At 38.9% G+C, this 115,343-nt stretch carries 103 protein-coding genes and 3 pseudogenes (2 of these 106 only partly in view); 85 read left to right on the forward strand and 21 right to left on the reverse strand.

Going from position 1 to position 115,343, the window contains the following annotated elements; translation table 11 throughout:
* The 3 genes from IGJ00_RS02435 to IGJ00_RS02445 form a co-directional block, all read right to left on the reverse strand.
* Positions 1 to 324, reverse strand: partial view of an S-ribosylhomocysteine lyase gene (locus IGJ00_RS02435; protein WP_010736339.1) — the 5' portion only. 135 nt of this gene lie to the left of the window's left edge; the window shows 324 of its 459 coding nt (coding positions 1–324); the start codon lies at positions 322 to 324; its stop codon lies beyond the left edge, outside the window.
* Positions 325 to 476: 152 nt separating this feature from the next.
* Positions 477 to 1,625: a cystathionine gamma-synthase gene (locus IGJ00_RS02440; protein ID WP_086334276.1), complete on the reverse strand. Its 1,149-nt coding sequence runs from the start codon at positions 1,623 to 1,625 to the stop codon at positions 477 to 479.
* A 48-nt stretch (positions 1,626 to 1,673) separates the two neighbouring features.
* Positions 1,674 to 2,591 (reverse strand): PLP-dependent cysteine synthase family protein, encoded by a 918-nt coding sequence (locus IGJ00_RS02445; protein ID WP_161642613.1) that lies wholly within the window; start codon positions 2,589 to 2,591, stop codon positions 1,674 to 1,676.
* A 376-nt stretch (positions 2,592 to 2,967) separates the two neighbouring features.
* Between IGJ00_RS02445 and efp the strand changes: the two genes are divergently transcribed.
* Positions 2,968 to 3,528 carry an elongation factor P gene (gene efp, locus IGJ00_RS02450; RefSeq protein WP_074802096.1) on the forward strand — a complete coding sequence of 187 codons (561 nt, stop codon included), beginning with the start codon at positions 2,968 to 2,970 and terminating at the stop codon, positions 3,526 to 3,528.
* Positions 3,529 to 3,591: 63 nt separating this feature from the next.
* On the opposite strand, the gene IGJ00_RS02455 is transcribed toward efp, so the two are convergent.
* On the reverse strand, positions 3,592 to 5,088 hold the full coding sequence (locus IGJ00_RS02455) for a helix-turn-helix domain-containing protein (protein WP_074801753.1): 1,497 nt from the start codon (positions 5,086 to 5,088) through the stop codon (positions 3,592 to 3,594).
* A 353-nt stretch (positions 5,089 to 5,441) separates the two neighbouring features.
* Here IGJ00_RS02455 and IGJ00_RS02460 point away from each other — a divergent pair, with 353 nt between their 5' ends.
* From IGJ00_RS02460 to trhA, 5 genes are all read left to right on the forward strand, one after another.
* On the forward strand, positions 5,442 to 8,888 hold the full coding sequence (locus tag IGJ00_RS02460) for a SpaA isopeptide-forming pilin-related protein (RefSeq protein WP_438844065.1): 3,447 nt from the start codon (positions 5,442 to 5,444) through the stop codon (positions 8,886 to 8,888).
* A complete protein-coding gene (locus IGJ00_RS02465; RefSeq protein ID WP_086334280.1) occupies positions 8,885 to 10,237 on the forward strand; it encodes an isopeptide-forming domain-containing fimbrial protein in 1,353 nt (450 codons plus the stop codon). The genes IGJ00_RS02460 and IGJ00_RS02465 overlap by 4 nt, the downstream gene beginning before the upstream one ends.
* Positions 10,234 to 12,102, forward strand: a complete 1,869-nt coding sequence (locus IGJ00_RS02470) for a SpaH/EbpB family LPXTG-anchored major pilin (RefSeq protein ID WP_438844066.1) — start codon at positions 10,234 to 10,236, stop codon at positions 12,100 to 12,102. Before IGJ00_RS02465 ends, IGJ00_RS02470 begins: the two co-directional genes overlap by 4 nt.
* A 39-nt stretch (positions 12,103 to 12,141) precedes the next feature.
* Entirely contained in the window at positions 12,142 to 12,987 is an 846-nt protein-coding gene (locus IGJ00_RS02475; RefSeq protein ID WP_438844067.1) for a class C sortase, read from the forward strand.
* 91 nt (positions 12,988 to 13,078) lie between these two features.
* Positions 13,079 to 13,720 carry a PAQR family membrane homeostasis protein TrhA gene (gene trhA / locus IGJ00_RS02480; RefSeq protein WP_010736330.1) on the forward strand — a complete coding sequence of 214 codons (642 nt, stop codon included), beginning with the start codon at positions 13,079 to 13,081 and terminating at the stop codon, positions 13,718 to 13,720.
* Positions 13,721 to 13,732: 12 nt separating this feature from the next.
* Here trhA and IGJ00_RS02485 read toward each other — a convergent pair.
* Positions 13,733 to 15,221: pseudogene (locus IGJ00_RS02485) on the reverse strand (IS1182 family transposase).
* Between the two features lie 74 nt (positions 15,222 to 15,295).
* Positions 15,296 to 16,687, reverse strand: coding sequence for an IS1182 family transposase (locus IGJ00_RS02490; protein WP_438844068.1), 1,392 nt, complete (start codon positions 16,685 to 16,687; stop codon positions 15,296 to 15,298).
* Between the two features lie 336 nt (positions 16,688 to 17,023).
* On the opposite strand from IGJ00_RS02490, the gene lysA reads away from it, so the two are divergent.
* The 12 genes from lysA (at position 17,024) to IGJ00_RS02550 (ending at position 28,566) form a co-directional block, all read left to right on the forward strand.
* Positions 17,024 to 18,280: a diaminopimelate decarboxylase gene (gene lysA, locus IGJ00_RS02495; RefSeq protein WP_066026495.1), complete on the forward strand. Its 1,257-nt coding sequence runs from the start codon at positions 17,024 to 17,026 to the stop codon at positions 18,278 to 18,280.
* Positions 18,267 to 19,073, forward strand: a complete 807-nt coding sequence (dapF, locus tag IGJ00_RS02500) for a diaminopimelate epimerase (protein ID WP_195273891.1) — start codon at positions 18,267 to 18,269, stop codon at positions 19,071 to 19,073. The genes lysA and dapF overlap by 14 nt, the downstream gene beginning before the upstream one ends.
* Positions 19,070 to 19,951: a 4-hydroxy-tetrahydrodipicolinate synthase gene (gene dapA / locus IGJ00_RS02505; RefSeq protein WP_074801737.1), complete on the forward strand. Its 882-nt coding sequence runs from the start codon at positions 19,070 to 19,072 to the stop codon at positions 19,949 to 19,951. The genes dapF and dapA overlap by 4 nt, the downstream gene beginning before the upstream one ends.
* On the forward strand, positions 19,948 to 20,667 hold the full coding sequence (gene dapB, locus IGJ00_RS02510; protein ID WP_195273888.1) for a 4-hydroxy-tetrahydrodipicolinate reductase: 720 nt from the start codon (positions 19,948 to 19,950) through the stop codon (positions 20,665 to 20,667). The genes dapA and dapB overlap by 4 nt, the downstream gene beginning before the upstream one ends.
* A gap of 1 nt (position 20,668) precedes the next feature.
* Positions 20,669 to 21,364 carry a 2,3,4,5-tetrahydropyridine-2,6-dicarboxylate N-acetyltransferase gene (dapD, locus tag IGJ00_RS02515; protein WP_108173637.1) on the forward strand — a complete coding sequence of 232 codons (696 nt, stop codon included), beginning with the start codon at positions 20,669 to 20,671 and terminating at the stop codon, positions 21,362 to 21,364.
* A 20-nt stretch (positions 21,365 to 21,384) separates the two neighbouring features.
* A complete protein-coding gene (locus IGJ00_RS02520) occupies positions 21,385 to 22,380 on the forward strand; it encodes an aspartate-semialdehyde dehydrogenase (RefSeq protein WP_108173636.1) in 996 nt (331 codons plus the stop codon).
* Positions 22,377 to 23,726 (forward strand): aspartate kinase, encoded by a 1,350-nt coding sequence (locus tag IGJ00_RS02525; RefSeq protein ID WP_438844069.1) that lies wholly within the window; start codon positions 22,377 to 22,379, stop codon positions 23,724 to 23,726. Before IGJ00_RS02520 ends, IGJ00_RS02525 begins: the two co-directional genes overlap by 4 nt.
* Positions 23,686 to 24,780: an amidohydrolase gene (locus IGJ00_RS02530; protein ID WP_195339083.1), complete on the forward strand. Its 1,095-nt coding sequence runs from the start codon at positions 23,686 to 23,688 to the stop codon at positions 24,778 to 24,780. Before IGJ00_RS02525 ends, IGJ00_RS02530 begins: the two co-directional genes overlap by 41 nt.
* A 35-nt stretch (positions 24,781 to 24,815) precedes the next feature.
* The gene (locus tag IGJ00_RS02535) at positions 24,816 to 25,988 is read left to right on the forward strand and encodes a pyridoxal phosphate-dependent aminotransferase (protein ID WP_438844070.1); all 1,173 of its coding nucleotides are present in this window, start codon (positions 24,816 to 24,818) and stop codon (positions 25,986 to 25,988) included.
* Positions 25,989 to 26,108: 120 nt separating this feature from the next.
* Positions 26,109 to 27,488, forward strand: coding sequence for an FAD-dependent oxidoreductase (locus IGJ00_RS02540; RefSeq protein WP_438844071.1), 1,380 nt, complete (start codon positions 26,109 to 26,111; stop codon positions 27,486 to 27,488).
* A gap of 289 nt (positions 27,489 to 27,777) precedes the next feature.
* Positions 27,778 to 28,059, forward strand: a complete 282-nt coding sequence (locus tag IGJ00_RS02545; protein ID WP_438844072.1) for a hypothetical protein — start codon at positions 27,778 to 27,780, stop codon at positions 28,057 to 28,059.
* A 240-nt stretch (positions 28,060 to 28,299) separates the two neighbouring features.
* Positions 28,300 to 28,566, forward strand: a complete 267-nt coding sequence (locus tag IGJ00_RS02550) for a hypothetical protein (protein WP_438844073.1) — start codon at positions 28,300 to 28,302, stop codon at positions 28,564 to 28,566.
* A gap of 130 nt (positions 28,567 to 28,696) precedes the next feature.
* On the opposite strand, the gene IGJ00_RS02555 is transcribed toward IGJ00_RS02550, so the two are convergent.
* Positions 28,697 to 29,449: a MurR/RpiR family transcriptional regulator gene (locus tag IGJ00_RS02555; RefSeq protein WP_108145938.1), complete on the reverse strand. Its 753-nt coding sequence runs from the start codon at positions 29,447 to 29,449 to the stop codon at positions 28,697 to 28,699.
* A gap of 155 nt (positions 29,450 to 29,604) precedes the next feature.
* On the opposite strand from IGJ00_RS02555, the gene pfkB reads away from it, so the two are divergent.
* The 17 genes from pfkB to IGJ00_RS02640 all read left to right on the forward strand — a co-directional run bounded on the left by pfkB (position 29,605) and on the right by IGJ00_RS02640 (position 44,759).
* Complete coding sequence (gene pfkB / locus IGJ00_RS02560; RefSeq protein ID WP_115357271.1) at positions 29,605 to 30,537, forward strand: 1-phosphofructokinase; 933 nt, start codon at positions 29,605 to 29,607, stop codon at positions 30,535 to 30,537.
* The gene (locus IGJ00_RS02565; protein WP_115357272.1) at positions 30,537 to 31,928 is read left to right on the forward strand and encodes a PTS fructose transporter subunit IIC; all 1,392 of its coding nucleotides are present in this window, start codon (positions 30,537 to 30,539) and stop codon (positions 31,926 to 31,928) included. Before pfkB ends, IGJ00_RS02565 begins: the two co-directional genes overlap by 1 nt.
* A 19-nt stretch (positions 31,929 to 31,947) precedes the next feature.
* Positions 31,948 to 32,403: a fructose PTS transporter subunit IIA gene (locus tag IGJ00_RS02570; protein WP_438844074.1), complete on the forward strand. Its 456-nt coding sequence runs from the start codon at positions 31,948 to 31,950 to the stop codon at positions 32,401 to 32,403.
* Complete coding sequence (lacD, locus tag IGJ00_RS02575) at positions 32,400 to 33,383, forward strand: tagatose-bisphosphate aldolase (protein WP_438844075.1); 984 nt, start codon at positions 32,400 to 32,402, stop codon at positions 33,381 to 33,383. Before IGJ00_RS02570 ends, lacD (IGJ00_RS02575) begins: the two co-directional genes overlap by 4 nt.
* Positions 33,384 to 33,758: 375 nt before the next feature.
* On the forward strand, positions 33,759 to 34,502 hold the full coding sequence (locus tag IGJ00_RS02580) for a GntR family transcriptional regulator (protein ID WP_074801691.1): 744 nt from the start codon (positions 33,759 to 33,761) through the stop codon (positions 34,500 to 34,502).
* Position 34,503: 1 nt separating this feature from the next.
* A complete protein-coding gene (locus IGJ00_RS02585; RefSeq protein WP_066025205.1) occupies positions 34,504 to 35,682 on the forward strand; it encodes an SIS domain-containing protein in 1,179 nt (392 codons plus the stop codon).
* 20 nt (positions 35,683 to 35,702) lie between these two features.
* Positions 35,703 to 36,680 carry a tagatose-bisphosphate aldolase gene (gene lacD / locus IGJ00_RS02590; protein WP_438844574.1) on the forward strand — a complete coding sequence of 326 codons (978 nt, stop codon included), beginning with the start codon at positions 35,703 to 35,705 and terminating at the stop codon, positions 36,678 to 36,680.
* Between the two features lie 57 nt (positions 36,681 to 36,737).
* Positions 36,738 to 37,217 (forward strand): PTS system mannose/fructose/N-acetylgalactosamine-transporter subunit IIB, encoded by a 480-nt coding sequence (locus tag IGJ00_RS02595; protein ID WP_010736309.1) that lies wholly within the window; start codon positions 36,738 to 36,740, stop codon positions 37,215 to 37,217.
* Positions 37,218 to 37,230: 13 nt separating this feature from the next.
* Entirely contained in the window at positions 37,231 to 38,121 is an 891-nt protein-coding gene (locus tag IGJ00_RS02600; RefSeq protein ID WP_062805684.1) for a PTS mannose/fructose/sorbose/N-acetylgalactosamine transporter subunit IIC, read from the forward strand.
* Entirely contained in the window at positions 38,108 to 38,917 is an 810-nt protein-coding gene (locus IGJ00_RS02605) for a PTS system mannose/fructose/sorbose family transporter subunit IID (protein ID WP_074801680.1), read from the forward strand. The genes IGJ00_RS02600 and IGJ00_RS02605 overlap by 14 nt, the downstream gene beginning before the upstream one ends.
* A 13-nt stretch (positions 38,918 to 38,930) precedes the next feature.
* On the forward strand, positions 38,931 to 39,332 hold the full coding sequence (locus IGJ00_RS02610; protein WP_438844076.1) for a PTS sugar transporter subunit IIA: 402 nt from the start codon (positions 38,931 to 38,933) through the stop codon (positions 39,330 to 39,332).
* Between the two features lie 175 nt (positions 39,333 to 39,507).
* Positions 39,508 to 40,938, forward strand: coding sequence for a glycoside hydrolase family 1 protein (locus tag IGJ00_RS02615; RefSeq protein ID WP_195339079.1), 1,431 nt, complete (start codon positions 39,508 to 39,510; stop codon positions 40,936 to 40,938).
* Between the two features lie 281 nt (positions 40,939 to 41,219).
* Positions 41,220 to 41,504 (forward strand): hypothetical protein, encoded by a 285-nt coding sequence (locus IGJ00_RS02620; RefSeq protein WP_430608230.1) that lies wholly within the window; start codon positions 41,220 to 41,222, stop codon positions 41,502 to 41,504.
* 32 nt (positions 41,505 to 41,536) lie between these two features.
* Positions 41,537 to 42,505, forward strand: coding sequence for a dimethylarginine dimethylaminohydrolase family protein (locus IGJ00_RS02625; RefSeq protein ID WP_086334300.1), 969 nt, complete (start codon positions 41,537 to 41,539; stop codon positions 42,503 to 42,505).
* Positions 42,475 to 43,311: a tyrosine-protein phosphatase gene (locus IGJ00_RS02630; RefSeq protein ID WP_438844077.1), complete on the forward strand. Its 837-nt coding sequence runs from the start codon at positions 42,475 to 42,477 to the stop codon at positions 43,309 to 43,311. Before IGJ00_RS02625 ends, IGJ00_RS02630 begins: the two co-directional genes overlap by 31 nt.
* A gap of 665 nt (positions 43,312 to 43,976) precedes the next feature.
* Positions 43,977 to 44,579 (forward strand): hypothetical protein, encoded by a 603-nt coding sequence (locus tag IGJ00_RS02635; protein ID WP_074801665.1) that lies wholly within the window; start codon positions 43,977 to 43,979, stop codon positions 44,577 to 44,579.
* Positions 44,580 to 44,636: 57 nt separating this feature from the next.
* Positions 44,637 to 44,759: a hypothetical protein gene (locus IGJ00_RS02640; RefSeq protein ID WP_438844078.1), complete on the forward strand. Its 123-nt coding sequence runs from the start codon at positions 44,637 to 44,639 to the stop codon at positions 44,757 to 44,759.
* Between the two features lie 145 nt (positions 44,760 to 44,904).
* Here IGJ00_RS02640 and IGJ00_RS02645 read toward each other — a convergent pair whose 3' ends face one another.
* The 3 genes from IGJ00_RS02645 to IGJ00_RS02655 all read right to left on the reverse strand — a co-directional run bounded on the left by IGJ00_RS02645 (position 44,905) and on the right by IGJ00_RS02655 (position 47,863).
* Positions 44,905 to 46,107, reverse strand: a complete 1,203-nt coding sequence (locus IGJ00_RS02645) for an NADH:flavin oxidoreductase/NADH oxidase family protein (RefSeq protein WP_142433659.1) — start codon at positions 46,105 to 46,107, stop codon at positions 44,905 to 44,907.
* Between the two features lie 12 nt (positions 46,108 to 46,119).
* Positions 46,120 to 47,490 (reverse strand): aldehyde dehydrogenase, encoded by a 1,371-nt coding sequence (locus IGJ00_RS02650; protein ID WP_438844079.1) that lies wholly within the window; start codon positions 47,488 to 47,490, stop codon positions 46,120 to 46,122.
* A gap of 76 nt (positions 47,491 to 47,566) precedes the next feature.
* A complete protein-coding gene (locus IGJ00_RS02655; protein ID WP_010736298.1) occupies positions 47,567 to 47,863 on the reverse strand; it encodes an ArsR/SmtB family transcription factor in 297 nt (98 codons plus the stop codon).
* A gap of 199 nt (positions 47,864 to 48,062) precedes the next feature.
* Here IGJ00_RS02655 and IGJ00_RS02660 point away from each other — a divergent pair, with 199 nt between their 5' ends.
* The 11 genes from IGJ00_RS02660 to IGJ00_RS02710 all read left to right on the forward strand — a co-directional run bounded on the left by IGJ00_RS02660 (position 48,063) and on the right by IGJ00_RS02710 (position 64,598).
* Positions 48,063 to 49,541, forward strand: a complete 1,479-nt coding sequence (locus IGJ00_RS02660; protein WP_260697323.1) for a helix-turn-helix domain-containing protein — start codon at positions 48,063 to 48,065, stop codon at positions 49,539 to 49,541.
* A 249-nt stretch (positions 49,542 to 49,790) separates the two neighbouring features.
* On the forward strand, positions 49,791 to 50,144 hold the full coding sequence (locus IGJ00_RS02665; protein ID WP_074801651.1) for an LPXTG cell wall anchor domain-containing protein: 354 nt from the start codon (positions 49,791 to 49,793) through the stop codon (positions 50,142 to 50,144).
* Positions 50,145 to 50,162: 18 nt separating this feature from the next.
* Complete coding sequence (locus IGJ00_RS02670) at positions 50,163 to 50,975, forward strand: WxL domain-containing protein (RefSeq protein WP_161642570.1); 813 nt, start codon at positions 50,163 to 50,165, stop codon at positions 50,973 to 50,975.
* Positions 50,976 to 51,104: 129 nt separating this feature from the next.
* The gene (locus IGJ00_RS02675; RefSeq protein ID WP_438844080.1) at positions 51,105 to 52,172 is read left to right on the forward strand and encodes a DUF916 and DUF3324 domain-containing protein; all 1,068 of its coding nucleotides are present in this window, start codon (positions 51,105 to 51,107) and stop codon (positions 52,170 to 52,172) included.
* A gap of 5 nt (positions 52,173 to 52,177) precedes the next feature.
* Positions 52,178 to 57,265, forward strand: coding sequence for a WxL domain-containing protein (locus IGJ00_RS02680; protein WP_438844081.1), 5,088 nt, complete (start codon positions 52,178 to 52,180; stop codon positions 57,263 to 57,265).
* Between the two features lie 357 nt (positions 57,266 to 57,622).
* The gene (gene cls, locus IGJ00_RS02685) at positions 57,623 to 59,152 is read left to right on the forward strand and encodes a cardiolipin synthase (RefSeq protein ID WP_086334310.1); all 1,530 of its coding nucleotides are present in this window, start codon (positions 57,623 to 57,625) and stop codon (positions 59,150 to 59,152) included.
* Positions 59,153 to 59,412: 260 nt separating this feature from the next.
* Positions 59,413 to 60,909: a phytoene desaturase family protein gene (locus IGJ00_RS02690; RefSeq protein WP_430604389.1), complete on the forward strand. Its 1,497-nt coding sequence runs from the start codon at positions 59,413 to 59,415 to the stop codon at positions 60,907 to 60,909.
* A 15-nt stretch (positions 60,910 to 60,924) separates the two neighbouring features.
* Entirely contained in the window at positions 60,925 to 62,004 is a 1,080-nt protein-coding gene (locus IGJ00_RS02695; protein WP_108173528.1) for a glycosyltransferase, read from the forward strand.
* 9 nt (positions 62,005 to 62,013) lie between these two features.
* Positions 62,014 to 62,499: a glycosyl-4,4'-diaponeurosporenoate acyltransferase gene (locus tag IGJ00_RS02700; RefSeq protein ID WP_108173527.1), complete on the forward strand. Its 486-nt coding sequence runs from the start codon at positions 62,014 to 62,016 to the stop codon at positions 62,497 to 62,499.
* A 692-nt stretch (positions 62,500 to 63,191) separates the two neighbouring features.
* Positions 63,192 to 63,713 (forward strand): RNA polymerase sigma factor, encoded by a 522-nt coding sequence (locus tag IGJ00_RS02705; protein ID WP_438844082.1) that lies wholly within the window; start codon positions 63,192 to 63,194, stop codon positions 63,711 to 63,713.
* 18 nt (positions 63,714 to 63,731) lie between these two features.
* A complete protein-coding gene (locus tag IGJ00_RS02710) occupies positions 63,732 to 64,598 on the forward strand; it encodes an RsiV family protein (RefSeq protein ID WP_438844083.1) in 867 nt (288 codons plus the stop codon).
* 149 nt (positions 64,599 to 64,747) lie between these two features.
* Here the strand turns inward: IGJ00_RS02710 and IGJ00_RS02715 are convergent, their stop codons facing one another.
* Genes IGJ00_RS02715 through IGJ00_RS02725 form a run of 3 tightly spaced genes read right to left on the reverse strand, consistent with a single transcriptional unit; the run spans position 64,748 to position 66,867 of the window.
* Complete coding sequence (locus IGJ00_RS02715; RefSeq protein WP_086334316.1) at positions 64,748 to 64,987, reverse strand: hypothetical protein; 240 nt, start codon at positions 64,985 to 64,987, stop codon at positions 64,748 to 64,750.
* A 16-nt stretch (positions 64,988 to 65,003) separates the two neighbouring features.
* On the reverse strand, positions 65,004 to 65,513 hold the full coding sequence (locus IGJ00_RS02720; protein WP_438844084.1) for a hypothetical protein: 510 nt from the start codon (positions 65,511 to 65,513) through the stop codon (positions 65,004 to 65,006).
* The gene (locus tag IGJ00_RS02725; RefSeq protein WP_438844085.1) at positions 65,476 to 66,867 is read right to left on the reverse strand and encodes a Y-family DNA polymerase; all 1,392 of its coding nucleotides are present in this window, start codon (positions 66,865 to 66,867) and stop codon (positions 65,476 to 65,478) included. The genes IGJ00_RS02720 and IGJ00_RS02725 overlap by 38 nt, the downstream gene beginning before the upstream one ends.
* Before the next feature lie 552 nt (positions 66,868 to 67,419).
* Between IGJ00_RS02725 and aroF the strand changes: the two genes are divergently transcribed.
* From aroF to IGJ00_RS02775, 10 genes and pseudogenes are all read left to right on the forward strand, one after another.
* Positions 67,420 to 68,439 (forward strand): 3-deoxy-7-phosphoheptulonate synthase, encoded by a 1,020-nt coding sequence (gene aroF, locus IGJ00_RS02730; RefSeq protein WP_066025183.1) that lies wholly within the window; start codon positions 67,420 to 67,422, stop codon positions 68,437 to 68,439.
* Positions 68,440 to 68,453: 14 nt separating this feature from the next.
* Positions 68,454 to 69,518: a 3-dehydroquinate synthase gene (aroB, locus tag IGJ00_RS02735; RefSeq protein ID WP_438844086.1), complete on the forward strand. Its 1,065-nt coding sequence runs from the start codon at positions 68,454 to 68,456 to the stop codon at positions 69,516 to 69,518.
* A complete protein-coding gene (gene aroC, locus IGJ00_RS02740; protein WP_010736270.1) occupies positions 69,519 to 70,685 on the forward strand; it encodes a chorismate synthase in 1,167 nt (388 codons plus the stop codon).
* 13 nt (positions 70,686 to 70,698) lie between these two features.
* The gene (locus tag IGJ00_RS02745) at positions 70,699 to 71,778 is read left to right on the forward strand and encodes a prephenate dehydrogenase (protein ID WP_074801597.1); all 1,080 of its coding nucleotides are present in this window, start codon (positions 70,699 to 70,701) and stop codon (positions 71,776 to 71,778) included.
* 4 nt (positions 71,779 to 71,782) lie between these two features.
* Positions 71,783 to 73,066 (forward strand): 3-phosphoshikimate 1-carboxyvinyltransferase, encoded by a 1,284-nt coding sequence (aroA, locus tag IGJ00_RS02750; protein ID WP_438844087.1) that lies wholly within the window; start codon positions 71,783 to 71,785, stop codon positions 73,064 to 73,066.
* On the forward strand, positions 73,066 to 73,572 hold the full coding sequence (locus IGJ00_RS02755) for a shikimate kinase (RefSeq protein WP_115357291.1): 507 nt from the start codon (positions 73,066 to 73,068) through the stop codon (positions 73,570 to 73,572). The genes aroA and IGJ00_RS02755 overlap by 1 nt, the downstream gene beginning before the upstream one ends.
* Positions 73,569 to 74,435, forward strand: coding sequence for a prephenate dehydratase (pheA, locus tag IGJ00_RS02760; RefSeq protein ID WP_438844088.1), 867 nt, complete (start codon positions 73,569 to 73,571; stop codon positions 74,433 to 74,435). Before IGJ00_RS02755 ends, pheA begins: the two co-directional genes overlap by 4 nt.
* Before the next feature lie 176 nt (positions 74,436 to 74,611).
* Positions 74,612 to 74,788, forward strand: a pseudogene (locus IGJ00_RS02765) (type II toxin-antitoxin system HicA family toxin); the annotation flags it as partial.
* 40 nt (positions 74,789 to 74,828) lie between these two features.
* Positions 74,829 to 75,284 carry a hypothetical protein gene (locus IGJ00_RS02770; RefSeq protein WP_086334323.1) on the forward strand — a complete coding sequence of 152 codons (456 nt, stop codon included), beginning with the start codon at positions 74,829 to 74,831 and terminating at the stop codon, positions 75,282 to 75,284.
* Positions 75,285 to 75,408: 124 nt separating this feature from the next.
* On the forward strand, positions 75,409 to 75,918 hold the full coding sequence (locus tag IGJ00_RS02775; RefSeq protein WP_086334324.1) for a type 1 glutamine amidotransferase domain-containing protein: 510 nt from the start codon (positions 75,409 to 75,411) through the stop codon (positions 75,916 to 75,918).
* A gap of 270 nt (positions 75,919 to 76,188) precedes the next feature.
* Here the strand turns inward: IGJ00_RS02775 and IGJ00_RS02780 are convergent, their stop codons facing one another.
* Positions 76,189 to 77,355 (reverse strand): galactokinase, encoded by a 1,167-nt coding sequence (locus tag IGJ00_RS02780; RefSeq protein ID WP_430604391.1) that lies wholly within the window; start codon positions 77,353 to 77,355, stop codon positions 76,189 to 76,191.
* Positions 77,352 to 78,392 (reverse strand): aldose epimerase family protein, encoded by a 1,041-nt coding sequence (locus tag IGJ00_RS02785; protein ID WP_142433671.1) that lies wholly within the window; start codon positions 78,390 to 78,392, stop codon positions 77,352 to 77,354. The genes IGJ00_RS02780 and IGJ00_RS02785 overlap by 4 nt, the downstream gene beginning before the upstream one ends.
* Before the next feature lie 227 nt (positions 78,393 to 78,619).
* On the opposite strand from IGJ00_RS02785, the gene IGJ00_RS02790 reads away from it, so the two are divergent.
* From IGJ00_RS02790 to IGJ00_RS02820, 7 genes and pseudogenes are all read left to right on the forward strand, one after another.
* Positions 78,620 to 79,525, forward strand: coding sequence for an AraC family ligand binding domain-containing protein (locus IGJ00_RS02790; protein WP_438844089.1), 906 nt, complete (start codon positions 78,620 to 78,622; stop codon positions 79,523 to 79,525).
* Between the two features lie 68 nt (positions 79,526 to 79,593).
* Positions 79,594 to 80,271, forward strand: coding sequence for an NAD(P)H-dependent oxidoreductase (locus tag IGJ00_RS02795; RefSeq protein WP_195514025.1), 678 nt, complete (start codon positions 79,594 to 79,596; stop codon positions 80,269 to 80,271).
* Positions 80,271 to 80,438: a hypothetical protein gene (locus IGJ00_RS02800; RefSeq protein WP_176285257.1), complete on the forward strand. Its 168-nt coding sequence runs from the start codon at positions 80,271 to 80,273 to the stop codon at positions 80,436 to 80,438. Before IGJ00_RS02795 ends, IGJ00_RS02800 begins: the two co-directional genes overlap by 1 nt.
* A 118-nt stretch (positions 80,439 to 80,556) precedes the next feature.
* Positions 80,557 to 81,447 carry a LysM peptidoglycan-binding domain-containing protein gene (locus tag IGJ00_RS02805; protein ID WP_438844090.1) on the forward strand — a complete coding sequence of 297 codons (891 nt, stop codon included), beginning with the start codon at positions 80,557 to 80,559 and terminating at the stop codon, positions 81,445 to 81,447.
* A gap of 188 nt (positions 81,448 to 81,635) precedes the next feature.
* On the forward strand, positions 81,636 to 82,343 hold the full coding sequence (locus tag IGJ00_RS02810) for a GntR family transcriptional regulator (protein WP_115357299.1): 708 nt from the start codon (positions 81,636 to 81,638) through the stop codon (positions 82,341 to 82,343).
* A gap of 693 nt (positions 82,344 to 83,036) precedes the next feature.
* Positions 83,037 to 83,264, forward strand: a complete 228-nt coding sequence (gene mazE / locus IGJ00_RS02815; RefSeq protein ID WP_229078064.1) for a type II toxin-antitoxin system PemI/MazE family antitoxin — start codon at positions 83,037 to 83,039, stop codon at positions 83,262 to 83,264.
* A gap of 46 nt (positions 83,265 to 83,310) precedes the next feature.
* A pseudogene (locus tag IGJ00_RS02820) lies at positions 83,311 to 83,550 on the forward strand (type II toxin-antitoxin system PemK/MazF family toxin); the annotation flags it as partial.
* A gap of 126 nt (positions 83,551 to 83,676) precedes the next feature.
* Here the strand turns inward: IGJ00_RS02820 and IGJ00_RS02825 are convergent.
* Positions 83,677 to 84,876 carry an enolase C-terminal domain-like protein gene (locus IGJ00_RS02825; RefSeq protein WP_074801564.1) on the reverse strand — a complete coding sequence of 400 codons (1,200 nt, stop codon included), beginning with the start codon at positions 84,874 to 84,876 and terminating at the stop codon, positions 83,677 to 83,679.
* Between the two features lie 273 nt (positions 84,877 to 85,149).
* Between IGJ00_RS02825 and IGJ00_RS02830 the strand changes: the two genes are divergently transcribed.
* From IGJ00_RS02830 to IGJ00_RS02845, 4 genes are all read left to right on the forward strand, one after another.
* A complete protein-coding gene (locus tag IGJ00_RS02830) occupies positions 85,150 to 86,979 on the forward strand; it encodes a glucose PTS transporter subunit IIA (protein WP_074801562.1) in 1,830 nt (609 codons plus the stop codon).
* Between the two features lie 243 nt (positions 86,980 to 87,222).
* Positions 87,223 to 87,633 carry a hypothetical protein gene (locus tag IGJ00_RS02835; protein ID WP_161642541.1) on the forward strand — a complete coding sequence of 137 codons (411 nt, stop codon included), beginning with the start codon at positions 87,223 to 87,225 and terminating at the stop codon, positions 87,631 to 87,633.
* A 241-nt stretch (positions 87,634 to 87,874) separates the two neighbouring features.
* Positions 87,875 to 88,156, forward strand: a complete 282-nt coding sequence (locus IGJ00_RS02840) for a hypothetical protein (protein ID WP_438844091.1) — start codon at positions 87,875 to 87,877, stop codon at positions 88,154 to 88,156.
* A gap of 64 nt (positions 88,157 to 88,220) precedes the next feature.
* Entirely contained in the window at positions 88,221 to 88,898 is a 678-nt protein-coding gene (locus IGJ00_RS02845) for a hypothetical protein (protein WP_074801555.1), read from the forward strand.
* A gap of 275 nt (positions 88,899 to 89,173) precedes the next feature.
* On the opposite strand, the gene IGJ00_RS02850 is transcribed toward IGJ00_RS02845, so the two are convergent.
* Positions 89,174 to 89,530, reverse strand: a complete 357-nt coding sequence (locus IGJ00_RS02850) for a winged helix-turn-helix transcriptional regulator (protein WP_074801552.1) — start codon at positions 89,528 to 89,530, stop codon at positions 89,174 to 89,176.
* A 204-nt stretch (positions 89,531 to 89,734) separates the two neighbouring features.
* On the opposite strand from IGJ00_RS02850, the gene IGJ00_RS02855 reads away from it, so the two are divergent.
* The 3 genes from IGJ00_RS02855 to IGJ00_RS02865 all read left to right on the forward strand — a co-directional run bounded on the left by IGJ00_RS02855 (position 89,735) and on the right by IGJ00_RS02865 (position 92,677).
* On the forward strand, positions 89,735 to 90,874 hold the full coding sequence (locus tag IGJ00_RS02855) for an S-(hydroxymethyl)glutathione dehydrogenase/class III alcohol dehydrogenase (protein ID WP_115357305.1): 1,140 nt from the start codon (positions 89,735 to 89,737) through the stop codon (positions 90,872 to 90,874).
* Positions 90,855 to 91,697, forward strand: a complete 843-nt coding sequence (gene fghA / locus IGJ00_RS02860; RefSeq protein WP_115357306.1) for an S-formylglutathione hydrolase — start codon at positions 90,855 to 90,857, stop codon at positions 91,695 to 91,697. The genes IGJ00_RS02855 and fghA overlap by 20 nt, the downstream gene beginning before the upstream one ends.
* A gap of 383 nt (positions 91,698 to 92,080) precedes the next feature.
* Positions 92,081 to 92,677 carry a YitT family protein gene (locus tag IGJ00_RS02865; RefSeq protein WP_438844092.1) on the forward strand — a complete coding sequence of 199 codons (597 nt, stop codon included), beginning with the start codon at positions 92,081 to 92,083 and terminating at the stop codon, positions 92,675 to 92,677.
* 28 nt (positions 92,678 to 92,705) lie between these two features.
* Here the strand turns inward: IGJ00_RS02865 and IGJ00_RS02870 are convergent, their stop codons facing one another.
* Positions 92,706 to 92,906 carry a hypothetical protein gene (locus IGJ00_RS02870; RefSeq protein ID WP_074801543.1) on the reverse strand — a complete coding sequence of 67 codons (201 nt, stop codon included), beginning with the start codon at positions 92,904 to 92,906 and terminating at the stop codon, positions 92,706 to 92,708.
* Between the two features lie 631 nt (positions 92,907 to 93,537).
* On the opposite strand from IGJ00_RS02870, the gene IGJ00_RS02875 reads away from it, so the two are divergent.
* The 3 genes from IGJ00_RS02875 (at position 93,538) to IGJ00_RS02885 (ending at position 98,179) form a co-directional block, all read left to right on the forward strand.
* Positions 93,538 to 95,280, forward strand: a complete 1,743-nt coding sequence (locus tag IGJ00_RS02875; protein WP_074801540.1) for an ABC transporter ATP-binding protein — start codon at positions 93,538 to 93,540, stop codon at positions 95,278 to 95,280.
* Positions 95,261 to 97,093 carry an ABC transporter ATP-binding protein gene (locus IGJ00_RS02880; RefSeq protein ID WP_438844093.1) on the forward strand — a complete coding sequence of 611 codons (1,833 nt, stop codon included), beginning with the start codon at positions 95,261 to 95,263 and terminating at the stop codon, positions 97,091 to 97,093. Before IGJ00_RS02875 ends, IGJ00_RS02880 begins: the two co-directional genes overlap by 20 nt.
* 192 nt (positions 97,094 to 97,285) lie before the next feature.
* Positions 97,286 to 98,179, forward strand: coding sequence for a transcriptional activator, Rgg/GadR/MutR family domain protein (locus IGJ00_RS02885; protein WP_438844094.1), 894 nt, complete (start codon positions 97,286 to 97,288; stop codon positions 98,177 to 98,179).
* A 136-nt stretch (positions 98,180 to 98,315) separates the two neighbouring features.
* Here the strand turns inward: IGJ00_RS02885 and tnpB are convergent, their stop codons facing one another.
* Positions 98,316 to 99,464, reverse strand: a complete 1,149-nt coding sequence (tnpB, locus tag IGJ00_RS02890) for an IS200/IS605 family element RNA-guided endonuclease TnpB (RefSeq protein WP_077152109.1) — start codon at positions 99,462 to 99,464, stop codon at positions 98,316 to 98,318.
* 16 nt (positions 99,465 to 99,480) lie between these two features.
* On the reverse strand, positions 99,481 to 99,885 hold the full coding sequence (tnpA, locus tag IGJ00_RS02895; RefSeq protein WP_019724606.1) for an IS200/IS605 family transposase: 405 nt from the start codon (positions 99,883 to 99,885) through the stop codon (positions 99,481 to 99,483).
* Between the two features lie 807 nt (positions 99,886 to 100,692).
* On the opposite strand from tnpA, the gene IGJ00_RS02900 reads away from it, so the two are divergent.
* The 12 genes from IGJ00_RS02900 (at position 100,693) to IGJ00_RS02955 (ending at position 114,965) form a co-directional block, all read left to right on the forward strand.
* Entirely contained in the window at positions 100,693 to 102,771 is a 2,079-nt protein-coding gene (locus tag IGJ00_RS02900; RefSeq protein ID WP_438844095.1) for a BspA family leucine-rich repeat surface protein, read from the forward strand.
* A gap of 101 nt (positions 102,772 to 102,872) precedes the next feature.
* Positions 102,873 to 103,325 carry a hypothetical protein gene (locus tag IGJ00_RS02905; RefSeq protein ID WP_438844096.1) on the forward strand — a complete coding sequence of 151 codons (453 nt, stop codon included), beginning with the start codon at positions 102,873 to 102,875 and terminating at the stop codon, positions 103,323 to 103,325.
* Between the two features lie 38 nt (positions 103,326 to 103,363).
* Complete coding sequence (locus IGJ00_RS02910) at positions 103,364 to 103,741, forward strand: LPXTG cell wall anchor domain-containing protein (RefSeq protein WP_438844097.1); 378 nt, start codon at positions 103,364 to 103,366, stop codon at positions 103,739 to 103,741.
* 381 nt (positions 103,742 to 104,122) lie between these two features.
* The gene (locus tag IGJ00_RS02915) at positions 104,123 to 104,713 is read left to right on the forward strand and encodes a hypothetical protein (RefSeq protein WP_074802045.1); all 591 of its coding nucleotides are present in this window, start codon (positions 104,123 to 104,125) and stop codon (positions 104,711 to 104,713) included.
* A 170-nt stretch (positions 104,714 to 104,883) separates the two neighbouring features.
* Positions 104,884 to 105,912 carry a hypothetical protein gene (locus IGJ00_RS02920; RefSeq protein ID WP_438844098.1) on the forward strand — a complete coding sequence of 343 codons (1,029 nt, stop codon included), beginning with the start codon at positions 104,884 to 104,886 and terminating at the stop codon, positions 105,910 to 105,912.
* Between the two features lie 635 nt (positions 105,913 to 106,547).
* Complete coding sequence (locus tag IGJ00_RS02925; protein ID WP_438844099.1) at positions 106,548 to 108,023, forward strand: helix-turn-helix domain-containing protein; 1,476 nt, start codon at positions 106,548 to 106,550, stop codon at positions 108,021 to 108,023.
* Positions 108,024 to 108,290: 267 nt separating this feature from the next.
* Positions 108,291 to 110,762 carry a BspA family leucine-rich repeat surface protein gene (locus tag IGJ00_RS02930; protein ID WP_074802048.1) on the forward strand — a complete coding sequence of 824 codons (2,472 nt, stop codon included), beginning with the start codon at positions 108,291 to 108,293 and terminating at the stop codon, positions 110,760 to 110,762.
* A 32-nt stretch (positions 110,763 to 110,794) separates the two neighbouring features.
* Positions 110,795 to 111,313: a hypothetical protein gene (locus IGJ00_RS02935; protein WP_019722371.1), complete on the forward strand. Its 519-nt coding sequence runs from the start codon at positions 110,795 to 110,797 to the stop codon at positions 111,311 to 111,313.
* A 24-nt stretch (positions 111,314 to 111,337) separates the two neighbouring features.
* Positions 111,338 to 111,895, forward strand: a complete 558-nt coding sequence (locus IGJ00_RS02940) for a hypothetical protein (protein ID WP_438844100.1) — start codon at positions 111,338 to 111,340, stop codon at positions 111,893 to 111,895.
* Positions 111,896 to 111,935: 40 nt separating this feature from the next.
* The gene (locus tag IGJ00_RS02945; protein WP_438844101.1) at positions 111,936 to 112,301 is read left to right on the forward strand and encodes a hypothetical protein; all 366 of its coding nucleotides are present in this window, start codon (positions 111,936 to 111,938) and stop codon (positions 112,299 to 112,301) included.
* A gap of 210 nt (positions 112,302 to 112,511) precedes the next feature.
* Positions 112,512 to 113,657 (forward strand): pectate lyase-like adhesive domain-containing protein, encoded by a 1,146-nt coding sequence (locus IGJ00_RS02950; protein ID WP_438844102.1) that lies wholly within the window; start codon positions 112,512 to 112,514, stop codon positions 113,655 to 113,657.
* A 144-nt stretch (positions 113,658 to 113,801) separates the two neighbouring features.
* On the forward strand, positions 113,802 to 114,965 hold the full coding sequence (locus tag IGJ00_RS02955) for a hypothetical protein (RefSeq protein ID WP_438844103.1): 1,164 nt from the start codon (positions 113,802 to 113,804) through the stop codon (positions 114,963 to 114,965).
* Positions 114,966 to 115,181: 216 nt separating this feature from the next.
* Here IGJ00_RS02955 and IGJ00_RS02960 read toward each other — a convergent pair whose 3' ends face one another.
* Positions 115,182 to 115,343, reverse strand: the final stretch of a protein-coding gene (locus tag IGJ00_RS02960; RefSeq protein ID WP_438844104.1) for a helix-turn-helix domain-containing protein. It continues 1,356 nt past the right edge of the window; only the last 162 of its 1,518 coding nucleotides appear in the window; its start codon lies beyond the right edge, outside the window; it ends in the stop codon at positions 115,182 to 115,184.

Here is a 115,343-nt window from a genome sequence, read left to right on the forward strand (position 1 = left end):
CACATCTTCCATCGTTTTTTCTAAAACATCTAAAATATCATCATAATTCTCATGGTTGATGACAGTAAGATAGAAGCCTGTTTGGCATCCCATTGGTGACCAGTCTACAATATAATCTGCATGATTGCGGATGTTTTCGGCAGTTAAATGTTCTAAAGAATGCAAACCTGCCATATCCATGTGTTCTTTGTTTGGCTGTTTGAAACGGACATCATATTTGATGATCAAATCGCCATGTTCTCCTTTTTTACGATCAGCTACACGAACATAAGGGGCTTTTACTTTACGGTGGTCTAAATTAAAACTTTCGACATTCATTTTCATATTGAATTACTCCTAACTATCTGATGATTCTTTTTAGGAGGAATGAAAATCCTCTAAAAAGATTGGGTCGATTTATCTAAATTCTAACACTTATTGCAGGTCAGGTGTAGAAAACTGACTGATTTTTTTCAATTCTTTATAGATAAAATGGATCAGTGATTTTCCAATTGAGTAAAGGCTTGATTCAAATCATCTAAAAGATCTTGGGCGTACTCGATTCCTACTGATAAACGAATCAATCCGTCTTTGATTCCAGCTTTTTCGCGTTTTTCTTTAGGTACAGAGGCATGAGTCATCACAGAAGGAATTTCCACTAAACTTTCGACACCACCCAAGCTTTCAGCGAGGATAAATAGTTGCAAAGCTTCTACAAAAGGAATTGCATCTGCGTCGTTTTTCAAGGTAAAGGAAACCATTCCGCTATAGCCGGACATCTGTTGTTTCGCAATTTCATGATTATTATGAGTTGTTAGACCAGGATAATAGACTGCTTCAACTTCAGGATGGTTCACTAATAATTCAGCTACAGCATAGGCATTTTTTTGATGTTCTTCCATGCGCACACTAAGAGTCTTGATCCCACGTTGCATCAACCAACTATCTTGTGGACCTAATACGCTACCGATGGCATTTTGATAGTAACCGATTTGATCCGCCAACTCTTGGTTGTTTGTCGTAACTAATCCAGCAACGACATCACTATGACCGCCTAGATATTTTGTACCACTGTGTAAAACAATATCAGCGCCTAATTCTAAAGGCTTTTGAAAGTATGGTGTAGCAAATGTGTTATCCACGATTGTTAACAAGTTATGATTTTTTGCAATGGCTGCCCCTGCTTTCAAATCGGTGATTTTAAGTAGAGGGTTACTTGGTGTTTCTAGATACAAAGCTTTTGTATTGTCTTGAATTGCTTCTTCAATCTGTGCAAGATTACTTGTGTCGACGATCGTATACTCTAAGCCATTTTTTGTAAGAACATTATCAAATAAACGGAAAGTCCCTCCATAGACATCATCGCCTAAGAGAATGTGATCCCCAGATTGGAATAAGGAAAAGACGGCATGGATTCCTGCGAGACCTGAGGCAAAGGCAAAGCCACGAACGCCACCTTCTAAGTCTGCAATCAATTCTTCTAAAGCAAAACGTGTTGGATTACCTGAACGTGAATATTCGTATTCTTTCGGTTGTCCAACTGCATTTTGGCGGTAAGTCGATGTTTGATAGATCGGTACGCTAACTGCACCTGTTGTCGGATCTTCACTAATACCACCATGGATCAATTTTGTTTGAATATGCATAATTATTTCCTCCAATTTCTTCATTGAGTTTATCGTTTCGTCTGTTGCTTACAGATAAATATTTTTTGATAAGTAACGATCGGACGTATCTGGAAATATGGTCAGGATAGACTGTCCGTTCGGTAAACGTTGCGCTTCTTTTAAAGCTGCGGCAAAAGCGGCTCCGCTAGAGCTGCCTACTAATAATCCGTGTTCTTTTGCTAGTTGACGTGTATAAGCAAATCCTTCAGCGTCAGAAATCGTTTCAAATTGATCAATTGTCAACTCACTAAGAAAAGGGGGGACAAATTCAACGCCGATGCCTTCAATTTCGTGCCCATGTGAAGGACCACCATTCAAAATCGATCCTTCTGGCTCAACACCAATCAAGCGAAGTTCAGGTAAACGTTCTTTTAGAAATTTTGCGGTTCCAGCAAACGTACCACCACTTCCAATACCGGCAACAAAACTATTGATTGACCCTTCCAATTCTTGAAACAATTCAGGCCCCAATGTTTGGTAATAAGTGGCTGGATTGTCTGGGTTTTCAAACTGCAAGGGAACATAACTATTTGGGATCTCAGAAGCTAATTGTTTACTTTTTTCGATCGCACCAACGATTCCATCTTCTGTAGGAGTGTGTACGATTTTTGCGCCTAGGGCCTGCATGATTTTTTGTTTTTCTATACTAAATTTTTCTGGTACGACAAAAATTGTTTTTAAATTGAATTTCAAAGCTGCCAGACCTAAACCAATCCCTGTGTTACCAGCAGTTGGCTCAATGATCGTTGTTTCTTGATCGATTTTTCCGCTCTCAAGACCGGAAGTCAATAAATATAAACCTAAACGGTCTTTGATACTACCTCCTGGATTCAAGTATTCCAGTTTTGCATAGATCACGGAATCTTTTGGCATAGGAAAATCTTTCGCAGTAAATTTATAGACGGGTGTATGCCCGATTGCTTCAGTAATTGATGAAATGATCACGAATCCAAACCTCCAAAAAAGTAAAATAAAAAGGAGCTGACTATTTAATCAGCTCCTCGTAAGATCATAAATTGAAAAGACTAAGAAAGAAAACACTTTCACTACAGAAAGAGATCTTTCATTCAACTATGAAGGGCAATTAATAGACATGGCAAACAGTATGCTGTTTTTATACACCATACAACAACAACACTTCAATTGTTTTAAGTAATTGATTGCCATGTTTATCCCTCCAATAATGATTTAATTAAAAATAGCATGAAAAAATAAGAAAGTCAAAGACTATCATTTGAAAAGCAATAATTTCCTAGTTTTATAGACGTTTGTCTGATACAATAAGGGTGATTATGATTAAGAAAAAAAGGAGCAAAAAATAATGATCTCAGCAAGCGATTTAAAAGCCGGAATGACATTTGTCCAAGACGGAAAATTGATCAAAGTAATTGATGCAAGCCATCACAAACCTGGTAAAGGAAATACTGTGATGCGTATGAAGCTAAAAGATGTTCGTACTGGTGCTACTTATGATACGACACTAAGACCAGACGAAAAATTTGAAAAAGCACACATCGATACAAAACCAGTTCAATACTTATACACAATGGATGATACAGCATTCTTTATGGATCTAGAAACATACGAACAATATGAGATCCCTGTAGAAACTGTAGCTGAAGAAATGAAATTTATCTTAGAAAACATGGAAGTAAAAATCCAATTCTTCGGTAGCGAAGTGATTGGTGTCCAATTACCAACAACAGTTGTCTTACGTGTCGTTGAAACACAACCATCGATCAAAGGTGCGACAGTGACTGGTTCTGGTAAACCTGCAACTATGGAAACAGGTTTAGTAGTCAATGTTCCTGATTTCATTGAAACGGATGAATTATTAGAAATCAATACGGCAGAAGGTTCATACGTAAAACGTGCAAAATAATCGAGTGTAGTCAAAAAAAGCTTTTAAGCATCTTGCTTAAAAGCTTTTTTTTATATTGTTCAGTCAACTAGCAAACAATGTCTGTAACTTTAAATGGTGGACTTCTAACAGCCGCTGATACAGCTTTGTTTCAAAGTCTCTATAATGACAAAGATCAAGAACTGTATATTTAGAAGAATCAAGACCAGCAGGGATCAATAAGGGGGAACCCAAGATGAAAAAATCATATTCTTCAGTGATGGGAAGTGTGAGTCGCTCGATATCTACAAAGGGGATCTTCTTGCCTAAATTCATGATCTCTGCGGAAATCAGATGCTCAGAGACGTTGACAAACCCAACTTTCAATTTATAGTTTTCATCGATTTCTGAATAATACGGATAAAGTAAACTGGCTTGTAGAAAGGCTAATTCACTTACGCATGATTTCAGCCATGTGTAGTTTTTTCGTTGTGCGGCCTTTTTCCAAAATCCTTCGATTTTGATTGTCAAGATACGTAAAAGTGGATATTTATCTTGAATATAAGAAGAGATAAATAATGTGGTCAAAGGAATTTTTTGTTTGAACATGCTAAAATTTCCAATTGAAAGATAAAGATTCAAAAGCAAAGCGGGCTCTTTTTCAAAATGGAATGTACCAATAAATGTCTGACAATGTGCCTGAAATTCTTCTAAAATAGCTTTGATTTCATTGCTCGGTTGTTGATAGGAATGGTGAACGATCGGCACACGGATATCTTGATTAGAGGTAAGGAACGGCCAATAATAGAACAAATAAAACAACGAGTTTACTTCTAAGATATCTAAACGAAGATCCGCAATTTTGAAGAAGTCATAAAAAAAATCAATGTTTGTTTTACTGGGAATAAAGGAGTCTCTCGATAATCGATAGATATCCGTAAAATGATCATTTTCGATCCTCAGCAAACAAATCAGACAATGGAGACTGGCTTGTTTTTTTCCTAAGTCAAACTTATTTTTGAGCTGTGGACCTTCGTGCTTATAAATCAATGCGCGAACTTCTTGGTTGTAAGGAATACTATCCAGACTTTCTCCTAATGAAACAAACCAAAAGAAATTGAAAAAAATAATACGAATCAGCGTTTCAGAACCAGATAGGGTAAGATTCGATAAATTCAAATTGATATTGTACTCCTTCAAATATTCAGCCAATTTTTTTGTTTGTCGAAAACATGTTGAGCGGCTGATAAAATGGCGGTTGCAAAAAGCTGCAAGATCTTCATCTTGTTCAGTCAGAAGACTGATCAATAGTTTATAAGGAACACTTTCTGTTGATAGGTAATGTTGGTATTGGGTATATTGAACAAGTTGTTCAGGAATGGATAACTTGTTTTTAGTATGTAACAGTTTAATATCAGTAAATTGTTCTAAATCATCTTGTATAGCACATAGGATTTTTTTGAAACGAGTCGCACTGAAATAGAAATCTAAGTTTTCTCGTACATGATCTAAACTATATTCCCCCGGCCATAAGGTCATTACCTTTCCATACACACTTAATTTCATTCTTGCATGGTCATCTAATAAAATTTTTTCAATCAATTCTTCACCTTCTTTTTATATTTTTATTATTAATACCGTATTTATTTTTCCTTGTAAATACTTGTCTCAATTTTCTAAAAAAACTCTACCGGATTTAGAAATATTCTTTTAAAATTTGTCTCAAAATTATCGCTCAATGAGTATATTTTGTGAGAGAAAAGAATAATAAATCAGTTTTAAATAACGAAACGTTCAATGTATTCGTTTTACTATATCAATTTAAAGCTCCTTAAAATAACTATAATTTAATAGTTAGAGACAAAAGAGAAGAGAACTAGAAAGATTAGTGAATTTTTTCTTTTTTTTATATTATCTAATTGAATTTTAAAGTTTTTCTAAGGAGGTATCCATGAATGAAGAAGCGAAAATATGTGATCGTTTTCTGTCTATTTTCTCTATTTTTCGCCACCTATTTCTATTTCCAAAAAGGAAAGACTGTGGCAGCCAATGAAGAAGGAACGATAGAGGTATTAAACAATGAATACGGGAAAGTAAGTATTAGGAAAATAGATCGTCAGCTAACGGTCGTGTATCTATTAAATGAGCAAGCACAAGAAAACCGATTTTTATTCCAGTTACATCCAAAAGATGCACCTGAAACGAATCTGCTTTCCTCTTATGTTTCTCAGGAATATCAAGAATACACAGATGAACAACAACGAAAATGGCTAGCAGGTGATTTTTCTCAAGCCATTGAAGAAAAAGAATTGACCATTGAATTGCCGAGTACGAGCAAAGAATTTCAACTCAATATTCAGATAGAAGAAAAAACGGGTCAGTTACTTTTATCTGAACCAGCTTCCTTTTCATTTTCTATAGATAACGAGAATCAGGAAACTGCACAAACGAGTGAACCAATGTCTGAAACCACGACTTCTTCTGAAAACAGTGAGGTGTCGGATGATTCATCGGTAGCTAAAAACGAATATCGTCCGTTTGAACAACCACAATTATTCAATGAACAGTTGAAACCTAAAGGGTTAGCTACGATTGAACCAGAATATATCACAGATGAGCAAGGAACATACCCTAAGGCAATGTGGCAACCGGATAACAGTCAATATGTGCGTAATCATCAAGGCAATCGCCAAGGACAACAGCAATGGGACGGGCAAAAAGGTTGGGATGGCAATCCAACTAATCGCAACAATTCTTATATTGAATATGGTGGGGAAAAAGAGGACGCTGATTATGCCATCCGAAAATTTGCCAAAGAGACAGCGACTCCTGGATTGTTTGACTTGTATCTGAATGTTCGAGGAAATACCCAGAAAAATATCACTCCTTTAGATGTCGTTCTAGTTGTCGACTGGTCTGGCAGTATGAATGAGGAAAATCGGATTGTTGAGGTGAAAAAGGGGATCGATCGCTTTGTCGATACCTTATCAGAAAGTGGTGTAACGGAAAAAATCAATTTAGGTTATGTTGGTTTTTCTAGTGAAGGCTACGCCAATCGCAGGATTCCGATCGCGGGATTTGATTCTGTAAAGGAAGAAATCCAAGCAGCGACACCTGATTCAACAAGTGGTGGGACGTTCACTCAAAATGGATTACGTCAAGCAGGTGAAATGTTATCGGAACAAAATGATCATAAAAAAGTGATCGTTTTACTAACAGATGGTGTGCCAACAAGTTCCTATCAAGTAGCCAGTGTGGTGACTGAAGAAGATGGTAGTTATTATGGCGCGACTTTTACCAATCGTGTTGATCACCCTGACTATACTTCAAAAATTTCCCCACCTTATCTCGTACCAGTTAAAGATCAAGATTTACAGTGGCGCTGGATCAATTCGACATTTACAGCCACAATCGGTGAAGCAATGGCATTGAAACAACGAGGTATCGAGATCCATGGCTTGGGTATACAGTTGCAAGGAGATGAAACTGAAGGCATCACGAAAGAGGAAGTAGAACGTCGAATGCGTAAGATGGTTTCCACTGGCGAAGACGGTACGGCATATTATGAATCTGCCAATGAGTCTACAGATATTGCTGATTATCTAGCCAAAAAAGCTGTGCAGCTTTCCGGAACAGTCGTTGATGGAAAAATCACTGATCCAATCATTGATCCATTTGTTTATCAACCAGACAGCGCTTCTGTTACAAGTGTCGGGACGACCCCTCTATCGATTGACCCACTTCTCTCTATTGATGGGCAAACGATCAACGTCGATAAAATCTATTTAGAAAAAGGGCAGGAAATCCAACTACATTATCAAGTGAGACTCCAAACAGAAAGCGAAATGTTCGAGACTGATACTTGGTATCAAATGAATGGGCAAACAATCTTCCAACCAACGAGCAACCCAGATGTTCTTGCTAAATTCGGTGTGCCGTCAGCCAAAGCACCAGGTGTATCTCTTGATTTTTTCAAAGAATGGGAAGAATTTGATCAAGATACGACGACTCGACCAGAGAAAGTGATTTACGAAATCAAGCGAACAGGAATCACTGAAACATCTAGTTGGGAAAGTGGCTATGTCCAATTAAGTAAACCAGAAGATGAGAACACCAATGTCTGGGAGCGAACCAATATCACCAAACTTCTAGCGTCCAGTGAAGCGTCTCGTGAAACCCTCAGCTTGCCAAAATACAACAATCAAGGGCAAGAATTTCACTATGAAGCGGTGAATGAGTTGGATGTACCAGGATATCAATCAGAAAAAGTCAACGCAACGACTTGGAAAAATAAAAAACAATTTGTTCCTTTAGATTTAAAAATAACCAAGAAAACTTCGTCAGCTGACCATCTTTTAAAAGGAGCAGTGTTTCAACTAACGATTGAAGGTCAGGAGATTCAGCTGATCGACCATGAGGATGGTACCTATTCATTGCCAGAGGGCACACGCCTTGAAAAAGGAAAATCTTATACATTGACAGAAATCAGTGCACCTGCTGGACATGAAAAATCGGAAAAGCAGGCGTGGGAAATTGCTATTTCTGAAAATGGGGAAGTAACAGTGGACAAACAACAAGCTACAGTTACTGATCAAGTGATCCAATTGACGATTGAGAATCCATTTGCAGACCTTCCGATAGCTATAAGAAAATATACCGAAAAGGACAAACAAAAAATCAATCTGGCAGGAGCAACTTTTGCTTTACAAATAAAAGGAGAAACAGGAACCTATCATATACTGAAAGAGGAAGTTACCGCATCATCAGGATTGGCAGAATTCGTGATACAAAAAGCGGGTGAATATCGCTTAGTAGAAACAGCAGGACCGCTTGGCTACGATACGATTCCAGGAAACTATGAATTTAAAGTTGACCCTTACGGTACGATTCTCTATGACGGAGAAAATGTAGAGGAAGATACCATTTGGACATTGACGCATATGAATCAAATCAAACCTTTTGATTTAACAGTCCTAAAGCAAACGGATACAGGACAGGCGTTAAAAGGGGCAGTCTTCCGACTATCCGGTCCAGATGGACAGGTTGAATTACCAAACGACGATAAAGCAACTGATACATTTGTTTTTGAGAACCTAAAACCGGGTGAGTACACGTTGGAGGAAATCAAAACACCAGAAGGTTATCTGGGATTAGAGCAACCCGTGCAGATTGTTATCCAAACGGATGGAAAAGTAACTGTAGATGGTGAACCAACAGAAGTTCAGTTACAAAATGATCATACGAACAACCAAATCCATTTGGTCATCACCAATCAGGCATTGATCCCACTGCCTGAAACGGGAGGATCTGGCCGACTTGGCTTCCTATTATTAAGTATCCTTGCGATTGTTTCATTTGTCGTTTATTCAAGGGGGATGAAACGAGGAGGCATTTCAAGTTGACCAAGTATTATTGGTTCTTGCTGTTGTTGCCTTTTCTGTTAGTTGGTGGTGCCAAAACGTGTATTGCCCAAACACAAGAGATGGTCCAGCTGATTGTCCATACTACGCAGCCCTCATCAGATAAACAAACGGAATCTCATAAAGCGAGTTTTGCGGTTTACGATGTGACAAAATCATTTTATCAATTACGTAAAAAAGGATTTACTGTCGAAGAAACACAACAAATCATTGCGCGACAAGGTACTTCAGCAGGTTCTTTTCTAATGGAAAAACTGGTGAAGTCGAACAATGATGGAGAAGATGTAGCAATCTTTGATCTACGTGAGTCAACGAATCAAATAGGTAACGTTTATTTAGTGAACGAAACCACTCCCATAGCAGATGCGTTTGTAGGATCACAAAATGTAGTCGTGGTTTTGCCTCTTTATGATTCATATGATCACCCACAAAAGGCAATCCATCTCTATCCTAAAATGAACCAAGAGCCATCTGCGATCGTCTTTGAAAAAAAGCTTGTAGAGGAAAAAAACACTTATTCGATTGGTGAAAAGATCTACTATCAATTGGATATCCAGTTTCCAAATGGGATAGCCAGTGAAGAAACATGCGTAGTCACTGACAGTGCGACGAAAGAATTGGAGTTGCTAACTGAATCGCTCAAAGTCCACAGTGAAGAAAAACGCTTGGAAAATCTGACGTTTCATAGCCATAGTCAAGGATTCAGTATTGCGTTTAACGGTCAAGACTTGCAAGATCTGGCAGGTAAAACAGTGAGGATCAACTATCAGATGCGTTTACGACAAGATGCAATCGCTGATCAATCGATCATCAATCAAGCGACATTAGATATCGGAACAGCATCATTGTCACGAAGTACACGTATTCGAACAGGAGGGAAGTGGTTTCAAAAAGTTACAACAGATAAGGAACAACAGGTGCTAGAAGATGCAATGTTTATGATCAAAAACCAACAGGAAGAATACCTGCATTTGAAAGATGGAAAATATTGCTGGAAAAAACGAGCAAGAGATGCAATAACGCTGACTTCTGATCGAAATGGCTTATTTTCCATCAATGGCTTAGCAGACGGAGAATATTTACTTGAAGAAATCAAAGCACCAAAAGGGTATAAAAGAAATCCTTATGCTGTCTCGTTTGTCGTAAAAAGTATGTCATATGCCATCAATGGACAACCTAGTGAACCTCTGAAAATCACTAATCAGAAACAAGAAACGAGTTTTCTTTTTCCAAAAACAACTGACGAAAAAATAAGTGTTGGTATGATTGGTGGCCTATCGATCATAGGTAGTTTCATTATTTATCAAAAGAACAGGAGTAAAGAAGAATGAAGAATAGAAAAAATTTCAAAAAAGTATTACTATGTCTTATTTCATCACTACTTACACTGGTGGCATTACTTCCTAATCCACAGGTGTTTGCTGAAGGAACGGATGCACAATTGGTGATCCACAAAAAGAAAATGTTAGATTTCCCACAACAAGAGATCCAAAATACAGGGAAAGAAATGACTGAATTCAACAACTATCAAGGGTTGGCAGATGTGACGTTCCATGTGTATGATGTCACCGAATCATTTGCTGAAGCAAGAAAAAATGGCGCGACGATTGAAGAAGCAAAAGCGATCGTCCAATCACAGACTTCTGGCACAGCTCTTCTTTCTGGTACCACAGACGCTCAGGGGGATCTTTCTTTAGCATTGCCAAAAAAACAAGCTGGAAAAGATGCAGTTTATGTGATTGAAGAAGAAGCAAAATCAGGAGTAACAGCTGCTGCAAATATGGTTGTGGCATTTCCAGTATATGAACTGATCAAACAATCCGACGGTTCATATCAATATGGGACAGAAGAACTAGACGTAGTTCATTTATATCCTAAAAATGTCGTGGAAAATGAAGGAACGCTGAAGGTCAAAAAAGTAGGTTCAGCAGAAGGCGAAGCACTAAACGGTGCGGAATTTGTCATTGTGAAAGAAGATGCAGGTGTTGCCAAATATTTGCATAGTGTGGCACAAGGAATGTATACATGGACAACTGATAAATCTAAAGCAAAACACTTTGTGACTGGCAAAAGCTATGAAATCGGTGAAGAGGCCGTTGCTGAAAATGAAGCAGAGAAAGGTCAAATGCTCATTACTGGATTAGAAGTTGGCGAATATGTGTTAGAAGAAGTAAAAGCACCTGAAAATGCAGCGATGATCACTGAGCAAACGAAGACACCATTCACAATTGTTACTGGCAACCAAACGCCAGTTGAACTTACAGTGAAAAATGATACGACGAAAGTAGAAAAAGAAACGCCGCAATTAGATGGGCAAGACGTAGCAATCGGAGAACCGATCAATTATGAGATCAGCGTCAATATTCCTCTTGGGATCGCGGATAAAGAAGGATCAAACAATAAATATACCACCTTCAAATTGATTGATACACATGATCCAGCTTTAACATTCATGAACCAATCAACTGGAGAAACAGGTTATGCACTTTACGATGGTGAAACGATCATTGATTCAACAAATTACCACGTAACTGAACAAACAAACGGCTTCACAGTAACGATTGAACCAACTTATATTCCTTCATTGACTCCAGGTGGTACGTTGCGTTTTGTTTATTACATGCATTTGAATCAGTTAGCAGAACCAACCCAAGGCTATAACAACGAAGCAAATGTTGATACTGGACATACGACAGATCAAACACCACCAACTGTGGAAGTACTGACAGGTGGGAAACGATTCATTAAAGTAGATGGAGCAGTAGCTGATATCAAACCATTAGCAGACGCTTCGTTTGTGGTACGTGATCAAGATGAAGCAACAGCGAAATATTTGATCATCGATCCAGTAACAAAAGCAGTAACGTGGACGACTTCACAGGAAGAAGCAACGATTTTCACGACAACAAGTGATGGATTAGTGGATATCACAGGCTTGTCTTATGGCACGTATTATTTAGAAGAAACAAAAGCACCAAACAATTATGTGAAACTAACTGAACGAATGGCGTTCAAGGTCGATCAGCAATCTTATGCTGTTGCAGGTGAATTGGTTGCACCAGAGAAAGTACCAAACAAACACAAAGGGACATTACCAGCAACTGGTGGCAAAGGCATTTCATTGTACATTTTCTTAGGTGTGGTTTTACTGACAATCGTGGGTGCGTACTGGCTAAAACGACCAAAAGTTAAATAGTATCAAATGAAGAACAAGTGACTCGCTGAGGAGAATAAAATGAAACAAAAAAAATGGCGTCTGTTAGATCTAATCATGTTCTCGGTATTTTTTATCGGTGTCCTCAGCTTGGCGTATCCTTTTGTCAGTGATACGTTGAATGATTATCTCGACCAGCAGATCATCAAAAATTATCAAAAAAAGGCAAAGTCTGAACATGCGACAGAACTTGCTGAATTACAAAAGCGGATGATCAAAAAAAATGAACAACTGGCATCAAACGTAGCGATGCCAGAAGCAGACCCATTTTCCAAGAAAAAAAAGAATGATCAAAAATCTCAGAAATCGTATATCGAATCACATACCGTTGGTGTTTTGACGATCCCCAAAATCAATGTCAGCTTACCGATTTTTGATCAAACAACGACGAAACTATTGGAAAAAGGCGCTTGTCTGCTCGAGGGCACCTCATACCCGATCGGAGGAAAATCGACACATGCGGTACTTTCCAGCCACCGAGGCTTGCCGCAAGCAAAATTGTTTACAGATTTACCTCAATTAAAAATAGAAGATCACTTTTATATTGAAATCAATGGACAGTATCTTGCGTATCAAGTCGATCAGATCAAAACCGTAGCACCGACAGAAACAGAAGCGCTGCAAATCCAAGAAAATCAAGATTTAGTCACACTGGTTACTTGTACTCCGTATATGGTCAATAGTCACCGTTTATTAGTACGCGGGCACAGGGTCGCTGTTGAACCAGAAGAAATAAAAGAAGCGTTAGAAAAAGTGAAACAAGCGAAGCGTACTGCATTTTTACTCGTAAATGGCTTGATCAGTGTGTTTTTGTTGCTATTTCTTATCATGATGATAAAATATTTTACAAAAGTTATTAAAAAATGATATAGTTTTGGAAACTAGATGTTAAAGTTTTTGTAAACAGAACATCCTTCATGTATAATGAAATTGAACAAACGAAATGGAGTGGATCAAGATGGAGATAGAATTTAGCCGAAAGTACCAAATCGTCAATGAAGTATTAAATGCGGTGACCCATGGGATTGCAGCTTTATTAAGTCTGCTTTGCTTCAATTTACTGATGGATCGCGCCCATACGACCTTAGATTATGTCGCTTTTGCGATTTATGGTAGTTCTCTTTTTCTGCTATTCTTTTCTTCTACGTTATTTCATAGTTTGATTTTTACGAAAGCAAAAAAAGTATTTCAGGTATTTGATCATTGTTCGATCTACCTTTTGATTGCTGGAACCTACACGCCATTTTGTCTGCTAGTCGTACAAGGAACGACAGGACTAGTTTTGCTAAGTGTTATTTGGGCGACAGCAGTGATCGGTATCATATATAAATGTCTGACTTTAACAAAGACAAATAAAGTATCAAAAGTTTCAACGATCATTTACAATGTGATGGGGTGGGCAATCATCGTTGTGCTACCTAAGCTCTATCAGAATATCGATTTGACTGGCTTACTACTGCTAGTTGGCGGAGGAATCGCTTATTCTGTGGGATCACTATTTTATAGCATGAAAAGCAGACGATTCACCCATGTGATCTGGCATCTATTTGTCATGTTAGGTGCCGCGTTGATGTTTTTAGCAATCTATGTAAGTAATTGATTTAAGAAAATTTCACTTTAAAAAACTGACCAAGAAATTGGTCAGTTCAGATTGTAGACAAACCTTATGTAAAAATGAGGTTTGTCTTTTTTATATGTATGTTTTCAATAATTAAAGAGAAATAGCTTTGTTTTTCTAAAGAAAAACACTCCTTTCTTGCTCTGCCTTTTTTGATTTTTACTAATTTTTTCATATTTAGGCAGGCAAAAGTAAGCCCAATTTTCATGTGCATTTTTTCAATTCCTATTTGATTCGTATAACGTAATCCGTGAAATTCTTTTGCTGTACCAAAAATTCGTTCAATTGTTTCTTTTCTTTTTCTGTATAGGTCTTTAAAATTTCTTTGGTGACGTATTTCCTCACATCGTTCGATTGCTTTCGCCCAAATATGTCTGGTGATTACTTTTGTATGATTTTTTGAATTTGTACAAGTAGATAGAACAGGACAATTTTTACATTCTTCTGGATTACTTTTGTATTCTAAATATCCTTTTCGATTCGTTGTCGAATAAGTGAGGATCTTATCATTAGGACAGATATAACAATCATAATATTCATCGTAGGCATAGTCGTTCTTCTTGAAATAACCCGCTTTTGTCATGGGTCGCTTATAAGGGAAAACAGGCGTCAGCTTCTCTTCGAGAAGTAATTGAGCGATTGCTGGCGTTTTATACCCAGCATCCATAATCAATTTATCTAGAGTAAAAGCTCCTTTGAGCTTTTTAAATAAAGTAATAAACGTACGACTATCATGTAAGTTTCCTGGGTGGGTCGTATAGCCTAGTATCCAGCCGTTTTTATCACATGCTACTTGTGCGCTATAAGCAAAAACTTCTTTATGCTCACCTTTATGAAACCAACCACTTTCGGGATCAGTCGTACTTGTTTTTTTCATAGCTATTTTAGTTTCTGCGTTTGTTTCTTTTAAGGGCTTTTTTAGGCGTTTTTCTCGATCTTTTTCAATTTCTTTTGTCAATTTTTCCGTATAAAAGAAGGCTTGATCCATCACTTCGACGGATTCTTTCTTGTTTCGATTCGCATGTGCTTTAATATGCGTCCCATCAATAAAAACTTCAGAGGTATCAACGATTCCTTCCATCATACATTGTGCTAAAATCTCATAAAAGATTTGTTCAAATGTAGTGGTTCCTTTGAACCGTCTCGTATAGTTTTTACCAAATGTAGAAAAATGAGGAACTGCATCTTCTAACCCTAACCCCAAAAACCATCGATAAGCGTTGTTCACTTCAATTTCTTTGATGGTTTGTCTCATGCTTTTAATACCAAAAAAATATTGAATCATCGGTAATTTAATTAGAAGAACGGGATCTAAGCTTGGCCGTCCTTGGGTTTCATCATATTTATCTTTTACCAAATCGTAAATAAAAGAAAAATCAATAAACTGATCCATTTGTCGTAATAAATGGTCTTGGGGAACTAAGTCTTCAAGAGCAAAAAAGCCCATCTGTGCACGCTTACTCATATCTTGTTTTGAGAGCATCGGGTTACACCTCCAATTCATAGTTTTATTTTAACGTATAAAAAAAGACAAAGCACTATAAATAAGTACTTTGTCTACAATCTGAAATAGCTTTGTTTTTCTAAAGAAAAACACTCCTTTCTTGCTCTGCCTTTTTTGATTTTTACTAATTTTTTCATATTTAGGCAGGCAAAAGTAAGCCCAATTTTCATGTGCATTTTTTCAATTCCTATTTGATTCGTATAACGTAATCCGTGAAATTCTTTTGCTGTACCAAAAATTCGTTCAATTGTTTCTTTTCTTTTTCTGTATAGGTCTTTAAAATTTCTTTGGTGACGTATTTCCTCACATCGTTCGATTGCTTTCGCCCAAATATGTCTGGTGATTACTTTTGTATGATTTTTTGAATTTGTACAAGTAGATAGAACAGGACAATTTTTACATTCTTCTGGATTACTTTTGTATTCTAAATATCCTTTTCGATTCGTTGTCGAATAAGTGAGGATCTTATCATTAGGACAGATATAACAATCATAATATTCATCGTAGGCATAGTCGTTCTTCTTGAAATAACCCGCTTTTGTCATGGGTCGCTTATAAGGGAAAACAGGCGTCAGCTTCTCTTCGAGAAGTAATTGAGCGATTGCTGGCGTTTTATACCCAGCATCCATAATCAATTTATCTAGAGTAAAAGCTCCTTTGAGCTTTTTAAATAAAGTAATAAACGTACGACTATCATGTAAGTTTCCTGGGTGGGTCGTATAGCCTAGTATCCAGCCGTTTTTATCACATGCTACTTGTGCGCTATAAGCAAAAACTTCTTTATGCTCACCTTTATGAAACCAACCACTTTCGGGATCAGTCGTACTTGTTTTTTTCATAGCTATTTTAGTTTCTGCGTTTGTTTCTTTTAAGGGCTTTTTTAGGCGTTTTTCTCGATCTTTTTCAATTTCTTTTGTCAATTTTTCCGTATAAAAGAAGGCTTGATCCATCACTTCGACGGATTCTTTCTTGTTTCGATTCGCATGTGCTTTAATATGCGTCCCATCAATAAAAACTTCAGAGGTATCAACGATTCCTTCCATCATACATTGTGCTAAAATCTCATAAAAGATTTGTTCAAATGTAGTGGTTCCTTTGAACCGTCTCGTATAGTTTTTACCAAATGTAGAAAAATGAGGAACTGCATCTTCTAACCCTAACCCCAAAAACCATCGATAAGCGTTGTTCACTTCAATTTCTTTGATGGTTTGTCTCATGCTTTTAATACCAAAAAAATATTGAATCATCGGTAATTTAATTAGAAGAACGGGATCTAAGCTTGGCCGTCCTTGGGTTTCATCATATTTATCTTTTACCAAATCGTAAATAAAAGAAAAATCAATAAACTGATCCATTTGTCGTAATAAATGGTCTTGGGGAACTAAGTCTTCAAGAGCAAAAAAGCCCATCTGTGCACGCTTACTCATATCTTGTTTTGAGAGCATCGGGTTACACCTCCAATTCATAGTTTTATTTTAACGTATAAAAAAAGACAAAGCACTATAAATAAGTACTTTGTCTACAATCTGAACTGACCAAGAAATTGGTCAGTTTTTTTGTCTGTTTCTAAGAGGATTATGTGAAAATAAATAGTGGTTTTTTATTTTTTTGTTTTATGTATGCAATAAAATTGAAAAAATAAACATTTTTGCTGAAAATAGCGATTTAAACTAGACAATTCAAACAATTTTGTTTAATATTATTCAAATAAAATTCAAATTATAATCTAAGGATATTTCAATTTGATGAGAAAATAATTTTTTGAAAAGAGGGAAAAGAGAATGACAGAATTAACGATCGGCGAAATTCCAGTGAGTCAATTAGCAAATGAATATCAAACACCCCTATATGTGTATGATGAAAAAAAGATGGAAGAAACGATAAAGTCGTTTAAGCTGAACTTTGATTCTGATTATTTTCAAACAAAGATCTTGTATGCGTCTAAAGCCTTTCAAACAGTAGAATTACTCCGTTTGATCGCTGAACAAGGGTTAGGTTTAGATGTCGTAAGTGGCGGAGAAATTTATACCGCGTTACAAGCTGGATTTCCTGTAGAAGATATTTATTTCCATGGCAACAATAAAACGGTCGATGAATTAAGATACGCGATCGAAAACGATATACGCCATTTCGTTGCAGATAATGGGATGGAAGTCGAAGTCTTGGAAGAATTAAGCCAAGAATATCAGAAAAAGCTACAGATCATGTTGCGATTGAATGTAGGGATCGAAGCGCATACCCATGAATACATCGTCACCGCACATATCGATTCAAAATTCGGTATGCTTTACGATAGCGATGTTTGCCAACAAGCGATTGCACGTATCCAACAAAGTGAGTTTCTTAGATTGGAAGGCTTTCATGCCCACATCGGCTCACAAATCTTTGATATGACGGCTTGGTTGGCTGAGATCGACCAGTTGGTCACCTACCTTGAAGATTTTCAACAACCGCTTTCTTTAAACCTAGGAGGGGGCTTTGGTATCCGTTATACCGAAGCGGACACACCTTTACCGATTGCAGAATCAGTCAAACATCTGGTTACACATACAGAGCAGGCACTAGCTGACAGAAACTTAACGATCGATCGCTTATTGATCGAACCTGGGAGAAGTATCGTGGGGGAAGCCGGAACAACACTTTATACAGTCGGCTATATCAAAGAAACACCTCACAAGAAATATTATTTTGTGGATGGTGGGATGACAGATAATATTCGACCGGCACTTTATCAAGCTGAATACACCTGTGATTTAGCAAATAAACTAGACATTGAAAAAACAGAAAAAGTGACAGTTGCGGGGAAAATGTGTGAATCAGGAGACGTGGTGATCCAAGAAACACAGTTGCCTCCTGCAGAGCCAGGTGATCTTCTGGCAGTGTATGCCACAGGAGCCTACGGATATTCGATGAGTAGCAATTACAATCGCGCACTGCGACCAGCAGTTGTTTTTGTCAAAGATGGCGTGTCGAGAGAAGTCGTGCGTCGGCAAACTTATGCGGATCTATTGAGAGGAGAAGTCTATGCAGATTTATAAATATAATGGTTGTGGCAATGATTTTATTCTCTTAGATTACGATGAAACGATCGACTATAGTCATTTGGCTCAAAGCTTGTGTGCACCCACGGCTTACGATACGGATGGATTAATTGCTGTTAAAACCGAACCTTTAGAAATGATCTACTACAATAAAGACGGTAGCCGTGCGCCGATGTGTGGCAATGGTATCCGTTGTTTTGCCAATTATGTCAGCGATCAACAATTACTTGAAGAGCCACAATTTGCGGTCAAAACGCTTGCTGGGATGATCCATGTGACGATCCATTCACGAGAACCTTTTTATTGCACAGTCGACATGGGTTCGCCGGACTACCGACCAGAGAAAGTAGGCGTAGCGCAATCAACACCGATCATCAAACAAGCGCTGACGATTGATGAGCGAAAGGTAGAGCTGACTAGTTTATTCATGGGGACGATCCATACAGTTGTTTTTGTTGAAGATGCCTTGGCTGAATTAACCAAAAAGACTGGAGAAAAACTCTGCCATCATCCCTTATTCAAAGAGAAAACAAACGTCAATTTTGTCCAATATGTCAATGAAGAAGAATTGATCGTCCGTACGTATGAACGTGGGGTCGGTTGGACATTAGCTTGTGGCACAGGTTGTTGTGCAGCGTATGTCGTCGCAAAAGATCAAGGATATCTCTCCGGCTTACAAGCTACGATCCATTTAGAGCAAGGTGATTTACTGATTTCTGGTGATAAAACGATTACGATGGCAGGACCAGCCAGTTATGAATGGCACAAAAATTTGGAGGTAGAAGGATGATCAAAGGATCGATTGTTGCATTAGTGACTCCGATGACGGAAACAGGTGCAGTGGATTATTTAGGATTGGAGCAGCTGATTGCTTTTCATCTGAAAGAACAAACAGACGGATTACTTGTCCTAGGAACAACTGGGGAATCACCAACACTATCTGAGGAGGAAGAAGAAGAAATCGTACGATTCACCGTTGAAAAAGCCAATGGGCGTATCCCAGTGATAGCTGGCGCAGGATCGAATGCGACGGCAAAAACGATCAAGAAAGTCCAGCGTTTTGCAGAGCTAGGGGCAGACCAATTATTAGTGATCACGCCTTACTATAATAAAACGAGTGACGCAGGATTACTGGCTCATTTTAAAGCGATCGCAGACGCCTCCTCTCTACCAATCATCTTATATAACGTACCGTCACGAACAGGCATGACAATTTCGTTACCTGTATTAACGGAACTAGCGAAGCATCCACGAATCATCGGCATCAAAGAGGCTTCTGGTGATATGTCCTATACAATGGAAGTCGCACAACTGATTGATGAATCATTTGCGCTTTACAGTGGCAATGATGATTTGATTTTACCCATCTTGAGTATTGGTGGCATCGGTGTGATCAGTGTTTGGGCGAATATCCAACCAAAAGTAGTCCATGGATTAGTCCATGATTACTTGGATGGAAATAGCCATTCAGCAAAAGAAAAACAATTGACTCATTTAGCGTTGATCAATGCCTTGTTCAGTGAAACCAATCCAATTCCAGTGAAAGCAGCAATGAATCATTTAGGTTTACCTGCTGGACCATTAAGACTACCACTGATTGAATTAGGCGAGGAGAAAAAGCAACAACTGATCGCACTGTTAGCAGAAAACGGAGGGGCAAGCATATGAATATCGGGATTATCGGAAGTGGAAAAATGGGCAAGCGAATTGCAGAAGTTACCGAAGAATATCAACATCAACCATTGATGTTGACTGAATCCCTGCAATTAACAGATGAATTATCATTTGCTCAGACGCCAACGGTCATCATCGATTTTTCTCATCCAGCTGGTTTGGATAAAATCCTGCGATACAGCCAAGCTCACCAAGTCCCACTGGTGATTGGCACAACTGGCTATACCGAAGAGCAATTTGCTGAAATCGCCCAAGCAGCTCAAACGATCCCTGTACTCTACAGTGCTAATTTTTCATTAGGGATCATGGTGATGAATCGCTTGATCAAACAAGCAGCTCAAGACTTAGCCAGCTGGCAGATCGAATTGATCGAAAAACACCACAGCCAAAAAAAAGACGCACCTTCTGGCACAGCCAAGCGTTTAGTAGAAACACTACAATCCGTTCGAGAGCTGACGCCTGTCTATCAATGGGCGGACAAATCACGAGAAGACCAACAAATCGGTGTCCATAGCCTACGTGCAGGCTCTTTTCCAGGAGAACATGAAGTCCTTTTTGCAACCAAAGATGAAGTTCTTTCAGTGAAGCACGAAGCCTTTTCAAATCGAATTTTTGCAGAAGGGGCAGTTCAAGCAAGTATCTGGTTGGTCGAACAGTCAGCCGGTTTTTATCAATTAGAAGATCTATTTGGACCTAGAGGAGGAGCCTAATTTGAACGCACAAGAAATCATTCGTTTTATTCAAACAGCAGAAAAAAAGACCCCAGTCAAAGTTTACTTAAATGTTTCTGAACCCATTGAGTTTCCAAACGCAAAAGTATTTGGCGAAGCGCACAGTCCAATTGTTTTTGGGGATTATAAAGACATTGCACCGGTACTAGAAAAAGAAGTGGAGAAAATCTTAGCGATCGAACTAGAACAGACAGCTAGAAACAGTGCCGTTCCTTTACTGGATATCAAAGACATCAACGCTCGGATCGAACCAGGCGCTGTCATTCGTGACCAAGTAACCATCGGAGATCAAGCAGTGATCATGATGGGTGCTGTGATCAATATCGGTGCTGAGATCGGGGATCATAGTATGATCGATATGGGCGCAATCCTAGGCGGACGTGCGACTGTCGGTAAGAATTGTCATATCGGTGCTGGAGCTGTGTTAGCTGGAGTTATCGAGCCAGCTTCCGCTCAACCAGTAGTGATCGAAGATGGTGTATTAGTTGGTGCGAATGCAGTGATCGTTGAAGGCGTTCGTGTTGGAAAGAATGCAGTCGTCGCAGCAGGTGCAGTCGTTTTAGAAGACGTTGCCCCTGAGACGGTCGTTGGTGGTACACCGGCACGTGTATTAAAAATAAAAGATGACCAAACCAAAGAAAATACCGCATTGATTGCGGCACTAAGAGAATTGTAGACAAAGAAAGGATGAAAAACATGCGCGAAATAGATACCTGTATTGTCGGAGCGACGGGATTAGTCGGTCAAACTATGTTAAGAGTATTAGAGGAGTACGATTTTCCAGTAGGAAAACTCAAGCTTTTAGCATCCAAACGCTCTGCGGGGAGTCTGTCTGTGTTTAAGGGGAAAGAGTATGTTGTCGAAGAACTGACTGAGACTTCTTTTTCTGGGTATGATTTGGCGCTTTTTTCAGCTGGAGCATCCGTTTCTCAAACATTTGGTCCGATTGCACGTCAAGCCGGCTTAGTAGTCATCGATAATTCTTCGGCGTGGCGAGAAGATCCTACGATCCCGTTGATCGTCCCTGAAGTAAATCTAGAGGATCATACGTTAGATCCATTGATCGCCAATCCAAATTGTTCGACGATTCAATCCGTCTTACCACTGAAAGCACTACAGAATACGTTTGGTGTGACACGTGTCAATTACACGACGTATCAAGCTGTTTCAGGTTCAGGACAGCAAGGAATCGCTGATCTACAGGGGACAAAAAATGGTGAACCAGCAACTTTTTATCCTCATGACATCAGTCAAACGGTCATTCCAGAAATCGATCGCCCAATGGAAAATGGGTATACCAAAGAAGAACAAAAAATGATCAATGAAACAAAAAAAATCTTGCATCAATCAGATTTGCCTGTTTCTGCGACTTGTGTGCGTGTTCCCATCGAAAATGGCCATGGTGTCTCGATTGCTGTCGAATTAGAAAAGGAATTTTCATTGGAACAGATCCGTGCTTGTTTCAGTCAGTTTCCAGGGATTTTAGTCGTCGATAACTTAGCAGAACACCAATATCCCACCAGCACATTAGCAAGAGGCACAGATCAAGTATATGTTGGGCGTATTCGCCGTGACTTATCGGTTGAAAATGGCTTGCTCTTTTATACCGTAGCTGACAATATCCGCAAAGGCGCTGCGGCTAACGCGGTGCAAATTGCTTTGGCGCTTCTTCAAGAGGAGGTCCTTTCATGAAAGTCGCAAAATTTGGTGGAAGCTCGATGTCTCATGAAGAACAGTTCCGGAAAGTCCGTGAGATCGTGCTAGCTGATCCTAGTCGAGAAGTCGTTGTCGTTTCCGCTTTAGGAAAAAGAACCGACGAAGATGACAAAGTGACCGATCTACTCTATTTGATCCATGCGTATCTTCAACACAAGGTTGATTGGACGCCATTGTGGGAACGGATCACGGAACGTTTTATTCAAGTAAGGGATCTTCTGTCACTCGACTTTCCGATTGAAAAAGAATTAACCACGATCGAAACACATCTAAAACAGGAAAAAGTGACGATCGATTATTTAGTCAGTCGTGGGGAGTATCTGACTGCGCAATTGATGGCGGAATATTTAGGGTATACCTTTGCAGATGCAAGTGAGCTGATCTACTTTGATTATGAAGGAGGCATCGACTTTCCGCGTACAGAGCAAGCAGTACGCGAGATGTACCAGAAACACCAAAAGTTGATCGTCCCAGGATTTTATGGTGCCAACCCAGCAGGAAAAGAAAAATTACTTGGTCGTGGGGGCAGTGATATTACCGGCTCCGTTTTAGCAAGTGCCTTACAGGCAGATCTTTATGAAAATTGGACGGATGTTTCAGGCATCATGATGGCAGACCCAAGAATCATTGACTCACCGAAAGTCATTGAAGAGATCTCTTTCCGTGAATTACGAGAAATGGCTTATATGGGTGCCAATGTCTTGCACGAATCCGCGGTTTTTCCTGTACAAGAAGCTGATATCCCGATCCAAATCAAAAATACGAATCGACCGAATGATCATGGAACAAAAATCTCAAATCATGAAGTCGAAAAAGAAAATGGGTTGACGGGGATTGCAGGAAGAAAAGATTTTCTTTCAATCACCTTGTTCAAACGACATATGTCAGACGAGATCGGTTTTATTTGGAAAGCCATGAGTATTTTTGCAAAACATGGCATCTCGATCGAGCATATCCCCTCTGGCATCGATAATATCGGTGTCGTCGTTTCGGCGGAATTGATCATGGATAAATTGTTTTTGATCACGAAAGAATTACGTGAGGAATTAGGCGTAGAGGAAATCGAGATCATCGAAGACTTGGCTTTGATTTCTGTTGTAGGCGGCCCACATAAGGAACCAATTGGACTTTCTGGAAAAGTATTATCGATTTTGAATGAGTTAGAAATCAGGACCTCGATTTTATCGCAAGGTGCGCAAGAGTTGAATTTAATCATCGGTGTACCCAATACACAATATGAAACCGTGGTAAAAGGAATCTATGAAGGGATGGTGAGGCGACATGTTGGCAACACATCGAATGGCGTTACATCAAATTCCTGAACTTGGCTTTCATGAATTTAAAACGAAAGAATACCTTTACGAACAAATCAAAAACTGTGGTGGCGTGATCCATGAAATCGATGAGACAGGCTTATTGGTTTATTTTGATCAGCAACAAGACACAACGATTGCTTTTCGGACAGATATCGACGCATTGCCCATCACTGAAGCCACAGGGTTACCTTTTGCGTCTACACACCCAGGATTCATGCACGCCTGCGGACATGATGGTCATATGGCAATGCTCTTAGGATTGACCGATTATATTGCCACGCACCGTCAAGAGATGCAGCACAATATCGTCTTGATTTTTCAACCCTCAGAAGAAATTGCTGGCGGGGCAGAAAGTGTGATCCGTTCTGGGTGGTTGGAACATTACAAGGTACAGGCAATCTTTGGGTTTCATTTATGGCCAGGCTTGCCAGAAGGAAAAGTATTTTCACGACCAGGTGCGTTGATGGCGCAAAGTAGTGAAACAGATATCATCGTCCAAGGCAGATCTGCGCATATCGCCTCAAGCAGTCAAGGCATCGACAGTCTAGAAGCAGCTGTGCGTTTTATGAAACAAGTCTATGACTTTGATGAATCTCTGCCAGAAAACCTTGAACATCTCTTGAAATTTGGTCAGATCACAGGTGGGACGATCCGTAATGTCTTAGCCAATGAAGTCGTGATCTCAGGCAGCATTCGTTCATACAGTCGTAAGACCCAAACGGACTTAAAGATGCAACTAGCACGACTAGCAGAAGAATTCCAACAAACTTCCCAAGCAAAGATCTCCTTTCGCTATAACGATGGATATCCTGCTGTTCGTAACGATGAACAGTTGTATGCAGCACTTGCCCACTCAGAGTTATTACATGAGTTGGCTGAGCCTGTCTTACAAGCGGAAGATTTCGGCGTCTATACAGAACACTATCCTTGTGTCTTTTTCTTCTTAGGTGTAGGTGATACGCCTGCCCTTCATGATGCAACATTTGATTTTGACATGGCTGTTTTAGAAAAAGGATTGGAATGGTACCAAACAATCCTTTACACCAAGGAACTTTTCTGAAAAAATAAGGATAGTAACCAAAAGGGGAGAAGTCTATGAATCTACACCATCGTTTTAATCCAAGGCTGGCTAAAATTGAAGTCTCGCAGATCCGTATGTTCGATCAGCAAATCTCAAGCATTCCAGGCATCATCAAATTGACACTAGGTGAGCCAGATTTTTCGACACCTGAAGCAGTCAAAGAGGCAGGGATCACAGCCATCAAAGAAAACTATTCTCATTATACCGGGATGAGAGGTTTACCAGAATTATGTGAGGCAGCTTGTTTCTTCCAAAAAGAACGTTACGGTCTTTCTTATGATCCGCAAACGGAAGTACTGACAACGATCGGTGCCACAGAAGCGATTGCGACAGCTTTATTAGCGGTCTTAGAAGAAGGAGATAAGGTATTGATCCCAGCACCTGCATATCCCGGCTATCAACCAATCGTTGATCTAGCAGGCGCCGAATTGATCACGATCGATACATCAGACACTGGCTTTATTTGTCAGCCAGAACAACTAGAAGAGGCGTTTGCCAAATACGGAGACGAAATCAAAGCAGTGATTTTGAATTACCCAAGTAATCCAACGGGAACATTGTTATCTGCGGAGCAAATGAGCAAACTTGCAGAAGTTTTAAGCCAGCACCCAGTCTTTGTCATCAGTGACGAAGTTTACGCGGAGTTGAACTACGTGGGAAATCATGTCTCGATGGCTACGTACTTACCTGAACAAACAATCGTCGTGAATGGACTCTCTAAATCTCATGCCATGACTGGTTGGCGCATTGGGTTTCTCTTTGCTCAAAAACCAGTGATCGATGAATTGATCAAGGTCCACCAATATTTAGTTACTTCTGCCACAACGATTTCTCAAAAAGCTGCGGTCGAAGCCTTGACAAAGAGTATGGACGAAGGGGAAAAAATGAAGGCCCGCTACGTCGAACGCCGAGATTATCTATTGCCTCAGCTTACAGCATTAGGATTTCAAATCTCTCAACCTGATGGTGCGTTTTATTTGTTCTGTCGCTTACCAGAAACCATCCAGATGAATTCGTGGGACTTTTGTTTAGCACTCGCAGAACAAGGTAAGGTTGCCTGTATCCCTGGCTCAGCTTTTGGACCGGAAGGCGAAGGCTTTATCCGAATCTCTTATGCAAGTGGGATGGATGACCTACAAGAAGCGTGTAAACGTATCGGCACATTTTTAGCACAATTAAAACAATAATATTAAAATAACGAATAAAATTTTTAGGCAAACCTTTTCATTTGCATTATCATTCTTAGAATGATATCGTGAAATTGTTTAGAATGATTCTAAACAATTGTTATGAGGAGGGTTTTGTCAATGGAAAAAACGAAAGTAATTATTGTCGGTGCATCACATGGAGGTCATCAATCCATTTTAGAATTACTATCTAGATACGGAGAAAATGTGGATATCACCTTGTTTGAAGCAGGCGACTATGTTTCATTTATGTCATGCGGCATGGAATTATATTTAGAGGATCAAGTCACTAGTGTGAATGATGTCCGTAATTTCAGACCGGAAAACTTTCCACAACCAAATGTGGGGATTTTAAATAACCACGAAGTTAAGACAATCAATGCAGATAAAAAAACAGTAACAGTTACACGTAAAGAAGATGGACATACAGAAGAGTATGCTTACGATAAATTGATCTTGAGTTCAGGTGTGAAACCAAACTCATTACCTATTCCAGGAACAGACTTAGAAAATGTGTATTTGATGCGTGGCTATAATTGGGCAACGAAAATCAAAGAACGCATGGCAGACCCAGCAGTGAAAAAAGTTTCAGTGATCGGTTCAGGTTACATCGGGATCGAAGCAGCAGAAGTTTTCTTGAATGCAGGGAAAGAAGTAACGTTATTAGATATGATCGATCGTCCTTTAGGTACTTACTTAGATAAGGAAATGACAGATATCTTAGAAGCGCACTTAAAAGAAAAAGGTATGGATATCAAAACTGGCGTGAATATCAAAGCCTTCACAGGTGACGGTAAAGTAGCAGCCATCGAAACAGATAGTGGCACGATCGAAACAGACTTGATCATCCAAGCTGCCGGTGTCAAACCGAATACCGAATGGTTGAAAGGCATCGTTGATTTAGATGAACGTGGCTGGATCATCACAGATGAATACCTACAAACAAACTTACCTGATGTTTATGCAGTAGGAGATGCAACACTTGCTTATTCGATCCCAGCAGGCAAAAAAGTGCCGATCGCATTGGCAACAGTTGCACGTCGAGAAGCACGCTATGTGGTTCAACACTTATTCGAACAAACACCAAGCAAACCATTTGGCGGCTTAGTCGGCTCATCTGCGTTACGTGTGTTTGACTATCATTTTGCTGCAAGTGGCTTGAACAGCTTCACAGCTGATCGCGCAGGCGTAGCCATCAAAACATCCTTCTATGAAGATACGATCCGTCCAAAATTCGTACCAGAAGAATTTGGGAACGGAAAAGCAGCTGTACAATTAGCCTATGATCCATTTACGCATCAATTGCTAGGTGGCGCTGTTTTATCAACGAAGGACATCACTGCACAAGGCAATGTCTTAGCGCTAGCGATCCAACAAAAATTAACGATCGAAGACTTAGCAGAAGCAGATTTCTTCTTCCAACCAGGACACGACCGTCAATGGAGCTTACTAAACTTAGCCGCACAACAAGCACTAGGTGAAGAGCCATTTGTGGAGTGAAAACTACATTTAAGTAATAGTAAATACGGAATAACAGGAGGATGGAAACATTCAGCCTGTTGTTCCGTTTTTTTATTTATTCGTAAGAGTTGTTTGGCTGAAGGGTAATATTGACGATTATGCTGTTAAAACAGCTTTTTAGGAATGTAATAAATTTTTATGATATTTTTTGATATGATTAAGGTGGAGGTTATTTTAATTTGTTAAAGTAATATTTTAGTGCTTTACGTATATATATTTGTAGAGAGGTACCGGTTACTTATTTATACATAGAATGGAGAGATGAAAGATGACCTACGTTCGAATATTCAAAATAATCCAACTGGTTTTATTGGCGCTAAGCATCTATTTTGCAGCAATGAAAAATACGATCTATACCATACTGATTATGCTATCACTATTTATTGAATATACCCAATCCGAGCAACCTAAAATTCCTTACAAATCGGAAAAAAAGGCAATCTATCTACCGAATCAAACATCTAGAACGGAAGTGGTGTTTGCGCTGATTCCCACGATTTTAGTTCTTATGATTTGCTCAATTTTGGAATTAGAATTGTATCATTTTTAGTAATAGGAATAATTTGAACCACGTTTATCTATTAGTAATAAAAATGAATACATAAAAGTATCGATCGTATGAGAATTTTAGAGAAGGTGAAAAGAGTGAGCCAAATAATTGTTCTCACCTCCTATCTAGTGATGACGATTCTATTGATTGTCATGTGGAGGTATAAAAATAATAGAAAATAGCAAGATAATCAAGATAGAAAATCTTCAAATAAAAGAAGAATAGAACGGAGAGATTAAAATGACCTACGCTAGAATACTCAAAGGAACTAGTTTGATTTTATTAGCTTCAAGTATCTATTTTGCAGCACAGAAAAATACTATTTACTTCACACTGATTTTATTATCGATACTTATCGCATATGCCCAACCCAACCGACCTAAAATTCCTTATCAATCGAAACGAAAAGCCATCTATCTACCGAATCAAACGTATGGAACGGAAGTGAAGGTTGAATTTGTTTTGACGGTTGTAGTTTCGATTATTTGTTTTGTTTTGGCGTGGTGACAAGACTTGAATGTAGAAGAACGTCATAAACCAAAAGTAAATAAAACTGAATCAACTCTTTCGTAAAGAAGCACCAATAGCCGAAATCTGTTTTATGTTTTCGGTTATTGGTGCTTCTTCCGCATTTTTTTCAATCCCCCTTCTTCACCCGTATCGCATACGAATCCAGCAAGATCCGCGCAATCACAGAAAGTGGCAGGCGAGAGCGGACTTCATATTCAGGGAAAAAAGAGATTTCGGATTTGAAGCCGATCAAGGATAATTCTGCTAAGTGATTCAAGCGACTTTCCCGTGAGGCGGTGATCAGGATCGAACTGATTTCCTCGCGGTAGCAATTCTCCGCTGCTGCTACGAGTTCTTCTGTTTCACCGTTTAAGGAAATAAAAAGAACGACATCTTTTTTGTGCAATTTGCGACTAACGGTTTTGATGATATTTGGATCAGTATGAAGGACACAATACTTATCGAGTAGTTGGAATTTTGTTTGTATTTCTTCCCCAATCATTTCTGAAAATCCTCTGGCAAAGATAATGATTCTTTGTGAACTCCAGATTTTTTGAATCGCATCTTCGATTACTCCTGTATCCAATAGATTGATGGTACGCACGACTTCCTGTTCGTTTTTTAGAATGGAAGTTTTTATTTCTTCATCTACTTTATCGACCGTAGCAAAATTGATGGTGGTATTCTTCTTTTCCTTTAAATGATGCTTAAAAGAAGTATAGCCTTCGTACCCTTTTTTCTTCATGGTACGAACGATGGTCGTGGTAGATACGTTGGCTCGTTCGCTTAGTTTGATAATTGATAGATTTGGGATTTCTTGGATGTGATTCATCATATACTCCCATAAAAAATGTTCTGCCTCGCTCAATTTAGGTTCCATTTACTCCTCCCCCTTTTCTTTTTATTCTACCACTGATGTAAACCCTTACTCAGATGAGTTTTATTTTGTAAACATTTACCTAAAATAGCGCTTATTTAGAAAACATGTACATCCAAAAACAGGTCATACTGTAGATAAAGTGAGGAGGGATACAGGTGGCTAACGTATATACATGTACGATGAATCTGGCGATTGATCTGTTTATTGAAGTGGAACGACTCAAACCGAATGTCGTGAACCGCTCAATCGATGATGACATCCAAGCAAATGGGAAAGGTGTCAATGTTTCATTGATTTTAAAAAAACTCGGGATACCAAATACTGCGTTGGGCTTTAGCGGAGGATTTACTGGGGCTTATATTGAGGAATGTTTGACGAAGGAAGGAATCAACGCTCATTTTGTTTCTATACCTGGAATGACTCGCATCAACGTATTTACACAAGTGAATGAGGAATCAAGTGAATACAAGTTGGTCAATCGTGGACCAGAAATCGACCAGTTAGCGATGGAAGAATTGCTTGAGACAATCAGTCATTTGTCAGCTGGAGATTATCTTTGTGTTTCTGGGAGCCTGCCAAGAGGGGTACCAGAAGAAATCTTAGTAATGATCAGTAAAATCTGTCATGAGAATCAAGTGCGCTTGATCTTAGATACGAGTGCTAAAATCGTTAAACGATGTCTAAAGTATCAACCATTTTTACTGAAACCGAATGAGCAGGAATTGGCAGAATGGTTTGATGAAGAAATAGCAGAAACGGAATATGTGAACTATTGCAAGAAACTATTAGCCGCAGGCGCTCAAAATGTATTGCTGTCATTAGGTGGAGCGGGCGGGATCTATGTGAACGAAAATTATTGTTTGACAGGAAATGCCCCGCAAGGAAAAGTCGTCAATACCGCTTGTGCCGGGGATACACTCCTAGCCACTTTTCTGGCAGGCTTGATCAAAGAAGAAAATAGTGCGGATTGTTTCAAGGACAGTTTAGCTGCGGGTAGCTCGACTGCGTTTCAAAAAGGATTGACTGATTTTACAGATGTCGCAGAGTTGAAAAAAGAAATCACTATTCATAAGGAGGAATTCAGATAATGGCTAAGTATCGATTAATTGCAGCAACTGGTTGTCCCACAGGTATTGCCCACACGTATATGGCACAAGAAGCACTGGAACAGGCAGCGAAGAAAAAAGGCATTTCGATCAAGGTGGAGACCCATGGTCAAGTAGGGGTAGAAAATCGTTTGACAGATCAGGAAATCATTGAAGCGGAAGCAGTGATTATTGCGGCGGATAAAGATGTCCAGCCTGAAAGATTTGCCGGGAAAAGGATCATTGATGTTTCTGTTTCGAAAGGGATCAAAGAAGCCGATCAATTGATTGCTGCGGCTTTAAACGGTGAAGGAGTGATTTCTGAAAAAGTCGAAATGGCGGAAGGAGATAAGGAAAAACAACATGCACAACAGAGTATTGGTCACAGCATCTATAAGAACTTGATGAATGGTGTTTCCCACATGTTGCCTTTTGTTGTCAGTGGAGGAGTCTTGATCGCCATTTCTTTTTTATGGGGGATTTATTCTGCTGATCCTGCCAATGCGCAATACAATGAATTTGCTGCGAATTTGAATCGAATCGGCGGTTTTGCGATGAGTATGATGGTGCCGGTCCTTTCCGCTTTTATTGCTGAAGGAATTGCAAAGCGTCCTGGACTGGTTGTTGGTTTTGTCGGTGGATTGATTGCCTCAGATGGTGGTACAGGTTTTTTAGGTGGGATTATCTCAGGTTTCTTGGCAGGGTATGTGGTATTGGGATTAATAAAAGCGTTAAAACCTTTGCCTAAAACACTAGATGGTTTAAAGGCAATTTTCTTATATCCCGTACTAGGGGTGTTGATTACTGGATTGATCATGACAGTCATTTCAGGACCGATGGCTAGTATCAATGAAGGAATGATGGATTTTCTAGCAGGGTTTGAAAACTCAAGTCCTTTAGTATTAGGGGTGATCGTCGGTTGTATGTGCGCATTCGATATGGGGGGGCCGATCAATAAAGCAGCCTACGTTACTGGAACTGCCCTGTTAGCACAAGGAAATACTAGCTTTATGGCGGGAGTTTCTGCAGCCTGCATTGCTCCACCGTTGATTACTGGCTTTGCGGTCTTGCTTTTTGGGAAATACTTCGAGCCAAACGAAAAGAATGCTGGTCTAGTGAATTTCATTCTAGGTTCAACACATATTACGGAAGGTGCGATTCCTTTTGCGGCAAAAGATCCGCTTCGTGTCTTGCCAATCATGATGCTTGGTTCGTCGATCGCCGCTGTATTGACCTATTTCTTTCGCGTGCAAGTACCAGCACCCCATGGCGGATTTCTCGTTTTACCAGTAGTGACGCATGGCTTATTGTGGGTTCTTGCGATTCTTGCTGGTTCTATTGCAGGGGGAGTATTACTAGGCTTGGTTCAAAAAAGAAAGTCACTGAGTGTGTGAAAGGGAGAGGATTCATTTGATGGAAAATTTATTTGTTTATACCAATGTGGCGGCGAATACTCGTGACGCGGTGTTTGCGTTTCTTTCAACAAAAATCGTTGAGGTAGGAAAAGCGACCAATGAACAGGCGGTCGAAATTGGTTTGAAACAACGCGAAGCAGAAGGTACGACTGGTATGATGGATGGCTTTGCGATCCCTCATGCGAAAAGTGAAAGTATAGAAGAACCAACGATCATTATTTTGAAATTAACGAATGCAGTCGCCTGGGATAGTTTAGACGGTCAACCGATCAAGTATGTGATTGCGTTGTTTATTCCAGCTGCAGAAGCAGGAACCAGTCATTTGGCGCTTCTTTCGCAAATGGCACGAATGTTGATGGATGAAGGCTTTAAACAAGCATTTATCACTGCTTCCACTCAAGAAGAAATTGTTGGGTTGATTGATTTTAAGTTAGAAGGGATGTTGAAAAAATGAGGAAAGTATCAGAGGGGAAATACCAAGCATTGGTAAACATGAGTAATCCAGACGGGATCATCGGGGCTTTAGCGATAGATCAAAGAGGCGCATTGAAAAAAATGATGGCGAAACACAAAGAGGAGGTCAAAGTGGATGATTTGATCCATTTCAAAGAACTTGTGTCCGAAGAATTGACACCTTTTGCTTCTTCGATTCTTTTAGATCCAGAATATGGGTTGCCCGCTGCCGAAAAACGCGCCAAGACAGCTGGACTATTGTTGGCTTATGAGAAAACAGGATATGATACAACGATACCTGGACGTTTGCCAGATACCTTAGCTTTTTGGTCAGCCAAAAGACTAAAGGAAGCTGGAGCAGATGGCTGCAAATTCTTGCTTTACTATGATGTAGACGAAAGCGAAGAAGTCAATGAACGGAAACAGGCATATGTAGAAAGAATTGGTTCAGAATGTCTGGCGGAAGATCTTCCTTTCTTTTTAGAATTGCTATCTTATGATGCAACGATCCCAGATACGACCTCCAAGGAATATGCCAAGATCAAACCGAAAAAAGTCATTGAAATGATGAAGATTTTCTCAGAGCCGAGGTTCAACGTAGATGTCTTGAAGGTAGAAGTACCTGTCAATATGACTTATGTTGAAGGTTTTGGAAAAGAAATCATTTATTCCAAGCAAGAAGCATCCGCTTTGTTCATCGAGCAAAGCCAAGCGACTGACTTACCGTTCATTTTTCTTAGTGCAGGTGTCAGTGCCGAAGGATTCCAAGAAACGTTGTACTTTGCCAAAAACGCTGGGTCTTCGTTCAATGGTGTTTTATGTGGGCGAGCTACATGGGCAGATGGTGTGGCACCTTTTGCGGATCAAGGGAGACAGGCGGCAAAAAAATGGCTTGCTGAACAAGGGAGAAACAACATTGAGGAATTAAATGGAGTCTTGATGAAGACAGCTTCGCCTTGGAAAAATAAGATTAGTCGCTAGTTGGTTAGTCATCTTGAAATAGCAAAAGAGAAACACTTTGAGCACCTAGACGTGGGAAATGAAGTGTTTCTTTTTTTTGTTATTTTTCATTGGAATTTAGCGAAATGCAAGAAAAAGAACCGTTGGATTTCTTCATTATTTTATAAATTTTCTAGGATAAACAAGCTTTTTAAGGACAAGCCTTATGCTGCTTTTTATGAGGTTTATGCTGTTTTTTTATTTTAAGTGGTATTTTCGAGGTATTTAAAATGTTTTTATATATAGTTGATTAAAACGTTGTTATATAGCGGTTTTTAAGCAATTTTTATGTTGACAGGTAGTTATTATTACTTTACGATTGTCTTGTGGTTATAACCAGTTGGAAGGGGTAAAGAAATGGAAAATTCTCGTAAAGGGAAACCGTTATATTATCAACTAGTTGATGTACTAAAGAAACGAATTGAGGCAGAAATGATCCCGCATGATAAATTGCTGTCTGAGAGGGAGTTATGTCTGTACTATGGTGTGAGTCGGACGACGGTTCGATTGGCATTGCGGGAATTAGAAACACTTGGCTATATTTATAAAAAACATGGAAAAGGAACGTTTGTCAGTGACTTATCGCATCAAGCAGCAAGTCTAGCTGGTGCTTACAGCTTCACAGAAGAAATGTTGGCATTGGGGCGTACACCGAAAACGATTATTTTAGCTTTTGAAAAACAAGCAGCGACAAAGCAGTTGGCTGAACGCTTGAATCTCAATCTAGGAGAAGCAATCTTCAAAATCAAGCGGCTACGTTTAGCGGATGATGTTCCTTTGATGGTTGAACGGTCTTATTTACCAGCAAAACTGTTTCTTGGCCTTGATTTGCCGATTTTGGAAAGCAAGCCTTTGTATGATGTTTTTCTGGAAGATTTTGATCAACATGTCCAAGTGGCAGAAGAGGAATTCTATGCCAGTATTGTTTACGCAAATGATGCCGAATTACTGCATATATGCGATGGGGCACCAATTTTACATTTGAAACGGACGACCTTCAATAGCAAAAACGAGATCATCGAATACACAGATAGTGTCGCAAGAGCAGACCAATTCCATTATAAGATCCGTCATGTTCGGAGTAATCTAGGAGGAAAATAATATGTTTGAACTGTCGAAGGATGAATTAGAAAAAATAGGTGCAAGGATCACTACAGAAGAAATCAAACAACAACCAGATCTGTGGGAAGAGGTTGTGGAAATCTTAGAAGAGAAGAAAAATGAATTAGCCCTTTTCTTTGATGCACTTGAAAAACAGGCAAACAAGCAACAAATCCAAGTCATCTTTACCGGTGCAGGCTCTTCTCAATATGTAGGCGATACGCTTGTTCCTTATTTGAATGAGCATGGAGACACCAAACGATTTGCTTTTCATAGTTTTGGTACGACCGATATTGTTGCTGCTCCAAGAGAGTATTTGTTTCCTGATCAACCCACGTTATTGATTTCGTTTGCTAGAAGTGGCAATAGTCCGGAAAGTCTGGCAGCGGTCAAAATCGCCGATCAAGTCGTGGATACGTTGTTCCATTTAGCGATTACGTGTGCAGAAGAAGGACAATTAGCACAAGTCGCACGTGAACAATCGCAACATTTCTTGTTGTTGATGCCAAAAAAAGCAAATGACGCTGGTTTTGCCATGACAGGTAGTTTTACTTGTATGTTATTGAGTGCCCTTTGGCTGTTTGATCAAGCGAGCCAAGAAACAAAACAAAAGTATGTCACTTCCTTGAGTCATATCGGCAAAGATGTTCTGAAAAGAGAGCAAGAACTGATCCAAGTGTTAGCAGTACCATTCAATCGGGTCGCATATCTTGGCTCAGGTAGCTTGGCTGGTGCCACAAGGGAAGCACAGTTGAAAATCTTAGAGTTGACTGCTGGAAAAATCGCGACGATCTTTGATTCTTCGATGGGCTTTCGTCATGGACCAAAATCCTTTGTCAATGAGCAAACTTTAGTGATCGGGTTTGTGACGAACCAAGCGTACACACGCAACTATGATTTAGATATTTTGGAAGAAATCAATGGCAATGCGATTGCTGCAAAGGTGTTAGCCATTGCTCAATCGACGCAAAGAGACTTTTCTGGAGCAAACTTTTTCCTAGAACCAGTCGCGCTAGAATTACCTGATGCCTATCTATCCGTAGTGATGATTTTGACCGCACAAATCATTGCTCTTCAGATGTCGATCAAAGTTGGTAATACGCCTGACACACCTTCACCGACAGGAACGGTGAATCGAGTAGTCAAAGGTGTGACGATCCATGAGTACCAACATGAATAACAAGGAGGTCAATAAAAATGATGACACCAAATAAGAAAAAAGCGATGGAACAATTAGTAACAAAAGACGGCATCATCAGTGCATTAGCAATCGATCAGCGGGGAGCATTGAAGAAAATGCTGTCGGCTTTAGGAGAAACACCCACAGATGAACAATTGATTGAGTTCAAAGCGTTGGTTTCTAGTGAGTTGACGCCCTATGCTTCAGCTATTTTATTAGATCCTGAATATGGTTTACCCGCTGCCAAAGTACGTGATCAATCCGCTGGTTTGCTCTTGGCGTATGAAAAAACGGGATATGACGTATCGACTCCTGGACGGTTACCGGATCTATTAGGAGACTGGTCTTCCTTGAGATTAAAAGAAGAACAAGCAGATGCAGTGAAATTTTTACTTTATTATGACGTTGATGAAGATCCAAAAATCAATCATTTGAAACACGTCTTTATTGAACGTCTAGGAAGTGAATGTGCAGGAGAGGATCGACCGTTTTATTTAGAACTGCTTTCTTATGATGCAGGAATAAATGATAGCGCTTCATCTGAGTATGCAAAGGTCAAACCGCATAAAGTGGTTGAAATGATGAGAGAATTTTCAAAGCCTCGTTACCAAGTAGATGTTTTGAAAGTCGAAGTACCAGTCAATATGAACTTTGTCGAAGGTTTTGGTGACAAGGAAATCGTCTATAGTCGAAAAGAAGCAGCTGACTTTTTCAAGGCGCAAAGCGAGGCGACGCATTTACCATTTATTTTCTTGAGTGCTGGTGTATCTTCTGAACTATTCCAACAAACGTTAGTCTTTGCTCATGAGTCAGGTTCCACTTTCAATGGTGTCTTGTGCGGAAGAGCGACTTGGAAAGATGGCGTCAAAGCTTATGTAGATGCTGGGAAAGAAGGAGCCGTCAAATGGTTACGGACACAAGGTAGACAGAATATTGAGAACTTGAATCAAGTAATCAATCAGACAGCGACACCTTGGTATCAAAAAACAGGCGAATAATGTAAGCGTTACCTTTAGTTTGAGAATGAACAATTTATTTGTAAAGGAGAATGAACAATGGCAATTATTGGTGTAAGAATCGATGGACGTTTGATCCATGGACAAGTCGCGAATCTTTGGGTAACGAAGTTGTCGATTACTCGGATATTAGTTGTAGATGATGAGGTCGCAATGAATACAGTAGAAAAAAGTGGCTTGAAATTAGCCACACCAGCAGGAGTAAAGTTAAGTGTCTTACCGATTGAAAAAGCCGCAGAGAATATTCTCGCTGGGAAATATGACTCCCAACGCTTACTGATCGTCGCAAAAAAACCTGATCGATTGTTGAAACTTGTTGAACGAGGCGTGCCGATCAAGGAAGTCAATGTAGGGAATATGTCTCAGACAAATGAAACCAGATCAATCACCAAATCGATCAATGTGGTGGAAAAGGATATTGAGGATTTCAAACAGTTAAATGCGCGTGGGGTCCATTTGACCGCACAAATGGTACCAAGTGATAAGTCAGAAGATTTTATGAGTCTTTTGAATAAATAAGGGGGTTAAGTAGATGTCCATTCAATGGTGGCAAATCTTATTATTATCTTTATATGCAGGTTATCAGATTTTAGATGAACTACAAATTTATTCCTCAATGAGTGCCCCCGTTTTTGCCGGTTTGTTCACCGGATTAGTCATGGGGGATTTACAAGCTGGTTTAATTATAGGTGGTAGTATGCAATTGACCGTTCTAGGTGTTGGGACATTTGGCGGTGCTTCAAGGATCGATGCAAACTCCGGAACGATACTAGCAACTGCTTTTTCCATCTCATTAGGGATGAATCCAGAACAGGCAATTGCGGCTATTGCAGTTCCTGTCGCTAGTTTAATGATCCAATTGGATATTTTAGCTCGATTTGCGAATACGTACTTCGCTCATCGTATCGACCAACATGTTGAAACAATGAATTATAAAGCAATTGAACGCAATTATTTATTAGGTGCTCTTCCTTGGTCCTTGTCACGTTTGATCCCTGTCTTTTTAGCCTTAGCATTTGGTGGCGGACTAGTCGAAAACGTCGTCGCTGTGCTAAATGGCGATTTAAAATGGTTAGGAGATGGCTTATCTGTCGCAGGAGCGGTATTACCAGCAGTCGGTTTTGCTATTTTACTACGCTATTTACCAGTCAAGAAACATTTTCCTTATCTGATTTTAGGTTTTACGATCACTGCCTTATTAGCAACGTTGTTCTCAAATGTCCAGTTGCTTGGCACGAGTGTCGCAAGTGTCGTCAAAGATTTGCCGGCAACCTTCAATTCATTACCGATGCTGGCAGTAGCAATGATCGGTTTCTCTTTAGCAGCGATCAGCTATAAAAACAATCAACGAACAGAAAACCAGCAAGTAGCAAGTCCCCATACAACCTCTGAGGAAGGAGAAATCGAAGATGACGAAATCTAATTACAAGTTAACGAAAGAAGACTTTACACAAATCAACCGCCGAAGCTTGTTGACCTTCCAATTAGGCTGGAATTATGAGCGGATGCAAGGTTCAGGCTATCTCTATACGATCCTGCCACAATTGCGAAAAATCTACGGAGATGATACGCCGGAATTAAAAGAAATAATGAAGACTCATACACAATTTTTTAATACCTCTAACTTTTTCAACACGATCATTACTGGGATCGATTTAGCGATTGAAGAAAAAGAAGGTATTGCCTCAAAAGAAACTGTCTCTGGGATGAAAGCTGGATTGATGGGACCTTTCGCCGCGATTGGCGATTCCATTTTCGCCGCATTGATTCCGACCATTTTTGGGGCATTAGCCGCCAATATGGCGATCAATGGGAACCCCGCAGGTATTTTTATCTGGATCGTTGCCCAAATCGTAGTCATGGTTTTTCGTTGGAAACAATTGCAATTTGCTTACAAAGAAGGGATTTCTTTAGTGACCACGATGCAATCACGATTAACAGCGCTCACAGATGCCGCAACCTTGTTAGGGGTGTTTATGGTCGGTGCATTAGTTGCTACAATGGTGAATGTGCAAGTTTCCTGGGCGCCGAGCATTGGTGATGTGACGATGAACATGCAAAATAATATTGATATGATCCTACCTAAATTATTACCAGCCGCGATAGTTGGCGGTGTCTATTGGTTATTAGGCAAAAAGAATATGACCTCCACCAGAGCAATTTTTATCGTCTTGATCATCTGTGTCGTTTTATCCGCTTTAGGTGTGATCTCAAAATAGGAGAGTGTTGAAAATGAGCAAACAGTTAGTTCTTGTCAGCCACGGACAACTTTGTGAAGGACTAAAGGCAAGTACCGAAATGATCATGGGACCGCAAGCTCATATTCATACAGTGCCTTTATTGCCGGAAGAAGGAACAGAGGATTTCAAAGAAAAATTTTTTGCGGTGGTTTCTTCGTTGGAAGACTATGTTGTTTTTTGTGACTTGATGGGCGGGACGCCAGCAAATACTATTGTCCAATTGATCATGGAAGGCGAAGCGATCGAATTATATGCTGGCATGAATATGCCAATGGTCATCGAGTTTATCAATAGTCAAATGGTCGGAACATCGCCGGAATATGTTCGTTCTGGTGCAGAGAATATTCTGAATGTGAACCAAGTAATTGCTGCATTGGCTGAAGAGGACGAATAAATCAATGTTTGACAACGTTTACAAAAAATAGTATCTTTTTAGATAGGATAGTGATTATTCAGTTAAGCTAGACCTGATCAACGGCCTTTTTAGGTGGTTGATTGGGTCTTTTTTTATACTCAATAATAAAATAACTGTAAGACTATCATACCAAACTGAAAAGGGGCAATGACTGATGAGTTTTCCAAAGAATTTTTTATGGGGTGGCGCAACAGCGGCAAATCAATGTGAAGGAGCATGGGCTGTCAATGGTAAAGGAGATTCGATCAGCGATCACAATCGTGCAGGCAATCGTGAGATGGGGAAACGACGTACCTTTGATTTGGTGATCGATGAAACCAAGTATTACTATCCGAGCCATACAGCGATTGATTTTTATCATCGCTACAAAGAAGATATCGCATTATTTGCGGAAATGGGCTTTAAAGCCTATCGTTTATCGATTGCGTGGACACGGATTTTTCCTAATGGTGACGAAGAGCAGCCAAATGAAGAAGGGTTGAAATTTTATGATGCAGTGTTTGATGAGCTACATAAATATGGGATCGAACCGATCGTGACGATCTCACATTTTGAGTTACCGTTTCATTTGGGAAAAACGTATGACGGATTTTTAGACAAACGAACGATCGAGTATTACGAACGTTACGCAACGACACTTTTTGAACGCTACAAAAGCAAAGTGAAATACTGGTTGACCTTCAATGAAATCAATTTTGGTGTCTTAGAACATGGCAAACAAATCAATGGATTATTTAATCGAACTTATACGGAAACAGAAAAATATCAAGCCTTACACAATGTCTTCCTTGCTTCTGCTCGAGCGGTGATTGCTGGACATAAAATCAATCCTGATTTTCAGATCGGCTGTATGTTGGCGTATATCACGATGTATCCTAAAACCTGTCATCCATTAGATGTATTGAAGACGCAACAAATGAATGACCGGTTAAATTATTTCTGTGGCGATGTCCAAGTCAAAGGAGCCTATCCTTATTACATGAAACGCTACTTTGAAAAAGAAAAAATCGAAGTGGACATCACAGAAGAGGATTTGGCACTCTTGAAGGAAGGCGTTGTCGATTATTATACGTTCAGTTATTACATGAGTACGTGTATTGCAGATGATTTAAATACTCGGTCAGATAAAAGTGGCGGCAATTTATTTGGCGGGGTGGCGAATGAGTATCTTGAAACAAGCGAATGGGGCTGGCAAGTTGATGCGGTCGGGCTGCGATATACCTTGAATCAAATCTATTCTCGCTATGAAATCCCAGTGATGGTCGTAGAAAATGGACTCGGGGCTGTCGATAAAATTGAACCAGATGGCTCGATCCACGATGATTACCGGATCGATTATCTCGCCCAACATATCCAAGAAATGGGGAAAGCAATCGATGATGGCGTGGACTTGATTGGTTATACTTCTTGGGGCTGTATTGATTTGATCAGTGCAGGAACTGGTGAAATGAGTAAACGATACGGCTTTATCTATGTCGATCGAGATGACGAGGGCAACGGAACGCTGACCCGCTCGCCTAAAAAATCATTTTACTGGTATCAAAAAGTGATTGCGACAAATGGTGAAAGCGTAGAAATGAAATAATTCGGTAGAAAATAGCCCACCTCCAATCGACTGGATGTGGGCTATTTAGTGAGAGATTTTGTAGGTTATGAGTCCAAAACCAACGATTATGATCGGTTTGATCTAGACGAAGTCAACTCATGTTATAGTAAAAAAAGTTGCTTCTGGCAGATAGTGGAGGTTGGGGAGCAGAGGTAACAGAATAGGACGCTCTTTTAACCAAATAATTAAAAAATATCCTAAGAAAAAGAGAAAGGGTGTTATTGTTAGATGATAACCGCTAGGATAGAAGGAGAGAAATAGTGAGAAAAATCAAAAATATCCAAATCATTCGATTGATCAAAATCATCCAGTTCGGTCTTTATTTTATGTCGTTGTTTTTATTTGCAAAATCCAGATATAAAGTGGCACTCTTACCTTTATCAGGCGGGACGATATTAGAAGTGCAACTCCCTAGAAAGTATGGTTGGGGATTTGTGAAAAATAAGGAAAATGTCTTTCTTTCTTCGAAAAAAACATGGGTCGAACCAATGGTTGCTTTGATTGTTTTAGTATTTTTGGTTGGTCTTGCCTGTTATTCCCTATAAAAATTCGAACAAATCGAGGAGGAGCAGAAACGATGGATCATATTTTTGTGAAAAGCGAGTTTGCACCACTAAAGCGGGTTGTTTTAGCACAGTCTGAATTTGGCTTTCCTACGAAAGAATTAACCGGTGTCGATTTCTTGACAGAAGAAAACCATGAGTTATTTAGTGGGCCTGAAGTGATAGGCAAAGACTTTAGTGAAGTTTTCCCAGAACAACAAAAAGCTTGGGAAGTCGAACGGAAGAATTTACAAAAAGTACTAGAAAAATATGGGGTAGAAGTCCTTTTACCAAGAAAGTTGACCTCTTTTGAAAAAGAACTAGGGCTAGAGTATGGCTACAGTAACTTTTTCACCAGAGACCCCTTTTTTACGATTGGGGATCTATTGATTGAAGGTTCATTAAAGCTCCCACACCGCAGAAATGAGATTCTACCGATTCGTGAGATACTCATGAATGAATCGAATGAGAATGACTGCTTGTATTTTTCTATTCCTAAGCCAGATATTTCGCAAGGTATCGATTCAGAACAAGGGCCTTTCTTAGAAGGTGGAGATGTTTTAGTATTAGGAAAAACGATTTTTGCAGGTAACTCAGGGTTAGCATCCAATACTCATGGTATTGAATGGTTAAGAAATCTAGTCAAACGATTTGGCTACAAAGTGATCGAAGTGCCACTTCATCCGACGATCTTGCATTTAGACTGCGCATTAAGCCTTGTCAAAGATGGATTGATGATCGTGTGTGAAGAAGCGTTCCTAAATGGTATCCCAGAACAGTTAAGCCATTGGGATCGGGTAGAGGTGTCTTTAGCACAAGCCTCTCGATTGGCGACGAACGGACTGCCGATCAACGAGACAACGTATATCACAGATCCAGAATTTACTTTTATTGGTGAAGAATTAGAGAAACGAGGGATCACAGTCGAGTATATTGACTATAAATTGACAAGGATCTTTGGTGGTTCTTTCAGATGCAGTACGCAACCGCTTCTGAGGAACTAAGTGGAAACGATCCTAAATATGGGAAAAGGAAGGTCATTGCAGAAATGGTAAAAATCACAAATTTTCGCGATATCGGTGGCATCAAAAATAGAAATGGCAAAGAAGTTTTAACAAATGTTTTCTTGCGTTCAGGTGAACTATCTAGTTTGACAGAAGAAGATGCTAGACATTTAGAAACCACCTATCGTTTAAGTAAAATCGTTGATTTACGCGGTGAAGATGAAATTCAGGCTCGACCAGATAAAACGGTTCCACAGACGAAATATATCCATATCGACATCATGAAAGATGTGGCAGACGAAGGCGCTGGGCTGGAAGATTTTGTGAAGATCGGCTCCCCTGAAAAAGCCACGAACTATATGACAAAAATATATGAAGATATCGCCTTGAATCCGACTTCGCAGAAAGGGTATGCTCGTTTCTTCCAAGAAGTACTTACTATGGATCAAGAGGAAAGCCTTTTATTTCATTGTTTTGCTGGGAAAGATCGAACGGGAATCGCAGCCTTGCTAATATTAGAGTCATTAGACGTTCCTCGCAAGGCAATCTATGTCGATTATCTACGTACGAATGAACTACGTAAAAAAGAAAATGCGATGATTTTGGCGCAAGCAAAAAAAGTCCACTTGAATGAGGGGAATCTAGCTGCTTTAGATGTTGCGTTGAATGTGGACAGCAGTTACTTGGACCGTTTTTATCAAGTGGTAGAACAGGAATACGGGTCGATCCAAACCTATTTGAAACAAGCCCTGGCTATCGACCAATTAAGTTTACAGGCAATGAATAATCAATTTCTTAAAGGTTGAGTTGCTATTTTTCATTACTCCGAAAGTTAAAACATTGATTTTTCAAAAAAATGTAAGAAACCAATCATATTATAATCAACTGTATCGATAGACTTGCTGATCTAAGAAATTAGGTCAGTTTTTTTGTCTTCCAATACTCAAGAGAACAGTTGAAAAGGGATTTAGTTTATGAGTATGTGATGATAAAAATATTTTTTTCGGTTTGTTTTGAGGAATAAATATCTTTTTTTAGGATAATTGAAGTGGATATCAGGTTGTGAATCACATTATTTTAATGATTATAAAGATGTGTTTTTTTTTTGTTTTTTAGTGTAATGGGATTTTTGCTTTTAGTTTATTATAAGTAAGGGTTTGAGATAGTTTTATATTTCCTTTTAAACGTTATTTTATTTTTACTTAATCATTCTTTTATATCAGGGGAATATGCGTGAGTACAGTATTCTTTCTGAATTAGAAAAAAATTATAAATAGATTAAAAATGGGTGAGGTGATATATTGTTGAGGAAGAAAGAGCTTTTTTATTAATAGCTGTGAAGCTAGATACATGAGTAAGATATATTGTTTGATTGAGCACGCTATAAGCTATTAATGACAAATTCTTTCACTTATATAGAGTTAGGGTGGGTGGCTACATGAGAAAGAAAGGTTTGTGAAAAAAACAACTTTTGATTTTCAATGTTGTGATGATGCTTTTGCCAGTTGGGCAAGTAATTGCGATTCACGTAGAATCGAAGGAATCACCAGAAGCACATAGCAATGACGAATTGGTTTTAAAAGACGATGTGTTCCATTTTAATAATATTCCGCAAGAAAACGGGACAGAAGAGTTTTCTCAATTTGAAGAAATTGAAAATGATAGGCTCTATGAGGGAGCGGAGATAAGTACTGAACTTATAGAAGCGCCTGAGTGGACTATTGAACAAAGCGATGTAGAAGCGTTTGTTAATGAGACTGAAGGGTTTGATCCTGCAGCCGTTGAATCTGGTCAACTAGGAACGATTCCATGGACAGTCGATGCTTCTGGGACACTGACTCTAGGTTCTGGCATCTTCGATGAGGAAAATAATGTTGGTGGTCGATATGGAGCGATGGATTATTTTAATCATACGTCCGCGAATCAAGAAATGATCAACAGCATCGTTATCACGGGCAGGATCGAATTACGGGGAAGTTTGATTGGAACAAGAAATAGTGTCTTATCGAATGCTGAGCAGGGGGAACATAACCAAGGATTTTTTGGAAAATTTACGAAATGTCCAAACAATTGAAGGAATGGAGTATTTAGATACGAGTCAAGTAACAAATATGAACGTATGTTTACCCAGATGCGCAATTTAAGAGAAATAGATGTGAGTCATTTTCATACAAGAAATGTAACGAATATGAACAGTCTGTTTTATCGAATCTCATCGGTTTGCTCTTTCATGTTATCTGGTCAAAAAGAATAGCTGAAAAATATCATCTTCTTATTGATCAGATAGTCTGTTTATGAGGTAACTAACAAGTTTTTCTGTGTTGCATCAAAAAAAGATCCGTTCGACTAAGAAACAGAAAGTCGAACGGATTTTCTTTTTGTTAATTGACTAGCAACTATCATCTGCGTCTTGGTTTTAGACTGTTTAGACCATGTCTAAACATTGCATCAAGAAGCGGTGACCAAGCGTTGGCTGTAAATTTAGCTTCTTTACCAGTCGCTAAGCGATTCATTTGTTGTTCATAATAAGAAAGACTAATAATGCTCCCAGCTTTTTTGTCGAGATTTTTCAGATGTGTCGTTAGACGTGGTAACTGAATGTCTTGAGCATGTCCTTCTGCTAGTTGATTTGGCAACTCTGGATTCATTGCTAGTGCTCGTGCTAGTCCAACCATTGCAATTTTTTCTTTAGTGATTACTTCTTCCATTGTTTCTGGTTGTGTCAGTCCACCAGTTAGAATGATTGGGGTTGTCACTTGCTGTTGGATATCTTTAGCAAAATCAAGGAAAAATGCCCCTTTCCCAACCTCCATGAATTTTGTTTTTTCGTAATTGCCACCAGAAATCTCAACAAAATCGATCCCTAGTTCCGCCATTTTTAAAATAACTTGACGCGAGTCTTCTTCACTAAACCCTTGAGCAGTAAAATCTGTGGAATTAAGTTTTAAACCAACAATAAATTCCGGTGTAGTGGCTTCTCTTAGCCCTTGGTAGATCTCAAGAAGGAAACGCATCCGATTTTCCAAAGAACCACCGTATTGGTCGGTTCGCTGATTATCTGCTGGAGAAAGAAATTGGTTGATGAGATAGCCGTGTGCACCATGGATCTGTACTCCAGAAAAACCAGATTCTTCCGCTATTTTACCAACTGTAACAAATTGTTCCACCAGTGTTTTGATCTCTTTAGTAGTTAGTTCTCTTGGAGGATTAAAAAATCCTTGAAGTTCTTCACCTATTGGTTGAGCAGTAGGTGCAACCGGTTGTGAGTTCATTGTTTTGGGTGACTGTTTGCCGGGATGATTGATTTGTAAAATAAATTTTGTATGGTTTTCTGTTCCAGCTTTGGCCCAGGCTTTTAAAATTGATTTATCTGTATTTTCATCTATAACAACATTTCCAGGTTCACCTAAATGATCACGATCGACCATGACATTTCCTGAAATTAAAAGTCCGCTACCGCCTTGAGCCCAACGGTGATAAAGATGAATATGTTTTTCAGTTGGGTTATTTTCTTTGTCGGCAAGTGTTTCACTCATTGCAGATTTGACGATTCTATTTTTTAAGATTGTTTGATTTGGTAAAGTGATTTCTGATAATAGCATTGAATTCTCCTTTTATTTCAGTATTTTTTTTAAAAGTTTCAACGACCGATTTGAATAAGGTGGGAATAATCCAGGAATGTTGAAGGTTGAACGATTTTCATAGACTCCTTTTTGATGAGAAAAGGTAAGAAAACTATATTTTCCGTGATAGCCACCGATACCAGATTCTCCTACACCACCGAAAGGTAAATGAGGATTGGCTACATGTTTCAGAACATCATTGACCGTCACATTTCCTGATGAAATAGCGGTCATGAGCTGTTCTTTTTTCCGATTCGATGTTGTAAATAGATATAGTGCTAAAGGTTTTTCATACTGTTTAACTTGAGAAATCGCATCATCGATGGTATCAAAAGTCAAGATTGGTAAGATCGGCCCAAAGATTTCTTCTTGCATCGTTGCGGCATCATGACTAGGTAAATCCAAAATGGTGGGTTCAATATATAAATCTTCCCGATCTGTTTCACCACCAAATACGACAAAGGAGTGGTCAGCTTCTAACATCTGTTGCAATCGGATAAAATGGCGATCATTGATGATCCTGCCATAGTCTGTGTTATTTCGGATATCAGAACCATAAAATTCTTTCGTGGCAATAATCATTTCTTTGATCAATGTGTCTTTTCGTTTACGGGACACTAAAACATAATCTGGCGCAATACAAGTTTGTCCGTTGTTCTGCAATTTTCCCCAAACGATGCGCTTTGCTGCCACTTTTAAATTAGCAGTATCATCGACGATCGCGGGACTCTTGCCACCTAATTCTAAAGTGACGGGTGTCAAATTCTTTGCGGCAGCTTGCATTACGATTTTTCCTACTGGGACACTGCCAGTAAAGAAGATATAATCGAATCTTTGTGCGAGTAATTCAGTCGTTACGTCCACACCACCTTCGACCGAGGCAATGTATGTTTTGTCAAAAGTTGAATGAATCAACTTTGTCAGAACTTTAGCCACATTTGGCGCTAATTCGCTTGGCTTCAAAATCACCGTATTCCCTGCGGCAATTGCCCCAATCAGTGGTTCAATAGCTAAATGAAAAGGGTAATTAAAAGGAGCAATGATCAACACTTGTCCATAAGGTTCATACTCAAGATAACTTTTCCCCCACATATAAATCGGTGTATGAACGGTTTTTCGCTTGGCGTATTTCTTTAATTTTTTGATCATTTCAGAAATACTTTGATAGACAACACCAATTTCAGTGACATATGCTTCGTGTGCTGGTTTTCGCAAATCTTTGAATAATGCTTGTGTCAATTCAATCTCTATTTCTTGCATCGCCTGTTTCAGTTTGATTAATTGGACTAATCGAAAGTCGATTGATTTTGTTTTTCCTGTTTCAAAAAAATGTTGTTGATCCTGTAAAAGTTGGTTGATCATCCGTTTTCTCCTTTTAATATATTTATATGTTCGAACTTATGAACCTATTTATTTAAAAAGAAAGGCCGAAGCCTTTTTATATTTTTTCTAATAGTTGCATAAATCCTTTCAAGTTACGTTTGATACAAGCAACATCTAAATAATAGATCCGCTCTTTGCCACGTTTTTCGACATACACAATCCCTGCTTGTAAAAGCAACTTTAAATGATGAGAAATAGCGGGGCGAGAAATAGACATTTCTTCTGTGATTTCTGTCACACTTAAACCACCTTTTTCTACTAGCAAACTGACGATTTCTTGACGATTTTCTTCTTGTAATGTCGTAAATAGGGGCGTGGAATCGCGTAATAACGCTAAAAATGTTTCTCGCATAGTGACCTCCTTCAATTTGTTAAAGTGAGTATAACATGATATGTTTAAACTTGTCAACCTGTCATGGAAAGATATAATAGTCGTGTTATTTTTTGATTTATTCACTTATTTATTATTAGTATTTTTCCATTTTTTTTGTTATACATGTTTACAATCTATTTTTTTAAGAATAGATATAAAAAGCAAAAGAGGTGTGAAAATGCGAGAGTTACAGTTAAAATTTATTACAAATACGATTACAGAAAGGTGGATGCGGATTTTAAATGTGATCGAACAACAGAATATGTTTACAATTGTTGGATTGTCCCAGCAGCTTGGTGTTTCTAAACGGACGATCCTAAAAGATGTCAGTGAACTGAAACATCACTTTGAAGAGAGTGCGATTTTTGAGTCAAATACCACTGGCTATTTTTTTAAAGAAAAAAATCGACGACTGTATCATGAAGACAAAGAAGCATTGTTACAATCGGAGATTTGGTTTGAAATTATCAGTGACATTTTTTATGGAGAGCTAGTATCTGTCGGAGAATTAGCTGATCGCTATAATTATTCAGAAAGTACGATGCTACGATCAGTCGCTCAAATCAAAGAGGTTTTAAAAGAATATCAGCTTTCACTTAGCTTAAAACCAGTGGATCTTGTGGGAAAAGAAGAGAATATCCGCAAGTTTTTTTTTGATTTTTTTTATGAAGGAGAACCAACACCGTATACTGTTTATCCTCCAGAAAGTATCCACCAGATGTTTTTAGATAAGCTAGGTGAGCGTCTTGGTAAGTATGAGATAGGAACAGGGATCATGGTCACAGGATTTTATTACTGTTTGTATATCACGATGATCAGAAATAAGAATGGGCATATCATCTCTTTACCTCGTAAGATAAAAGAGATTGATTTTAGCAATGAGACAGATTTTTTATTGATGTCTGAATTGATTCCACTGATCAAAAAGGAGTATGGTATTTCGATCCACCAAGATGAAATCATTTGGCTTTTTCTGATTATAATCAGCAAACGAACGATTGATAATATCGAGCACGAGACTGTCTTTTTGGAGAAGTATAATCAGTGGTCTGAAATAGATCTAGTGATTGAATCTTACTTCCAATTATTCAACATCGACCGGAAGACTAATCCCATATTATCCACCTTTCTTTCTGCCTTTTTTCTGGGGAGGAAAATCAATAATGAAATGGCACCAATACTGAATAAATTATTAAGTGAAGAAATTATTATCATCAAAGATCTCTATGGTTTAGCCTATGAGAAAAATCGACAATTTATTCAAAAAAATCAACCATTGCTGTCTTTCTCAGAGAAATATTTAGAAGATATCATAGCAAGTTTAACGATGTATACAGAAATCTTGTTCTCTTATTATTCACCCAAGAAAACAGTGTTGTTTCTTTTGGAAGGTAATCATTTACTCGTTCAGTTGATCAAAGTCCAAGCCAATCAACTGTTGTCGAAGCAGCATCATGTGCTGTTTGTTCCGTTACATGAATTGACAGAAGAACGTTTGAACGTTGAGCATGTTGATTTGATCGTAACGAATTATCGTCCTTATTTATTGGATTACCAGTTGAACAAGGACTATTTGTTGATTAATCGAGTCCCTAATAGAAATGATTGGGTCAACATTTTTACTCAGTTGAATCCTTTACTCAATAGTATGCTGTAAGAAGTAAAAAACGACATTAATCGATGAAGTAACTAAAGAGATTAACTGATCTCCGCGGTTCTTCATCGATTTTTTGTTGTGCAACTAAAAGAGCGAATCTATCAAAGTCACATAGTGAAAGTAGGAACAAGCCACTTCACTAGTTAGTGAAAAATATGAATTTCTTTTCTTTTTGCGCTACGTTAATCTTATTTATGCAGAAAGTAATGATAATTACTATTATGTGAGAAAGGTTATAGGAGGAGGGAAATGAATCGTAAAAAAAAATACATACTAAGCCTGAGTATGTTACTTATTCAATGTTATGCACCGTTGGTTGTATACGGGACAGAGGTTCGATCGGTTGAAACAGAGGGGACAGTCGGTTTTACAGGCGTGTATGAAATGCCTGGAGATCCAGTACCAGCGCCAGAAGTCGAAATCAAACCAGATTTCCCAAAAGAAATCGCTCAACAACCGTCAGAGGAGAGAGATGCCAGTCACAGAAGATTGCCAAAAACGAATGCACAACAAATGAGTAGTTGGATAATTTTAGGGGTTTTTCTTGTGATAGTGACACTTAGTTTTTGGTTTTGGAAATACAAAAAGAAAAAACAATCATAGAAAGTAGGACGTGTATAAATGAAATTAGTGAGATTAGCAACAATTGCAGCCTTATCATCAACAGTTTTTGCCGGAGGTATGACTGTATTTGCAGAAGATGGTTCCACAGACACATCAAAAGAAGTGCGTAATGTAACAACTAATGGAACGATTGAATTTACACCAAATGAAGATGAAGAGCTAGTCGTTGTTCCGCCAGTAAAAGAACCAGATGTCGAGATTGAGCCTGAAGTGCCAGGAACAACTGGACCTTTATCGATCATGAAAGCTGTCACAATGGATTTCGGTTCACAAGTCATTTCAAATCAAGATCGAACATACAATATGGTTGCAGAAAAACAACAAAAAAAGGGAACAACTGGTGAAGAAAACAAAGTCCCTTATGTCAGTTTTGCACAAGTACAAGATGTCCGTGGAACGAATGCTGGTTGGAATCTGCAAGTACGCATGACCGACTTTAAAGCAACGAATACAACAAATGATACATTGCTCGGTGCAGAAATTTCATTGTTGGATCCAAGAATCCAGTATGAAGGAAGTACGCCTGAGAATGCCCCAGCGGCTCATGCGAGCGAATTGAAATTGTTGCCAAATGCTTCTGCTGTGTCAGTGATGAAAGCAGAAAAAGATAAAGGTGCAGGTGTATCTTCAGTCGTTTGGGGAAATCAAGCAGACTTGGATGCACAAGAGGCGAACGATGAGGTTGATGTGGTAACCAACAATGCGATCCAATTATTTGTTCCGGGTTCTACAGCAAAAGATGCGACTCAATACAAATCAACACTAACTTGGGAATTATCCAATACACCTGATGTTAGTGGTGTAAATTAACAAGAAAAAAAATATGAGTAACATAACGAATCATAATCATTAAAAAGCAACCGATTTTTGTTTATAGAAGTGAATGTGGTAGCGTTACAATTTTGTAGCGCTACCTCCTTTAAAGAAAGGGGTAAGTTTATGAAAAAGACAAGTACATATCGAAAAAATAAAATCCAACAAGTGGGGATCGTATTACTCGTCATGATTGTCAGCCTGATGGCTCCCATGTTGGTTGGAGCGGAAGAAGGAACGTTGAATTTTTATGTAACGCCTGAGTTCTCAGCAAATCAAAAATCAGGAAATGATCGTTATTTTCAATTGAATCTTGCACCAGACACGACAGAAAAGCTAACGTTGAAACTACAAAACGCAAACGCAGAGGCAAAGAAAATCAAAATCACGCCACATACTGCTTATACCAACGTGATGGGGGTCGTAGAATATGGACAAGATGCGGAAGAAGCAGATCCAACGCTCAAACATTCGTTGGCTGAGTTGATTGAACAACCAGAAATCATTGAGCTTGCTGGAAATGAAACAAAGACCGTTACGCTTGATTTGAACATACCTAAAGAAGAATTTGAAGGATTGTTAGCTGGCGGATTACGAGTGTCAGAAGTCAAAGAAGAAGCAACAGAAGAAACGAGTAATGAAGAAGGTGTCGCCATCCAAAATGATTTTGCGTATATCATCGGTGTGGTTGTGAGCAACAAACAAGATGCTGTACAACCGGACTTAGAGTTGTTAGATGTTTTTGCTGACCAACTCAACTATCGCAATGTGATCAGTGCGAATCTACAAAACTTCACCCCGACATTCGTGAATCGCTTAGAAGTCGAAGCTACGGTTCAAAAAGTGGGCGAAGAAGAGATTTTATACCAAGCCAGTCAAGAACAGATGCAAATGGCACCCAATTCCAATTTTAATTTCCCGATTTCTTTGGAAGGTGATCGTTTTCGCAGTGGTGACTACGTATTGAAAATGACGGCACGTTCTGGGGAAGATGAATGGCAATGGGAAAGAACCTTTGCGATCGAAGCGGATGAAGCACGAGCATTGAATCGAGCAGATGTTATGATCGATACGAGTATTAATTGGTGGATGATTGGTTCAATCATGTTACTTGTTTTATTGCTTGGAATAATTCTTTACCTAATCCATAAAAGAAAAAAAGAGCAACCGAATAAGAGTAATGAGAAGGAGTGAATACAATGCCCTCAAGATTAAGAAGAACGATGCTTTTTTTAGGGACGACAATTTTAGTGATACAAACAGTAACTATACCGATAGGCATGGTCTACGCAGAAACCATGATAGACAGCGTGGAACATGAGCAAGTGGAACTCCCTGCTATCCAAAACTCCTTAAAAGAACTATCCAGTAATCCTAACTTTTTCTTTTCTCAATCTCAATTGCAAGGAACGATAAAAGTTCCGCTACAAGTGACGTTCTTTTCTGATCAAGAAGTGTCAGAGGCACGAGTGGTCTTACCAGAAGAAGCAACGCTCATCCAAGATCAATTGTCAGCAGGGATTTCAATCGAACAAGGAGAGCAGCCTCATGAATGGATCGTTCAGTCAAAACGTGCGCGAAATACATTTGTTCTTCCTTTAGTATTTGAAAAAGCGGGAAACTATGAACTGTCGGTGGAAGAAACGACGGCCCATCTAGAAATCAGTGAGCAAGAAGAGCCTAGTGAAGAAGTCCCAATCGAAGAATCAGAATCGTCCGAGGACAACACAGTAGGACAAGAGGAATTAAAAGAAGAAAGTGGAATAGAAGAAGAGCAAGTTAATGAACAACCGGCAGAAGAAGTTCGTGAGCCTGTGGTAGAAGTGCCGCAGGAGCAACAAACAGATGAGGAGTTAGGGGTGAGTGAACTGACAGTCTTTGATGGAAAGACGGAAGAAGTCACTACGATGGCGCAATTTAGAGCAGCCGTTGCCAATCCTGATATTGGGATCATTTCCGTTCAAGCGAATCTGACGGAGTCTACAACAAACGTACTAACTGTGGATCGTCCGTTACTTATCCAAGGAAACGGGTATACTTTAACATTTGGCATAAATGGCTTTTATTTTCAACTAGCAGAAGTAATGGAGCCAAGTGCTTTTCGAATTGAAAATACAAGACTTACAAAAGTTGGTACAACACCATTGATCAACGCAACGGTAGAAATCAGTAAAAATTGGACCGTTGAATTAGAAAATATTACCGAGGTGAATGCGAATACCATGCGATTAGCTTCTCTTCCTGAAGGAAACATTCATTTTACAGGTGGCGTATCAAACTTTACACGTACAGCTTCTGCACAAACCTTCATCGTAGCAAAAGAAGTCGTAGCAACAAACCAAGCAGAAGTCACAATTAGTCGTGGAAATGCGACGGTCTTCTTTTCTTCTGCCACAGTAGCGGAGCCAAAGCTTACGATAGAACGGGGAGCAAAAGTTACAATCACAACTACTGCTGGTGCGGCGAATACGATTGATCTAAGAGGAGAAAATCCAGAAATAGCCGTTCAAAATGGACATCTGTCAGTAGGTACAATAGGACCAGCTACTGCAACGACACCAACAAACACAACCAACAATACGATCGTCCTTTCGGGCGTATCTCCTAAGTTTAGCTTGGATCAAGAAAGTACATTCTCTCTTCGAACGACATTATCAAAAAGAGGAATATATCTTGCTGGAAACAATTCGCAACTCACGGTAAATAACTCGGAATTTTCTGTAACTTCTGCGACCGCAGAAGCAATTCGGTCAGAAGGCCAGAACGGGATTTTAACGATAGCAAACTCTAATATGAATTTAACTACCACAACTGGGAGAGCGATGAGAGTAAACGGAAAAATTAATATATTAAGGTCAAACCTTTCCACTAACTCTACAACAGGCCTACCTATATCTACGGATAACGCCGATGGAGAAATTGTTATTGATGAGAGCCAACTGAATTTAAACATGAGTAGTTCTAATAATGGAATTCTATTAAGCGGTACAGACTCATTATTAAATATAACAAACAACAGTGAAGTGAAGTTAACTAGTGGAAGTGGAACAGCCCGAAATATATTATTTAGTGGAGCACGTTCAAAAATGATTATTGAAAATCAATCCGAATTAATCTTGAACACAAGTGGACCGACAAGTGCTGCAACTGATACAGCTAATAATGCCATCCAATTTGTAGGAGAATCATCAGAACTAACAGTACGAAATAAATCCAATTTAGATGTTAACGTAACAGCAGGGGCGAAGAGAGGGATTTTCTTTCAAGCAAGTAATGGGTTATTCCAAGTGCTAGATAACTCTGAGCTAAATATTAAAGGATTAACGGGACTAGCAGTACGTTTAAACGGTAGTAATTCAAATTATATATCTTCAGAATCAAAAAATACTATCGAGACAACAACAGGCCAAGCGTTGAGGGTGTCCGGAAAAATTGAATTGACAAAAACCCATTTATCTTCAAATTCTACAACAGGGATACCTTTACACACAGATAACGCCGATGGAGAAATTGTTATTGATGAGAGCCAACTGAATTTAAACATGAGTAGTTCTAATAATGGAATTCTATTAAGCGGTACAGACTCATTATTAAATATAACAAACAACAGTGAAGTGAAGTTAACTAGTGGAAGTGGAACAGCCCGAAATATATTATTTAGTGGAGCACACTCAAAGATGATTCTTGAAAATCAATCCAAATTAATTTTGAACACAAGTGGACCGACAAGTGATGCAACTGATACAGCTAATAATGCCATCCAATTTGTAGGAGAATCATCAGAACTAACAGTACGAAATCAATCCAATTTAGATGTTAACGTAACAGCAGGGGCGAAGAGAGGGATTTTCTTTCAAGCAAGTAATGGATTCTTTCAAGTCATAGATGGATCTGAGATTAATGTTTCTACGAATGCGGCAAATTCCGTTCATTTGGCAGGAACTAAACATACTATATCTATTAATAAAGAAGCTAAAGTTTATCTTAAGAGTAATTGGACTACGGAAGCAAATCAAAATGCAAGCTTGTTTATAGGAACTAATGATAAAAGTGAAATAAATTTTGTTATCTCAGAAAAGTCATTGTTACAAGCCGATGCTAATATGTCGAGCGCTATAGTATTACAGGGAACTGAAAATAAATATACGGTAGAAGATACAAGTGAATTGCTATTAAAATCAAACAGAACGACAGGTAGTACAACTGTTGATGGCTCATACGGTAATGCAAGGGCCACATTGAGATTTTTAAATTCAGGATTTAGTGAATTTAATATCAATAATAGCAATGTACTTATTGAGAAATCTAGTGGAAATGCTCCTGGAATACGCATGTTGGGTGATAATAACCATATCATGGTTTCTAATGGTGGGAAATTGTATGTAAATAATCCTGGTGACGGACAAGTTAGTAATGGAAATACCGCTGGCGGCAATCAGGGTATTCATTTAACTTCTGGAGATAATACATCCTTCTCCGTAACAGATCCGGGGTCACAAGTTACTATTTTAGCTGAAAATGGACCAGCTATAGATCTATCTGGAGCGGGGAAAGTTAAGAATAGCAATGGTGGTTATTTTGAAGCAATAGGAAGGACTTCAACTGCTGCTGGTGGAGTATTTAGAGCAGGTGTCTTAAATGTAGAATTCGACAATCCTTTATTTATGGATTTTAGAAATAATCGTCCTAGTGGAGGGAATCTATTTAATGTCGCAAGCGGTTCTAGTTTAAAGGCATCAAATAGTGACTTAGCAGTTTGGAAAAATGGTTCAAACTTAGATGCTGATCCTGATTTAAACTTCCCAACTTTAGATTTTTCTTTCTCAGGGACAAATTTCAATACTTTAGGAGAAACGAATCAACCAGATGTACTGAATACTGATAATTTTGGTACAACAGGATTGACGACATATTCTAGATTAAGTTCAAATAATGCCCGGTGGGCAATTGCAGATGAACTCAGAGTTCCAACAAATGCCGACAAAAAGATTCATGGACATATCAGCATTCCAGTTGGATTAGAAGAAAGCCGCTCTGCTTGGGATGGGGAAGCTACAGTCATTGTAGAAGTTGAACATGCCAATGGAACGAAAACAGAACATACTACTAAAACTGTGGGACACTCAAATGAAGAACCAGGCATCAGTATCTATGGTGAAGAACCACGTGCTGGATTATTTGAAGTCGATTTAGAAGAGCACCTGCAAAAAGGAGATAAGGTCAAAATTAAAGAAGTTCGCCTCACTTCCGGAGAATTAACACAAGGATATGAAAATATTATTTTAACAGATACAGTAGAAGTCTTTCCAATCGTTCCACCAAAACCCGCCGAGTTTTCTTCTTCTGTAGTCTCAAGTAATAGTACAATGATTAAAGGGTTCACGGAAAACAAAGAAGTAACAGTTACTGCTATCCATAATGATCAAGAGATTGATACAGAAAATGTTGTTGTGGATGAGTATGGGGAATTCACGATTGATCTTAGTGAACTTCAGTTAACAAAAGAAGATGAGATCCAAGTTTTTTTAAGAGACAAGAATGGTTCCGCAAAAGCGGCTGGGGTTGTAAATCCACCGCTAACAAATAATGAACAAGGGAACATCAATCCAGCACAACCATTAGATTTCCATGATGTGACTTTTGCTGCGGCGACTATTTTAACTGTTGGGAATTGGGATCCAGTTGCGCCAGTTGATCCTTTAGACCCTGAAAAAGAAGTGCTTCCGGAAAATCAGCCAGAACTTCCAGAAGAACAAGGGGCATTAAGTATTGATTTTATTTCTCGCTTCAATTTTGGGAAACAGAATATCTCAGTTAAGGATAAAACCTACTATGCCCAACCTCAACGATTGTTGAATGAAGATGGGACAGTGAAAGAGAACGAAGAGCGACCAAATTATGTTCAAATCAGTGATCGTCGACCGGACAATGAGCGAAGTGGTTGGCAATTATCGGTTACCCAGAATGGACAATTCAGTAATCAAAATGGTCATGAATTGATTGGTTCGGAAATCCAATTGAGTAATCAACAATTGGCGACAGCACAAGGCGGAACTGCGCCTGAGCTACAGGAAGAATCCATGCAGAGGATTTTACCAAATACGAAACAAATCTTATTACAGGCAGATAAGGAATCTGGAACTGGCACGTGGATCTATCGGTTTGGTGATCAAGAATCGGCAGATAAGAGTGTTGGTCTCTATGTACCGAAAGGAGCGTATCCAGAAGCTGAGCAATATACAACGTCGTTAACATGGGAATTAAGCAGTGTTCCAGAAAATCAATAAAGAAAAAGAGTTGTGACAGCCATATACAGTTTCGAAAAATAAGCCAGAAAACCCCAAGATTTTTAGGGTTTCTGGCTTATTTTTGCTAACATTCTTTTTTGAATACATTTACTAAGTTTTAGAGAGTGTGAGAGGATGAATATTATCTCATTTCTTTCATTCTCTTAAAAATGAGGGGGAAAAGTACTATTATATAGTAGAAAACTTTCTGTAAAAAGTGCGAAGAAAACGAGAGATCCCTTTACACTAGAGTAACTATAACGTATATAATCTATATAAGGTGTGCTGTCACCATTAACGTTGATCGGCACAAAAAAAGAAGTAAAAAAAACGAAGCAAGCGAATATGGAGATAAATATGATAAAGAATAAATTGCAACAATACAAAATATTATTGATATTATTGATTCTTGTAGCTGTTTCGCTGATTATTTTTTTGAATCAAATCATTTATGCGTGGTTGATCGTGGAAATGTTTGCCTTTCTTCTTTGTGGCTATTTAGTGATTTTTGATCAAAGAGAAGCAACCTCTAAAATCGCTTGGATCTTAGCGTTATTATTTTTACCGATCGTTGGGATCATGCTGTACTATCTGATTGGTCGTGAGCCACGATTACGCAAGTTATCGAAACAGCAACTAGAGAACGAACGAAACATACAAGAAACGGTGTCCAAGATTCTTCAGGAACATTCAGAAATCATTCATGCCAAGCACGATCTTTCCAAAGAAATTTTCCATCTTTCCGCAAAGTATCCCACAAAAGACAATCAATTGACATTGTTAAAAGAAGGGACGGATGCTTTTGCTTCATTGTTGCAAGATATCAAACAGGCAACACATCATGTCCATGTTTTCTTCTATATTATAAAAGGGGATGAAACTGGCGAAGAACTAGTTGCTGCTTTGATCGAAAAAGCTCGACAGGGAATCAAAGTACGTTTTATGTATGACAGTGTCGGATCAATTGCTTTCCCGAATCGATTATTAGATACGATGCGAGAAAATGGTGTAGAGGTAAGAACCTATGATCTATTGAATTCACCGTGGCTGAGTAACAAAGCCAATTGGCGCAATCATCGGAAAATCGTTGTGATCGATGGGGAAATTGCACACACTGGTGGTATGAATATCGGGAATGAGTATAGTGGACGCGGGAAAAAGTTTTCCTATTGGCGAGATACGAATGTTCGAATCGAAGGGCCTTCTGTACTCGAGTTGCAGGAATGTTTCGTTTATGATTGGTTATTTCTCGATGAAGGAACGGAAACGATCACTTATTTCATCAACCAGCAAGAGCTGTATTTTCCCTTACAAACGGAACAACCAAAAGGTTCGGAAATCGTACAGGTCGTTTACGGAGGGCCGTATGATCAGGAGAGGATCATCAAAGACTCTTTCAATGACTTGATTGGTAAAGCAGTTGATTCGATCAAGATTGCTATGCCTTATTTTATTCCAGATGAAGAAACACTTGGGGCGCTTAGACGAGCAGCTCGCTGTGGGATCAACGTGCAATTGATCATACCAGGAAAAGGCGATCGCGGGATTTCATTTCATGGGACGAACTCGTTTATTGATGATTTGTTATCGGCAGGAGTTGAAGTGTCGATCTACGATACGACTGCATTTATCCATTGTAAATACATGATCGTTGATGATGTGGTCGCAACGATTGGATCAACTAATTTTGATATTCGCAGTTTTTATCTCAATCATGAACTGTCAATGTTCATTTATGGTCCATCAAAAACGATCGATGAATTGAACGTCCATTTTACAGAAGATTTAGCCCACGCTGAAAAGGTCAAAAAAGACGAATGGCAACGGCGAAGTGCATGGACGAAAATCAAAGAGAAGATCAGTGGCTTGTTTGTGCCGATACTTTGATAGAAGCAACGAAATCAGCGCATAAGAAGTTGCCATTAGCCTAAGACAGAATAGACAAAGCGTTTCTTACGTGTTTGTTTCTTCTGTTTTTTCTTTTATCCTTTCTTATTGTTTTATAACAATACAATGCGCAATAAAATAAGTTTTTTTAGAGATATGCTACTATAGAGATAGATATAGAGTGTTTTTTTACAGTTGGATCATACGAGTTTGCATCTGTGAAAATGTGCTTTGAGACTTAGAAAGTAAGAGGTGATTTTGTGAAAAACAAACAGAAATCAGTCATTGTTCTGGGAGGTGGACTTGGTGGTTTGTCTGCAGCAGTTTCCTTAGCCCAAGAAGGATTCGACGTATCACTATATGAAAAGAACGATCATTTAGGGGGGAAATTGAACCGTTTAGAAGCAAATGGGTTTGGCTTTGATCTAGGTCCATCGATTTTGACGATGCCCCAAATTTTTGAAAAACTGTTTCTCACGAGTGGCAAACAGATGGCAGATTACATTCCGATCGAACGGTTAGATTTGCAGTGGCGTTCTTTTTTTCCTGATCACACAACGATTGATCTATACAGTGATTTAACGAAAATGGCCCAAGAAAATCCTTTGCTGACTGCAAAAGACATGATGGAGTATCAAGATTTTTTAGACTATGCGAAGGAAATCTATGCGGCCACCGAAGTCGGTTATTTTGACAAAGGGCTTGATTCGACAATGGAGATTTTAAAAGAACATGGTGTGATCAAAGCGTTGAAAGGGTTTGATTATTTTTCTTCGATGCATGATGGAATCGCTAAACGTGTGAGTCATCCAAAAATGCAAGATATCTTAGGGTATTTCAGCAAATATGTCGGTTCCTCTCCTTATGATGCGCCAGCGGTTTTAAATATGATGAGTTATATGCAGCATGAGCAAGGAATTTGGTATGTTCCGGGCGGAATGCATAAAATTGCTGAAGGAATCGTCAACCTTGGGAAAGAGCTCGGCGTAGCGTTCCATACTGGCTGTCAGGTTGAAAAACTAAATGTAGTGGATGAACAGATCCGTTCGGCACGACTAGCGGATGGGACGGTGATCAAAGCAGATTATTTTGTTTCGAATATGGAAGTGATCCCAGCTTATGAACAATTATTAGATGAAAAACCAGCGTTTACAGAGAAATTAGAAAAGAAATTTGAACCCGCAAGTTCAGGTTTTGTCTTGCATCTAGGTGTTAATAAAGAATACCCACAATTAGCCCATCATAATTTTTTCTTTTCGAATGCTTCTAAAGAAAACTTTGATCAAAACTTCCATCAGCATCAGTTGCCAGACGACCCAACGATCTATCTTGTGAATGTCAATAAGACTGATCCTTCTCAAACCATCGAAGGACATGAGAACATCAAGATTTTACCGCACATCCCTTATTTACAAGATCAACCATTTACAGAGGCAGAATACGATGCCTTTCGGGAGCGTATCTTGATCAAATTAGAAACGATGGGGTTAACGGATTTGAGAAAACATATTGTCTATGAAAATCGTTGGACCCCGGAAGATATCCAAAAAAATTATTTATCCCATCGTGGAGCAATCTATGGGACTGTATCTGATCGTAAGAAAAATCATGGGTTCAAACATGCAAAACATAGTGAGCGCTATGACAACTTATACTTTGTAGGTGGGACAGTCAATCCAGGTGCAGGTATGCCAATGGTCACTTTGAGTGGGCAACAAGTGAGTGACAAGATTGCCCGAAGAGAAGCGGATGTATAGGAAGGAAGGCTTATTTTGTTACTAATAATGATCGTCCTTTTTGTCGCTTGGCTTTCAGGTTGGTGTATCTTTTATCGACTGCCATTCATCACAAACCTAACCTCTGCAAAACGTTTTGACACAAATGTTTCAATTATTATTCCTGTACGTAACGAAGCAAATACGCTCCCCAAATTGCTACAATCGATCCAAAGGCAAACGATCCAACCACGAGAAATCATCGTCGTGGATGATGCTTCCACTGACGGTACAGCAGAAATCGCCAAAAACTTAGATGCAACAGTTTTCTCAAATGATCGTGAACAGCATGGAAAGGCGGCTACTTGTTGGTTAGGTGCAACAAAGGCCCAAAGTGAGCATTTCTTATTTTTAGATGCAGATACATTTTTTCAGACAGACAATAGTTTGGAAAGACTATTGAATGAATACGAAAAAAGAGGGAATAGTGGCTTGCTGTCGCTTCAACCGTTTCATCAAACTGTTCGCTTTTATGAACAGCTCTCGTTTGTTTTCAATGTGGTCATTCTGGTAGGGTTGAATACTTTTTCTGTGCTAGGTGAAAAATTAAAAGCAGCGGGGGCGTTCGGGCCGTGTATCTTATGCTCGAAAACCGATTACTTCCAAGTCGATGGGCATAAAGATATACCTAGTGGGATCTTAGATGACATGGCTTTAGCCAAACGTTTTCAAAAGGCAGGGTTTCCCATCCATTTATATGGTGGGAAAGAGTTGATTGCTTTTCGCATGTATCCTGAAGGTTTCAAGCAATTGATCCAAGGATGGACAAAGGATTTTGCCACAGCTTCTAGAGCAACCAATCCCTTTATTTTGTTAGGAGTCATCCTCTGGATAAGTGGCGGAGTTGGTACGATGTTGGCTTTTGGTATGGCACAATGGCCGCTTGTACTGGTCATCTATTGCCTGTATGTGCTCCAATGTATTGTATTTGCCAAACGTGTAGGAAATTTCAAGCCGATTTTCTTGTTCGTTTTTCCGTTCTTTTTTATCTTCTTTCTTTTCTTGTTTTTGTGGTCGTTGATCCAAACGTATCTTTTGAAATCAGTGTCTTGGAAAGGAAGAAAAATCAAACTTTAGGAGGTTTTTATGCCACTGATCCATTTGACCACTGGAGTATTAGTGATGCTTGACATTCTTGCCTGGTTTATTTTCCATTTAGGTATTTCTTACGGTGTCCGCCAAATCGCTGACTCATTTTTTGAAAGAAAGCGTCGTTGGTTTCGTTCCTTTTCTTTTGAAAAGCAAGGAGTGATTTGGGAGAAAAAATTTCGGATAAAAAAATGGAAAGACAAGCTGCCAGATGGTACTGTGATTGCTAAGCGAGGATTCGATAAATCTAGGCTTGGTAAGACTGATTCCGCCGCACTGAAGAAATTCATCATCGAAACACAAAGAGCAGAGCTGACGCATTGGCTATTGATCGCGCCAGCGTTCCTTTTCTTTTTGTGGAATCCAAAATGGGCGGGATGGGTCATGGTTTTTTATGCGCTTCTTGTCAATGTCCCATTCATTATGATTCAACGCTATAATCGGCCACGATTGGAACGAGTCCTAAAAAAAGTAAAAAAATAGCATTTAGTTGGGGCGCAATCGGTTTAGCTCTGAGAAATAAGGCGGAACCTACAAAATTGCTTTTCAAATTTTTGTGGGTCCCTCTTTATGTCGATAATGGTTTCTTCGATTCGCAGTGTTTATTCCATATTAAGTTGAAAAGGTCTGGTCATTCGGTCTATCTCTTTCTAAAAACGAATAAATGGTTTTCTAGAAGTGAATACTACATAAACAAGCACCAAAATCCATTGATGAATAATTGTGGGGTTTTGGTGCTTTTTAGCGGAGCTTAACACTTTTATCAGAATCTCACAAACTGTCTTTTGTGCAAAGTTAGTGATTCAAAATGTAGGAATGCTCAAAATAAAGTTGATTTTTTTGAAACTTTTCTTAGAAAACGATCGTCTAATTAAGTATAAAAAAAGAAAGCGGAGTGAGCGTATGAAACATGAAAAAAACGATTCATTTTTAACGATAGAGCTAATTTTCCTAGTCTTATTGTTCCTGTTTACTAGCCTCTTTTTATTGATGTATTCAATGGATACATTTTCAATCAGAGAAGAAAAACAAAAGGAAATAGAAATAAATGAATTAAAGAGAAGGGAAGATACGCAACTAAGTAAGGAAGCAAACAGGGATTTTACGAAAATACTGGGCCATATATATTATTTGAGGTGAAACAATCAATGCAAATCATTTTCTGAGAGAGGGAGGTGTCTAATATTTTTAATCGGATCGCAAAAAAGCAACGAGTCAAATATTATGAATCTCAGTTAGAACAGTTGATTGAGACACAATATCAAAAAATGTATCGGATCGCTTATAGTTATACACACAGTTCGGAGGATGCACTAGATGTTATCCAAGATAGCTTTCAAAAGGCGTTGATGGATTTCTCAAAGGTAAAGAAGATTGATCATTTTCAAGCTTGGTTTTATAAGATCTTAGTCCGAACAGCAATTGATCATTGGCGTAAGAATAAACGAATGCCTTTGAATTTTGAATTGGAAGACGGTCCAGGACTTGAATTCATCGATTTTCAAAATGATGTTTCTTACATGGAATTACGAGAATTATTGAGCCAAACGCCTAGCCCAGAACGCGAGATCATTATCTTGAAATTTTTTGAGGGATTTACATTGAAAGAAATTGCGCATATTTTAAATTTAAATGAAAATACCGTGAAAACAAAAATGTATCGCTCGCTAGATAATTACAAAGAAATTTTAAAATAAAGGAGAGTGAATAGCGAAATGGGAGGAACAAAGAAAAAAATAAGTATGATGAATCAGGCGTATCAAGCGGGTGAAATCCCTGAACAACTAGAAGAAGAACTTTTTAAGCGTTTTGTGATTGCAAAGAAAAAAGTGAAAGTGAAACGACAAGTGAAAAAAGCTAGTCGTATCAGCTTGGGGATCGCCTGTTCAGCACTTATTTTGTTCGCAAGTGTTCAAAATAGAGACTTTCGCGTATGGGCGACAGAAATCCCTGTTCTCGGAGAGTTGGTTTCGATCATTACTGGTAAAACCTATTCATTCCAAGAAGAAAAAGCAGGTGTCTCGATTGCTGTACCAAAAATAATGGGGAAAGAAGAAATCCATGACCAGTTGAATCGAAAATATCTCGCAGAGGGACAACGAGCTTATGAGGAAGGAATGAAAGAAATCAAGAAAAACGGGCAACAGATTGATACAACAGGTGGATATCGCATATTGGTCAATGATGAGCGTTTTTTAGTGATTGATCGTTCAATCGAACAGACAATTGCGAGTACGCAAACGAACAATCAATTTGACACGTTAGATAAACAAAATGAGGTAATTGTGTCATTGCCTTTATTATTTAAAAATGATGATTATCTCATTGCTCTTTCAAAGGAAATTGAAGAACAGATGAAAAATCGTATGGAAAAAAATCCAGAATCAACTTATTTTGCTCTAGAGGATAATGGCTCATTTTTATTAAAAAAAGATCCTAGTTTTTATATCAATAAAGAACACCAGCTTGTTATCTTCTTTGATAAATACGAGGTAGCACCTGGTGCTATGGGGACACAAGAATTCATTATTGATACAAATAAAATCCAATCTTTATTGGCTGACCCAAACTATTTGAACTAAAGCTTTCAAACTTTACGAATAGAATCGTTCTTTGCCGAGAATAGTAGCATCAACCGGTAGAATCTTTTTTACATGTTTACCGGTTGACGCTTTTTAGGTTGAGAGAAATAGCATTCAATAATGGCCGAAGAATCCAATGCTTATCTGAATTACTCAATCGCTTGCTTGACGATTTCTTGCCAAAAATGAAAATATTCCTCTTCTAAATCGATCGAATCAAGTTCATCCCAAGCGATAAAGCCCTCGTTTACATAAAAGCCATCTTCTGTCATCTTTTTTTGAATCGTTCCTCGATAGTTTTCTCCTTTTTTTGTTTGGATCGTAATTTCTTGTTTGGCAATATAAGCAGTGATTATGACAGTCTCGAAATGATTCTTTACCATTGTCATCGGTAGCGCCTCCCTTTTATTCATTTTCCTCTTCAAAATATTGATAAAATTCATCTTTGATCAATTGCAGTTCAGCTTGTTGCTTTGGCTTGTTCCAATCGATTGATTGGGAGATTTGTTCGTCATATGTCTTGTTGGTACTAAACTCAAACCATTTTATTTCTTGTTTCAACCCAACGTGACGAATGTTCTCCCAGAGAATATGGTACTGGTCAATCGTCAGATATTCTTCATCACATTCGCCTAAGAAAACGCCCTCGATATTTTCTCTATATCGACCAAATTCATCTTTTGTGTTTAATTGGATGGTCACTTTTTGTCGGTAGAGAAAGGACTGTAATAGTACTTGGTCGATTTCCTCTCTCGTCATTTGCGATTGGGGAGGGAGGTCTTTTAGGGCGGCTGCTGCATTTTCTTCGATCCCTTTCACTAGTTCATCCATGGCAAAAGCGGTTCCCCATTTCAAGCCAAAGGGGCGATCGCGGTATTCATTGTAATCGAGAAATTCTTTTTTCGTGCGTCGCATGTCCTTCACCTTCAATACCAGCCATTCCGCCAGCATGACCGCCTACAAGCGAACTGCGGGCGATTGCTCGACCACCTTCCAGTAAACTATGTGCATGGACGATTGCTTTGAACCCATATTTTTGTCGAATCTTATCCACGACAAAGTCAATCTTTGCCGCATTGACTTGCTCTTTAGGATCATCGAATAGATTCAATTGCAAGCCAGTCGCATAAACTAAGCGAGAACAATTGACGCCGATACTTCGAATATCTTGCCGTTGATAATGTCGATCAAAAATCATCAATAGTGCTTCTGCTAAGACATGACTGGCGTTGGTCGGCTCGATTTTCATCTGTTGGTGAAACCCGGTTTTTCCTGAAACATCTGTGTAGCCTAAAGAAAAACCGACCCATAGACTAACTACTTGTGCTTTTGCTTCTTCTCGACGTAAGCGTGTGCCTACTTGATCCGCCATTTCCTTGATCACGATTTCAATCTCTTCTCGGCGGGTATAGTCCTTATTGAGGATTTGACTATTTCCGATGCTTTTTGATTTAGGGGTGTAGACTTCACCAAGAAAGCTTCGATCGATTCCCCAGGCATGAGCATAAAGTTGTGTACCAATTACCCCCATTGCACTTTTTAAACGATAGTAATCCGCATGTGCAAGCTCATAGATGCTATGGATGTTCATTTTATTTAAACGAATCGCTGTTTTTCGACCGATCCCCCAAAAATCTGTCAGCTGAGGAATCCGCCAAAGTTTTTCAGGGACGTCTTCATAACGCCATTCGGCGATCATGTCTCGGGTATCCTTGGCTTCATTATCCAGAGCTAATTTTGCCAATAGTGGATTATCACCGATACCGATCGTGGTATAGATCCCTGTTTGATCATAAACGTCTTGACGAATCTTTTTTGCAAGTGCCCGGGCATCAGGAGCATCGAACAAATTCAAACTATTTGTGATATCCAAAAAACTTTCGTCGACCGAATAGACATGATGGTTACTTTCGTCTGCATAGGTTTTATAAATCGCATTGATTTCTTTGTTCTTCTCCATATAATAAGCCATTCGTGGTGGGGTAATATATAAATCACTGGGATAAGGAAAGGGCAAATCACGCGCACGACTGATATTCGTGATCCCGTAGGCTTTTTTTGCAGCTGGACTAGAGGCAAGGATCAACCCGCTACCACGTTCTTCCCATGAATTTCCGGGATACGACATAACAACTAGTTTGGTTGTTAAAGGGTCTAATCCAAGTGAGACACATTCAACAGAAGCATAGAACGACTTACAATCAATACATAAAATATCTCTAGAAGGTTCTTTATGATAGTCAAATACAGGATTTTGATTTTTAAACATAACAGTCACCTCTTCTACATGATTAGAACACATGTTCGTATTTTTTGTCAACGAAAAAATCAACAGGAACTTTAAAAAAACATCGGTCTTCTAAAGGATCATTGGCATAAAGAGAAAAAGATTTGAAAAAGTAGTTGACTTATTTCAGAAAGAAATCTATACTTAAACCAATCTTAAATCAGTTTGGAGCGATTTCTTATGAAAATCACATTGAATTCACAACTGAATACGTATTACTTTAGCTATTTTAGATAGGTTTGTATTCATGACATTCATGGGTGCAAACACAACGTTTGTATCTATGATGGCTAAGGATGTTTGAGATGACTTGTCCGCCACATAGATGAAAATCTATAGTGGCTTTTTTGTTAGAATTGGTGAAGGCCCACTGTAGATTTGTCTACGGCGGGCTTTTTTTATACCTAACGAAAGGAGAACCACAGTAGTTCATTTTCCAACGAGTTATTTTAAGTAAACAACGAACGATTTTCTATTGTCGATCAAGTATTCAAACAATGATAAAAAAATAAAAATAAAAAAGGATGTTATCTTATGATTTTAATTATTAAACCAGGAATTGAAGTAAACCAACTAGAACCAGTACTTTCACGTATCAAGGAAGAGGGCTTGGACGTCCAGATCAACCATGGCAAAGATCGTCTTGTTTTAGGATTGATCGGTGATCCAAAAATTATCCAAGGTGTACCATTTGAAAGATACGACATGGTGGAGCGTGCAGTAAAAATCTCTAATACGTACAAACTGACTTCTCGAGAATTTCATCCGCAAGATACAGTCGTTGATGTGGATGGTTTGAAAATCGGTGATGGTAGTTTTGTGACGATGGCTGGTCCTTGTTCGGTAGAAGGCGAAGAACAAATCATGGAAACTGCTCGTATGGCGAAAGCTGGTGGGGCAACGGTCCTACGTGGAGGAGCCTACAAACCTAGAACGTCACCATACGCTTTCCAAGGATTAGGAGAAGAAGGACTGAAAATGATGCGTAAAGCAGCGGATCATTACGGCTTAAAAGTCATTACTGAAGTCATGGATGAAGCCCATATCGATGTCGTTTGCGAATACACAGATATCATTCAGATCGGTGCCAGAAATATGCAAAACTTTCGTCTATTAGAAGCAGTTGGGAAAACAGGAAAACCAATTGGCTTGAAACGCGGGATTTCAGGGACGATCGAAGAATGGTTGAATGCGGCGGAATACATTGCGGTACAAAACAACCCAAACATCATCTTTATCGAACGTGGTATTCGTACTTACGAAACAGCGACACGTAATACCTTCGATCTAAGTGCTGTACCGATCATCAAAAAATTAAGTCATTTCCCAATCATCGTTGACCCAAGTCATGGTACAGGGGTTTGGGATCTCGTATCACCAATGGCAAGAGCTGGTGTTGCTAGTGGCGCAGATGGGATGATCGTAGAGATCCACCCTGATCCAATCCACGCATGGTCAGATGGACAGCAATCATTGAATGAAAAGAACTACCTAAGAATGATGGAAGAAGTCGAGATTTTAGTTGAAGCAATGAATAAAATCAAAGCCTTATAGAAAAGAGGAGCGTCATGTTAGAAGTTGTCTTACCAGAAAAAAGCTATGAGATCATCATTGAACGAAATGCACTCGATCATGTGTCTGAGTGGATCGAAGGAATCTGGAAAAATAAAAAAATCGCGATTATCAGTGATACGAATGTTTTTCCGATATACGGCGAAAAAATTTGTCAACAGTTGCGGGCAAGCTACGAAGTCGTCCATTATGTTGTTCCAGCTGGGGAGAGTAGCAAATCATTCGACATGGCAGCTAACCTCTATGCGTTTTTAGCAGAAGAACAATTTACGCGTAGTGATGCGGTGATTGCGCTTGGAGGAGGAGTGATCGGCGATTTAGCCAGTTTCGTTGCTTCCACCTATATGCGAGGGATTTCATTTGTCCAGATCCCGACTTCCTTACTGGCACAGGTCGATTCAAGCATTGGAGGAAAAACAGCAATCAATGCACCCATGGCGAAAAATATGATTGGGACATTTGCACAACCAGACGGGGTATTGATCGATCCAGAGACGTTAATGACGTTATCAGAGCGTAGAATCCAAGAGGGAATTGCTGAGATCATCAAGTGTGGCGCAATCAGTGATGAAACGCTATGGCAAGATTTGGCAAGCTTAACAGGAGTTGCTGACTTACTGGCTAATAGTGAAAAAATCATTGAAAAGGCGTTGCGTGTGAAGAAACAAGTTGTTGAAGAAGATCAATTCGATAACGGGAATCGTTTGTTACTGAACTTTGGCCATACGATCGGACATGCCATCGAAAATACTGCTGGTTATGGTCAGATCAGTCATGGCGAAGCCGTAGCGATCGGTATGGTGCAAATCACCAAACAAGCCGAAAGGATGGGACAATCACCAGTGGGTATCACTGCGCAATTGATCCAAATGATCGAAAAGTATCAGTTACCGATCAAGTACCAACCTTGGGAGGAGCAATCCCTTTATGATGCGATCACCCACGATAAAAAGGCACGTGGAAAGACATTGAAAATTATTTTATTAGATAAAATCGGACAAGCAAGAATCCAAGAAATTCCGCTTGAGTCCGTGAAAGAGTATTTAAAGGAGGGGAACTAAATGCGTTTTTTAACAGCAGGAGAATCTCATGGACCACAGTTAACTGCCATTATTGAAGGTATCCCGGCAGGTTTAGAAGTTTCACTTGAAAAAATCAATGAAGATCTTGCGAGGCGACAAGGGGGTTACGGTCGTGGTGGCAGAATGAAGATCGAGAAAGATCGTGTCCAAATCACCTCAGGTATTCGACATGGTAAAACGCTTGGTTCGCCAATCACAATGATCGTGGAGAATAAAGACTGGAAGAATTGGCAGACGGTGATGTCAGTCGAGCCAATCGAAGAAAAACATGTCACACGTCGTCGAGTAGCCAAACCTCGTCCAGGACATGCGGATCTAGTTGGTGGAATGAAATACCAACATCAAGATCTTAGGAATGTGTTAGAACGGTCTTCAGCTAGAGAAACGACCATGCGTGTAGCAATCGGCTCTTTAGCAAAACAGATCCTAGCAGCACTAGATATTGAAATTGCCAGTCACGTAGCAGTTCTTGGAGGGGTCAAAGCAACGATTCCTGAAGTGCTACCTGTGGCGGTGATCAAGGAAAAAACAACGATCTCCGAAGTCAATATGGTAGACCTTGAGATCGAAGAACAAGTCAAAACATTGATCGATGAGACGAAAAAAGCAGGTGATACCTTAGGTGGTGTCGTCGAAGTCCGGGTTGAAAATGTACCGGCTGGTTTGGGTAGTTATGTCCAATGGGATAAAAAATTAGATGGAAAATTAGCACAAGCCATGCTGAGTATCAATGCCTTCAAAGGGGTAGAATTTGGGATCGGTTTTGATGCAGCGACTTTACCGGGTTCTAAAGTCATGGATGAAATCACCTGGGATCAAGAACAAGGCTACCGCCGGACAACGAACCATTTAGGTGGATTTGAAGGTGGGATGACAAATGGGGAACAAATCATCGTTCGTGGTGTGATGAAACCGATCCCTACACTTTATAAGCCATTGATGAGTGTGGATATCGACACGAAAGAAGCCTATAAAGCAAGTGTCGAACGTTCCGACAGTACCGCTGTGCCAGCAGCTTCTGTGGTGGCTGAGCACGTCATTGCAACAGCACTTGCCGTGGAGATCCTTGAACATTTCCCAGCGGATAACATGAGTGAGCTGAAAAAATCTGTTGCCAGTCATCGGCAGATGATCCAAGACTTTTAGTGAGGAGACTGATATGAAGAAAAAGGTATTTGTCTTAGGTTTAGGTCTGATTGGTGCTTCGCTTTGCCGAGCCATCAAAGGATCGAATGTGACTCTTTATGGATGGGATCATTCAGCAGAAACAAGAAAAATTGCAGAAGAAGTCCAATTAGTGGATCATCTGGTGTCTGGGATCGAAGAAGCAAGTCAAATGGATGTTATTTTATTAGCGGTTCCTGTACAAGTTAGTTTGGACTATTTGCAACAATTAGCGACACTTCCGCTAAAGGAAACTGTATTGGTCAGTGATACTGGCAGTACGAAAGCAGCAATCATGACAGCGGCTAAGGAATTACCTTTTACTTTTATTGGTGGACACCCAATGGCAGGCTCGCATAAATCTGGAGTCAAAGCCGGCAATCCCAATTTGTTCGAGGAAGCTTATTATATATTGACCAATGATCATGAGAGTGATCGTGTAGCTGAACTGATGGAACTATTAGAACCGACTCGAGCAAAATTTGTGTTGATGGAAGCCAAAAATCATGACGAGATTGTGGGTGTTTTAAGCCATTTGCCTCATATCGTGGCTGCTGGTTTAGTGCAAACCAGTGAGGAACTCAATCAGAAACATCCAAGAGCATCCCAACTTGCCGCCGGAGGATTTCGGGATATTACCCGAATTGCTTCATCCGACCCCAAAATGTGGACAGATATTTTATTGACAAATCAAGAAATCATGCTGTCCTTACTAGCAGAATGGCAATCCTCCATGGAAACATTGAAAACACAACTTGCGAAAAATGATGAAGATGCCATTTATCGATTTTTTGCACAAGCGAAGCAGACAAGAGATCAGTTGCCGAAGAAACGACAAGGAACGATTCCAGCATTCTATGATCTATACGTTGATATTCCGGATATTTCCGGTGCAGTTGCTAAGGTAACAACGGCTTTGAGCCAAGCAGATATTTCAATCATCAATCTAAAAATACAAGAAACTAGAGAAGATATTTTCGGAGTCCTTGAATTGTCCTTCAAAAATCAAACCGATTTAGAAAAAGGGCAAGCATTGATTCAAGCGGAAAATTTTCACTGTTGGATCAGGAGTTGAGACAATGAAATTACTTAACGCGACACATGGAATCAAAGGTGAGCTAACGGTTCCAGCAGATAAGTCGATTTCTCATCGCAGCATCATGTTTGGTGCAATCAGTCATGGAAAAACGACGATAACGAACTTTTTAAAAGCAGAAGATTGCTTGAGTACGATATCCATATTTAGACAATTAGGTGTGAGAATAGAAGAGGAAGAAGAGAGAATCCATGTTTATGGTCATGGCGTAGAGGGATTACAAACACCAACAGAACGTTTAGATGCAGGTAATTCTGGTACAACGATCCGTTTACTTTTAGGGATTTTAGCTGGAAGTAAGATTTCGGCAGAAGTGTCTGGAGATGACTCGTTGAATCGTCGCCCGATGGGGAGAGTGATGAATCCTTTACGTGAAATGGGTGCGGATCTTAAAGGGATCGAACATCCAGATCTACCACCTTTACGAGTGACTGGTGGGCCTTTGAAACCAATCGAATATGAGATGCCGATTGCCAGTGCGCAAGTCAAATCAGCGATTTTATTCGCAGCACTTCAAGCAGATGGTGAGACAACGATCATCGAAAAAGAACGATCACGGAATCATACAGAAGAAATGATCAAACAATTTGGCGGAGAGATAAGAGTAGAAAATAAAGTGATCACACTTGCTGGCGGGCAACGGTTAGTTGGACAAAACGTGGCGGTACCTGGAGATATTTCGTCAGCAGCCTTTTATCTAGTCGCAGCAAGTATTTTGCCAGATAGTGAAGTCTTATTGAAACAAGTAGGAATCAATCCAACACGAACAGGGATTTTAGATGTATTGATCGAAATGGGTGCTTCGATCCAAGAAATGCAGATCGATCAACAAAATCAAGCGGCTGACTTAATGGTACGTTCTGCCAACTTGCAGGCGTGTACGATCGAAGGAGAAATCATTCCTCGCTTGATCGATGAATTACCAATTTTGGCATTAGCTGCGACACAAGCACAAGGCACGACGATCATTCGGGACGCACAAGAATTAAAAGTGAAAGAAACAAATCGCATCGATGCGACAGCGGAAGAATTGATAAAAATGGGCGCAAACATCGAAACAACAGATGACGGGCTGATCATTCATGGTCCAACACCTTTACATGGGGCAATTGTTGACAGTCATGGGGATCATCGCATTGGCATGATGTTACAGATTGCCGCGTTATTGACCGATGAGCCAGTTGAATTGAACCATCCAGAAGCGGTAAATATTTCTTATCCTGACTTCTTCACTGATCTAGCTGATCTGATCAAGGAGAAAAACTAATGGCTGCGATTGTGCTGATTGGTTTTATGGGCGCCGGTAAAACAACGATCAGTCGCAAGCTTTCTATGCAGTTAAAGAAACCATTGATCGATATGGATACAAAACTAGTCGAGGAGTTTGGCTGTTCGATCAGTCAGTATTTTGAATTACATGGCGAAGCTGCCTTTCGACAGGAAGAAACGAACCTGTTGAAAACCTCGTTGCAAGAAGAAGCGATCATTGCGACAGGTGGTGGGGTTATCCTACAAGAAGAAAATCAACGACTGCTGACAGATCATCTGGTGGTTTACTTAAAAGCTGATCCCGATCTTTTAATCAAACGTATCCGCCAAGATCACAAACAAGCCCGTCCGTTGGCACTCGATAAAGATGATACAGAGTTAAAAGAATTATTTTTTTCGCGAAAAAAACACTATGAAACATTAGCAGATCTTACGATAGAAACAACTGGTAAATCACCAGCAGAAGTTGTCTCAGAAATCATAAAGCAGGTGATGAATCGATGAAAATTGGTTATCTAGGCCCAAAAGGTTCCTTCACATATAGTGCAGTAAAGAATTATTTCAACGAAGGCGATTGGTCTCCGTATCAAGCTTTAACAAATTTGATTGATGCCCAGATCAACGATGCGATCGATTATGCGATGGTACCGATCGAAAATTCCATCGAAGGTTCCGTATTGCCCACATTAGACCATGTCTATGAAACCTTACCAACGATCCAAGGAGAAATCGTTTTGCCCATCAAGCAACAATTGATGGTGCATCCTGAGCATCAACAGACGTGGCAAGAGGTAACAAAAATCTGTAGTCATCCGCAAGCGTTGGCACAATCGCAAGTATTTTTGAAGCAACAGTTCCCTGACGTGGAAATCGAGCAAATGGGTTCGACTGCCCAAGGTGCCCAACAAGTTGCCGAGCATCCTGAACAAAAAATCGCGGCAATCGGACCTAAAGAAGCTGCGGAACAGTTTGGTTTGACCATCGTTCAGCAAGATATTCAATCGATCCGCAACAATGAAACCCGTTTTTGGCTACTAGGTTCCTCACCGATGTCATCTAAGTTACCAGTCAGTACTTACAAAGCAACACTATTTGTAGACTTGCCAGAAAATCGCCCAGGTGCGTTATATCAAGTACTTGCGGTATTTGCAGAAAAAAAACTTAATTTGACCAAAATCGAGTCTAGACCGCAAAAAACCTCGTTAGGTGAATACTTTTTCGTGATTGAAGTAGAGATTGAACAAGCAGATACAAAATTGAACGAAGCAATCAAGCTACTGGAACAACGATCATTTCCAGTCCAATTGATTGGAGAATATCCAGTGTACCGTAGCCGTGAGAATAGTCAGTCGCTCCAAAGAAAATAAACCAAAGCAGCCAAACTTCGATAGCTGCTTTGGTTTATTTTTTGTTGGATAATTTTTCTTTGTTTATTTTATGATGGTAAATAGATATATATTAACTTAACACGTATAGCACGTGTTTTTACTTTTCTTCACGTGTTACACGTGTTAGTATAGATATGTCGGGAGGTATTGTAACAATGCCAATGACACAACAGGAAATGGTCAAACTCTTGATTTCCATAGGTGGGTTAAAAGTTAAGGGTGGAAAAGGTTCTCATATAAAAGTGAAACTACCAGGAGTAAATCGACCAATCATTGTTCCTTACAAGCTACCTAAAGGGACAGAACATGCGATACTGAGGCAGGCAGGGTTAAAATCGCTCTGTTCCTGTTTCTTGAGAGAGGAGGAGAATCATGCTTGTTTCATATCCGGCATTATTCTATTTAGAAACAAGTGAAGGCTATGACTCGGGATTTTCTGTTTTCTTTCCAGATTTTCCGGAGATGGCTGGTACAAGCGGATCTGACATTCCTGAAGCGCTCGAAAATGCCTCTGATTACTTAGGTATTCTTTTGGCGGCTGAGATAGAAGAAGACCGAACATTACCTGAACCATCTCTTATCAGTGCATTGTCACTTATAGAAAATAACCCTTTTAAAAGTGACTCCGAGTTCATATTAGAATATGATGCTGAAAAATCATTTATTTCAATGGTCTCTGTAGATCTAACAGAATATTTAGGCTCAGAGGAACCTATAAAAAAGACGTTAACGATTCCAAAATGGGCAGATAAGTTAGGTAAAGAAATGCATCTAAATTTTTCAAAGACATTGACCGAAGCCATAGTTCGTGAAAAACTAGGTGCTTAACTTTAAAAGAGAAACTATCATTTTTCTTTTAAATAAAATAAGTTATAAATCATAAACAGATGATTTGCACACTTTTCTGAAATCCTTTAGGCTAGAATCAAGCGATAAGAAAGGAAGAGGAAAAATGGCAAAAAAAATTGCAGCAATCGTAACTGATTTAGTCGAAGATATTGAGTTGACTTCACCAAAAGAAGCATTGGAAAATGCGGGGAATGAAGTGACAACGATTGGTTTTGAAGCAAACCAAACGATCAAAGGCAAAAAAGGTGGCGAGTTCACGATCGATCGCAGCATTGATGAAGTTTCTCCTGAAGATTTCGATGCGCTCTTGATCCCTGGAGGATTCTCACCGGATCAATTACGTAAGGACCAACGTTTTGTTGATTTCGTTACTTACTTCTTGAAAAATGACCAACCGTTATTTGCTATCTGTCATGGCCCACAATTGTTTATCCAAACCGGTCTAACAGAAGGTAGAACAATGACTGCCTATGACACTGTTCGTCCAGATGTGGCTTACGCTGGCGCCAATGTCAAAGATGAAGCAGTGGTGATCGATAATCAATTAATTACTAGCCGTACACCAGATGATTTGCCTGAGTTCAACAAAGCGATTGTTGAGATCTTAGGTTAAACGATTGAACACTTTGTAGAGTCGCAAGTCAGAATAGTGATATGAGGAATAAAGAATTTTAGAATGATTGGGACAGAAAGAATGCAAATACATTCTTTCTGTCTTTTTAACTGAAAAAGAAATTTATAATTAAAATAAGATTCAACTAATCAACAGCTGATTTTTACATTTTTTCAAAATTATTTAAACTAGATTCAAAATCATGATTCAATAAAATATGCGCCTGAGTTTGGTTGTTTGCCAAGCCCAGACGCATGTTTCTGTTTTTAACTAAATTTTCGTCGTACCGCTTCCGATATGTGCTACATAAAACTCTGGTTCATATCCTACAACCTCTAAATAACGTGCATGGACATTTTCTTTAAAGGCGGGGATTTCCTCTTCTTTGACTAGAGCGATGGCACAGCCGCCAAATCCTGCTCCTGTCATACGTGCGCCTAAAACACCAGGTTGTGCTTGTGCAGCATCTACAAGTGTATCTAATTCGATGCCTGTGACTTCGTAATCATGACGGAGTGAGTAATGAGAGTCATTCAATAATTGACCAAATGCTTCTAAGTTTCCTTGCTCTAATTCAGCTTTTGCTTTTAATGTTCGTTGATTTTCAGTGACTGCGTGACGTGCACGACGGATCAAGGTATCATCACCGATCAAGTCCGTATGCGCTTCGAAAGTCGCTTCATCCAATTCACCTAAAGCTTTGATGTCCAGCTTCGTTTGCAGACGTTTCAATGCTTCTTCACATTCACTGCGGCGTTCATTATACTTCGATTCTGCTAATTCACGTCGCTTATTCGTGTTCATGATAACCACGGCATAGCCATCTAATTTAACTGGGACCATTTCATAGTGTAATGTATTCGTATCTAGCAAGATGGCATGGTCGATCTCACCAAAACCGATCGCAAATTGATCCATGATCCCTGAATTGACACCAATGAATTCATTTTCTACTTTTTTTCCAGTTTGAACGAGTGTCAAACGATCGATCGCTAAATCAAACAAATCTTCCAGAACAACCCCCACTAATAATTCTAACGAAGCACTGCTAGAAAGTCCGGCACCATTAGGGATCGTTCCTTCAATCACCAATTCAAAACCGCTCTCGATGGTATAGCCAGCTTCTTTTAGTTTCAAGATCATGCCTTTGACATAATTTGCCCAGTTGTCTTTTTTATCAAATGTCAGGTCATCAAGCGTGAATTCGATCACGCCGATTTCCTCAAAGTTTGTTGAGTAAACTAATACTTTGTTGTCTTCTCGATGTGCAGCAACGCCGTAAGTGCCATAAGTGATCGATGCAGGAAAAACGTGTCCGCCGTTGTAGTCCGTGTGTTCACCAATCAAGTTGATTCGTCCAGGTGAAAAATAGTTTGTTGTTGGTTTTTCACCAAATAATTCGTTGAATTTCGTTGTTAAATGTGCTGTTTTATTCATCTGTCTTGTTCCTCTCTTGCTTCAAGTTTGAATTCTGTAATCGTCTCAAATGGTGTTTCCGGTACCAAAGATATGTCGCCGAAAGAAGGGTAACGTTCTGCTCCTGGAGCGATTTGTGTTTCAAAAGTGATCCCGCCATGGTTCGCTAAACGTTGCCCGCGCATGTCAGGTGTATCTTCCCCAAAGTTGGCAGTGAAAATGACGATACTCGATGCATCCGTCCTGACGCTGACTTTGATTGCTTCATCTGGACTTAAAAGAGAAGCGGCTGTTTTATCTAAGCCTGTTTCCTTTAGGAAGAACGGATGATCGATTCCATCAAATAATTCTTTTTGTGGAAAGTCACTGGTGAAAACAGTCGTGAGTTTTGTTGGTGTTTGAAAGTCAAAAGGTGTTCCAGTCACTTCTAATTGTTCACCTGTCGGAATGCTGTCCGGTCGTAATTCAGCAAAGGCGTGGCTGTTGACCCACAGCGTATGGTCATCGATTGGTTGCGTCACATCACCACTCAAGTTGAAATAAACATGATTGGTTGGGTTGAATAGTGTCAATTGATCACTGACTGCTTTCGTTGTGACACGCCAAATATTATCTTCTGTAAGGGTATAGCGAACTTCTACGGATAAATTCCCTGGAAAACCACGCTCTTTGTCGGGACTAGTCGTGGTAAAGATCACAGTGGCTTCTTGTTCGCCATCAATGATTTCGTATTGCCAGATTTTTTCTTCAAAACTTGGCGCACTACCATGTAAGGAGTGACCAGTTGCGGGATCGACAGGTAGTTGATACGTCTGACCGCCGAGGGTGAATTTGCCTGCATCGATCCGTCCAGCAGTTCGTCCGATCGTTGCTCCGATAAAGGCATCTTTTTCGAGATATTCTTCTGCTGAATCAAAACCTAGAATCAACTCTCTATCCATGAATGTCAAACTGACGATCCGTGCGCCTAAATCAGTAACAGCGAGGGTCGTGCCCTGTTGATTGGTTAAAGTAATCAACTGTGCAGATTGTCCAAATGTTTTTTTAGTAATGTCCATTTAAGTAGTCCTTTCTTGGTGCTGGATTAGTAGTTGGTGTAGGCGCAGTTTACGCCTAATCAAATTAACTATACCATTAAATGAAGCGTTTACAATAAGGTAGTTACTGTTTTTACCATTCAATCATATCAAAGAAGAGCACTTACTTGAATGTATTTCTGTGAGCAGTATTTAACTTTTTGTTGCATCTATAGTAGAATAAAGAAAATACGAAAGAGGGTACGTCAATGGAAAAAGCGATTTTTTTGAAAAAAGAACATCAATCCATCTCACAAGAACTATACTTTGATTTTTGCGGTTTTTCTAAAACATTGCCCTTTCATTCATTCGGACCAGCCATTCGTCAAGATTATATTTTGCATATCGTGATGGAAGGAAAAGGGGTCTATCGCGTAAAAAATCAGCAATATCAATTGAAAAAAGGCGATCTTTTTTTGATTAGACCGGGAGATTCTACTTTTTATTTGGCGGATGGTGAAGATCCTTGGGTCTACTGTTGGATTTCCTTCGGTGGGTCAGTAGCCGATAAAATCATTCAACATTCTTTATTTAAAGATGATCAATACACGATGGTTTCTTCAGAAATTGCTAGATATGTGGAGATTATCTTGGCATGTATGAATTACTCGACAAAAAATCTAGTCGATGAGCTGCAATTAAATGCGTTGACGTATCAATTGCTCGCGCTCTTATTAGAAGATGGTGGCTATGTTCATTTAGGAGAACAAAAAAGTTATTCAGCCCTCGCTGTTGATGCGGTACAGTATATCGAAGAACATTACAGCGAGCGTTTGACTGTTGAGGAGATCGCAAAAAAATTATCCGTTAACCGAAGTCATCTCTCTCGTGTGTTCAAAAATCACATGGGGATCAGTATCAAAGAATATATGATCGGTGTTCGCATCAATCGGGCAGCGTTTCTCTTATCTCTGACGGAAGAATCCGTTGAAGCAATCGCTTATCAAGTCGGCTTCAATAGTTTGGTCGTATTTAGCCGCATGTTCAAGAAATTCACTGGTGAGACGGCGACAAACTATCGTAGACGAATGAATAACGAAAAGATCAAAGGAGTTTCCGCAGAACAATTAAAAAAGCAATTAGAAGAACAAGCCATCATTTCTTGGGCAACCTAAGACATAAAGGCATTGTTGACTGGGTTTTTCTTGGGATATGCTAGACTAGAAAACGGGAGGAAAAAGCTATGAAAACATTGATTATTGTCAGCCATCCGACAATTGATACATCGTTGAACCAACAGTTTTTTAAAGAAGCATCCAGCCAGCTATCGACTACTTGGCATCATCTAGAAGCTTGTTATCCAGATGGGAAAATTGATCTTCAAGCAGAACTTGCTTTATTGAAAGAGCATGACCGGATCATCTTCCAATTTCCTTTCTATTGGTATAGCGCGCCAGCCCATTTGAAAATGTGGCAAGACCAAGTGTTAGAAGCGGCAACAGCAGTCTTATCAGGTAAAGAATTAGGGATCGTCTTAACAACCGGCGTGAGTGAAAAAGAATACCAAGCAGGTGGGAAAGAAGAGTATACGATCTCGGAGTATTTGCGTCCGTATCAACGAATTGCCCATAAATTCCAGATGACCTTTTTGCCTCCGTTTGTTTTAGCACAGTTCATGTACTTAACTCAAGAACAACGGTTTGAACGCCTGATCAGTTATCAGCAATATCTCACATTAGTCGAAAAACCTTCACTGATCAATCGGATCGATTGGTTTATCGAACGATTTGCGCAAAATGAACGCATCAAGGAAAAAGCACCGATGAAGCAGCAGATGATCGAAACGATGTTAGAAGAAGCCAAAGAAAACATTGAAGATCTGACATTTATACTACAAGAGATGAAAGGAAGGACCTTATAATGGATCAATGGTTGACAGAACAATTAGCCGAATTGAGTACGCAAGCGGATTATGAGGGCAAAGCCTTACTTTATGAAATGTCACGCTTATTTGTCGAAATCAATGAACGGATCGAGCAGTTGCAAGGAGAAATCGATGGAGAATCTTGGAATCATCAAAAATGGTGATTTTTCTTCAGTAATAACAGAATAAAAAATGTTCATAACGCTTATTATTTGCTACAATGGAACTACAAGAAAGTTGGTAACGCTATTTTTTTTACAGAAATAACAGGTGGTGAATAAAATGAATGAAGAAAATGAACAGCGTGGCAATGTTCGATCAGCTCGAAGACAACAACAGAAACAAGCATCACGCATGCGTATGATGAAAATCGGTGCCGCTGTTGCAGTAGTCTTACTACTGGTTGGTGCAGGTACTGGATTATATCTCCATAGTAGAAACAATGCCAGTGAAAACTCGGTAGCAAAGACGAGTGAAACGACGCAATCGTCCACAGCTTCAACTACTGCTTCATCGGAAACTGAAGCAACACAAGAAAGTAGCGAAGCAACAGAACCTTCAGGAGCTATTTCTGAACAACTACAAGCAGTCGTTGCAGATTATTCGAAAAAAATCGAAGATAAAACCCCAGTGTTGATCGAAGAATACCAGGCAGAGATCCAAAACAATCAAGACGGTGTCAATGGTCTTTCGGTCATTGCCAATCGAAAAGCTAGAGAACTTCAAGCCTTATCGGATGAAGGAATCAGTAAATTAAGAGGGATGTACCAAGATGCTTCCAACAAAGAGGATATCGACCTAGATACCATGATCAATCAGCTATCTGCAAGTTACACGGCACAGGTCGCTCGGATCTCCGATATTTATCTGCGAACAAGTGCGGAACTTCAAGCAGCGACACCTAGTAGCGAATCTTCTTCGGAAGAGACGACACCTTCGGCAGAAGCGACACCAGAAACAACAGAAACGTCGGAGTCACAAGCCAATCAGTACACGGCACAGTCCACAGAAGATACGAGCAATCAAGCAGCTACAACCGTTGTACGTGAAGGCGAAGGTCCAAATCAAATTGCGCAACGGACGGGTGTACCAGTTGAGACGATTTTGTCCTTGAATGGCATGACGATGGATGATTTCTTCTTTAACCCTGGTCAAGAATTACGTTTGAATTAGGATAATCAAGAAGAAAGATTCAACTTCAATTGATTAGATGAAGTCACAAAAATGGTTCTTTTTGCCAATTTTTGTGGCTTTTTTGTTCTAAATACGTTTCGTTCTCCACTGGCTCGTCATGAGTGGGTTGTGATTGGTTGTTTTTTTGTTAAGATAAAGAAGTGAATGTAACCGTAAAGGAGAATATCATGAAAAAACGAGAATTCATTGTCCAAGATTTATTGAGTAAAATCTATCAGGAAGAATTCAAAGATGGAAAATTACCGAATCAACGAAAACTAGCGGAAATCTATCATGTTTCTCGCTTTACGATCCAACAAGCGATCAAAAACCTAGAAGAAATCGGTATTGTCCGTGTCGTTCAAGGATCAGGCATCTTTATCCATGAGAAATGGGTCAAAAATCCCTTGATCTTCAATTCTTTGACACGTACCCCTTATGATCGAATCCATTCAAAAATGATCAGTTTAAACAAAGCACCAGCAACAGCTGATGAGCAAAAAATCTTTCAACTTGATGAAGGCGCCGAAGTTTGGACATTTGAACGTATTCGAATCGTTGATTATAAAATCGAGCAGTTAGAAATGTCAAAAATGCCGGTAGCAATGTTTCCCGACCTGTCCCAAGAAATCATCGAGCATTCCATCCAAAAATATGTGGAACAAAAAGGCTATCGGATTTCTCACTATATCACGAGTTATGACCCAATCACGACTTCCAAAGAACAATCAAAAATATTGCTATGTAAACGCGGTACACCAGCCATGCAAATCACGAACCGAGCTATATTAGAAGATGGACAAGTCTATGAATACAGCAGTATCATTGCCATCGACTACTCAGTGACTTACATCCGCCCCTTTGACCGTGAGATCCATCGGTCGAGGATTGATTGAGGGGTTGAGTAGGATCAAAATAGTTTAATGAAAAAACTTCTGTAAAAATATAGCTTTTTTGAAAGGTAAGGGAGAAAACATTAAAACGAATTAGTTGATAGTAATTGTGAAGAAAGCACTGATGAAACGTAAAACGAAATCATCAGTGCTTTCTTACAAATGCTTGATAAGTGAAGTAAGTTATATCTATTATTTATAATAGAAAATATAAAACACAAAAAAATAACTTACAATAAGTATGAACCAAATAAGTCTTTCAACTATTTGAGCTATTGTTGATTGATTGTATGTAAAGATAATACCAAATTTATAGTTTCTGTTACTACGTATAAAAAAACTCTGTAAACCTAGCGTGAGCATGATAAGTAACTTCATGATCAGATTCGATAGCTGATATGATTGATCGTTAGTTGTTAGGAAAAAAGTATACAAAGTTAAAAGTTGTAACAACCAAATAACTTGAATAAGTTTACTCCCAGCTTGGGTTTTATTCGACATAGATGTTCATTCTCCTTAAAATTATTATTGTGATTTAAGTTGATTATATGCCTTTTTTAAGTCAATATTCAATAAGTGTTTAATGAGAATGTGGCATTAAATAAAAGATTAAGAAGGTCTGAGACACTCTATTGATTTATTTTTGTATTAGTATCTTTTACGTTGTAAAATTTATTTTGTGAGGAGTGATAAATGATGTTTAATGTAAAAGCTCGTAAAGTAGGGAATTCTATCTATATTTCAATTCCTAGACAGTATCAGGTTGAAGCTGGATCAGAATATGTCGTATATAAATCTAAGAATGGAGGATTAATATTCACACCAAAAATAGAAAATCCATTTTTATTGGATGAACCATTTCAAAAGGATGAAGATGAGGTATGGCAAACAATAGCAAAAGAGGAGATTGGGAAAAATGTATGAACCTCAACAAGGTGATTTGATCTGACTTAATTCTACGCCTTCTTTTGGCAGGGAAATAAGAGGGAAGCACCCAGCTTTAGTTGTTTCCTCAAATGCTTACAATAAAAAAACGAACTATATTATTGTCTGTCCGGTAACGACTGGGGGAAACAACTTTTCTGGGTATGTTTCTTTGAATGATTACAAGATACGTGGAAGAGTGAACTCAACACAAATTCATATAAGAGAAGACGATTTTCTTCAAGTCAAACAGATTTTAGATTATTCTTTAGAAATTGATTTTTGAGAATTATGTTTTACATAAAAAGCTACTAAGGTTTACACGTGTATTCATTATTGTAATAATAGGTATACAGCGGAACCAAAAAAAGCTATCCTTACATGTTTTGTGTAAGGATAGCTTTTTTGGGAATTACGGTGTCACGATCGTGCCGTCTGGTGTACGGCTTTGTGTCCATTCGTGTGGTCGATAGACAACTGGAAATTCTGCCGCCTGTTCTTCATTGAATGTGACACCGATCCCACTTTGTTCGATCGGGTAGAAAAAGCCTTTTTTTGGTGTGGGGATATTTCCGAAAAGTTGTTTCGTATTTTCAGGAATATCGATGTTTTCTTGGATCGCCGCATTGTGCAAGTGGATGTTCAAATGCGTATTCACTGCTAAGCCGATTGGTGTGATATCAGATGGCGTATGCCAAGCGATTCGTATCCCCATCGCTTCGCAAAAGTGTGCCAATTTCAAGGCAGGAGTGATCCCGCCGATTTGTGAGACATGGGCACGCATATAGTCGATTTGGCGATTGCGAACTAATTCTTTCCATTCCATTGGATTATTGAACAATTCCCCAGTAGCAATCGGAGTCGTTGATTGACTTCGCAATTGAGCCAACCATTCATTTTGGTTTGGGGGTAGAATATCTTCTAAAAAGAAAAGATTGTACTTTTCTGCTTTTTTTGCAAAACGGATCGCTTGATTAGGATGCAAGCGTTCGTGAACATCATGTAACATTTGGAAACGATCGCCATATTTGTTTTGGATATGTTCAAACATGGATAGCGTAGTAGACATGTATTCTTCTTGATCGAAATAAGAGCCAGCAAGTGGTTGTTCAGGTGTTGCTAAATTCGTTGGATTTCCCCCATAAAAACCTAATTGACAACGAATATAGCGATACCCTTGTGCGAGAAATGTTTCGATTTCACGATCGAGGTCCTCTAGATTATCTGCGACAGCATGCGTATACGCAGGAATTGCTGTTCGAGCTTTTCCGCCGAATAACTGATACAATGGCATATCAGCGATTTTCCCTTTGATATCCCAGAGCGCCATATCGACACCTGAAATGGCGTTATTTGTGATTGGCCCATTCCGCCAGTAAGAATTGACATTCATGACTTGCCAAAGGTCTTCGATTTGATTCGCATCGCGTCCAATCAGTAAAGGTTTTAAGTATTCTTCAACTACGGTCTGGACAGCCAAAGGACGGAATTGGAAAGTGCCGCAACCGAAACCGGTCACGCCTTTATCTGTTTCAACTTTTACGACTAACAAGTTGTGACGATCTGGTTTGATTGCGTAACTTTTTATATTTGTAATGATCGTTGGTGTCATTTTTTTCACTCCAATATACATAAATATGAATCATGTGCATCCTCATTGAAACATGGGGAAGAACATCCTGTCAATTTGGTCTAATAAAAACATCTAAACCAACTAAAAATCAGTCCAATTTTACGTCACTATTTTTTAAAACGTTGATATTAAAGCTTTTTTTATGGTTATTTACTAAAAAGGACTGGTTTTACAAGTGGCGTTCCACATGCTACTATTTGGGTGAAAGCGGAAACAGGAATTATTGTTTGATGAGAATAAGGGGGAGAACAAGTGAAGCATGAAGAAATAGCAAAACAAATCATACAACATGTGGGTGGAGCAAGTAATATCAACAACGCTTGGCATTGTATGACACGATTACGGTTTGATTTAAAAGATGAGAAAAAAGTGGATTATGCTGCGTTGGAAAAAACACCTAAAGTGGTGGGGACAAAATATCAAAGCGAACAACTGCAAGTTGTGATCGGTACAGAAGTCGCTGACTATTTTGCACCAATTGCGAAAGAATTAGGGTTAGATGAAACAAGTGAACGAAGTGAAGGAGAGAAAAAAGGAGTCGTATCCTTATTTATGGATACTGTTTCCGGTGTATTTGGTCCGATCGTACCAGCAATTGCTGGGGCAGGAATGATCAAGGGTTTGATGGCCGGTTTAGTGGCATTGAATGTCATTTCGAATCAGACGGATACGTATTTGATCATTGATATGATTGCGAGTGGCGTATTTACTTTCTTGCCATTTTTCGTTGCTGCTTCTGCCGCTCGGATCTTCAAAACGAATCCATATTTAGCGATTGCGATCGCTGCAACTTTACAATTTCCCACCATGACGACAGCGGTTGCTGAAGGTTCGATCTCTGCTTTCCAACTGTTTGGTATCATTCCAGTTCCTGTCTTTAATTATGCAGGAACAGTTATCCCGATCATTTTTGCGGTATTAGCACTCAGCTACATTTATCGTTGGGTGGATAAGCTGTTGCCACAAGTGTTACGGACGGTGTTCACACCAACCATTTCCCTGTTTGTTGCAGGATTATTGACACTAACAGTGATTGGTCCAATCAGTATTCATTTAGGTAACCTCTTAGCAGCTGGTGTGGCATGGTTATTCTCAATCTCGCCAGTGTTAGCTGGTATCGTGGTCGGTGCGATCCGTCCAATTGCAATCTTTACTGGATTGCATCATGCGATGACCCCAATTGCCTTACAAAATTTTGCGAATCAAGGCTATGACATGTTGATGCCGATGATGTTTATGGCAAACATGGCGATCACTGGGGCGACAGCGGCTATTTACTTGAAAGTGAAATCAAAAGAAGAAAAATCATTGGTTCTATCTTCTGCTGTTTCTGGTCTATTAGGAATCACTGAACCTGCACTTTTCGGGATCTTATCAAAATACAAGAAAGCGTTTATGGCAGCAACGATCGGTAGCTCGATCGCTTCAGCGTTTATCAGTTTCTTCGGTGTTCGGATCTACGGCTATATTTTATCAAGTATTTTTAGCTTACCCGCCTATATTGGTCAGTATTTTGTGTTTGCGGTACTTGGGATAGTGATTGCCTTGGTTTCCTCTTTTGCGATCACTTATTTCTTAGTACCAAATGAACAAGCAGAAGATACTGAGTACACGAACGAAGTGAATCTACACGCTGTGGCTAAAGGGGAATATATTCCTTTAGAAGATGTGCCAGATGAAGTTTTTTCAACGAAAATGATGGGGGATGGTTTTGCAATCGAGTCAATCGATGGCGCCATCTTTGCACCGGTCAGCGGAAAAGTCACTACGATTTTCCCTTCCAAACATGCGTTAGGAATCAAAACAAATAATGGCGTAGAAGTCTTAGTCCATATGGGAATTGATACTGTCAACTTGAATGGGGCAGGATTCGATGTACTTGTAAAGGTCGGTGATCAGGTGACAGTGGACACCAAAATTGCTCAAATGGATTTGCCGTATATCCATAGTCAAGGGAAAAAGAGCATGGTCATCGTTGTGATCACGAACATGGATCGTGTGTCGAAATTTTCAGGTGAACGAAACTTAGAAGGGCAGCACCAAGCTGGAGCGCTCTTGGAACGCGCTTTGTTGAATGGATAAATGAACGAGTAACAAAAAACACACGTAGCCTTTAAAGGTTGCAGTGATCCTCAAAAGTTAGATTTTTTTGGTCTAACTTTTGGGGGTTGCTACACCTTTGAAGGTGGGCGTGTGTTTTTTTGATTTCTAAATGAAATCAAAAGTTGGATGGATGATTTTTATTTGCTTGACAGATGATGAAATGATTTAATCAATAGAGATGAGAGAGTAGCAGAAAATTCCTAGGAGAAAAGAGGAGAACAAATGGAACATAGAATTAAATTGTTCACTAATAATATCCAATTAGAAGAAGTTTCGTACAAAGAAACTGCCAATACTTCTATCCATCTATGTGGTACCTTTCTAATAGATTCAGAAACAGACTGGGTATTTCGTATGGAAGATTATAATCCGACTTATCTGGTACAGGTAATCGATGAGCAACATACTGAAACAAATAGCATACATGTAGAAAATAAAAATAATTTTACTTGTGTATCCTCGAAAAAATTAGTTTTTGATTTTTCAGAAGAATGGGTAGGGACAGTTTTGAAAATAATAAAAGCGAAAAATTTATATTTTTCTGAAACGAAGTTATTTAAAATAACTTTAAATGTTATTGATTTGTTAAAAAAAGAAAAAGTTGAAGTTGGTCATATTTATATAAGTATTTGAATGTAGTCTGTATCATTCGTATATTTGTCCTTTATTTCTTGTCTATTTACGTTTTTTTGCTATTTTTTTATTGGCGGTAAGTGATATTTTAAATGGAGAAAAGTTTGGATATGAGTGGAATGGCTTATTTACGCTTGTTAAACTATCTCAGGTTGTTTTATTTGATGTTTTTTTAAAAATAAATTAATCTTATTTTAAGAAGCGGTAAGCGCTTTTTAAATAATCTTAGGAGGAGATATGTATGACTGGAATTGACGGAGGGATCACTATCCCAGAATCGCCAACAATTACTGATGAACACAAGAAGCTGGTAGAAGAAGCTCGTAAAACGCTAATGGACAGTAGTAAAGCAATACCTTTTGCACTATTAGGCACACAAGTAGTTACTGGGACAAACTATTGGATCTTGTGCAAAGTCAACATGTTAGGCCCAACTCAGAATGAAAAATTAGTGACTTACAAAATCAACAAAAATTTACAAGATGAAGTGACATTTTTGGAAGCGGTGACATTTGAATTTTAAGTAAACGTACTTTCTAAGAAATCCATACTTTCAATGGAAAATTTGAGAATAGGAGCCTATAACAATGGATAAATCGAACGAAATGCTCATGTTGGATATCATGGATGACGGAATATTAGAAAATTTTCAAGTAAAAGACCGATTAGTTAATTCATCGATTCATACGGAAGAGTTAAGAGAAATCCATGTTCAGCGAGGAAAAGGAAAGTTGGTACAGGGTGGTGCACGAATTTCACGTGGTGTAACTGGTAGTCTAACAGTCGATATCAAAGTTCATACGATCAGTCAGGAAAATTTTAAAGAAATTGTTAATCAAGTCACAAGGAACTACAAATCGGAACACCATGAAGAACTAGAACAACATTCAAGGCAAAACACAAGCCGTACTAGTTGGTTGTTAGGCTTGTTTGGGGTAGCTAGTGGAAATAGTTATGATAACTATCAGAATCAAAAATCATTTACTGCTTCTCTCGAAGACACTGTTCTTCGTAATTCAGTCAAAGAGATTTTTAATAAAGCAGAAGAAGAGTGCACGGTCACAGGTTCGTTCACAATGGTTGGTATGGGAACAGAAACAACAGCAACTGTTTTTGCAGAAATCATGGTGATTGAATCTGCAGATAGAAAAGAAAAAATCCAAATCGTGAGTGATCGAGCGACAGTTGGAGATATCAATACAGGGTCAGGAGCAAATGTTCGTTTAGAATCCGATGATCACCTAGATATTGTTTCGTTTATGTAGGTCGGGAAAACACAAACATGTATAAATAACTAGGGATTCATTGTCAATAACTCTGTAAATTTTTTCATGTAGAATAGAGATTTCCTAACTATCTTTTGCTCGTTGGGATAAAACGATAAGTAGGCGCAACACTTTTGATTATTAAGCTTCCCCATAGAGTCGATAAGGAATTTCCCTCGTTCCAAATATCAGCTTTATGGGGAGTTTTGTTTTCAGTGAAAAATTCATCGATTTGATAAAACAATCAATAGTCATTGATGATTTAAATAAGAAAATCAATCTACTGTGTCAGGTGAAAGATCAGCAACGACTTCATAATAATGATCGCCCCAATCGCAGATATGTTGGACGATCGTTGAGAGTTCGCGCCCGATCTCGGTCAATTGATACTCTACTTTTGGCGGGACTACGGGATAGACTTTACGTGTGAGTAAATGATCGCTTTCTAATTCTCTTAATTGGCGAATCAACATGCGTTGGTTGATGTCTGGTAACATTTTCTCAATCTCACTTAATCGTAAAATCGGTTGTTGTAAAAAACACCAAATCAAGACGATCTTGTATTTTCCACTAAGGACGTGCATGGCTAAATCTTTCGTATTGGTAAACTCTTTTTCATGGTATTGATACATAAAGGACCTCACTTTGATTTATTTATTCGACAGCAATAGTTGCTATTATACAAAGCTCACCAATGGAAGTAAAGAAATTGAGGATACTGACAAGTTTGTCAGTTTTGTTTCTCAACACAGCCTATGATACGATGAAGTGGAAAGATTGCGGATTCGCTCAATAACTAAGAACCAGACGAGCGGAATAAGAAAGAAGGAAGAAAAATGAAAAGTAGAGCTGCCGTAGCATTTGAACCAGGAAAACCGTTAGAAATCGTTGAAATCGATGTTGCTGATCCTAAACCGACGGAAGTCATGGTAAAAATTTTGTACACTTCTGTCTGTCATACAGATGCGTTTACCTTATCAGGGGAAGATCCAGAAGGTGTTTTTCCTGCGGTCTTAGGTCATGAAGGCGCCGGGATCGTTGTCAAAGTTGGGGATGATGTGTCTTCTGTTGAAGTGGGGGACCATGTGATTCCATTGTATACACCTGAATGTGGGAAGTGTGAGTTTTGCTTGTCAGGAAAAACCAATCTATGCTCTGCTGTCCGTGAAACGCAAGGAAAAGGTCTAATGCCAGATGGTACGACCCGTTTTTCTTACAAAGGCGAACCGATTTATCACTATATGGGTACGAGTACGTTTAGTGAGTATACTGTCGTCAATGAAATCAATTTGGTGAAAATCACAGAGGATGCTCCTCTAGATACCGTTCCTCTATTAGGCTGTGGTGTAACAACAGGATTAGGCGCCGTGGAAAACACTGCAAAAGTCGAAGAAGGTGCTGTCACAGCTGTCTTTGGACTAGGAGCGATTGGTTTAGCAGTAATCCAAGGCTTGAAAAAAGCCAATGCTAAACGAATCATTGCAATCGATATGAACCCTGAAAAATGGCCGTTAGCTAAAAAAATGGGCGCAACGGACTTTGTTGATCCTAAAACACACGATCGTCCGATCCAAGAAGTCATCGTAGAAATGACCCAAGGTGGCGTAGATTATAGTTTTGAGTGTATTGGCAATGTGGAAGTGATGCGTTCCGCGCTTGAAGCATGTCACAAAGGCTGGGGCGAAAGCATCATTATCGGTGTAGCCGGAGCTGGAAAAGAAATCCACACGCGTCCGTTTCAACTAGTGACTGGTCGTGTCTGGCGTGGTTCTGCCTTTGGCGGTGTCAAAGGGCGAAGCCAATTGCCAGGTATGGTGGAAGATTACTTGAAGGGTGGAATCGATTTAGATTCATTCATCACCCATCGTTTGGATTTTACACAAATCAATGAGTCACTTGAATTATTGCATCGTGGTGAATCGATTCGCACCATGCTTACTTATGGAGGTGACACGGATGGAACTACAGAAAATTGAAACACATCGGTCGTTTGGTGGGCAACAAATCAAATACCGTCACCTGTCAGAAACGCTACATTGTGAGATGACATTCAGCGTGTATTTACCAGAAACGACCGTTGAAAACCAAGAAATCCCACTCATTTGGTGGTTAGCTGGTTTAACAAGTACAGATGATAACTTCAGTATCAAAGGTGGATTCCAACGCTATGCAGCAGAACAGCAAATCGCCTTCGTCATGCCGGACACATCGCCTCGGGGAGATGTTGCTGACAGTGAAGATTGGGATCTCGGTCAAGGGGCTGGTTTTTACTTGAATGCCACACAAGAACCTTGGAAGAAAGACTTCCAAATGTACGACTATCTCACGAAAGAGCTGACTGAAATCATCTACTCCTTGATCCCAAATCTTTCTGGAAAAGAAAGTATCATGGGTCATTCCATGGGTGGGCATGGTTCGTTAGTGATCGGTCTGAAAAATCCAGCACGCTTTGCTTCAATCTCTGCTTTTGCACCGATTTCGAACCCCTCAAACGTACCATGGGGACAAAAAGCATTCACCGCTTATCTAGGTGCTGACCAAGCGACATGGAGTGAATGGGATGCCACTGAGCTGATCAAAAAAGAAACAACCAGTCAACCGCCTATCCTGATCACACAAGGAACGGCTGATCCATTCTATGAAGTCCAGCTCAATGAAGAAGCTTTTTTAACAGCAGCAGAATCAGCGAAACACGAAGTTTTCTACCAAAAAGAAGAAGGCTATGATCATAGCTACTTCACCATTGCTACATTTGTAGAACAACATATTGCTTTTCATGCAACCTATCTGAAACAGTGAAAAAACCATTGTAAGAGATGGAATGTGAGTCAGACAAACGAGCAACTAACTGAAAAATCAGAAGAAGACAGAAAGATGCAACTTTAAGCAATAAGCAGTGAAACCTGAAATTTTTTTTGAGAGATACCTCTTTAGTTTGACTAGATCGTGCACAGAGCCACGAAAGCCAATTAGTGAAAGGAGTTCTGCCGGATACTAGTTTCAACTGTTTATAGCGGTGTAATTTTGTGAGTCAAAATTAAAAAATAAAATTAACAGGTTTACTTTTTAAAATAGATGTGTTAACTTAATTAAAGTTTCGGAGGATCCAAAGGGATTAGATAAGAATATTCTTATCTAATCCCTTTTTGTGTTCTTACATTAAAAAATATTAGGAGGCGCATATGAAAAATCTATTCAAATATTTAATGATTACTTTGGGGCTATTGATACTATCAATTAGTATCAATATGTTTTTTGGCCCACATTATATTGCTGCTGGAGGAACGAGTGGTTTAGGAATATTACTTGAATACCTTGTTCAAGTAGATCGTTCACTCGTCGTGCTTGCATTAAATTCAGTTATGTTGCTATTAGCAATCATTTATTTAGGTAAACAAGTATTTATGAAAGTTTTATATGGTAGTTTAGTTCTACCGTTATTGTTAACCTATGTACCTAAAATAATGTTTACTGAAAATAAAATTTTATCGATCGTTTTGGGGAGTCTAATTTTTTCTGTAGGTATGTCCATTGTTTATTCACAAAATTCTTCTAGTGGAGGAACGTCCATTCCACCGATAATTTTAAAAAAATATTTCAATATAAAACTCTCTACAGGCTTGTTTTTCATAGATGGTATAGTCATACTGCTAAATTGGGGTATTTTTGGGTTTGATCAATTTCTACTTGCATTGGCCTCGAATATTCTAGTTTTTCTAACGATGAACCTATTCTCTAAGATATCCTATAAATCTATTGAGAATAGACAAACTTCTTAGAGGTAGATAGTTTAGTTATTCTTGGAGTTTAGGAGATACTGTAACGCTCTTTGACAATTTCGAGTGGCTCACCAAAGCGTTCAGCGATTTCCGGAAGGCTCAACCCTTGCGCATATAGACGATTGAAGACACCTTGAATGCTTTCTGAAACTTCAACGATATGTTTATCGTAGTCGTAAAAACGAAACACTTTTTGTCCCCAGTTATAGGTCAATGTATCGTGTATCACTTCGATTTCTGAATCAAAAGTAGCTTATGAGAAATGAATATAAAAATCAAAGATATAAATAGAGATGGAGTCCATTTTAACGGCACGAATGAGTGTGTTTTGTAAGAAAAAAAGTATGTATGATTATGACCAAGGAAGACAGTAAAAACCCAGGATAGATACCACAGTGATCTCTGGTTCTTATCCTAGGTTTTTGACTATTTTAACTAGTATCGAGTTTTTTAGTTTTAAGATCGGTTTACGTAAATGGATCGATAATAATTGAATCACGTAGGAGATAATACCTACTTCTTTCTTTACAGTAAGCCAATTTGTAGGGAAAACGATTATTTTTATTTTGTCATCAACACTAGATATTATAGAAGCGAAAAGCTGTAATAAGTATCTATAAGAGCTTGTCACATTTTTTTCTTTTTATCCTATAAACAGTTTTCTAGTTGTGCATTCCTTCATTTCTATTTCAACATTTTCTTCTAAAAACCTCCCATCTATGCCCTTTCCTCTCCACGTGAAAAAAACATGTTGAATAACCGTTGACTCTCCTATTATGGGAGACTGTATACTTATTTTTGTACTATTACACAAGAAGAAAAAAAGGTTTGAAAATGAAAGAAGTAAAGGAGAGATCAACGTGCTAAAACTATTTAAAACGGCACATTTAAGTAAATTGAAGGTAGGTTTATTACTACTTTTCATCACACTACAAATGTTGGGAACATTATATTTACCTACCTTGACGGCTAATATCATCAATGAAGGTGTGGTCATGCAAGATATGGATTATGTCCAAACGACGGGGGTTATTATGTTGGGGGTTGCGATACTGACAGGTATTTTTTCTATTTTAGCCACGTATTACTCAGCTGAGATTGCGACGACTTTTTCTAAAAATATCCGCGATCGTTTGTTCAAGCATACACAACAGTTATCGTATCAAGATTTCAAGCATTTTAGCGGTTCTTCGTTGATCACACGAGCAACTAATGATATCGAGCAGTTGCAGTCGACGATCAGCATGTTTTTTGAAACGATGATTCCTGCGCCTTTTGTAATGATCGTTGGATTGATATTGGCTTACATACGAGATGGTTATATGGCGTTGATCATTTTGATCACAGCTATTCTGTTCACGATTGTCTTCGGCTGGGTCACTTTGAAGATTTTTCCCCTTTTTGAGAAAACACAAGTGGGATTGGATAAAATCAATGGGATCGTCGGACAATATTTGTCAGGTATTCGAGTGGTGAGAGCCTTCAATCGGACAAAACTTGAGAAGGAACGTATGGATGCTTCGTTTGTTGATTTTGCGAATTTAAATATCAAAATCAATCGACTGTTTGCAGTGATGATGCCGATCGTGATGTTGGTCATGTCCCTTTCTACAGTGGCAATCATGTGGTTTGGTGCGATGAGAGTGGATTCAGGAAACATGGCGATCGGTGATATCATGGCGATCATTGAGTATGCAATGAATATCTTGATGTATCTATTGATGGCTGTTTTTTCAGCAATCAATTTGCCAAGAGCAAAAGTATGTGCCAATCGTATTCTTGAAGTTTTAGATTATCGACCTGAAATCACTGACGGTGGGGCGCATTTGAATGGTCATTATGATGTACGCTTAGAATTTAAAAATGTCAGCTTTTCTTATCGTGATGCGGAAAGTCCAGTATTGCAAAATATTGATTTTGTTTGTGAGAAAGGAACGACAACGGCAATCATTGGTGGAACAGGCTCTGGGAAAAGTACGGTGGCGAAATTGATTCCACGGTTGTTAGAAGCTTCGGGTGGCGAAATTATCTTAAATGGTATGGATGTCAAAGACCTATCACAAGAAGAGTTGCGTAGCAAAATTGGGTTTGTCCCACAAAAAGCTTTCTTATTCAGTGGAACGATCGCTGATAATTTAAAGCATGGTCATCCACAAGCTTCATTAAAAGATATGGAACAGGCAGCCACGATTGCTCAAGCAGAAAGTTTTATCAATGAGCTTCCAGAAAAATATGAATCAAACGTTGTGCAAGGTGGGAAAAACTTCTCTGGTGGTCAGCGACAGCGGTTGTCAATTGCACGGATGATCATGAAAAAACCAGCAATCTATGTTTTCGATGATAGTTTTTCTGCATTGGATTATCAAACAGATGCTGCATTGAGACGCTCGTTGAAAGAAGTCACAAAGAAATCGGTGATGGTCGTTATTGCACAACGAATCACTTCAATAAAAGAAGCGGATCAAATCATCGTTTTAGATGAAGGTAAGGTTGTTGGAAAAGGAACACACAGAGAGTTATTAGAAAATTGCAGTGCCTATTTTGAGATCGCAAAATCTCAACTGAGTGAGGAGGAGCTGGAAAATGAGCTCAGAGAACAATAATACGTATGACGTGATGGATAGCGGAGGAGGAATCTCGGTCGATCATGCGAAAAATAGTAAAAAAACGTTATGGCGCATGATCAAAGCATTGGCACCACAAAAATGGCTAATGCTGATTGCTTTTCTGTTTGCTACTTTAGGTGTGCTGCTGAATCTATGGGCACCCAATATATTTGCTGATGCGATCAATATCATCTTTGAAGGTGTGGCGTTGTCATTTAGCGAGGGTACAGCGATTTCGATCGATTTTGGACGGTTATCTGAAGTTATTTTACTGTTGATAGGGGTTTATCTTTTCAGTTCGATCTTCTCCTATTTTCAAGAGTATGCGATGGCTTCAGTATCTCAAAAATTAGTGTTGTCTTTGAGGGAACAGGTCAGTGAAAAGTTAACAAAGGTTCCTTTGAACTTCTATGATACCAATCAAAAAGGACAGATTTTAAGTCGTGTCACCAATGATTTAGAGCGTGTGAATGAAATTTTAAGGGATGCGATCATGCGCTTATTCACCTCAGCAATCACCATTGTTGGAGCGGTCATTTTGATGCTTCGCATTGATCGAACGTTGACGTTGATTGGCGTTGGAGCAATAGTGATCGGGTTAGTCATCACCATGCTTGTGGGGATAAAAAGTAATAAGATTTTTACAGATCGTCAACGTTCTGTTGGGATTTTTAATACCAAGATTGAAGAATATTTTTCAGGACAGGTAGAAATCAAGGCATTTAATTTAGAGCATGAAGTCATCGGACAAACAAAAAATTCGATTGATCAGTTGTATCGAGATGATAAGAAAGCACAATTCATCATGTTTGCAATCATGCCGATCATCCGATTATTCAACCAAATCGGTTATGTCATGATTGCTGGATTAGGAGCTATCTTTGTTATCCGTGGTCGCATCTCTATTGGTCAAATTTTATCTTTTTTCCAGTATATCCAGATGTCCCAAGAGCCTTTGACTGAAGCTTCATTTTTATTCAACTCCCTACAATCTGCTATTGCTTCCGCGGAACGAGTGTTTGAGACCATCGATGAAGAGGAAATGGAAGAAGATAGTCAAGTAAACAGTAGGATCAAAGCACCAAAAGGGAATATCTCTTTTGAGAATGTTCAATTTGGCTATGGGAAAGAACTATTGATGGATGGAGTGGATTTTGAAGTAAAAGCTGGGCAAAAGGTGGCGATTGTTGGCCCAACTGGTGCTGGGAAAACAACGTTGATCAATTTGTTGATGCGGTTTTATGAGACAACTTCCGGATCGATCAAAGTGGATGGCGTGGACACAAAAAAAATGAGTCGCCATTATCTACGTTCGTTGTTTGGAATGGTTCTTCAAGATTCATGGATGTTTGAAGGAACAGTCAGTGAGAATATTGCTTATGGGCGTCATCGTGCCTCGAAATCTGAGATCGTAGATGCCGCAAGAATGGCACGAGCGGATCATTTTATTCGAACGTTACCTAATGGCTACGATACAGTCATGAATGATGAGAATGCCTCTTTATCTCAAGGGGAAAAACAGCTGCTGTGTATTGCACGAGCAATATTGACCAATCCGCCAATCCTGTTATTGGATGAAGCGACATCGAGTATTGATACGAGAACAGAATTAGAGATCCAAAAAGCGATGGATCATCTGATGAAAGGGAAGACTAGTTTCGTTATTGCTCATCGTCTTTCGACAATTAAAAATGCCGATGTGATTTTAGTCATGAAAGAAGGAAATGTTGTTGAGGTTGGTAATCATGAAACGTTATTACAAAAAGACGGTATGTATAGTGAACTATACAATAGCCAGTTTGCCTCGTAGAAATGAAAATGAAGCTGTCATTTACAAAAATTGAATTTTGTAGATGATAGCTTTTTATTGTCTAGTCATTGCTTTAGAACATATATATTTGTGTTTTTTAGCTAAATTAACTGTATCTTACTATTAACTTTATAATATAATGGGATGAGATTATGGTGAGTTTTGAATTAAAATATTTTAAGAGGTGTGTAGATGAAAAATTATGGAGAGACCGTTAAAACGATACGCAAAGCGAAAGGAATGCTACTAAAAGAATTAGTGGATGAACAACTATCTATTTCTTTGCTATCTCAATTTGAAAATGGTCGGCTATCTATTTCTTGTGAAAGGTTCCATCTTATATTATCAAAGTTAGAAGTGAAATTTGAAGAATTTATTGTGTTACATTCTGAAAGTCCACATTCACCATTGCACGTGGAAATTAGTAAGTATATGCGCGCAGCAAATGTGACTTCATTAAAGGAATTAGAAAAACTACAAACGAACTACCAAGAATTACTAACCTACTATCATCATAATTATTCATTGGAGCTGGATCATTTTTTACAATTGATCCGTTTCAATTATGAGACAAAAAAATCTTTTTTCAATGGCGTTTCGATGCTTGATGCCAGTTCGACACACAGTCATCTTCTTGATTCAGCAAAACAATATTTAGCTGATACTACTACATGGGGAGTGTATGAATTAAAATTATTTTCTCGCATCGCCGTTTCGATGGAACCTGAACTTTTATGGCAGTATGTAAAAATGGCAAATGATAAAAGTGAACGATTTGAAAAAGTACCAGGCAACAAAGATATTTTGTACCAAACGTTTATCACCATTTTTTCCGTTTTTTGTTTATTCGGTGAAGCGGACTATGCAACGAAACTTTTTGATCTTTGGAAAAGCCGTGTCATTAGAGAGGAACATATTGAACAGGCTGTTCTTTTACCATTTTATGAGGGGTGCTTAGCACAGTTGAAACACGACAAGGAGCAAGCAATTGAACTGATGGATCGCACCTTAACGACATTAGAGAATCTAGGTTTATCAAAGATCGCACATGATTATGCAGAAGTGAACTACTCACCACTTAGCTAAACCTACCGGTTTTTAACGCTTGAAGTGGGAGCTTCTTGGGAATAGAGCATACTTGCAAGCGTATTTCTTTACTCACAGCGGTTTCTCTTATTTACCAAGCTATCCCCGTAGTTCCTACGGTTTTTGATGATTGGATCTAAGCTAATCCCATAGAATGTAGTCTTAGACCTTCGGTCAGAATATTGATACTAGCATTGATATCTCGGTCATGATGAACATGACAAACAGGACAAGTCCATTCTCGAATTTCTAGAGATTTCTTGCCGTCTTTGTGTCCACAATTCGAACAGATTTGACTAGATGGGAACCACTTATCCACTTCGATAATTTTTCGACCGTACCAGTCAGCTTTGTATTGTAACCTAGTCACAAAACTAGACCATGAAACATCCGAAATACTTTTTGCTAGTTTATGATTACGCAACATACCTTTTGTATTTAAGTCTTCTATACAGATCATATCGTGATTTTTGATAATCTCTGTGCTCAACTTGTTTAGAAAGTCATTGCGTTGATTCATTACTTTTTCATGTAGTCGTGCTATTTTACGTTTTTGTTTTTGATAATTTCTAGCTTCAAACAGATTGATACCTTTTTGTTTAGCTAATAATGCACGTCTTGACAACTTACGTTGTTCACGTTTTAGTTTTTTTGACATTTTTGACGTGAATTTATTGTTATCAATCTTTTGACCATTAGAAAGGATTGCAAAATCAGTTATACCAAGGTCAATTCCAATAGCGGAATTAGTTTTAGGAAGCTCAGCTATTTCTTCTTTACACAATAAAGAAATATAATATTTACCGCTAGAATGACGTGATATTGTAGCGGATTTGATCAGACCTTTAGGTTGTCTATGGAGCGTAATTTTAACTAACGACTTCAACTTAGGAAGTTTGACAAATTGATTATCAATCAAAGCGATTGTTCCATTTTGATTGTTAGTCGTATAGCTTTGAACTGGATTTTTCTTGCTTTTGAAACGAGGAAATCCGGCGGACTTATCGCGAAAGAAGTTCTTATACGCCTTATCTAGGTTGAGTTGTGCATTTGCTAAAGCAAGACTATCCACTTCTTTCAAGAACGGAAAATCTTGCTTATATTTTGCAGGCGTTGGAAAACTCATTTTTTTAGAGGAATTTTTCCTAGTTTCTTTATAAGCTTTCATTCGGTCATCAAGCATTAGATTGTAGACCTTACGGACACAGCCAAAAGACTTAGCAAAGAAGGTTTCTTGTTCTTCTGTTGGATAGATTCTAAATTTATATGCTTTTAGTCGCTCCATAAAGCTCGCCTGCTTTCTATTTATGATTGTTTCCTTGATTTTGAATATATTTCTTAATCACATCAATTGGTGCTCCACCAGTTGTCAAAAGACAAAAACTTTTTGACCAGAACATTTCTTTCCAAAGAAATTGTTTGATTCTTGGATAATTGCGCTTTATCAAACGTGAACTAGCACTTTTATAGGCATTGATAAATTTTGTCAATTCTGTTTTTGGTTGAGCTTTGAACATAATATGAACGTGGTCTTTATCATGATTCCACTCAACTAAAGTGATGTGATACGATTCTGAGATTCTTTCAAAAGTCGCTTTAGCGTAGTTAGATATTTCATTATCAATTACTTGTCTACGATATTTCGTTACTAAAACAAGGTGATAATAAAGAAGAAATACTGAATGGTTATTTGTGTCTAATTCCATGTTATATCAACTCATTTCTTGTATAGACTGATTTTAACATGAGACAAAATAAAAAAGCAATACGCCTTAGTTGTCGGTCTTCGAGTTACCAACGGTAACCCTCATACCGAACGGCATTCATCACCCACCTATAGAGGATGGGCGACTTCTGCCTAATTCTGTTAAAATCTTATATACTCGAACGTTTTTATTTGGAAATTATTCATTCGATTAAATTAGAAGATAGCTGATATTACGATAGAAAAAGCCTTCAGATCATTCATTGGTCGGAAGGTTTTTTTGATTCAATCCTCGGATAAATGATAAAAAATCAAAAAAAAAATAAATAAAAAAACGAACATCATTTTATGTTGTTTGTAATGATTCTAAAGATAAAACAACCATCAAAAAATTCTATGGTTGTTGTGATGGATTTCCACGTTCTATTCTTAATCATTTATCCTTGCTAAAATAATATTCGAAAACTTCTTTTTCAGTATTCTAAAAAAAAATCAGGTTAAAAATTAAGCAACTGAAATTAAATAACATTTAATCGGTAAAACAAAGTATAAAGGTGATAATTTTAACATGATTAGTACAGATTTTTTTCTGGATCGAGTTAAAATTATAAATAGATTAAAATATAATGTGATGCTACACTTTGTGTATCAACAAAGCGCTTTGTTGTGGTTTTTGTTATTGGTAAATATACCAAACATATTTCTACAGAAAAATAAATCATCTTAATCAATCATCAAATACTATTGGGGTAACAGTTGGAGGAGGGTAAAAATCGTGACGAATAAGTCTATTTAAAAAAAACGTTCATTGATTACATTGACAACGAGTATGATGCTATTTTTACCAGTTGGACAAGTACTAGCAATCGATACTCACACGCCAGATGTTCAATCAGATGGATTAGTGAATGATCAGTTAGTGACTACTAATGAATCAATTGATATAGAAGAATCAACAGTAGCATCCGAGAGTCATCAGGAAACAACTTTGGAAGCAAATCAGGAGGAGGACGAAGGGAATCAAGCAGATGTCTTACCAGTTCAAGAAGCAAGACCAGTAGTGGATCAGCCAGAAATGGAAGAAGAGGGGGCTGATGCACCTAGCGAAATGGGAAAAATCGCACTCCCGCCTGGGATCAATGCGGTATATACAGGTCAAGTTGGTACGATTCCTTGGGTAATCGATAATACGGGGACACTGACATTAGGATCTGGTATTTTTGATGAAGTGAACGATCCCGTAGGAAATTATGAGCAAGATGCTTACTTTAATGCACCCCATTTAGCTGCGTTTATTAATCGCATCGTTTTAACAGGAGACATTCAACTAGTTGGCTCTCAACGTGGAACGAATAATTATAGTGATCAAGGTGGTTGGGGAGAACTCGGAGGACGTGGTCGTACGCGAGGTTTTTTTGAAGGGATGCAACAAGTTCAACGTGTTGAGGGGATGCATCATCTTGATACAAGTAATCTGACAGACATGAGTTACATGTTTCATTATTTATCATTAGTTACTGAACTAGACATCACCTCTCTTGATACAAGTAATGTTACATCAATGATGAGCACATTTTCTGGAATGAGAAGGGTCAATCAACTGGATTTTTCTAACTTTGATACGAGTAACGTAGTAAACATGGCGGGTATGTTTCAGTATACAGACACACTTACCGAACTAGATCTATCCAGTTTTAATACAAGTAATGTCACAGATATGAGCTATATGTTTATTTTCATGTTGTCCCTGAAGAACTTGAATATTTCTAGTTTTGATACGAGTAATGTGGCAAGTATGACGCAAATGTTTAGTGAGTTAGATAATCTATCGATACTAGATCTTAGTCATTTTGATACGAGTAATGTAACCGATATGATGGGGATGTTCATGAATGCTTCGGCACTAACAGAACTCGATTTATCCAATTTTGATACGAGTAAGGTAACGCATATGCAATTGATGTTTTCAGGTTGTGCCAATTTAAGAGAACTTGATCTAGCAAATTTTGATTCGAGAAGCACAGCAGTGTCTACCTTGATGTTTCGCGATGCACCTTTACAAAAATTGACGTTAGGAACGGGTTTCCAATTTCCTGCCAATCATGGGCTGGCTGAACTTGGAGAGACAGATACACATTTTCCTTTCTGGCGAAATGTTGGTGCAGGAACATCTGAACGCCCGCGTGGCACGCATGTGTTATCGAGTGCAGATTTAGCAACAACGTATGATGGAGCGACTATGGCTGATACATGGGTATGGCAACCGCGGATCTTCTCAAGCCTTACTATTGGAATGGAAGGTCAAGGAACTGTTTCCCAAGATGTCGCAAGTGTTGAGAGTGGTCAAATAATCGATATCAACGCAACAGCTGATGCTGGCTGGCGATTTTCTCATTGGCGTATCGAAAGCGGCGAAGGGACGATTGCAGATGAGAAAGAATCCACGACTACTTTTATGATGGGAGAAGAGCACACTAAATTGGTAGCAGTTTTTGAAGACTTGGGGGAGTTACTATCTGTAAGAATCCCAATATCTGCCGTTTTCAACACTACTTCTTCATCAAACCATCGACAAATCATTTCACCGGACTATGAGATCGGGAATGAATCTCCGTTTGCTATTTCAGTTGATGTAGTCGCACCCACAGAGCTTGAGAACATGGACATCGTTGAAGCATTGAATATAGTGGGGGACGGGAAAGAAAATTTACTGATCCATCATGGTAGTAGCTATCAAACGGAGGCATTTCGATTATTCGATTTAGCGATTGAAGAAGCTAATACTTTCACATTTACAGGTGCAGCTGAAAAATTACCTGAAGGGAGCAGCCATGCAACACCAACTTTCAACCTAGTTCTACGATTCGGGCCAAATCTGTCACATTAGTTCATATTAAGCGAATGGAGCAATAATCTTATCAGAGAAATGGAGAAAGATGAATAGCAAAGAAAAATCAAAAGAAATGGATCGCTTTGGGGTTGCTTCTCTTGGTCATTGGGGGTGTCTTTTTATATTTCAATAATCAAGAAAACGAGCCTGTACCAACCGTCAGTGCAGAGTTGTTACCAGGTTTGAGAGATGCAAGCGACATTGAAATGGCGGAACGAGCGCAAGAGATTGCAGATGCCAATTATTTCACTTTGCAAATTGCCCCTTTTGCTGTGTTTGAGAATGGGGAATCAGAAGGGACGATCGAGATCGTCAATCCGGGGACCAATGTGTATCCGATCGCGGTCGATCTCTTTTTAGCGGAGACAGAAGAAGTGATTTATTCTTCTGGATCGATTCATCCGAATCAACAAATTGTTGGTGCAAAACTAGAGAAACCACTTGAAAAAGGGGAATATCAAGCCATTGCCCGCATCAATATCTATGATCCAGAAACGAATGAACGACAAGGAGTGACAGAAGCAGAGATTGTCATCACGATCAACAATTAAAAACGTTAAATGATCATCTAAAGAAAGGAGGTACATTCATGCGTAAAGTGACACAACTTTTATTGTTTGTAGGAGTTTTCTTTTTAGCGAGTGCTAGCTACGCTGTTCATGCCTCAGAAAACCAAGCATTTTTCAAGCGTGTGGAAGGGCAAATCGGTAGTACGCACACACCACAAGAACCAGGTACGGGAACAAATACCGGACCAGGGGCAGGTAATGGAACAAGCGGAAACAATAGAGATGTTTTAGTCGTAGACACATCAAAACTTCCGAATCGAACACAGAGTAAGCCGAGTTTACTTGCAAACTTACCGAAAACCGGCAGTGAAGGAAATTTATGGGTGCAGTTAGCTGGAATTCTTTTGATTTTACTAAGTAGCCGATTCCTTTTTCTGAAAAAAGAGAAACACGTTTAAAGACCATTCGAATATTTATAAGAATGATGCAATTTGAACACAATGAACAAGAATCATCGTCTGTATCAACTAGCAGCTTCTATCAAATTCGAGATCGTATGATCCTGCTGGATCATAGCGAATAAATGAAGTGAAGTAGCCACCCGCAATGGTTTGTTTTTTTTGCTGGACCATTTATTTTGATCAACAGCCCAGCCTATATCCACCACAAATACCAAAACTCAGTAAATGTTGGTCAAAATAAAATCACTTTTCCTTAGCTGGATAGAAGAAGTCGAAAGTATTGGATAAGATCATCTGAATTGGAAGTGGCTGCTAGCTGATGCGAACGATGATTTCTTGTTTGCCAATCAATCAATAGAACATGGAGGAGCAAATTTGATGAAGAAGTATACGAAGTTATTCGGAACAGTTGCAATGATGGGCACGTTATTAGGTGCAGGTGCTGCTTCTGTCGCAGCCACTACATTTAATGGACAGGCAGATGGAAATATTCCAGTTACAGGTCGTGTTGGTTTAGATAATACTGTCGATCCTGGTGTCAATCCACCAACAAATCCAGATGAAATGATCAACGTAACTGTGCCAACATCGGCGATCTTTTTTACAACCGGTGCATCCGGGCATACCGCGGTTGAATCACCAAGCTACACTGTAACAAATAATTCAGCGTGGGACGTGAATATCAATATCACTGATTTAGCAAATCCAACGAACTTAGATAGTTTATCAGCGTTAGAATTAGCTGTAGTTGGTCAGAATACGACGATTCCAATCGTGACAAATGGAACGGCACTAAGTAATCCAGCAGCATTCATGTCATTGACAAAAAATACAGCTGAAGGTGGAACAGCACCTGTTGGGACGTTTGGTTTTACAGGAACAGCGATTCCTAATACAAATACGTCAGATGTGATCGTTCCGACGTTTGATATGGTGTTACAATTCCAAGCGGTTGTGCCGACGCCATAATCATCATAGATAACTAGGAAAAAAACGTTTACTCAAATAAATGACTAAAAGATAAGCCATCATCTTCAAAAGTTTGACGAATGATTTTTAAGGAGAGGGCTTATTTTTTGTCACTATTCATTGATAAAGAAGAATCGCCTACTTTTACGTATACAGGAGGAATGAATCAAATGAAAAAAAGAAGCTTCGTCAACATTTTTGTAACGATTTTATTTGCTATTACATTCAGCACTTTTTTTAGTGTCGTCGTACAGGCAGATGAATCATTTTTCCAACCAAACACTGAGCGCGTAGGTGTCTGGTGGTGGGATACGAGTAATTTGAGTTTAGCGTATAGTGAAAGTTATTTAGACTATGCAAAGAACAATGGGATAACAGAGATTTATTTGAATCAAACCAGGTTAAGCGAGGTAAATCCGAGTAACACTTTTGGTCCTTCTGAAACGCTTAATGTAGTTATCCCCACACAAAATTTTATTCAAGCGGCGAGTGACAGGGGGATTAAAGTCTATTTGCTCCTTAGTAATCATGGAACTTGGCTAGACAATCCTAATCGTTTTCATCAATTGATGAAAGGGTATTTAGCGTATCAAAATGTAGCAAAAGATGCACAGTTTGCTGGTGTACATTTGAATGTTGAACCGAATCAATTAAGAGATGGAGCGGGAGATCGTTATTGGGATAAAGGATATGACGTACAAGCAAGAATGATGCAACAGTTGATTGATTTTGCAGTTGATGCAACGGATGCATATGGAGATTACACGATCTTTGACTGGTCGACTGGAATGTGGTGGGATCGTGAACGATATCCAGTAACGTATCGCGGCAAAGAAACGCTACTTTACCGAGCAATGATCGAAGAAGCCAATACGACAGTAGTGATGTCTTTTAGAACGACAGCAAATGCAATTGCAGAGGCTTCTAAAAAACATTTAGCATATGCACGAAATGTTGGGAAACCAATCATTCTTTCAGGCACAGTTTTTTTATCTGGAGAGGAACCAGATAGAGCAGCTAACGCTCAGTTTATTGGATTTGGAAGAGACTATATGCATGCTGAATTGGCAAAGGTACCAGAGTATGCGCTGAAATGGGCAGATGAGGCAAATGGTGGAGCGTCGGAGAAGCAATTAGATGTGCATGTTGCCTTCCATGAAATGATGACTTGGCGGCATTGGGCGAGAAGGGAGCAATAGTTCATTGAAATGGAAAGTTCCACGTTGATCCCAATAAATTATTTAATCGGATATGAAAAAAATATTCAACATGTCTTTCTCCTACGTATTATCTGACGAAGGAGAAAGATATGTTTTTTTATTTATTGGATTTTTTTGTAAGGTACTAAAGCATGGAATACAAAAAACGATAATAGCAAATGGATTTTGAGGGAGATCAAGAACTTGGGTGTATGGATATTAAGCAAAAATACATAAATAAATTGTTATAAATAAGCTGGTTTTATGTAAGGGGTATCAGCTTTTTGGATCATACATGGGTAATAACTAATAAGATTGACCAATTGGCAAAAATAGTCCTTTTTATTTAAATAATGACTTTGTTGGTAACGCTGTTTATAACAGTAGGATCCATTTGGAATCCTGAAAAAATTATAAAAATGGGTACAAATGATCATTTAGAAAGCGTTGTGTAACTATTGAATAAATCATAACTACCATAAGGTTTAAGAAGCAAAATAGAACGTTAAGATCTGCCACTTTTATATTCGTTTTTTCTCTCAAGGAGAAACAATATAGTTTATCATTCCGATTGGTTGTGTTATTTATATGTAAGTATAAAGAAAAGTGTTCATTTAAAAAATGAGGTGGAAAACTTGAAAGACTTACAATTGGCATTTATCAGTAATCGGACGACTAGCCGTTTGTTTCGAATATTGAGTATGATTGAACGAAGACGATTGTTTACGATTGGAGAAGTGGCCGAAAAAATCCAAGTGACACAACGAACGATTGCCAATGATATCAAGTATATCAAAGACTATTTTGATGATTGTATCAGTTTAGAGTCAGGCAATAGTGGAATCCTTTTTGAAGAAAAAAAAACTTCGATATACCAAGAAAGAAAACAACAATTATTAGAAAATGAATGTTTATTTGAAATTATCGGCAATATTTTTTTAGGGGAATTGTCAAATATCGATGAACTTGCACATTTCTATCATTTTTCTGAGAGTACCTTTCGGCGATTATTGAACCGATCAACCGCAGTTTTAGAGAGTTATGGACTAGAGTGGGTATCTAATCCAGTGTCGATTGAAGGAAGAGAAGCAAATTTACGAAAATTCTTCAAGGATTTTTATTATGAAGGGGTAGAAACCCCCTATACGCTCGTTCCTGATATTGAATTACATGAATTGGTTTTAAAAAAATTAAGCAATAAATTGGGCCAAGATGAGGTTGGATCTGGAACTACGCCAGCAGCCTTTTATTATACTTTTTATATCGCAATCAAACGTGCAGGACTTGGTTTTTCTATAGAGATTCCAAGAAAATTGGCGAAATTAGCATACAAAGCAAAGAATTTCTCTCTCCTTCATTCTTTGAAAGAGGACATCAAGAAACTTTATAAGGTCGAATTATCAAAAGAAGAATTCGCTTGGATTTATTTAGTCACTATCTGTAAACGTACCCTAGACCATGAAGAATCAGAGAAAAAGTTTTATAAAGATTTTCATGAAGGCACAGAAATTTCTCAACTCACGAATCGATATCTAAAGGAATTTGATTTCCCCCAAAATATTGATCAAAAAATCACAACATTCTTACGTTCGTTTTTTCTCTCTAGAAAAATAAATGATTTGTTATCACCTGTATTAAATAAAGAGGCGATAGAGATAAAAAAAGCAGTTATACGCTCAGATAATGAGAATTATCAGCGGAATTTAGGTTTTTTAAAAAAAGAAAGGAAAAACTACTCTATTTCTTCAAAATACATGGAAGATATAAGTGTGAGTTTAACGATTTATAGTAATTTAATTTTCGATTTTTATTTACCAAGTAAAACAATTTACTTTCTTCTGGAAGGGGATCATTTTGTTTGTCAACAAATTATAACTCGTGTACGCCAACAATTTGGGAGTAAACATACATTAGTTTTTTTACCGCTTTATTATCTAGCAGAAGAAGTATTGAACGCCGCACATATTGATTTGATTGTGACAAACTACAATCGCTATCTTTTAGATTACATCATTGAGAGCGATTTTCTCTTGTTAAAAGCTGTTCCAGATGATCATGATTGGCAACGACTAGAAAGAAAAATAAATCCTTATCGTAAAACCTATAATTAATGTTTTTCTTACAGTTGCTAATAAAAATAGCGACTGTTTTTTTTCATTTATTTCAGACGTTAATGAAATAGATGATTTTATTTCATTAAAAAATCAATGTAATCTTAGTGAAGTAATAAACATGCAAATTGACTTACAGAATTTTTGGGAAAAGAGTTATCTTCGAGCCCACAAGAAATGACAGTTGATAAAAAGAATGTCTAAACGTTGCTCGCTATAAGTTTCTAATAAGAATAATGCAGTAGGTCAAATACTAGGAGGAGTGGTATGAACATAAATACAATTAGCCAAATCGTTGGAAAGTTATTATTGATCATGGCTTTGCTTTTGCACCATCTCCCGTTTCAACTCACTTATGCGGCTGATCAGTCAAGTTCTTCTGATAATCATGAAGTAACAGCGATTTCGGAACATCCAGAAAAGACAGAAGAATCAGAAGAATTAGAAAATAGTAAAGAGGGAAGTAATCGTACGACTGAGTATCGTTTAGAATTAGTTGCAAGTCCACCAGCTGGTGGTAATCCTAGACGAACTGATTCGTCAGGATCGAATGTGGTATGGCTCCAGGTAGGACAGAGCATGGGTAATATGCACGCGTTCCCCAATCCCGGTTACCGATTTTTACGATGGGAAGTCGTTTCAGGTCCAATATTCATATTTAGTCCAAATATCCCAGATCTTGCTGTAAGCCAAAATGGAGCTGGAAACTCTGTGATTCGTGCAGTCTATGAATCGGTTCCAGGTGGGAATATTACTGTAAAGCATGAAGATGAGGCAGGGAATCAATTAGCCAATCCTAGAGTGCTGACTGGGTTAGTTGATCAAACCTACACAACCGAAGCGTTAAGCATTAGTGGTTGGCAATTGAGCAAGACTCACGAAAATGCCTCTGGGACTTTTAGGGTTGAAGAACAAACGGTTGTCTATACTTACGAGCCTAAACAGAATCTATGGGGAACGGTCCCTTGGGAATATGAGAAGGGAACTGAAACAATCACATTATATGGTGGGGAAGCAGGCGCAGTAGCAGATGCACCTTGGAAAACCCATTCTTCAGTTAAGCAAATCATCGTGGAAGATCAAGTAATATTACCAAAAAATTCACGGGCTCTGTTTATAGACTTGCGAAATCTGGAAATAATCGAGAATATTGATAGAATGGATGTTTCAAATGTCGAAAACATGCAGATGATGTTTTCCGGTACATCAAATCTAAGAGAATTAGATTTACGTAATTGGGATACGTCAAATGTCACAGATATGGGTGGCATGTTCCAATCGGCAAGCTCAATCACAGAACTAGATTTAGGTAATTGGAATACCTCCGCTTTAGTTTCTACTGTGTATATGTTCAATGGTGCAACGTCTTTAACAAAATTAGATATCAGTAATTGGGATATAGCAAGAAGCATTTTTGTTTTAGCTATGTTTAATAATACACCTTTAAAGACAATCGTTCTGGGAGAAAAAACGGTTTTCCTAACCGCGTCATCAGTTGGTTCGACAAATTTGCCACAGATTGAAATAACTGATCAATATACAGGACGGTGGGTTTTAGAAGAAAGTTTAACGAGCGAAACGGGGGTTATCGCGTTTGAAAACTCAACCGAGTTTATGAATAACTATGATGGCACTTATCCAGGTACTTACATCTGGGAGCCAGTTCCGCCTGAACAACTCATTGCCAAACTGGACCCTGTGAGTGACCAATCTGTAGCGATTCACGGTCATGCCACAGAATCGGTGGATCATTTGACGATTACCTATAAAAACACAGAAGGAAATACGATTGTTCTTGAAAAAGATTCTCCTCGTATTGTCTGGGGAGACTATCAAGATAACCAACAGAAAGTTCGTTCCTTCCAAATCAATTTAGCAGAAATGGAACGTCTTGAAACGGAGTCAACGGTCGAAATCCAACTGTCAAAGCCTTCTGGGGATACAACTGGGGATGTGACAGAAGAGCAAACAGTCATCAAAGGTATTGATTATCGGAGCAATAACTTTACCTTAGATCGTTCTAAGATCAACGAGTTAGCTACTGTTGAAGCATTACATGCGCTCATTCTCCAAGAAAGTCGTGCGCAAGCAAGAAATATCTTATCTGAAGAAGACATGACCAATGATTTTCGCATCATTGAGACAGATCTTTCGTTAGATAGTAAAGAAGACGGAAGTTACTACGCTATTCTTGAAGTCGGCAATAAAGCATATCAGATGACGATCGGTATCGATCTGACCTCAAAAGTTGAACATTTGCGGGTAACGATCCCTGTCAAAATGATCTTTGAATCATTGTATGACGGAGAAGAATCGAACCGCCAGTTTGAGAGCCAAACCTATGAGATCCACAACCAATCTTCGGTAGCTGTCGATACGTATATCAACCAAGTTGCTATTGATGATCCTGCTGGAATCGTTCTTTTGAAAGAAGGGGAAGATCCACTTGACTATGTAGAAAGTGATGTGGAGGATCCTAGTTATGAGGATATTACGAAGCCATTGTTGCGCTTGAATATTCAAACTCCAGAGGTCAAAAAACAGTTATACGCAACGATGCCAGAGCAACATCTGATTCGTTTATCAGAAGGAGACCGTACACCGCTTTCCTTATCGGGAGAATTTTATGGGGATTATCCACGGTGGGTTGATAATACTGAGATTGAGCAAGGAGGCTATTACGAGAACACGCTCGTGCCTAATTACCGAATCGTGTTAAGATTCGTCCCACGAATTTAAAGAAAAAAATAGTTAACAAGGAGGTGAAGCCATTGGAGGAAACGAACCAAGCACAAAATAAAAATAAGCGTAAATGGCTCTTGTGGTTTTTGTTATTTTCGTTGATTGCCGGTGGTCTTGCCTATTATTTCAATCAATCAAAAGATCAGGTGCCATTGATCAGTGCGGATCTTTTACCAGCAGTTGGTGATGCCTCTGATCAACGCTTGGCGGAACGAGCGCAAGAAGTAGCCGATGCCAATTATTTTACATTACAAATCAATCCAGAAGCCGTTTTTGAGAACGGACAGAGTGAAGGCTCGATCGAGATTGTCAATCCTGGGACGAATGTTTATCCGATCGCAGTTGATATTTCTTTACTCTCTACTGGAGAGTTGATTTATTCTTCGGGTGCCATCCATCCAAACCAATTCGTAGAGAATGTAAAATTGGAAAAACAATTAACTAAAGGAGAGTATCCTGCTAAAGCCACCGTTAATATTTATGATCCTGAAACGAAAGAAAAACAAGGGGTCACTGAGGCGGAAGTAATGATTATCGTTAAAAACTAAAAAAAAGAAAATGAGGGAATTTAGATGAAAAAAATAGTAACAGCACTTCTAAGTACAGCAACAATCGCAGGGATCATGGTAACTGGGACAATCGCAGGCGCAGAGCAAGTGGTTGATGGACGCGAAGGCGAGACGTCAGGAGACGTGACTGTACGGGGAATCATCGGTGAGTTTGATAATACGACACCTGGTCCAAATCCTGAAGAATTGGATCAATGGATCAATGTGACGATTCCAACAACCGCCTTATTTTACACAACAAAAGCCTCAAATCATACCACAATTACGTCACCTGAACACACGATTACGAATAATTCTGCTGTTGGCGTGATTGCTTCCGTTTCTGGCGTAGATACACCAACGAATATGGCTGAAGTAGACTCATTGAAAGTGAATACGATTGATTTGTTTGAAGATGGCAAGCCAACAGAAACGGTAGCTGAACTTTTCAGACTGCAAGGAAATCAAGGGACGAATGAAGGAAAATTTACTTTCACTGGTAAAGTCACGCCGGTCAATGCCTCAGCAGAGTTAAACCCAACGTTTAAATTAGTTTTGAGTTTCTCTCCTAATGTAGCGTAAAAAAGAATCACTCAAATCCCAAAAAGAAGGGATCAATCGTATGCAAAGAAGAATGAAGTTGTTCTATATCACGGGACTATTCTTTATTATCGCTAATGGATTGCTTACTGAGGTAGTTGGTGCAGATACGACAACGGGACAAATCACTGTCACTGGACGAATTGGAGAAGACACTAGCACAGAAAAAAGTGTAACGATCAATGGATCACATGGAAACGAGGACAAGAAGCACACCCTTGTCGCTGATATTTCCGAACTAAAACAAGGGAAGCTACCAAAAACAAACGCTTTGAGCGGTCAGCGTTTCTTGTGGCTTGGCTATTTACTCGTTACCGCCTGGCTTGTTATTTCGACTAGAAAGAATCATCGCTCAGGTAACAAACGTCCGAAAAAGAATAGTTACTAAAAACAAAATAATAAAGAAGAAACAAACCAATAGGTCTCCGTCATTGAAAGGGGCTTATTGGTTTGTTCGTTTCATGGTGGATGTATATGCCGAATGAGCACAACTTCTAGTTGTAAAAACAGAAAAATTCTTGCTTTGCAGAAAAAACATTTTTGATATTCCATTTTGCTTTCAGGTATGATCGCTTTATAAAAGGAAGGCGTGTTAGATATGAAAAAAATTATGCAGCTCAATTTGGTATTTTTTTTAGGAGGAATAATAGTCTTACTCTTTGTATGTTCAACAACAAGTGAAGCGACAATGCATGATTTCCAAACAAATCTTGCAATCGGAGTGGAAGAATCGGTCAATGGGATTTTGCTGGAGGATGGTGAATCATTAGCCGATAACGTTCATCATTTTGTCAGTGAAGATGGGGCGTACTATGTCGTAAACAAGGAAAATCGTAAAACAGCGGAGGCAAGAACGTGGTACCAATTTCGAAATGCTATCAATGATCAAAATGTCAGCGTTATCAATGTGTCAGCTAGCTTCAATACGACCTTTCATTCGTTGGATACGATTGATCGCCCATTGACGATCAATTTCATCAATGCTGCTCGTATAGATTTGGAAAATAATCATGCACTCAAGCTGGCAAAGCATTCTACTTTAGAAATCAAAGCGAACGCCAAGTCGCCTATATTTGTTAGTCAAAATCAATTAAAGCAACCATTTATCCAAAGTTCTTATGGGAGTACGATTCGTCTGAATGGAGAAGTGGTCATCGGAGATGCTTCAACTGAACTGAGAGAGCAACCTTTTATTCGAACAGAAGGATTAATCGAGGTTCCATCTGGCTCCAATGTAAGGATACATGAAGCAATCGAAGCGAATGATTTATTTGTGATCAACTATGGTCATTTAGAATTACTCGCACATGAAATCACACCTATAAAAATGGGAATCAATGGGACGATTAGAGTCGGTGAATTTTCTTCGTTAAAAGTGAGGCATGGAGGGAGCCACTCAGTGATCAAAATGACTGGCGGGGAGATTTTTTTTGATAATCCACTCAGTATCCATCTACGACAGACGGGTTTTGGTGGGCTTATCGCACCATTGATCGATTCTTCTGCCGTGCTTATGCAAATCAATGCCGTGAGAAATGCCTTTTGGGAAAATTATAATATGAGTTTTCGTCCTACTCATGTTTGGAATAGTCAATTACAGACACGACTTGGTGGCCCCCATGGTTCACAAGTTCTTCGTTCTAATTCAGTTAGTTTTGAAAAACATTTTTTAGGATTTGGTTCTTATCGAGAATACACTGCTGGAATGGAGATGCCATTATTTCCTGATACATTCCCGGAGTAACATGATTGAAATAGAAATCACAACAGCTTTTGAAGAACCTGGAAAGAATCAATTAAAAAATTTCGTATAGTCACGAAAAAACACTTTTGATTCAATATGAGTTCTTCGTTAATCTTAAATTATCAAATGAATGGAGGAAAGAAAATGAAACGAATGACTCTGATGAGTACCTTATTATTAAGTGGTATGCTCCTTGCTGGCCCAATTTCAGTAACGAATGTCGCTGCAAGTGAAGTCGTACCAGAAGCACAATCATTGACAGAAGGCGAAACTGCTGGTGGTGTTCTTCTGAAAGATGGAGAAACGTTATCAATGTATGGGGAAACATTTACAAATGATGAGGATGTGGAATTTTTTGTAGATAGTCAAAATCGCAAATCTGCATCCGTAAGAACATGGTCTGGATTTAGAAGTGCTATCAATGATTCAAATGTATCAGTGATCAATGTCACCTCAAGTTTCAATAGCGCTTTAACTAGTCTAAACACAGTCAATCGAGCGGTGACAATCAATTTCCTCAATAATTCGACTATCAATATGAATAATAATCATTCCCTACATGTAGGGTTTGGTGGACATGTTCATTTTAACTCTAGCTCGAATCGACCAATTGTTACAAACGGAAACCAAGTCAGACAACCATTTGTACAAGGTGTTTCTGGTTCAACAGTAAGTTTTTCTGGGAATACGTTGGTTGTTGGGAATGAACAAACAAGACAGAGACAACAACCATTTATCCGAACAGATGGTCTAGTGCAAATCGACTCTGGCTCCCAAGTGATCATGAATGAAGCCATCGTGGCGAATCAATTGAATGTGATCAACAACGGTAGTTTGACTGTCAATTCGAATATTTTATCACCTGTACAAATTTCAACAAATGGTCGGATGTATGTGGGGGAATTCTCAACATTTAAAGCAGATCATACTGGTGGAGAGCCAGTAGTAAAAGTCCTTGGATCTGGACATTTAACAATTGATAATCCTTACCAAATCCATTTAAGACAAACAGGTTCTGCCGCTTATTCTAGTCCATTGATCCATACGTTAGGAACAAATATCCAGATCAATGCCGTTCGAAATGCTTTTTGGGCGAATAATAATTTTGGACCAACACCGACTCATGCTTGGACAGCCCATCTACAAACACAGTTAAGTGGTGCAAATGGGAGTCAAGTGGTTTCTTCGAACATCAATAGCTTTACACAGAATTTCTTAGGGTTCAATGGTTATCGAGAGTATACTGCTGGAAGTGCTAGTCAGCTGTACCCAGATACATTTCCCTCAACTGAATCAATGAACGACTAACGTTATCACGTTTTTACTCCCTCAAAGATTTTTTCAATCTGAGGGAGTTTTTTTATCTTAACAATCGATACATATTTGCAAATCTAAACAACAAGCATTTCATGATACAGGTGCTGATAAAATAATCGTAAGCCAGGGTTAGGAGTAATCGTAGACATAGTTAAAATCTGCTTAGCAAAGACCCATTCGAAAGGCCATTGGAGTATGGTGGATTTATCATTCGTATATGGATGAGGGAAAGCTCGTTTTATCAGCTAAAAAATATTGATTGATGATTTTCGGATTGATTTTTTTGAGTAAGCGATTCCAATCGGAAGCAGAAGGAATAGACCGAAAAAGAATACATTCTGTTACTTCTTGGAATTCTTCTACATGTTC

It is taken from the genome of Enterococcus sp. AZ062, assembly GCF_051715065.1.
Classification (GTDB): domain Bacteria; phylum Bacillota; class Bacilli; order Lactobacillales; family Enterococcaceae; genus Enterococcus_B; species Enterococcus_B mundtii.

Excerpts from the sequence above, each read along its gene's own strand:
- trhA (WP_010736330.1), top strand. The coding sequence starts at position 13,079 with ATGGAGATAGAATTTAGCCGAAAGTACCAAATCGTCAATGAAGTATTA.
- fghA (WP_115357306.1), top strand. The coding sequence starts at position 90,855 with ATGGAACTACAGAAAATTGAAACACATCGGTCGTTTGGTGGGCAACAA.
- IGJ00_RS02850 (WP_074801552.1), bottom strand. The coding sequence starts at position 89,530 with ATGTATCAATACCATGAAAAAGAGTTTACCAATACGAAAGATTTAGCC.
- IGJ00_RS02930 (WP_074802048.1), top strand. The coding sequence starts at position 108,291 with ATGAACATAAATACAATTAGCCAAATCGTTGGAAAGTTATTATTGATC.
- IGJ00_RS02755 (WP_115357291.1), top strand. The coding sequence starts at position 73,066 with ATGGCTGCGATTGTGCTGATTGGTTTTATGGGCGCCGGTAAAACAACG.
- aroF (WP_066025183.1), top strand. The coding sequence starts at position 67,420 with ATGATTTTAATTATTAAACCAGGAATTGAAGTAAACCAACTAGAACCA.
- dapA (WP_074801737.1), top strand. The coding sequence starts at position 19,070 with ATGATCAAAGGATCGATTGTTGCATTAGTGACTCCGATGACGGAAACA.
- IGJ00_RS02725 (WP_438844085.1), bottom strand. The coding sequence starts at position 66,867 with ATGTTTAAAAATCAAAATCCTGTATTTGACTATCATAAAGAACCTTCT.
- IGJ00_RS02525 (WP_438844069.1), top strand. The coding sequence starts at position 22,377 with ATGAAAGTCGCAAAATTTGGTGGAAGCTCGATGTCTCATGAAGAACAG.
- IGJ00_RS02955 (WP_438844103.1), top strand. The coding sequence starts at position 113,802 with ATGAAACGAATGACTCTGATGAGTACCTTATTATTAAGTGGTATGCTC.
- IGJ00_RS02580 (WP_074801691.1), top strand. The coding sequence starts at position 33,759 with ATGGAAAATTCTCGTAAAGGGAAACCGTTATATTATCAACTAGTTGAT.
- aroB (WP_438844086.1), top strand. The coding sequence starts at position 68,454 with ATGTTAGAAGTTGTCTTACCAGAAAAAAGCTATGAGATCATCATTGAA.
- IGJ00_RS02545 (WP_438844072.1), top strand. The coding sequence starts at position 27,778 with ATGACCTACGTTCGAATATTCAAAATAATCCAACTGGTTTTATTGGCG.
- IGJ00_RS02710 (WP_438844083.1), top strand. The coding sequence starts at position 63,732 with ATGGGAGGAACAAAGAAAAAAATAAGTATGATGAATCAGGCGTATCAA.
- IGJ00_RS02840 (WP_438844091.1), top strand. The coding sequence starts at position 87,875 with ATGACTGGAATTGACGGAGGGATCACTATCCCAGAATCGCCAACAATT.
- IGJ00_RS02535 (WP_438844070.1), top strand. The coding sequence starts at position 24,816 with ATGAATCTACACCATCGTTTTAATCCAAGGCTGGCTAAAATTGAAGTC.
- IGJ00_RS02910 (WP_438844097.1), top strand. The coding sequence starts at position 103,364 with ATGCGTAAAGTGACACAACTTTTATTGTTTGTAGGAGTTTTCTTTTTA.
- IGJ00_RS02470 (WP_438844066.1), top strand. The coding sequence starts at position 10,234 with ATGAAGAATAGAAAAAATTTCAAAAAAGTATTACTATGTCTTATTTCA.
- efp (WP_074802096.1), top strand. The coding sequence starts at position 2,968 with ATGATCTCAGCAAGCGATTTAAAAGCCGGAATGACATTTGTCCAAGAC.
- IGJ00_RS02785 (WP_142433671.1), bottom strand. The coding sequence starts at position 78,392 with ATGGACATTACTAAAAAAACATTTGGACAATCTGCACAGTTGATTACT.
- IGJ00_RS02880 (WP_438844093.1), top strand. The coding sequence starts at position 95,261 with ATGAGCTCAGAGAACAATAATACGTATGACGTGATGGATAGCGGAGGA.
- IGJ00_RS02665 (WP_074801651.1), top strand. The coding sequence starts at position 49,791 with ATGAATCGTAAAAAAAAATACATACTAAGCCTGAGTATGTTACTTATT.
- IGJ00_RS02745 (WP_074801597.1), top strand. The coding sequence starts at position 70,699 with ATGAAGAAAAAGGTATTTGTCTTAGGTTTAGGTCTGATTGGTGCTTCG.
- IGJ00_RS02555 (WP_108145938.1), bottom strand. The coding sequence starts at position 29,449 with ATGGAACCTAAATTGAGCGAGGCAGAACATTTTTTATGGGAGTATATG.
- IGJ00_RS02625 (WP_086334300.1), top strand. The coding sequence starts at position 41,537 with ATGGATCATATTTTTGTGAAAAGCGAGTTTGCACCACTAAAGCGGGTT.
- IGJ00_RS02610 (WP_438844076.1), top strand. The coding sequence starts at position 38,931 with ATGAGCAAACAGTTAGTTCTTGTCAGCCACGGACAACTTTGTGAAGGA.
- IGJ00_RS02595 (WP_010736309.1), top strand. The coding sequence starts at position 36,738 with ATGGCAATTATTGGTGTAAGAATCGATGGACGTTTGATCCATGGACAA.
- dapF (WP_195273891.1), top strand. The coding sequence starts at position 18,267 with ATGCAGATTTATAAATATAATGGTTGTGGCAATGATTTTATTCTCTTA.
- IGJ00_RS02845 (WP_074801555.1), top strand. The coding sequence starts at position 88,221 with ATGGATAAATCGAACGAAATGCTCATGTTGGATATCATGGATGACGGA.
- IGJ00_RS02540 (WP_438844071.1), top strand. The coding sequence starts at position 26,109 with ATGGAAAAAACGAAAGTAATTATTGTCGGTGCATCACATGGAGGTCAT.
- IGJ00_RS02945 (WP_438844101.1), top strand. The coding sequence starts at position 111,936 with ATGCAAAGAAGAATGAAGTTGTTCTATATCACGGGACTATTCTTTATT.
- IGJ00_RS02770 (WP_086334323.1), top strand. The coding sequence starts at position 74,829 with ATGCTTGTTTCATATCCGGCATTATTCTATTTAGAAACAAGTGAAGGC.
- IGJ00_RS02670 (WP_161642570.1), top strand. The coding sequence starts at position 50,163 with ATGAAATTAGTGAGATTAGCAACAATTGCAGCCTTATCATCAACAGTT.
- IGJ00_RS02855 (WP_115357305.1), top strand. The coding sequence starts at position 89,735 with ATGAAAAGTAGAGCTGCCGTAGCATTTGAACCAGGAAAACCGTTAGAA.
- IGJ00_RS02835 (WP_161642541.1), top strand. The coding sequence starts at position 87,223 with ATGGAACATAGAATTAAATTGTTCACTAATAATATCCAATTAGAAGAA.
- IGJ00_RS02550 (WP_438844073.1), top strand. The coding sequence starts at position 28,300 with ATGACCTACGCTAGAATACTCAAAGGAACTAGTTTGATTTTATTAGCT.
- IGJ00_RS02650 (WP_438844079.1), bottom strand. The coding sequence starts at position 47,490 with ATGATCAACCAACTTTTACAGGATCAACAACATTTTTTTGAAACAGGA.
- IGJ00_RS02865 (WP_438844092.1), top strand. The coding sequence starts at position 92,081 with ATGAAAAATCTATTCAAATATTTAATGATTACTTTGGGGCTATTGATA.
- IGJ00_RS02655 (WP_010736298.1), bottom strand. The coding sequence starts at position 47,863 with ATGCGAGAAACATTTTTAGCGTTATTACGCGATTCCACGCCCCTATTT.
- IGJ00_RS02915 (WP_074802045.1), top strand. The coding sequence starts at position 104,123 with ATGAAGAAGTATACGAAGTTATTCGGAACAGTTGCAATGATGGGCACG.
- IGJ00_RS02570 (WP_438844074.1), top strand. The coding sequence starts at position 31,948 with ATGGAAAATTTATTTGTTTATACCAATGTGGCGGCGAATACTCGTGAC.
- IGJ00_RS02680 (WP_438844081.1), top strand. The coding sequence starts at position 52,178 with ATGCCCTCAAGATTAAGAAGAACGATGCTTTTTTTAGGGACGACAATT.
- IGJ00_RS02940 (WP_438844100.1), top strand. The coding sequence starts at position 111,338 with ATGAAAAAAATAGTAACAGCACTTCTAAGTACAGCAACAATCGCAGGG.
- IGJ00_RS02605 (WP_074801680.1), top strand. The coding sequence starts at position 38,108 with ATGACGAAATCTAATTACAAGTTAACGAAAGAAGACTTTACACAAATC.
- IGJ00_RS02780 (WP_430604391.1), bottom strand. The coding sequence starts at position 77,355 with ATGAATAAAACAGCACATTTAACAACGAAATTCAACGAATTATTTGGT.
- mazE (WP_229078064.1), top strand. The coding sequence starts at position 83,037 with ATGTTTAATGTAAAAGCTCGTAAAGTAGGGAATTCTATCTATATTTCA.
- IGJ00_RS02475 (WP_438844067.1), top strand. The coding sequence starts at position 12,142 with ATGAAACAAAAAAAATGGCGTCTGTTAGATCTAATCATGTTCTCGGTA.
- IGJ00_RS02805 (WP_438844090.1), top strand. The coding sequence starts at position 80,557 with ATGAATGAAGAAAATGAACAGCGTGGCAATGTTCGATCAGCTCGAAGA.
- pheA (WP_438844088.1), top strand. The coding sequence starts at position 73,569 with ATGAAAATTGGTTATCTAGGCCCAAAAGGTTCCTTCACATATAGTGCA.
- aroA (WP_438844087.1), top strand. The coding sequence starts at position 71,783 with ATGAAATTACTTAACGCGACACATGGAATCAAAGGTGAGCTAACGGTT.
- IGJ00_RS02790 (WP_438844089.1), top strand. The coding sequence starts at position 78,620 with ATGGAAAAAGCGATTTTTTTGAAAAAAGAACATCAATCCATCTCACAA.
- IGJ00_RS02920 (WP_438844098.1), top strand. The coding sequence starts at position 104,884 with ATGAAAAAAAGAAGCTTCGTCAACATTTTTGTAACGATTTTATTTGCT.
- IGJ00_RS02720 (WP_438844084.1), bottom strand. The coding sequence starts at position 65,513 with ATGCGACGCACGAAAAAAGAATTTCTCGATTACAATGAATACCGCGAT.
- IGJ00_RS02825 (WP_074801564.1), bottom strand. The coding sequence starts at position 84,876 with ATGACACCAACGATCATTACAAATATAAAAAGTTACGCAATCAAACCA.
- IGJ00_RS02810 (WP_115357299.1), top strand. The coding sequence starts at position 81,636 with ATGAAAAAACGAGAATTCATTGTCCAAGATTTATTGAGTAAAATCTAT.
- dapB (WP_195273888.1), top strand. The coding sequence starts at position 19,948 with ATGAATATCGGGATTATCGGAAGTGGAAAAATGGGCAAGCGAATTGCA.
- IGJ00_RS02640 (WP_438844078.1), top strand. The coding sequence starts at position 44,637 with ATGCGCAATTTAAGAGAAATAGATGTGAGTCATTTTCATACAAGAAAT.
- cls (WP_086334310.1), top strand. The coding sequence starts at position 57,623 with ATGATAAAGAATAAATTGCAACAATACAAAATATTATTGATATTATTG.
- tnpA (WP_019724606.1), bottom strand. The coding sequence starts at position 99,885 with ATGGAATTAGACACAAATAACCATTCAGTATTTCTTCTTTATTATCAC.
- IGJ00_RS02660 (WP_260697323.1), top strand. The coding sequence starts at position 48,063 with ATGCGAGAGTTACAGTTAAAATTTATTACAAATACGATTACAGAAAGG.
- IGJ00_RS02885 (WP_438844094.1), top strand. The coding sequence starts at position 97,286 with ATGAAAAATTATGGAGAGACCGTTAAAACGATACGCAAAGCGAAAGGA.
- lacD (WP_438844075.1), top strand. The coding sequence starts at position 32,400 with ATGAGGAAAGTATCAGAGGGGAAATACCAAGCATTGGTAAACATGAGT.
- aroC (WP_010736270.1), top strand. The coding sequence starts at position 69,519 with ATGCGTTTTTTAACAGCAGGAGAATCTCATGGACCACAGTTAACTGCC.
- IGJ00_RS02460 (WP_438844065.1), top strand. The coding sequence starts at position 5,442 with ATGAAGAAGCGAAAATATGTGATCGTTTTCTGTCTATTTTCTCTATTT.
- IGJ00_RS02950 (WP_438844102.1), top strand. The coding sequence starts at position 112,512 with ATGAAAAAAATTATGCAGCTCAATTTGGTATTTTTTTTAGGAGGAATA.
- IGJ00_RS02585 (WP_066025205.1), top strand. The coding sequence starts at position 34,504 with ATGTTTGAACTGTCGAAGGATGAATTAGAAAAAATAGGTGCAAGGATC.
- IGJ00_RS02715 (WP_086334316.1), bottom strand. The coding sequence starts at position 64,987 with ATGACAATGGTAAAGAATCATTTCGAGACTGTCATAATCACTGCTTAT.
- IGJ00_RS02795 (WP_195514025.1), top strand. The coding sequence starts at position 79,594 with ATGAAAACATTGATTATTGTCAGCCATCCGACAATTGATACATCGTTG.
- lysA (WP_066026495.1), top strand. The coding sequence starts at position 17,024 with ATGACAGAATTAACGATCGGCGAAATTCCAGTGAGTCAATTAGCAAAT.
- IGJ00_RS02775 (WP_086334324.1), top strand. The coding sequence starts at position 75,409 with ATGGCAAAAAAAATTGCAGCAATCGTAACTGATTTAGTCGAAGATATT.
- IGJ00_RS02600 (WP_062805684.1), top strand. The coding sequence starts at position 37,231 with ATGTCCATTCAATGGTGGCAAATCTTATTATTATCTTTATATGCAGGT.
- IGJ00_RS02675 (WP_438844080.1), top strand. The coding sequence starts at position 51,105 with ATGAAAAAGACAAGTACATATCGAAAAAATAAAATCCAACAAGTGGGG.
- IGJ00_RS02645 (WP_142433659.1), bottom strand. The coding sequence starts at position 46,107 with ATGCTATTATCAGAAATCACTTTACCAAATCAAACAATCTTAAAAAAT.
- IGJ00_RS02565 (WP_115357272.1), top strand. The coding sequence starts at position 30,537 with ATGGCTAAGTATCGATTAATTGCAGCAACTGGTTGTCCCACAGGTATT.
- tnpB (WP_077152109.1), bottom strand. The coding sequence starts at position 99,464 with ATGGAGCGACTAAAAGCATATAAATTTAGAATCTATCCAACAGAAGAA.
- IGJ00_RS02490 (WP_438844068.1), bottom strand. The coding sequence starts at position 16,687 with ATGCTCTCAAAACAAGATATGAGTAAGCGTGCACAGATGGGCTTTTTT.
- IGJ00_RS02700 (WP_108173527.1), top strand. The coding sequence starts at position 62,014 with ATGCCACTGATCCATTTGACCACTGGAGTATTAGTGATGCTTGACATT.
- IGJ00_RS02530 (WP_195339083.1), top strand. The coding sequence starts at position 23,686 with ATGTTGGCAACACATCGAATGGCGTTACATCAAATTCCTGAACTTGGC.
- IGJ00_RS02800 (WP_176285257.1), top strand. The coding sequence starts at position 80,271 with ATGGATCAATGGTTGACAGAACAATTAGCCGAATTGAGTACGCAAGCG.
- IGJ00_RS02520 (WP_108173636.1), top strand. The coding sequence starts at position 21,385 with ATGCGCGAAATAGATACCTGTATTGTCGGAGCGACGGGATTAGTCGGT.
- IGJ00_RS02630 (WP_438844077.1), top strand. The coding sequence starts at position 42,475 with ATGCAGTACGCAACCGCTTCTGAGGAACTAAGTGGAAACGATCCTAAA.
- IGJ00_RS02615 (WP_195339079.1), top strand. The coding sequence starts at position 39,508 with ATGAGTTTTCCAAAGAATTTTTTATGGGGTGGCGCAACAGCGGCAAAT.
- lacD (WP_438844574.1), top strand. The coding sequence starts at position 35,703 with ATGACACCAAATAAGAAAAAAGCGATGGAACAATTAGTAACAAAAGAC.
- IGJ00_RS02440 (WP_086334276.1), bottom strand. The coding sequence starts at position 1,625 with ATGCATATTCAAACAAAATTGATCCATGGTGGTATTAGTGAAGATCCG.